The sequence below is a fragment of the Rhodococcus sp. NPDC003383 genome, assembly GCF_053589115.1.
On the sequence record NZ_JBSFRG010000003.1, the window covers coordinates 1 to 113,802 of the forward strand.

The 113,802-nt window shown below is 68.1% G+C and carries 107 protein-coding genes, 1 pseudogene and 3 riboswitches (1 of these 111 only partly in view); of the genes and pseudogenes, 38 read left to right on the top strand and 70 right to left on the bottom strand.

All coding sequences use genetic code 11. From position 1 onward, the window contains the following. Nucleotides 1-67 precede the first annotated feature (67 nt). Nucleotides 68-1,978 carry a hypothetical protein gene (locus ACWDTS_RS03700; RefSeq protein WP_450111653.1) on the bottom strand — a complete coding sequence of 637 codons (1,911 nt, stop codon included), beginning with the start codon at nt 1,976-1,978 and terminating at the stop codon, nt 68-70. A 189-nt stretch (nt 1,979-2,167) separates the two neighbouring features. On the opposite strand from ACWDTS_RS03700, the gene ACWDTS_RS03705 reads away from it, so the two are divergent. Further along, the gene (locus ACWDTS_RS03705; protein WP_197254916.1) at nt 2,168-2,683 is read left to right on the top strand and encodes an Rv2732c family membrane protein; all 516 of its coding nucleotides are present in this window, start codon (nt 2,168-2,170) and stop codon (nt 2,681-2,683) included. Between the two features lie 7 nt (nt 2,684-2,690). Here ACWDTS_RS03705 and cobF read toward each other — a convergent pair whose 3' ends face one another. Both cobF and cobN read right to left on the bottom strand, forming a co-directional pair. Beyond that, nucleotides 2,691-3,437: a precorrin-6A synthase (deacetylating) gene (gene cobF / locus ACWDTS_RS03710; protein WP_450111654.1), complete on the bottom strand. Its 747-nt coding sequence runs from the start codon at nt 3,435-3,437 to the stop codon at nt 2,691-2,693. Beyond that, nucleotides 3,434-7,054, bottom strand: coding sequence for a cobaltochelatase subunit CobN (cobN, locus tag ACWDTS_RS03715; protein WP_450117609.1), 3,621 nt, complete (start codon nt 7,052-7,054; stop codon nt 3,434-3,436). The genes cobF and cobN overlap by 4 nt, the downstream gene beginning before the upstream one ends. A 52-nt stretch (nt 7,055-7,106) precedes the next feature. Then, nucleotides 7,107-7,300, bottom strand: a riboswitch (cobalamin riboswitch). Between the two features lie 36 nt (nt 7,301-7,336). Between cobN and ACWDTS_RS03720 the strand changes: the two genes are divergently transcribed. Genes ACWDTS_RS03720 through ACWDTS_RS03730 form a run of 3 tightly spaced genes read left to right on the top strand, consistent with a single transcriptional unit; the run spans nt 7,337 to nt 10,571 of the window. Beyond that, nucleotides 7,337-8,410, top strand: a complete 1,074-nt coding sequence (locus tag ACWDTS_RS03720) for a cobalamin biosynthesis protein CobG (protein ID WP_450117610.1) — start codon at nt 7,337-7,339, stop codon at nt 8,408-8,410. Further along, a complete protein-coding gene (locus ACWDTS_RS03725; protein ID WP_450111657.1) occupies nt 8,407-9,057 on the top strand; it encodes a precorrin-8X methylmutase in 651 nt (216 codons plus the stop codon). Before ACWDTS_RS03720 ends, ACWDTS_RS03725 begins: the two co-directional genes overlap by 4 nt. Continuing rightward, the gene (locus tag ACWDTS_RS03730) at nt 9,054-10,571 is read left to right on the top strand and encodes a precorrin-2 C(20)-methyltransferase (protein WP_450117611.1); all 1,518 of its coding nucleotides are present in this window, start codon (nt 9,054-9,056) and stop codon (nt 10,569-10,571) included. The genes ACWDTS_RS03725 and ACWDTS_RS03730 overlap by 4 nt, the downstream gene beginning before the upstream one ends. 13 nt (nt 10,572-10,584) lie before the next feature. On the opposite strand, the gene ACWDTS_RS03735 is transcribed toward ACWDTS_RS03730, so the two are convergent. Then, nucleotides 10,585-11,133, bottom strand: coding sequence for a TetR/AcrR family transcriptional regulator (locus ACWDTS_RS03735; RefSeq protein WP_450117612.1), 549 nt, complete (start codon nt 11,131-11,133; stop codon nt 10,585-10,587). Beyond that, a complete protein-coding gene (locus ACWDTS_RS03740) occupies nt 11,130-12,596 on the bottom strand; it encodes an MFS transporter (RefSeq protein WP_450117613.1) in 1,467 nt (488 codons plus the stop codon). Before ACWDTS_RS03740 ends, ACWDTS_RS03735 begins: the two co-directional genes overlap by 4 nt. A gap of 242 nt (nt 12,597-12,838) precedes the next feature. Between ACWDTS_RS03740 and ACWDTS_RS03745 the strand changes: the two genes are divergently transcribed. Genes ACWDTS_RS03745 through ACWDTS_RS03755 form a run of 3 tightly spaced genes read left to right on the top strand, consistent with a single transcriptional unit; the run spans nt 12,839 to nt 16,519 of the window. Further along, complete coding sequence (locus tag ACWDTS_RS03745) at nt 12,839-15,172, top strand: xanthine dehydrogenase family protein molybdopterin-binding subunit (protein ID WP_450117614.1); 2,334 nt, start codon at nt 12,839-12,841, stop codon at nt 15,170-15,172. Beyond that, nucleotides 15,169-16,044, top strand: coding sequence for an FAD binding domain-containing protein (locus ACWDTS_RS03750; protein WP_450117615.1), 876 nt, complete (start codon nt 15,169-15,171; stop codon nt 16,042-16,044). Before ACWDTS_RS03745 ends, ACWDTS_RS03750 begins: the two co-directional genes overlap by 4 nt. Then, nucleotides 16,037-16,519 (top strand): (2Fe-2S)-binding protein, encoded by a 483-nt coding sequence (locus ACWDTS_RS03755; RefSeq protein ID WP_197254902.1) that lies wholly within the window; start codon nt 16,037-16,039, stop codon nt 16,517-16,519. Before ACWDTS_RS03750 ends, ACWDTS_RS03755 begins: the two co-directional genes overlap by 8 nt. A 111-nt stretch (nt 16,520-16,630) precedes the next feature. Here the strand turns inward: ACWDTS_RS03755 and ACWDTS_RS03760 are convergent, their stop codons facing one another. Next, the gene (locus ACWDTS_RS03760; protein ID WP_450117616.1) at nt 16,631-17,386 is read right to left on the bottom strand and encodes a cobalt-precorrin-4/precorrin-4 C(11)-methyltransferase; all 756 of its coding nucleotides are present in this window, start codon (nt 17,384-17,386) and stop codon (nt 16,631-16,633) included. Continuing rightward, the gene (cbiE, locus tag ACWDTS_RS03765) at nt 17,383-18,594 is read right to left on the bottom strand and encodes a precorrin-6y C5,15-methyltransferase (decarboxylating) subunit CbiE (RefSeq protein WP_450117617.1); all 1,212 of its coding nucleotides are present in this window, start codon (nt 18,592-18,594) and stop codon (nt 17,383-17,385) included. Before cbiE ends, ACWDTS_RS03760 begins: the two co-directional genes overlap by 4 nt. Before the next feature lie 40 nt (nt 18,595-18,634). Continuing rightward, a riboswitch (cobalamin riboswitch) is annotated at nt 18,635-18,831 on the top strand. 34 nt (nt 18,832-18,865) lie between these two features. Here cbiE and ACWDTS_RS03770 point away from each other — a divergent pair. The 4 genes from ACWDTS_RS03770 to ACWDTS_RS03785 are packed head-to-tail and all read left to right on the top strand — an operon-like array spanning nt 18,866 to nt 24,704. After that, nucleotides 18,866-20,776 (top strand): VWA domain-containing protein, encoded by a 1,911-nt coding sequence (locus ACWDTS_RS03770; RefSeq protein ID WP_450117705.1) that lies wholly within the window; start codon nt 18,866-18,868, stop codon nt 20,774-20,776. Beyond that, nucleotides 20,776-21,390: a cob(I)yrinic acid a,c-diamide adenosyltransferase gene (cobO, locus tag ACWDTS_RS03775; protein ID WP_450111558.1), complete on the top strand. Its 615-nt coding sequence runs from the start codon at nt 20,776-20,778 to the stop codon at nt 21,388-21,390. The genes ACWDTS_RS03770 and cobO overlap by 1 nt, the downstream gene beginning before the upstream one ends. A gap of 21 nt (nt 21,391-21,411) precedes the next feature. Next, the gene (locus tag ACWDTS_RS03780; RefSeq protein ID WP_450111559.1) at nt 21,412-23,784 is read left to right on the top strand and encodes a cobyrinate a,c-diamide synthase; all 2,373 of its coding nucleotides are present in this window, start codon (nt 21,412-21,414) and stop codon (nt 23,782-23,784) included. Next, on the top strand, nt 23,781-24,704 hold the full coding sequence (locus ACWDTS_RS03785; protein WP_450111560.1) for a cobalamin biosynthesis protein: 924 nt from the start codon (nt 23,781-23,783) through the stop codon (nt 24,702-24,704). Before ACWDTS_RS03780 ends, ACWDTS_RS03785 begins: the two co-directional genes overlap by 4 nt. Nucleotides 24,705-24,798: 94 nt before the next feature. Here the strand turns inward: ACWDTS_RS03785 and ACWDTS_RS03790 are convergent, their stop codons facing one another. Together ACWDTS_RS03790 and ACWDTS_RS03795 are read right to left on the bottom strand one after the other, a co-directional pair. Further along, entirely contained in the window at nt 24,799-25,452 is a 654-nt protein-coding gene (locus ACWDTS_RS03790) for an NUDIX hydrolase (RefSeq protein WP_450111561.1), read from the bottom strand. A gap of 103 nt (nt 25,453-25,555) precedes the next feature. Further along, nucleotides 25,556-25,978 (bottom strand): DUF1801 domain-containing protein, encoded by a 423-nt coding sequence (locus tag ACWDTS_RS03795; protein ID WP_450117618.1) that lies wholly within the window; start codon nt 25,976-25,978, stop codon nt 25,556-25,558. Between the two features lie 103 nt (nt 25,979-26,081). On the opposite strand from ACWDTS_RS03795, the gene ACWDTS_RS03800 reads away from it, so the two are divergent. Then, the gene (locus ACWDTS_RS03800) at nt 26,082-26,624 is read left to right on the top strand and encodes a hypothetical protein (protein ID WP_450111563.1); all 543 of its coding nucleotides are present in this window, start codon (nt 26,082-26,084) and stop codon (nt 26,622-26,624) included. A 21-nt stretch (nt 26,625-26,645) separates the two neighbouring features. On the opposite strand, the gene ACWDTS_RS03805 is transcribed toward ACWDTS_RS03800, so the two are convergent. Genes ACWDTS_RS03805 through ACWDTS_RS03820 form a run of 4 tightly spaced genes read right to left on the bottom strand, consistent with a single transcriptional unit; the run spans nt 26,646 to nt 29,871 of the window. After that, on the bottom strand, nt 26,646-27,380 hold the full coding sequence (locus ACWDTS_RS03805; protein WP_450111564.1) for a cobalt-precorrin-6A reductase: 735 nt from the start codon (nt 27,378-27,380) through the stop codon (nt 26,646-26,648). Then, on the bottom strand, nt 27,377-28,870 hold the full coding sequence (locus tag ACWDTS_RS03810; protein ID WP_450111565.1) for a cobyric acid synthase: 1,494 nt from the start codon (nt 28,868-28,870) through the stop codon (nt 27,377-27,379). Before ACWDTS_RS03810 ends, ACWDTS_RS03805 begins: the two co-directional genes overlap by 4 nt. Before the next feature lie 3 nt (nt 28,871-28,873). Further along, nucleotides 28,874-29,662, bottom strand: a complete 789-nt coding sequence (locus ACWDTS_RS03815; RefSeq protein WP_450117619.1) for a CbtA family protein — start codon at nt 29,660-29,662, stop codon at nt 28,874-28,876. A 14-nt stretch (nt 29,663-29,676) separates the two neighbouring features. Next, entirely contained in the window at nt 29,677-29,871 is a 195-nt protein-coding gene (locus ACWDTS_RS03820; RefSeq protein ID WP_248672956.1) for a CbtB domain-containing protein, read from the bottom strand. A 34-nt stretch (nt 29,872-29,905) separates the two neighbouring features. Then, a riboswitch (cobalamin riboswitch) is annotated at nt 29,906-30,019 on the bottom strand. A 53-nt stretch (nt 30,020-30,072) separates the two neighbouring features. On the opposite strand from ACWDTS_RS03820, the gene ACWDTS_RS03825 reads away from it, so the two are divergent. Next, on the top strand, nt 30,073-30,618 hold the full coding sequence (locus ACWDTS_RS03825) for a histidine phosphatase family protein (protein WP_450117706.1): 546 nt from the start codon (nt 30,073-30,075) through the stop codon (nt 30,616-30,618). A gap of 4 nt (nt 30,619-30,622) precedes the next feature. Here ACWDTS_RS03825 and ACWDTS_RS03830 read toward each other — a convergent pair whose 3' ends face one another. From ACWDTS_RS03830 to ACWDTS_RS03840, 3 genes are all read right to left on the bottom strand, one after another. Continuing rightward, on the bottom strand, nt 30,623-31,549 hold the full coding sequence (locus tag ACWDTS_RS03830) for a cation diffusion facilitator family transporter (protein WP_197254879.1): 927 nt from the start codon (nt 31,547-31,549) through the stop codon (nt 30,623-30,625). Nucleotides 31,550-31,637: 88 nt separating this feature from the next. Continuing rightward, entirely contained in the window at nt 31,638-32,822 is a 1,185-nt protein-coding gene (locus ACWDTS_RS03835; RefSeq protein ID WP_197254946.1) for an FUSC family protein, read from the bottom strand. A gap of 4 nt (nt 32,823-32,826) precedes the next feature. Continuing rightward, entirely contained in the window at nt 32,827-33,243 is a 417-nt protein-coding gene (locus tag ACWDTS_RS03840; RefSeq protein ID WP_248672954.1) for a DUF3151 domain-containing protein, read from the bottom strand. 78 nt (nt 33,244-33,321) lie between these two features. On the opposite strand from ACWDTS_RS03840, the gene ACWDTS_RS03845 reads away from it, so the two are divergent. Both ACWDTS_RS03845 and ACWDTS_RS03850 read left to right on the top strand, forming a co-directional pair. Further along, the gene (locus ACWDTS_RS03845) at nt 33,322-34,434 is read left to right on the top strand and encodes an Rv0361 family membrane protein (RefSeq protein ID WP_450117620.1); all 1,113 of its coding nucleotides are present in this window, start codon (nt 33,322-33,324) and stop codon (nt 34,432-34,434) included. A 124-nt stretch (nt 34,435-34,558) separates the two neighbouring features. Beyond that, on the top strand, nt 34,559-35,299 hold the full coding sequence (locus ACWDTS_RS03850) for an IS30 family transposase (RefSeq protein ID WP_450117621.1): 741 nt from the start codon (nt 34,559-34,561) through the stop codon (nt 35,297-35,299). On the opposite strand, the gene ACWDTS_RS03855 is transcribed toward ACWDTS_RS03850, so the two are convergent. After that, on the bottom strand, nt 35,287-36,504 hold the full coding sequence (locus ACWDTS_RS03855; protein ID WP_248676135.1) for an IS110 family RNA-guided transposase: 1,218 nt from the start codon (nt 36,502-36,504) through the stop codon (nt 35,287-35,289). The genes ACWDTS_RS03850 and ACWDTS_RS03855 overlap by 13 nt on opposite strands. A 226-nt stretch (nt 36,505-36,730) precedes the next feature. Between ACWDTS_RS03855 and ACWDTS_RS03860 the strand changes: the two are divergent. Next, nucleotides 36,731-37,192, top strand: a pseudogene (locus ACWDTS_RS03860) (IS30 family transposase); the annotation flags it as partial. A gap of 43 nt (nt 37,193-37,235) precedes the next feature. Here the strand turns inward: ACWDTS_RS03860 and fbaA are convergent. Next, on the bottom strand, nt 37,236-38,273 hold the full coding sequence (gene fbaA, locus ACWDTS_RS03865; RefSeq protein WP_197254877.1) for a class II fructose-bisphosphate aldolase: 1,038 nt from the start codon (nt 38,271-38,273) through the stop codon (nt 37,236-37,238). 194 nt (nt 38,274-38,467) lie between these two features. Between fbaA and ACWDTS_RS03870 the strand changes: the two genes are divergently transcribed. After that, nucleotides 38,468-39,304, top strand: a complete 837-nt coding sequence (locus ACWDTS_RS03870) for a VTT domain-containing protein (protein WP_450117707.1) — start codon at nt 38,468-38,470, stop codon at nt 39,302-39,304. 62 nt (nt 39,305-39,366) lie between these two features. On the opposite strand, the gene ACWDTS_RS03875 is transcribed toward ACWDTS_RS03870, so the two are convergent. From ACWDTS_RS03875 to ACWDTS_RS03895, 5 genes are read right to left on the bottom strand one after another with little or no spacing between them, the layout of a single operon-like run. After that, nucleotides 39,367-40,710 carry an LLM class flavin-dependent oxidoreductase gene (locus ACWDTS_RS03875; RefSeq protein ID WP_450117622.1) on the bottom strand — a complete coding sequence of 448 codons (1,344 nt, stop codon included), beginning with the start codon at nt 40,708-40,710 and terminating at the stop codon, nt 39,367-39,369. Between the two features lie 39 nt (nt 40,711-40,749). Further along, entirely contained in the window at nt 40,750-41,874 is a 1,125-nt protein-coding gene (locus ACWDTS_RS03880) for a glycoside hydrolase family 76 protein (protein ID WP_248672951.1), read from the bottom strand. 53 nt (nt 41,875-41,927) lie between these two features. After that, nucleotides 41,928-42,596 carry a TrmH family RNA methyltransferase gene (locus ACWDTS_RS03885; protein WP_248672950.1) on the bottom strand — a complete coding sequence of 223 codons (669 nt, stop codon included), beginning with the start codon at nt 42,594-42,596 and terminating at the stop codon, nt 41,928-41,930. Between the two features lie 2 nt (nt 42,597-42,598). Beyond that, complete coding sequence (locus ACWDTS_RS03890; RefSeq protein WP_248672949.1) at nt 42,599-43,207, bottom strand: DUF6636 domain-containing protein; 609 nt, start codon at nt 43,205-43,207, stop codon at nt 42,599-42,601. 41 nt (nt 43,208-43,248) lie between these two features. Then, entirely contained in the window at nt 43,249-44,019 is a 771-nt protein-coding gene (locus ACWDTS_RS03895; protein ID WP_450117623.1) for an SDR family oxidoreductase, read from the bottom strand. 63 nt (nt 44,020-44,082) lie between these two features. Here ACWDTS_RS03895 and ACWDTS_RS03900 point away from each other — a divergent pair, with 63 nt between their 5' ends. Together ACWDTS_RS03900 and ACWDTS_RS03905 are read left to right on the top strand one after the other, a co-directional pair. Beyond that, nucleotides 44,083-44,529, top strand: coding sequence for a hypothetical protein (locus ACWDTS_RS03900; protein ID WP_197254870.1), 447 nt, complete (start codon nt 44,083-44,085; stop codon nt 44,527-44,529). Nucleotides 44,530-44,621: 92 nt separating this feature from the next. Then, nucleotides 44,622-44,813: a hypothetical protein gene (locus ACWDTS_RS03905; protein WP_197254869.1), complete on the top strand. Its 192-nt coding sequence runs from the start codon at nt 44,622-44,624 to the stop codon at nt 44,811-44,813. A gap of 39 nt (nt 44,814-44,852) precedes the next feature. On the opposite strand, the gene ACWDTS_RS03910 is transcribed toward ACWDTS_RS03905, so the two are convergent. The 9 genes from ACWDTS_RS03910 to clpB all read right to left on the bottom strand — a co-directional run bounded on the left by ACWDTS_RS03910 (nt 44,853) and on the right by clpB (nt 54,228). After that, complete coding sequence (locus tag ACWDTS_RS03910) at nt 44,853-45,614, bottom strand: lysoplasmalogenase family protein (protein ID WP_450117624.1); 762 nt, start codon at nt 45,612-45,614, stop codon at nt 44,853-44,855. Nucleotides 45,615-45,645: 31 nt separating this feature from the next. Then, on the bottom strand, nt 45,646-46,797 hold the full coding sequence (gene galK / locus ACWDTS_RS03915) for a galactokinase (protein WP_197254865.1): 1,152 nt from the start codon (nt 46,795-46,797) through the stop codon (nt 45,646-45,648). Further along, nucleotides 46,794-47,912 (bottom strand): galactose-1-phosphate uridylyltransferase, encoded by a 1,119-nt coding sequence (gene galT, locus ACWDTS_RS03920; RefSeq protein WP_450117625.1) that lies wholly within the window; start codon nt 47,910-47,912, stop codon nt 46,794-46,796. The genes galK and galT overlap by 4 nt, the downstream gene beginning before the upstream one ends. A 6-nt stretch (nt 47,913-47,918) precedes the next feature. Beyond that, nucleotides 47,919-48,452, bottom strand: a complete 534-nt coding sequence (pyrE, locus tag ACWDTS_RS03925) for an orotate phosphoribosyltransferase (protein WP_197254864.1) — start codon at nt 48,450-48,452, stop codon at nt 47,919-47,921. A 79-nt stretch (nt 48,453-48,531) separates the two neighbouring features. Next, nucleotides 48,532-49,149, bottom strand: coding sequence for a LemA family protein (locus ACWDTS_RS03930; RefSeq protein WP_450117626.1), 618 nt, complete (start codon nt 49,147-49,149; stop codon nt 48,532-48,534). A 90-nt stretch (nt 49,150-49,239) separates the two neighbouring features. After that, nucleotides 49,240-50,031 (bottom strand): SDR family NAD(P)-dependent oxidoreductase, encoded by a 792-nt coding sequence (locus ACWDTS_RS03935; protein WP_450117627.1) that lies wholly within the window; start codon nt 50,029-50,031, stop codon nt 49,240-49,242. A gap of 51 nt (nt 50,032-50,082) precedes the next feature. Then, complete coding sequence (locus ACWDTS_RS03940; protein ID WP_420750391.1) at nt 50,083-50,742, bottom strand: type III secretion system chaperone family protein; 660 nt, start codon at nt 50,740-50,742, stop codon at nt 50,083-50,085. 28 nt (nt 50,743-50,770) lie between these two features. Then, nucleotides 50,771-51,604: a DUF5666 domain-containing protein gene (locus ACWDTS_RS03945; RefSeq protein ID WP_450117628.1), complete on the bottom strand. Its 834-nt coding sequence runs from the start codon at nt 51,602-51,604 to the stop codon at nt 50,771-50,773. 68 nt (nt 51,605-51,672) lie between these two features. Further along, nucleotides 51,673-54,228 carry an ATP-dependent chaperone ClpB gene (gene clpB, locus ACWDTS_RS03950; RefSeq protein WP_450117629.1) on the bottom strand — a complete coding sequence of 852 codons (2,556 nt, stop codon included), beginning with the start codon at nt 54,226-54,228 and terminating at the stop codon, nt 51,673-51,675. A gap of 258 nt (nt 54,229-54,486) precedes the next feature. On the opposite strand from clpB, the gene ACWDTS_RS03955 reads away from it, so the two are divergent. Together ACWDTS_RS03955 and ACWDTS_RS03960 are read left to right on the top strand one after the other, a co-directional pair. Next, nucleotides 54,487-55,644: a globin domain-containing protein gene (locus tag ACWDTS_RS03955; protein ID WP_450110818.1), complete on the top strand. Its 1,158-nt coding sequence runs from the start codon at nt 54,487-54,489 to the stop codon at nt 55,642-55,644. Nucleotides 55,645-55,797: 153 nt separating this feature from the next. Further along, the gene (locus ACWDTS_RS03960) at nt 55,798-56,844 is read left to right on the top strand and encodes a type IV toxin-antitoxin system AbiEi family antitoxin domain-containing protein (RefSeq protein WP_450117630.1); all 1,047 of its coding nucleotides are present in this window, start codon (nt 55,798-55,800) and stop codon (nt 56,842-56,844) included. A gap of 35 nt (nt 56,845-56,879) precedes the next feature. Here the strand turns inward: ACWDTS_RS03960 and ACWDTS_RS03965 are convergent, their stop codons facing one another. Together ACWDTS_RS03965 and ACWDTS_RS03970 are read right to left on the bottom strand one after the other, a co-directional pair. Then, entirely contained in the window at nt 56,880-58,433 is a 1,554-nt protein-coding gene (locus ACWDTS_RS03965) for an AMP-binding protein (RefSeq protein WP_450110822.1), read from the bottom strand. A 144-nt stretch (nt 58,434-58,577) separates the two neighbouring features. After that, nucleotides 58,578-59,696, bottom strand: coding sequence for a response regulator transcription factor (locus ACWDTS_RS03970; protein ID WP_248672939.1), 1,119 nt, complete (start codon nt 59,694-59,696; stop codon nt 58,578-58,580). A gap of 87 nt (nt 59,697-59,783) precedes the next feature. Between ACWDTS_RS03970 and ACWDTS_RS03975 the strand changes: the two genes are divergently transcribed. Next, on the top strand, nt 59,784-60,437 hold the full coding sequence (locus tag ACWDTS_RS03975) for a hemerythrin domain-containing protein (protein ID WP_450110816.1): 654 nt from the start codon (nt 59,784-59,786) through the stop codon (nt 60,435-60,437). A gap of 42 nt (nt 60,438-60,479) precedes the next feature. Here ACWDTS_RS03975 and ACWDTS_RS03980 read toward each other — a convergent pair whose 3' ends face one another. After that, nucleotides 60,480-61,463, bottom strand: a complete 984-nt coding sequence (locus ACWDTS_RS03980) for a response regulator transcription factor (RefSeq protein WP_450110815.1) — start codon at nt 61,461-61,463, stop codon at nt 60,480-60,482. A 225-nt stretch (nt 61,464-61,688) separates the two neighbouring features. On the opposite strand from ACWDTS_RS03980, the gene ACWDTS_RS03985 reads away from it, so the two are divergent. Further along, entirely contained in the window at nt 61,689-62,342 is a 654-nt protein-coding gene (locus tag ACWDTS_RS03985; RefSeq protein WP_450110814.1) for a hemerythrin domain-containing protein, read from the top strand. A 117-nt stretch (nt 62,343-62,459) separates the two neighbouring features. Here ACWDTS_RS03985 and ACWDTS_RS03990 read toward each other — a convergent pair whose 3' ends face one another. The 7 genes from ACWDTS_RS03990 to ACWDTS_RS04020 form a co-directional block, all read right to left on the bottom strand. Further along, entirely contained in the window at nt 62,460-63,530 is a 1,071-nt protein-coding gene (locus ACWDTS_RS03990; RefSeq protein ID WP_450110813.1) for an alcohol dehydrogenase catalytic domain-containing protein, read from the bottom strand. A gap of 172 nt (nt 63,531-63,702) precedes the next feature. Continuing rightward, complete coding sequence (locus ACWDTS_RS03995; protein WP_450110812.1) at nt 63,703-64,824, bottom strand: CaiB/BaiF CoA transferase family protein; 1,122 nt, start codon at nt 64,822-64,824, stop codon at nt 63,703-63,705. A gap of 16 nt (nt 64,825-64,840) precedes the next feature. Then, a complete protein-coding gene (locus ACWDTS_RS04000; RefSeq protein ID WP_420750354.1) occupies nt 64,841-65,992 on the bottom strand; it encodes an acyl-CoA dehydrogenase family protein in 1,152 nt (383 codons plus the stop codon). A gap of 3 nt (nt 65,993-65,995) precedes the next feature. After that, a complete protein-coding gene (locus ACWDTS_RS04005) occupies nt 65,996-66,823 on the bottom strand; it encodes an SDR family NAD(P)-dependent oxidoreductase (protein ID WP_450110811.1) in 828 nt (275 codons plus the stop codon). 46 nt (nt 66,824-66,869) lie between these two features. Further along, nucleotides 66,870-67,280, bottom strand: coding sequence for a MaoC/PaaZ C-terminal domain-containing protein (locus ACWDTS_RS04010; RefSeq protein ID WP_450110810.1), 411 nt, complete (start codon nt 67,278-67,280; stop codon nt 66,870-66,872). Beyond that, a complete protein-coding gene (locus tag ACWDTS_RS04015; RefSeq protein ID WP_450110809.1) occupies nt 67,277-67,759 on the bottom strand; it encodes a MaoC family dehydratase N-terminal domain-containing protein in 483 nt (160 codons plus the stop codon). Before ACWDTS_RS04015 ends, ACWDTS_RS04010 begins: the two co-directional genes overlap by 4 nt. After that, complete coding sequence (locus tag ACWDTS_RS04020) at nt 67,759-68,949, bottom strand: lipid-transfer protein (protein ID WP_450110808.1); 1,191 nt, start codon at nt 68,947-68,949, stop codon at nt 67,759-67,761. The genes ACWDTS_RS04015 and ACWDTS_RS04020 overlap by 1 nt, the downstream gene beginning before the upstream one ends. Nucleotides 68,950-69,119: 170 nt before the next feature. On the opposite strand from ACWDTS_RS04020, the gene ACWDTS_RS04025 reads away from it, so the two are divergent. Then, a complete protein-coding gene (locus ACWDTS_RS04025; RefSeq protein ID WP_197254938.1) occupies nt 69,120-69,857 on the top strand; it encodes an SDR family NAD(P)-dependent oxidoreductase in 738 nt (245 codons plus the stop codon). An 82-nt stretch (nt 69,858-69,939) separates the two neighbouring features. Here ACWDTS_RS04025 and ACWDTS_RS04030 read toward each other — a convergent pair whose 3' ends face one another. The 4 genes from ACWDTS_RS04030 to ACWDTS_RS04045 all read right to left on the bottom strand — a co-directional run bounded on the left by ACWDTS_RS04030 (nt 69,940) and on the right by ACWDTS_RS04045 (nt 75,106). Beyond that, entirely contained in the window at nt 69,940-70,995 is a 1,056-nt protein-coding gene (locus tag ACWDTS_RS04030) for a phosphotransferase family protein (protein WP_450110807.1), read from the bottom strand. Continuing rightward, complete coding sequence (locus ACWDTS_RS04035) at nt 70,992-72,260, bottom strand: acyl-CoA dehydrogenase family protein (protein WP_450110806.1); 1,269 nt, start codon at nt 72,258-72,260, stop codon at nt 70,992-70,994. The genes ACWDTS_RS04030 and ACWDTS_RS04035 overlap by 4 nt, the downstream gene beginning before the upstream one ends. Next, nucleotides 72,257-73,783 carry an AMP-binding protein gene (locus ACWDTS_RS04040; RefSeq protein ID WP_450110805.1) on the bottom strand — a complete coding sequence of 509 codons (1,527 nt, stop codon included), beginning with the start codon at nt 73,781-73,783 and terminating at the stop codon, nt 72,257-72,259. Before ACWDTS_RS04040 ends, ACWDTS_RS04035 begins: the two co-directional genes overlap by 4 nt. 171 nt (nt 73,784-73,954) lie before the next feature. Beyond that, nucleotides 73,955-75,106 carry a TetR/AcrR family transcriptional regulator gene (locus ACWDTS_RS04045; protein WP_450110804.1) on the bottom strand — a complete coding sequence of 384 codons (1,152 nt, stop codon included), beginning with the start codon at nt 75,104-75,106 and terminating at the stop codon, nt 73,955-73,957. A gap of 201 nt (nt 75,107-75,307) precedes the next feature. Between ACWDTS_RS04045 and ACWDTS_RS04050 the strand changes: the two genes are divergently transcribed. From ACWDTS_RS04050 to ACWDTS_RS04060, 3 genes are all read left to right on the top strand, one after another. Next, the gene (locus tag ACWDTS_RS04050; protein WP_450110803.1) at nt 75,308-76,099 is read left to right on the top strand and encodes an FAD-binding oxidoreductase; all 792 of its coding nucleotides are present in this window, start codon (nt 75,308-75,310) and stop codon (nt 76,097-76,099) included. A gap of 84 nt (nt 76,100-76,183) precedes the next feature. Beyond that, complete coding sequence (locus tag ACWDTS_RS04055) at nt 76,184-76,606, top strand: CBS domain-containing protein (protein WP_450110802.1); 423 nt, start codon at nt 76,184-76,186, stop codon at nt 76,604-76,606. Nucleotides 76,607-76,632: 26 nt separating this feature from the next. After that, on the top strand, nt 76,633-77,511 hold the full coding sequence (locus ACWDTS_RS04060) for an SDR family oxidoreductase (protein ID WP_450110801.1): 879 nt from the start codon (nt 76,633-76,635) through the stop codon (nt 77,509-77,511). Nucleotides 77,512-77,541: 30 nt separating this feature from the next. Here the strand turns inward: ACWDTS_RS04060 and ACWDTS_RS04065 are convergent, their stop codons facing one another. The 5 genes from ACWDTS_RS04065 to ACWDTS_RS04085 all read right to left on the bottom strand — a co-directional run bounded on the left by ACWDTS_RS04065 (nt 77,542) and on the right by ACWDTS_RS04085 (nt 82,838). Further along, complete coding sequence (locus ACWDTS_RS04065; protein ID WP_197254810.1) at nt 77,542-78,093, bottom strand: hypothetical protein; 552 nt, start codon at nt 78,091-78,093, stop codon at nt 77,542-77,544. 32 nt (nt 78,094-78,125) lie between these two features. Then, nucleotides 78,126-79,835, bottom strand: a complete 1,710-nt coding sequence (locus tag ACWDTS_RS04070; RefSeq protein WP_197254808.1) for a 3-ketosteroid-delta-1-dehydrogenase — start codon at nt 79,833-79,835, stop codon at nt 78,126-78,128. 143 nt (nt 79,836-79,978) lie between these two features. Next, entirely contained in the window at nt 79,979-80,773 is a 795-nt protein-coding gene (locus ACWDTS_RS04075; protein ID WP_450117631.1) for a carbon-nitrogen hydrolase family protein, read from the bottom strand. Nucleotides 80,774-80,965: 192 nt separating this feature from the next. Then, nucleotides 80,966-81,859, bottom strand: a complete 894-nt coding sequence (locus ACWDTS_RS04080; RefSeq protein WP_248672931.1) for an ABC transporter permease — start codon at nt 81,857-81,859, stop codon at nt 80,966-80,968. Between the two features lies 1 nt (nt 81,860). Next, complete coding sequence (locus ACWDTS_RS04085) at nt 81,861-82,838, bottom strand: ABC transporter ATP-binding protein (protein WP_450117632.1); 978 nt, start codon at nt 82,836-82,838, stop codon at nt 81,861-81,863. A gap of 109 nt (nt 82,839-82,947) precedes the next feature. Between ACWDTS_RS04085 and ACWDTS_RS04090 the strand changes: the two genes are divergently transcribed. Together ACWDTS_RS04090 and ACWDTS_RS04095 are read left to right on the top strand one after the other, a co-directional pair. Beyond that, on the top strand, nt 82,948-84,090 hold the full coding sequence (locus ACWDTS_RS04090; RefSeq protein ID WP_450110795.1) for a sensor histidine kinase: 1,143 nt from the start codon (nt 82,948-82,950) through the stop codon (nt 84,088-84,090). Beyond that, entirely contained in the window at nt 84,087-84,740 is a 654-nt protein-coding gene (locus tag ACWDTS_RS04095; RefSeq protein ID WP_248672928.1) for a response regulator, read from the top strand. The genes ACWDTS_RS04090 and ACWDTS_RS04095 overlap by 4 nt, the downstream gene beginning before the upstream one ends. Nucleotides 84,741-84,807: 67 nt before the next feature. Here ACWDTS_RS04095 and ACWDTS_RS04100 read toward each other — a convergent pair whose 3' ends face one another. Next, entirely contained in the window at nt 84,808-85,275 is a 468-nt protein-coding gene (locus ACWDTS_RS04100; protein WP_450117633.1) for a nuclear transport factor 2 family protein, read from the bottom strand. A gap of 210 nt (nt 85,276-85,485) precedes the next feature. Here ACWDTS_RS04100 and ACWDTS_RS04105 point away from each other — a divergent pair, with 210 nt between their 5' ends. Then, entirely contained in the window at nt 85,486-86,358 is an 873-nt protein-coding gene (locus ACWDTS_RS04105; protein ID WP_450110793.1) for an alpha/beta fold hydrolase, read from the top strand. 125 nt (nt 86,359-86,483) lie between these two features. Here ACWDTS_RS04105 and ACWDTS_RS04110 read toward each other — a convergent pair whose 3' ends face one another. From ACWDTS_RS04110 to ACWDTS_RS04120, 3 genes are all read right to left on the bottom strand, one after another. Then, nucleotides 86,484-87,413, bottom strand: a complete 930-nt coding sequence (locus ACWDTS_RS04110; protein ID WP_450117634.1) for an SDR family NAD(P)-dependent oxidoreductase — start codon at nt 87,411-87,413, stop codon at nt 86,484-86,486. Continuing rightward, nucleotides 87,371-88,264 carry an SDR family NAD(P)-dependent oxidoreductase gene (locus ACWDTS_RS04115; RefSeq protein ID WP_197254784.1) on the bottom strand — a complete coding sequence of 298 codons (894 nt, stop codon included), beginning with the start codon at nt 88,262-88,264 and terminating at the stop codon, nt 87,371-87,373. Before ACWDTS_RS04115 ends, ACWDTS_RS04110 begins: the two co-directional genes overlap by 43 nt. Nucleotides 88,265-88,326: 62 nt before the next feature. After that, a complete protein-coding gene (locus tag ACWDTS_RS04120) occupies nt 88,327-89,346 on the bottom strand; it encodes an alpha/beta hydrolase (protein WP_450110792.1) in 1,020 nt (339 codons plus the stop codon). Nucleotides 89,347-89,536: 190 nt separating this feature from the next. Here ACWDTS_RS04120 and ACWDTS_RS04125 point away from each other — a divergent pair, with 190 nt between their 5' ends. Then, nucleotides 89,537-90,022 (top strand): nuclear transport factor 2 family protein, encoded by a 486-nt coding sequence (locus ACWDTS_RS04125; RefSeq protein WP_197254781.1) that lies wholly within the window; start codon nt 89,537-89,539, stop codon nt 90,020-90,022. Between the two features lie 82 nt (nt 90,023-90,104). Here ACWDTS_RS04125 and ACWDTS_RS04130 read toward each other — a convergent pair whose 3' ends face one another. From ACWDTS_RS04130 to ACWDTS_RS04165, 8 genes are all read right to left on the bottom strand, one after another. Then, complete coding sequence (locus ACWDTS_RS04130) at nt 90,105-92,027, bottom strand: HAMP domain-containing sensor histidine kinase (protein WP_307846419.1); 1,923 nt, start codon at nt 92,025-92,027, stop codon at nt 90,105-90,107. Nucleotides 92,028-92,098: 71 nt separating this feature from the next. Beyond that, nucleotides 92,099-92,947, bottom strand: coding sequence for an SDR family oxidoreductase (locus tag ACWDTS_RS04135; protein WP_197254777.1), 849 nt, complete (start codon nt 92,945-92,947; stop codon nt 92,099-92,101). A gap of 126 nt (nt 92,948-93,073) precedes the next feature. Beyond that, nucleotides 93,074-93,334 (bottom strand): hypothetical protein, encoded by a 261-nt coding sequence (locus ACWDTS_RS04140; protein ID WP_450110791.1) that lies wholly within the window; start codon nt 93,332-93,334, stop codon nt 93,074-93,076. Next, nucleotides 93,331-95,310 carry a flavin-containing monooxygenase gene (locus tag ACWDTS_RS04145; protein WP_450117635.1) on the bottom strand — a complete coding sequence of 660 codons (1,980 nt, stop codon included), beginning with the start codon at nt 95,308-95,310 and terminating at the stop codon, nt 93,331-93,333. Before ACWDTS_RS04145 ends, ACWDTS_RS04140 begins: the two co-directional genes overlap by 4 nt. Before the next feature lie 36 nt (nt 95,311-95,346). After that, nucleotides 95,347-96,963: a flavin-containing monooxygenase gene (locus ACWDTS_RS04150; RefSeq protein WP_197254773.1), complete on the bottom strand. Its 1,617-nt coding sequence runs from the start codon at nt 96,961-96,963 to the stop codon at nt 95,347-95,349. Between the two features lie 67 nt (nt 96,964-97,030). Next, nucleotides 97,031-97,942 (bottom strand): VOC family protein, encoded by a 912-nt coding sequence (locus ACWDTS_RS04155; protein WP_248672919.1) that lies wholly within the window; start codon nt 97,940-97,942, stop codon nt 97,031-97,033. 31 nt (nt 97,943-97,973) lie between these two features. Further along, the gene (locus ACWDTS_RS04160) at nt 97,974-99,158 is read right to left on the bottom strand and encodes an acyl-CoA dehydrogenase family protein (protein WP_197254770.1); all 1,185 of its coding nucleotides are present in this window, start codon (nt 99,156-99,158) and stop codon (nt 97,974-97,976) included. Nucleotides 99,159-99,209: 51 nt separating this feature from the next. After that, complete coding sequence (locus tag ACWDTS_RS04165) at nt 99,210-100,358, bottom strand: Rieske 2Fe-2S domain-containing protein (protein WP_450117708.1); 1,149 nt, start codon at nt 100,356-100,358, stop codon at nt 99,210-99,212. Between the two features lie 319 nt (nt 100,359-100,677). Here ACWDTS_RS04165 and ACWDTS_RS04170 point away from each other — a divergent pair, with 319 nt between their 5' ends. Next, nucleotides 100,678-101,457, top strand: coding sequence for an IclR family transcriptional regulator (locus ACWDTS_RS04170; protein ID WP_450117636.1), 780 nt, complete (start codon nt 100,678-100,680; stop codon nt 101,455-101,457). 355 nt (nt 101,458-101,812) lie between these two features. Here ACWDTS_RS04170 and ACWDTS_RS04175 read toward each other — a convergent pair whose 3' ends face one another. Next, nucleotides 101,813-102,232 (bottom strand): VOC family protein, encoded by a 420-nt coding sequence (locus ACWDTS_RS04175; RefSeq protein ID WP_450117637.1) that lies wholly within the window; start codon nt 102,230-102,232, stop codon nt 101,813-101,815. Further along, entirely contained in the window at nt 102,229-102,987 is a 759-nt protein-coding gene (locus ACWDTS_RS04180; RefSeq protein ID WP_197254767.1) for an SDR family NAD(P)-dependent oxidoreductase, read from the bottom strand. Before ACWDTS_RS04180 ends, ACWDTS_RS04175 begins: the two co-directional genes overlap by 4 nt. 123 nt (nt 102,988-103,110) lie before the next feature. Between ACWDTS_RS04180 and ACWDTS_RS04185 the strand changes: the two genes are divergently transcribed. From ACWDTS_RS04185 to ACWDTS_RS04210, 6 genes are all read left to right on the top strand, one after another. Then, nucleotides 103,111-103,926, top strand: a complete 816-nt coding sequence (locus ACWDTS_RS04185; protein ID WP_450117638.1) for an enoyl-CoA hydratase-related protein — start codon at nt 103,111-103,113, stop codon at nt 103,924-103,926. Continuing rightward, on the top strand, nt 103,923-105,080 hold the full coding sequence (locus ACWDTS_RS04190; protein ID WP_450117639.1) for an acyl-CoA dehydrogenase family protein: 1,158 nt from the start codon (nt 103,923-103,925) through the stop codon (nt 105,078-105,080). Before ACWDTS_RS04185 ends, ACWDTS_RS04190 begins: the two co-directional genes overlap by 4 nt. Next, nucleotides 105,077-106,177 carry an acyl-CoA dehydrogenase family protein gene (locus tag ACWDTS_RS04195; RefSeq protein WP_450117640.1) on the top strand — a complete coding sequence of 367 codons (1,101 nt, stop codon included), beginning with the start codon at nt 105,077-105,079 and terminating at the stop codon, nt 106,175-106,177. The genes ACWDTS_RS04190 and ACWDTS_RS04195 overlap by 4 nt, the downstream gene beginning before the upstream one ends. Nucleotides 106,178-106,233: 56 nt before the next feature. Beyond that, nucleotides 106,234-107,463, top strand: a complete 1,230-nt coding sequence (locus ACWDTS_RS04200) for a CaiB/BaiF CoA transferase family protein (protein WP_450110820.1) — start codon at nt 106,234-106,236, stop codon at nt 107,461-107,463. A 42-nt stretch (nt 107,464-107,505) separates the two neighbouring features. Further along, on the top strand, nt 107,506-108,213 hold the full coding sequence (locus tag ACWDTS_RS04205) for a GntR family transcriptional regulator (RefSeq protein ID WP_374068761.1): 708 nt from the start codon (nt 107,506-107,508) through the stop codon (nt 108,211-108,213). A 136-nt stretch (nt 108,214-108,349) separates the two neighbouring features. After that, entirely contained in the window at nt 108,350-109,249 is a 900-nt protein-coding gene (locus tag ACWDTS_RS04210) for an alpha/beta hydrolase (RefSeq protein WP_450117709.1), read from the top strand. 94 nt (nt 109,250-109,343) lie between these two features. On the opposite strand, the gene ACWDTS_RS04215 is transcribed toward ACWDTS_RS04210, so the two are convergent. The 5 genes in view from ACWDTS_RS04215 to ACWDTS_RS04235 are tightly spaced (at most 42 nt apart) and all read right to left on the bottom strand, a layout consistent with a single transcriptional unit that may run on beyond the window. Continuing rightward, nucleotides 109,344-110,627 (bottom strand): NAD(P)/FAD-dependent oxidoreductase, encoded by a 1,284-nt coding sequence (locus tag ACWDTS_RS04215; protein ID WP_248672912.1) that lies wholly within the window; start codon nt 110,625-110,627, stop codon nt 109,344-109,346. After that, a complete protein-coding gene (locus tag ACWDTS_RS04220; protein WP_248672911.1) occupies nt 110,614-110,934 on the bottom strand; it encodes a 2Fe-2S iron-sulfur cluster-binding protein in 321 nt (106 codons plus the stop codon). Before ACWDTS_RS04220 ends, ACWDTS_RS04215 begins: the two co-directional genes overlap by 14 nt. Before the next feature lie 10 nt (nt 110,935-110,944). Next, on the bottom strand, nt 110,945-112,192 hold the full coding sequence (locus ACWDTS_RS04225) for a cytochrome P450 (RefSeq protein WP_248672910.1): 1,248 nt from the start codon (nt 112,190-112,192) through the stop codon (nt 110,945-110,947). Nucleotides 112,193-112,234: 42 nt separating this feature from the next. Next, on the bottom strand, nt 112,235-113,143 hold the full coding sequence (locus tag ACWDTS_RS04230) for an SDR family NAD(P)-dependent oxidoreductase (RefSeq protein ID WP_450111638.1): 909 nt from the start codon (nt 113,141-113,143) through the stop codon (nt 112,235-112,237). Between the two features lie 34 nt (nt 113,144-113,177). Beyond that, a protein-coding gene (locus tag ACWDTS_RS04235) for an SMP-30/gluconolactonase/LRE family protein (protein ID WP_450117641.1) crosses the window boundary here: on the bottom strand, nt 113,178-113,802 show its 3' portion. It continues 323 nt past the right edge of the window; only the last 625 of its 948 coding nucleotides appear in the window; its start codon lies off the right edge, out of view — the gene reads right to left on this strand; it ends in the stop codon at nt 113,178-113,180.

Sequence of the window (113,802 nt, forward strand, 5' to 3'; positions counted from 1 at the left end):
TGTCCCCCGGGCCCCCCCCCCCCCGGGTGTGGTTGCGTTCGCGCCCTCACCCAAACCCACGCACGGGTCAGGGGATCACGGGGGCTGCGGCGCCGACGAACGCCACCATCTCGTAGCCACCCGGATTCGTCTGGATCGGGATCTGCTTCCAGTTGTTGGTCACCCACACGTTGCCCGCCTGATCGATCGCGACGGCGGTACTACGGGTCAATCCGTCGAACCCGTAGCCGGTTCCGTCCGGCGAAATGGGCGCGCCGGTGGTCGTGCCCGGCCGGCACGCCACGACCCGCACACCGCAGAACTGTGACAGCGCCTGCCCGCCGAAGTTCGCGACCCACACGTTGTCGATGCCGTCGACGGCGATGCCCCACGGGATACGCAGGCCACCACCGGACAGCGGCGTCGGGGTCAGCAGTTCGCCGCGCGCCCCGATCCGGGTCAACGTCCCGTCCAGATCTACAGGCCCTTCCGGGGTCGGGCACGGGATACCGATCGTGCGGGAGTTCGAGACCCAGGCGGTCCCGGCACTGTCGGTCGCGACCCCGAGCGGTTTGTCCAGTCCACCCCCGGCGACCGGCGGCACGATCGGGGTGCCGTCAGGCCCGAGCACGGCGACCGTATCGCTCCCGTTCCCGGTGACGAAGACCGTGCCGCCGGTGCCCTCGGCGAGACCGAACGGTTTGACGATCCCGAGGTCGGTGAGCTGCCGCGCCGACCCGGGATCCCCTCCGGGGTAGACGGTCACACTGTCGTTGCCGCAGTTGGCGAACCACACGTCGCCGCTGCCGTGGACGATGGTGCCCTGCGGCCAGCTGATCCCGCCCTGCGTGAAACCTTCGTCGGGCGAGAGCGCGACGCCGTCGGACGAGAACAGCGACACGCTGTTGTGCGGCGGCTGATCCTGTTCGGGACAGTCCGGAACCGGCGCTGCGAAGCCGAAGTTCGCGACCCACACGTTCCCGTCGTCGTCGATGTCGATGCCGAACCCGGCACCACTGAGCCCACCGCCGGTGTACGGCGCCCCGGGGAAGTTCTGCCCCGTCGGGGTCAGCCTGATCAGGTTGTTCGCCCCGCACACCGGGGTCTGCGCGCTGGGCGCGTACTGGTAGTTGTTGGTCACCCAGATGTTGCCGTCGTCGTCGACGGCGATGTTGCCGGGACCGTCGATGGAATGTCCGTCCCCGACGAACCGCAACGCGAGCGTCCATGCGCTCGGTGGCAGCACTCGATCCGGTTGGTACGGAGCAGGTCCCGCCTTCGACAGCGCGAACAGCGCCGGTACGTTCTGCCACGGGTGTCGGGCGGTGTTCACCATCGCCTGCCAGGTGTCGGCGGCCGTTCCCTGCCCGGGCTCACCAGCCAGATTCAGCAGTTGATCGCACACCACGGGGACCGCAACGCAATTGGCGATCATGTCGGCGAGAGAGCCGAAGGTGCCCAGGGTTTCGGTGTCCGGGCCGTTGGGCGAGGTCGCGAGCACGGCACCGACCTCCCCGCTGACGGGATCGACGAGATTGCGCGCCATACCCGCGGCGTTCGGCAGGCCCGGCGCACTACCGTCGATGCGCCCGCCGTTCGTGAACTGGGCGAGCGCGAACCCGGTGGCCACCGTCGTCCTCTCGTTGATCACGACGTCGCCGGGGAGCCCGCCCGCCCCGAGCACGCTCGCCAGCGTCACGCGGCGATCCCCCGGGTTCGTGGCGACCGCGTACACCACCGGCGTGCCCGCGGGCGCGGTGTAGTCGATCGTGAAGGCGCCGTCCGGACCGGACCGCGCGGTGCCGAGGGGTGCGGGAACGCCCGAGGCAAACAGGGCGACGTCGTAGCCGGCGAGCGGCGCGCCTGCCGTGAGCACCCGCCCGCGCAGCGTGCCGCCGTCGGCGGAGGCGGGGGACGCCGCCACCACGGACCAGAGGGCGGCCACGACCACCGTGACGACGATCGCGCACTGACGCCTGAAACCACTCGAACCACTCATGGGAAAGTTCCTGTCGGGGTGTCTGAGTGGTGCAATCGTGACACAGCCGACATCGCTTGCGTGCAGAATTCGGCGCCCCCTGCTCGCGATCGGCGGCACCGAGATTCTGTTCGCCCGACCCCACGAACCCCTCACCAGGGGTGCCGGGGCATACTGGGGACCTTGTGCCCTGAGCGAGGAGGAGTACCGGTGAGCGACGACCTGTCCGCCTACCGCCACGAGTTCGCCCGCATCGAGAAGAAGGTCGCCGGTGAATTCCGTGCCGGTCGCCGCCAGTGGGTGCTCTCCGGATGCGTGACGGTGCTGGTCGTCGCACTGTTGCTGCCCACGACCGAGAGTGCAGCGTCGTGGACCGTGCTCGCCGGTTGGTTCGGTGCGGACGCGCCCGTGACGGTTCCGATGCGTCTGTTCGTGACCCTGGCGACCGTGTTCGGGGTCGGGATCTCGACCGCTGCGCTGTGCCTGCGCCGGTGGCGCCTGGCCGTGCCGGCGATGCTCGGCTCGGGCCTGTCCTCGTTGTTCGGTCTGTTCGGATACTGGTCGCAGAACGGGATGGAAACGTCTGCGCCGCATTCGCCGTCGTTCGGGATGGTGCTCGCCTGGCTCGCGATGGTCGCGCTCACCTCACAGTGGCTGCCCGTCGTGCTGAGCAAGTCGCCCACCGATACCGGGCCGCGCCCGGCGGTCCTGTTCGCGCAGCGATAAATTCGGGTCAGGCTCGCCGCAGCAGGTAGGTGTCCATCACCCAGCCACGTGCGGCCTTCGACCGCGACCGCGCGGCCTCGATGTGCCCGAGGACTTCGGACAGACGTCCGGCGACGAGTTCCTCGTCGGACGTACCGAGGTTCGCGCCCCACCAGATGTCCCATTCCCCGGGCAGTTCCGTGCACGATAGATCGCTGTCGAGCATCACGACGAGGTTGTCGCCGCCCGCCGCGACCTCACGTGAAAGGCGGCGGCCGGTCGTGATCGTGACCGGACCGCCGATCCTGTTGAGCACCAGTCGATGCCGCGCGGCGAGCATCTGCACGCTGCTGACGCCGGGGATCACGTCGTATTCGAGGTCGACGACACCGCGGTCGCGGATCCGTTCGATCACGCGAATCGTGCTGTCGTACAGGCTCGGATCGCCCCACACGAGAAATCCGGCGGTCTCGCCGTCGCGGACCTGTTCGCGGAGGACCGTCTCGTAGACCTGCGCGCGGGCGGCATGCCAATCCCGCACCTCGTCGCCGTACCGTTCCGGTGCCCGATCACGGGGCGGGTCCGGGACGACGACGATCCGGTGGTCGCCGGTGATGTGACGTCGGCAGATCTCCTCGCGCACCGACACCAGATCGTCCACGCCGCGCTGCTTGTCCGCGACGAGGAACACGTCCACCTCGTTGAGCGCGTGCACCGCGGCGACCGTCAGATCGTCCGGTCCGCCGGGTCCGATCCCGATGAGGCGCACTCTCATCCGCGGTCCTCGAGGTCACCCTCGACGTCGAGGTAGGCCTGTTGCAGCGCCTGCATCGTCGACGGGTCCGGTTCGGCCCACAGCCCGCGATCGGCGGCCTCGCTGAGGCGTTCCACGATTCCCCGCAGCGCCCACGGGTTCGCCTCGCGCAGGAACTGCTGATTCTCCGGGTCGAGGGCGTAGGTCTGCGCCAGGGTCTCGTACATCCAGTCGGCGACGACGCCGGCGGTCGCGTCGTATCCGTAGAGGTAGTCGACGGTCGCTGCCAGTTCGAACGCGCCCTTGTAGCCGTGCCGGCGCATCGCCGCGAGCCACCGCGGATTGACCACGCGTGCCCGGAACACCCGCGCGGTCTCCTCCGACAGCGACCGGGTGCGCACGGCGTCCGGCGTCGTCGAATCACCGATGTACGCCTCGGGGTCGCTGCCGGTCAGCGCGCGCACGGTCGCGACCATGCCGCCGTGGTACTGGAAGTAGTCATCCGAGTCGGCGATGTCGTGTTCGCGGGTGTCGGTATTCTTCGCCGCGACCGCGATGCGCCGGTAGTTGGCGCGCATGTCCTCGGCGGCGGGCTCGCCGTGCACGTTCCGGCCGTACGCGAATCCACCCCACGCGGTGTACACCTCGGCGAGGTCCTCGTCGGTACGCCAGTTGCCGGAGTCGACGAGCTGCAGGATGCCCGCGCCGTAGGACCCGGGTTTCGACCCGAAGATCCGCCGCACCGCGCGCTCCGGATCACCGTGCTCTGCCTCGTCCCGCTCGGCGTGGGCGCGAACATAGTTCAGGTCATCGGGCTCGTCGAGCGCCGCGACCATGCGGATCGCGTCGTCGAGCATCCCGATCACGTGCGGGAAGGCGTCGCGGAAGAACCCGGAGATGCGGACGGTGACGTCGATGCGGGGACGGCCGAGTTCCTCGAGCGAAATCACGGTCAGCTCTCGAACCCGGCGGGATTCGGCGTCCCATTCCGGCCGGACACCGATCAGCGCCAGGACTTCGGCGATGTCGTCGCCGGAGGTGCGCATCGCGGAGGTCCCCCACACCGACAGTCCCACCGACCGCGGGTAGCTTCCGGTATCCGCGAGATAGCGTTCGACCAGGGCGTTCGCGAGAGCGACACCGGTGTCGTAGGCGAGACGGCTCGGCACCGCCTTCGGGTCGACGGTGTAGAAATTGCGTCCCGTCGGCAGCACGTTCACCAAACCGCGCAGCGGTGAGCCGGACGGCCCGGCGGGGACATAGCCGCCGTCGAGAGCGTGGAGCACGGCGTCGAGCTCGCCGGTCGTCTGCGCGAGCCGCGGCACGACCTGCTCGGCGGCGAATCCGAGCACCCGAGCGACCTCGGCATCAGTGTGCCCGAGCACGGATTCCACGGTGGACGAGGCGATTTCGGGTACCCACCCGCCGTCCTCCATCGCCTGGACGAGCGACCGGGCCTGCGATTCGACGGCGTCGACCTCGGTCAGCGGCGCATCGGGCTTCAGACCCAGCGCAGCACGCAGACCCGGCACGGCGTGCGATTTGCCACCCCACACCTGGGCGGCCCGCAGGATGGACAGCACCAGATTCACACGCGCCTCGCCCACGGGAGCACCGCCGAGCACGTGCAGTCCGTCGCGGATCTGGGCGTCCTTGACCTCGCACAGCCACCCGTCCACGTGCAGCAGGAAGTCGTCGAACTCGGCGTCGTGCGGCCGGCCGTCCAGGCCGAGGTCGTGGTCGAGTTTCGCGGCCTGGATCAGCGTCCAGATCTGGGCGCGGATCGCCGGGAGTTTCGCCGGATCCATCGCCGCGATGTTCGAGTACTCGTCGAGCAGTTGCTCCAGACGTGCGATGTCGCCGTAGGATTCGGCGCGCGCCATGGGCGGGATCAGGTGGTCGACGATCGTCGCGTGCGCGCGCCTCTTGGCCTGCGCGCCCTCACCGGGGTCGTTGACGAGGAACGGGTAGATCAGCGGCAGGTTCCCGATCGCGGCGTCGGTCGCGCACGCCGCCGACAGTCCCGCGTTCTTTCCGGGCAGCCACTCCATCGAACCGTGCTTGCCGAGGTGCACGACCGCGTCGGCCTCGAATCCGCGCTCCACCCAACGGTATGCGGCCAGGTAGTGATGGGAGGGCGCCATGTCCGGGTCATGGTAGATCGCGACCGGGTTCTCCCCGAATCCGCGGGGCGGCTGGATCATCAGCACCACGTTGCCGGCCTGCAGGGTCGCGAGGACGATGGCCTTGTCGTCGCCTTCGCCGTCGACGAACAACGACCCGGGTGCCTCACCCCACGCCTCGGTCATCGCGTCGGTCAGCTCCGCGGGCAGGTCCTTCGTCCACTCGCGATACCGCTCGGCGGTGACGCGCACCGGATTACCGGACAGCTGGTCGGCGGTGAGCCACTCCTCGTCCTGACCGCCGGCGTCGATGAGCGCGTGGATCAGGGCATTTCCGGCCTCCGTATCGTCCGCCAGATCCATGCCGGGGAAGCCCTCGCCCAGGTCGTAGCCCTGTTCGCGCATCGCCCGGAGCAGACGGATCGCCGAGACCGGCGTGTCCAGACCCACCGCGTTTCCCACGCGGGAATGTTTCGTCGGGTAGGCAGAGAGCATGATCGCGATGCGGCGCTGCGATTGCGGCACGTGCCGCAATCGCGCGTGGGCTACCGCGATTCCCGCGACCCTGGCGCAACGTTCAGGATCGGTGACGTACCGCGGCAGGCCGTCGGCGTCGAACTCCTTGAACGAGAACGGCACCGTGATGATCCGGCCGTCGAATTCGGGAACCGCGATCTGGGTGGCCGAATCCAGCGGGGAGACACCGTCGTCCGAGTCGGCCCAGCTGTCGCGACTCCAGGTCAGGCACAGCGCCTGCAGGATCGGGATGTCGAGAGCGGCCAGCGCCGCGACGTCCCACGCCTCGTCGTCCCCGCCCGCGCCGACGGTCGCCGGGCGGGTGCCGCCGGCCGCGAGCACCGTCACCACCAGGGCGTCGAGGCTGCCGAGTTCGGCGAGCAGATCGTCGGGTGCCCCGCGCAACGAGGCGCAGTGGATCACCACGGCCTGCGCTCGTCCGGTCGCGTCGATCGCATCCGCGAGATCGTGTGCGAATCGGACGTTTCCGCTGGTGTGGTGGGCGCGGTAGAAGACCACCCCCACCCTCGGCAAGCCGCCGGGCGCAAGCGCAGGACGCTCCGCGACACCCCATTCGGGCAGCGCCGCCGGGGCTTCGAATCCGTCGCCGCCGAGAAGCACGGTATCCGACAGGAATGCGTGCAACCGGGCCAGATTCGCAGGTCCGCCGTAGGCGAGATACCGGTGTGCTTCGGCCGCGATCCCGATCGGCACGGTCGAGTAGCTCATCAGTTCGCCGTCGGGGGTTTGCTCCCCACCGAGGACGACGACCGGGACCCCTTGTGCGAGAACCCGGTCGAGCCCGTCCTGCCAGGAACGCGCGGATCCGAGGATCCGCACGACCACCAGGTCGGAGCCCTCCAGCAGCGCGGGCAGCGCCGCCGGGGACTCGCCGGAGAGGTCCAGCCGGGACGGATTGCCGATCACCCAGTCGGCGCCACCGGCCCGCGCCGACAGCAGGTCGGTGTCGGACGTCGACAGCAACGTCAGGCGCGGCACTGCGCGCCCCGGAACAGCACGAATACAGCCATGTTCAGTCTCCAAACCCTCGTGGACCTCGCGTGCCGTGGCCGGTCTCCTGGCTGACGGATCGACGCTGCTCGGCCGACCTTCCCGGAGGTGACTCCAGTGGTCTCCGCACCGGCGAACCGGCACGGACGAGGGCGAACAACTACCCGCTCACAGTGGCGAGGGCCGCGCCGGTTTCCCACCGGCTTCCCGAGCACCACGGCACGCCGAGCCTAGCGCACGATTTCGGCAGGTGTGCAACCATGTGCGCCCATGACGGACCATTCGGCCGACCATCTCCCTCCGGATCGCTGCCCCGGCCTGCTGCGGCCGCACCTCGCCGCGGACGGCGCACTGGTGCGCGTTCGCGCCCCGGGCGGGCGTCTTCCCGACGGGGGTCTGCGACTCCTCGCGGCGGCCTCACGCGCATTCGCGGACGGCGACGTACACCTCACCTCTCGGGGAAACCTGCAGGTCAGAGGTGTCGTCGTCGACGAGTGCGGCGGCGTGCCCACCGGCTTGATCGAATCGATCGCGACGGCCGGGTTCCTCCCGTCCGCGAGCCACGAACGGGTCCGCAACATCGTCGCGTCCCCGCTGTCGGGACTCACCGGAGGGTTCGCGGATGTGCGCCCGATCGTCGGTGCACTCGACGCTGCGCTGTGCCGCGAACCGGCGCTCGCCGACCTGCCGGGCCGGTTCCTGTTCGGTGTCGACGACGGCCGCGGCGACGTCGCCGGTCTCCGGTGCGATCTGTCCGCGACGGCGCTCGATTCGGATCGGATGCGGATCGGGATCGGCGCCCTGAGCGGACCGGTCGTCCCGACTGCGGACGCGGTCCGGACACTGATCGACACCGCGCTGAGGTTCGTCGCGATCCGCGAAACCCGCTGGAACGTGCGGCAACTACCCGGCAAGGGCCGCGAACTGGGCGGTACCGCACCGCTCCCCCGTCCGGAGCGGCACCGAATGCCGTACGGGGTTCTCGACGGCGCGGTGTCCGTCCGGGTGCCCCTGGGAATCCTGACGCCGTCGATGGTCGCGGCACTCCCGGACAGCGGTGTGATCGTCACGCCCTGGCGCGGACTCGTCCTTCCCGCCGATACCGACGTGGAGGCGCTTACGGTTGTGGGATTCGACGCTGCCGCGGATTCGCCGTGGTCTCGGGTGACCGCGTGTACCGGCGCACCCGGGTGTAGTCTCGCCCGCAGCGATACGCGAGAAGTGGCCCGACGAACCGTCGCGGGGCCGGCCCCTTCCCGGCATGTCCACATCGTCGGATGCGAACGTGCTTGCGGCGCACCACATTTTCCCCATACCCTCGTCGTCGCCAGGAGTTCCATGTGATCGAGACACCCCCACCCCGCCGGTACGAGTACGAAACCGACGGCGCCGAGATCTACGTTCGCTCGTTCGCAACGATCCGCGCCGAGTCCGACCTCTCGGGGATCCCGGCCGATGCGGAGAAGGTCGCGGTCCGGATGATCCACGCGAGCGGCCAGACCGACCTGACCCGCGATCTGGTCATCCATCCCGGACTGGTCGGGGCGGCACGGAACGCACTGAACTCCGGTGCCCCGATCCTCACCGACGCGAACATGGTCGCCTCCGGCGTGACCCGCAAGCGACTTCCGGCGGACAACCCCGTGCTGTGCCTGCTCGGCGATCCCCGGGTGCCGGGCCTCGCCGAACGGTGGGGTACCACCCGGTCCGCGGCGGCGGTGTCTTTGTGGGCCGAGCATCTCGAGAACGCGGTCGTCGCGATCGGCAACGCGCCCACCGCCCTGTTCCACCTGCTCGAGATGCTCGACGCGGGCGCCCCGCGGCCGGCCGCCATCGTCGGTGTGCCGGTCGGATTCATCGGTGCCGCGGAATCGAAGGAAGCCCTGATCGAACACGAACTGCAGATCCCGTTCCTCGCGGTCCGGGGACGACGTGGCGGGTCGGCGATGGCGTCGTCCGCACTCAATGCACTGGCGCAGGAGCAGGAATGAGCACCGGACGACTCTACGGCGTGGGTCTCGGCCCCGGCGATCCCGAACTGATCACCCGCAAGGCGGCGAGACTCATCGGCGAGGCCGACGTCATCGCGTACCACTCCGGCACGCACGGCCGATCCATCGCACGATCCATTGCCGCCGAACTCATCCCGGACGGCGCACTCGAGGAACCGCTGGTGTATCCGGTGACGACCGGCACCACCGACCACCCCGGCGGGTACGACGGCGCGATCGCCGACTTCTACGACGACTGCGCCGGACGGCTCGCGGCACACCTCGATGCCGGCCGGATCGTCGTCGTGCTCTGCGAGGGCGATCCGCTGTTCTACGGCTCCTACATGTACCTGCACGATCGACTCTCGGAACAGTATGCTGCCGAAGTCGTTCCGGGCGTGACGTCGTTCTCCGCCGCGGCCGCCGCAGCCGCGGAACCGCTCGTACGGCGCACCGACGTGCTCACGATCCTGCCCGGCACCCTGCCGGAACCGGAACTGGCGCGGCGCCTCGCCGACACGGACGGCGCCGTGATCATGAAGCTGGGCCGGACCTTTCCCGCCGTACGCAACGCCCTCGCCCAGGCCGGCCGACTCGACGACGCCGTCTACGTCGAACACGCATCGATGGGCGGTCAGCGCATCGCACCGGCCGCTGAGGTGGATCCCGATGCGGTGCCGTACTTCTCGGTGATCCTGGCGCCCGGCGACCGGGCGCCGCGCAATCGTGACACCGCCGACCGCTCCCGCCCCGAGGTCGAACAGAATCCGGAACTGCCTGCGGCGCAGGAGCTGCTGGTGATCGGGCTGGGTCCCGCCGACGAACGGTGGCTGACCCCGGAGGCTTCCGCGGCGCTCGCCGACGTGGATCATGTGGTCGGGTACGGGCCTTATGTGGATCGGGTGCCGGTTCGTCCGGGGCTGCAACGTCATTCGAGCGGAAATACCGTCGAGGTGGACCGCGCGCGATTTGCTCTCGAGCTGGCACTGAGGGGCGAAAAGGTCGCGGTCGTGTCCGGCGGCGACGCGGGCGTGTTCGGCATGGCGTCGGCGGTGTTCGAGGCCGCGCAGGACGACCGCTACGCAGAGGTTCCGGTCCGGGTGATCCCGGGTGTGTCCGCGATCCAGGCTGTCGCCGCGCGCGTCGGCGCCCCCATCGGCGGCGACTTCGCGGTGATGAGCCTGTCCGACCGGCTCAAGCCGTGGCCGGTCATCGAGAAACGCCTCGTCGCGGTCGCGCAGGCGGACCTGGTCCTCGGCATCTACAACCCGGCGTCGCGGTCGCGCACGACGCAGGTCGCCGACGCCAAGACGGTGCTGCTGCGGCACCGTCCGGCCGACACCGTGGTCGTCGTCGGCCGGGACGTGGGCCGGCCCGGCGAGTCTCTCGAGGTCACCACGCTCGAAAAGTTGGATCCGGCGACGATCGACATGAAATGCCTCGTGATCGTCGGCGCCGCAGGTACTTCGGTAACGTCCTCGGGTGCCGTGTGGACGGCCCGATCCGTGCGGTGAGCGCCTGGAGAGGTCAGAGTGTCGGGTCGTCGATGATCGATTGAACGAGCACGCCGTAGGTCTCGATGAGGCGGTTGCTCTCGATCACGTCGGGGGTGACGAGTTCGAAGGTCCGCAGCCCGCTGGCCAGCCCGAGCAGCATCGTGACGATCAGCCGGGCACGAACCTGGGTCGGGCCGTCCTCACCGATGGCGGCCGCGATCCGCGGGACGAACCGCGCCGCCATCTTCTCCCGCGCTGCTTCCCGGTCGGGTGCCTCCTGCAGCAGGAACGGCGCCATCGCCCAGAATTCGAAGTCGCCGGTATCGCGGCGTTCGACGAGCGCCCGGGTCATCCGATGGCCGAGCGGTTCGGCGGGATGGTCGAGTTCGCCGACGTTGGGAGCGTCCGGGACGGCGGCCTCGAAGAGCTGAGCCTTGCTGCCGGTCAGTTTCATCACCAGCGCCGGTGAGACACCGGCGCGTTCGGCGATGTCGCGGATCGTCGTCGAGGTGAATCCGCGTTCGGTGAACAACTGCCGCGCGACATCGAGGATGACATCACGCGTCGTCCGGTCGGTCACGACCCTGCCCGGACGGATTCCGGGGTGGACACCTGTTCTGCGCGGGCACGGGTGGGCTTCGGAAGGAACACACCGGCCAGGGTAGCCAAGAGGGTCGCGGTGGCGGCGACGCCGAACATCGCGACGAACGCGCCGTGCCCGGGCAGGGTTTGTCCCGCGACGTCGACGGTGATTGCGGTCAGCAGCGCGGCGACGACCGCGCTCATGCCGGACGAGCCGATGGTGCGCAGCAGCCCGTTGACGCCGTTGGCGGCGGCGGTTTCGCTCAACGGCACCGAACTCATGATGAGCGCCGGCATGGTCGCGAAGGCCACGGCGTTGCCGATACTCCCCAGGACACTGCCCACGATGATGAGCGCGACGGTGTCGTCGAAGGTCATGCGGAAGGCGTAGGCGCAGGTCATCAGGACGGTCGCCGCCACGAGGGTCGCGCGGGCACCGAAGCGACCGGTGATCCGGGCCGAGAGCGGCGAGAAGATCATCATGGCCATGCCGCCGGGCACCATACACAGGCCCGCGGTCGCGGCGCTGAGCCCGAATCCGAATCCGGTGGCCTCGGGCAGCTGCAGCTGCTGGGTGGTTCCCAGGGTGTTGGCGTACGCGGCGAACGAGACGAACAGGCCCGCGATGTTCGTGAGGAGCACCGGGCGATACATCGAGACCCGCAGGTCGACCATCGGCGCCTTCACGCGCAGCTCGTACGGAACCCACACGGCGAGGACGACGACGGCGGCCGCGAGGCTCAGCAGGATGCGCGGGCTGGTCCAGCCCCAGGCCGGTCCCTTCGAGATGCCGAGCAGCAGCGCAATCAGGGCGAGCGAGAGCAGGACCGCGCCGACGACGTCGAACCGGCCGCGGGTACCGGTGACGCCGGCCGGAACGAGGATCAGGATGCCGGTCAGCAGCAGCGCACCTGCGGCCGCGGACACCCAGAACACCGAGGCCCAGCCCAGGTGGTCGAACAGCAGGCCCGCGGCCGGCAGCCCGAGGGCGCCGCCGATGCCCATCGTGGCGCTGACCAGGGCGACGGCGGCTGCCACCTTCTCGCGGGGGAGCACGTCGCGCAGGACGGCCATCGCGACCGGGATCAGCGCGGAGGAGAAGCCCTGGAAGCCGCGGCCGACGAGAACCGCGACGTAGGTGCCGCCGAGCGCGGCGATCAGGGAACCGAGCACCATCATCGACAGGGACAGGATCATCATCCGGCGTTTGCCGTACATGTCGGCCATGCGCGAGACGATGGGCGTCGCGACCGCGCCGGTCAGCAGCGTGATCGTGACGAGCCAGGTGGCGTCGCCGTCGCTGACGTTCAGGATGCCCGGCAGGTTCGGCAGCAGCGGGACCACGAGGGTGGTCTGCAGCGCGACGACGAGCCCGGCCAGGCTCAGCAGCGCGGTGACGGCGGTACCGGACCGTACCGGCGCGGGGGTGCCCGCCGAGGGGCTCGGATGATCTGGGGTCACGGTGTTCTCCATCGCTCGCAGGGGGTGAACGATGTTCACCGCGCCCCAGTGAACGTCGTTCACCCCTTTCCGTCAAGAACGCTCCCGGTTCGACGCGGGCCCATGCAGGCAATTCCCACTCTCCAATGAGGAGAATGTGATTGACATCTCTTTCGAGCTGATGCTAAACAGGTGCTCAGCACACAGCGATCTCGACCGTCCAGCGTCCTTTGTTCGTGCGAAGTCCGAGGTGACGAGTGAGCGTGACCCCCTCAGTTCCGTCCTGTTATGTCGGTACCCGCGTTCCACGCGTCGAGGACCCTCGGTTGCTCACAGGAGCCGGGTTGTTCGTCGACGACGTGACCCGCCCGGGCATGTTCCACGCGTGCTTCGTCCGCAGCCCGATTCCCCGCGGCAGAATCCTCTCGATCGACACCAGCGAAGCCGAAGCACTCGACGGCGTGCACGCGGTGTTCGTCGCGTCCGACCTCAACCCGCGCGTCCACGAGCAGAAGTACGCGCTCGACGGGCCGTTCATGCCGAGCCTGAACTGGCCGCCGCTCGCCGAGGAGGAGGTCCGGTTCGTCGGCGACCCGGTCGCGCTCGTCATCGCCCGCGACCGCTACATCGCCGAGGACGCCGCCGAACTCGTCGCCGTCGACTACGACGCGCTGACCCCCGTCGTCGACTACGCCACCGCCGACACGAACGACGAACTCGTCCACGCACAGTTCCCCGGAAACAACGCCGGCGGCATGGCGATCCCGCCGTCCGAGGACCTGCTGCGCATCTTCGACGAGGCCCCGCACGTCGTGAGCCGGACCATCCATCAGCAGGCCTACATCGCGGTGCCGATGGAGACGCGCGGCCTGGTCGCCGAGTGGACGAAATCGACCGGGGAGATGACGATCTGGGCGTCGACCCAGTCGCCGCACGAGGTCCGCGCGTTCTGCGCGAAGCTGCTCGGCATCGACGAACACCGGGTCCGCGTGCTCATGCGCGACACCGGCGGCGGATTCGGACAGAAGGTCGTGCCACAGCGCGAGGACATCTGCATCATGCTCGCGGCGACGATGTTGCCGTTCGCGGTCAAGTGGATCGAGGACCGGCAGGAACACATGATGTCCGCGGGCATGGCACGGCAGGAACACGGCGAGGCCCGCATGGCGTTCGACACCGACGGCAGGATCCTCGCCGCGACGCTCGACCACGTGCAGAACGTCGGCGCCTACCCGATCCCGTCCCCGATCACCGCCGCATCCGCCGTCGGCATGCTCTTCCCCGGCCCCTACCGCATCCCCGCCGCGACGTTCAGCCTGAAACTGCACTACACCAACACCGTCGGCCGCGTCGCCTACCGGGGTCCGTGGCAGTACGAGTCGATGGCACGAGAAGTGCTGCTGGACAGCGCAGCCCGGCGCATCGGCCTCGACCCCGTCGAACTCCGGCGCCGGAACATGTACAGCAGCGACGAATTCCCGGTCGCGGCACCGACCGGAATGCCGTTCAGCGACGTCACCCCGCGCGAGACCTTCGAGCAGGCACTGGCCATGCTCGACTACGACGCGTTCCGCCGCGAACAGGAGCAGGCCCGCGCCGAGGGCCGCTACATCGGCGTCGGCACCTGCACCTACCTCGAACCCACCGCCGGTGCAACCCCGTTCCACAGCACCGAGGGCGCGACCATCCGCATCGAACCGTCGGGCAAGGTCAACGTCTACGTCGCGGGCGGATCGTCGGGCAACAGCCTCGAAACCACCGTCGTCCAGCTCACCGCCGACGCGCTCGGCGTCGCCCTCTCCGACGTCAACACCATCCAGGGCGACACCGCGGTCACGCCGTTCGGCGCCGGCACGGGCGGCAGCCGTTCGGGGGCGATGACCGCCGGCGCGGTCGGTGAGACCGCGTCGGTGCTGCGCGAACGTATCCTCGCGATCGCCGCGCATCGTCTGGAGGCCGCCCCGGAGGACATCGAACTCGCCGACAGCCGCGCCACCGTCCGCGGCGTCCCGGGGGCCGGGATCTCGCTGCAGGAGATCGCGGACATCGCGTACTTCCAGACCGAGACCCTGCCGCCCGGTGTGCCACCCGGGCTGGAGGCGAGCGGTCGCTACCGCGCCGAGCACATGATGATCTGGGCCAACGCGACGCACCTGTGCACGGTCGAAGTGGACATCGCGACCGGCGCGGTGAAGTTCCTGCGCTACATCGTCAGCGAGGACTGCGGCCCGATGATCAACCCCAACGTCGTGGAGGGCCAGATCTGGGGCGGCACCGTGCAGGGCATCGGCGGCGCCCTCTACGAGCACCTGGCCTACGACGAGACCGGCAACCCCGTGACCACCACGTTCATGGATTACCTGCTGCCGACCACCACGGAGGTCCCCGACATCGAACTCGGGCACATCGAAACACCGAGTCCCGGACCGGGCGGCCACAAGGGCGTCGGCGAGGGCGGCGCGATCGGATCGTCGCCCGCGGCCGTCAACGCGGTCGCAGATGCCCTCTCCCCCTTCGGAGTCGAGATCACCCGGCTGCCGCTGACCCCGTCGACCATCGTGTCGATGATCGAGCAGGCCCGGACGGTGACGGCATGAAACCGGCAGCATTCGACTACCACGCGCCCGCGACCGCCGAGGAAGCCGTCGCACTGATCAGCGAACTCGGCGACGAAGCGAAGTTCATCGCCGGCGGACAGTCCCTGATGCCGATGCTCAACCTGCGGCTGGCCGTGTTCGAGCACCTCGTCGACCTGCGCCGCGTACAGACCTTGCGCGGCATCGAAATTCGCGGCGATTCGGTGTGGATCGGCGCCGGCACCACGCACAGCACGGTCGGCCGGTCCGAGCAGATCCGGACTGCGGTGCCTCTGCTGTCGCGCGCGACCCCGCTGATCGGGCACTTCCAGATCCGCAACCGGGGCACGATCGGCGGGTCGATCGCCCACGCGGACGGCGCCGGCGAATACCCGGCCGTCGCGCTGACACTCGACGCCGAGATCGAGACACTGTCGCCCGGCGGCACCCGCACGATCCCCGCGTCGCAGTTCTTCACCGGCATGTGGAGCACCGACCTCGCCGAGGACGAACTGATCACCGGTATCACCTTCCCGGTCGCGCCGGCTCGCAGCGGCTACGCGATCGAGGAGTTCACCCGTCGCAGCGGCGATTTCGCGGTCGCGGGTGCGCTGGTCGCGTTGACTCTCGCCGAGGACTCGACGATCGAACGGTGTGCGATCACCACGTTCGGGCTGGGTCCCACCGCAACCCGCGCGACCGTCGTCGAACAGGCTCTCACCGGCGGGGCTGTGGCCGAGCAGGATCCGGAGATGGTGGCCCGGGACGTTCTTGCCGGTGTCGAGTCGATCTCCGAGGACCTGCACGGTCCGGTCGAGTACCGCAAGCGTGTCGGCACGGCAATGGTGGCGCGCGCATGGCAGCGCGCCGTGGAGGAGGCAACGCATGGCTGACGTCGACATCGAGGTCCGGATCAACGGCACGAGCTTTCGCCGCACCGTGCCTCCGCGGCTGACCCTCGCCGATTTCCTTCGCGTCGACTGCGGTTTGACCGGAACACATCTCGGTTGCGAGCACGGGGTCTGCGGCGCCTGCACCGTGATGCTCGACGGGGAAGCGGTCCGCGCGTGCCTGGTGTTCGCGGTGCAGGCCGACGGTTCCGAGATCACGACCATCGAGGGGATCGCCGAACCCGACGGCACGCTGTCACCGGTCCAGGCCGCGTTCCGCGATCACCACGGTCTCCAGTGCGGCTTCTGCACACCGGGTTTCGTCGTCACCGCGAGCGCATTCCTGCGGGACAACCCGTCCCCGACCGACGACGAGATCCGGGAAGCGCTGTCCGGGAACATCTGCCGCTGCACCGGCTATCAGGGAATCATCGCGGCCGTGAAGGCGGCCGCGGGCACCGTCGCTGCCGACGACTGAACGAGGGGCCGAGGGCAGGGGCCGGGATTTCTCTCCCGTTCTTCCGAGCGAACGGTACATTCAGTCGATCTGAGCGAGTGAGTGTACCGCTCGCTCGGGCGGAGGGGCAGGTCAGCGCACCCGGTCGCGCGCCGGATCGTAGAGATGTGAGCACGCGACGTCCGCCTGCTCCCGGATGCCGAGTGCCCGGCCGACGAGGATGACCGCGGTGTGCTTCAGTTCCGCCGCCTCGGCGAGGTCGGCGATGTCGGCGAGCGTGCCGCGCAGCACCACCTGATTCGGCCGGGACGCGAACGCCACGACCGCGGCCGGGCAGTCCGTGCCGTACTCTGCGCTCAACTCCTCCGCGAGCGTGCGGATCCGCGTGATCGCCAGGTGCAGAACGAGACTCGCGCGAATCCCCGCGACCTTCGCGAGCGCCTCGGTGTCGGGCATCTTGGTGGAGCGGGCCTGCGTGCGGGTGAGCACGACGGTCTGCGCGAGTTCGGGAACGGTCAGTTCGGTGCCGAGCGTCGCGGCGGCCGCGGCGTACGCGGGCACCCCCGGCGTGACGTCCCACGGCACGCCCGCGGCGTCGAGTCGCCGGGTCTGCTCGGTGAGGGCCGAATACAGCGACGGGTCACCGGAACACAACCGCACGGCGTCGAGTCCGCGTCGGTGCGCATCGACGAGATGCGCGGTGATCTCGTCGAGATCGAGGTTCTGGGTGTCGATCAGTTCGGCGCCGGCCGCGCAGTGCGACAGCACCTCCTCGTCCAGGTAGGTGCCCGCGTACAGCACCATCGGCGCCTCACGCAGCAGGGCAACCGCCCGCAGCGTCAGCAGATCGGCCGCCCCCGGTCCGGAACCAACGAAATGTACTGTCATTTTCCACCTTTCACGACACTCCACTGCACCACCGGACGCAGCGCCTGCCAGCCGGTGAACGTTCCGATCGCGGCGGCGTGTTCGACCGACAGCCGCGTGAGTTCTCCCCCGCGGCGCTTCCACCACTCGACCAGCACCGCCTCGGTCTCCAGCGTCACCGCGTGCGCGACGAGGCGGCCACCGGGGCGCAGCGCATCCCAGCAGGTGTCGAGCACCCCCGGCCGGCTGCCTCCGCCGCCGACGAAGATCGCGTCGGGCGTCTCGAGTCCGGCCAGCACGGCGGGGGCGGCACCACGCACGACCTGCACCGTGGCCGGGACGCCGAGTCGGGCGGCGTTGCGTTCGATCGCGTCGGCGCGGGCGTCGTTGTGCTCGAGCGCGACGGTGCGGCAGCGTGGATCGGTGCGGGCCCACTCGATGCCCACCGACCCGGCGCCGGCCCCGACGTCCCACAGCACCTGGCCCGCTTTCGGGGCCAGCGCGCACACCGCCGCGACGCGGATCGGACGTTTGCTGAGTTGCCCGTCGTGCTCGAAACAGTCGTCGGGCAGACCCGGCGTGGTCGAAAACCCTTCAGCTCCGCAACATTCGATGCACAACAGGTTCAGGTCGGCGGCCGGCATGTCGACGAACTCGGAGGCCCGCCCGTCGCGGCGCGTTTCGTCGGTGGGATGTCCGAGGTTTGCGAGCACGGTGACGCGGGCGTCTGCGAAACCGGCGTCGACGAGCAGTCGCGCCACCTCCGCCGGACCGGAGGCGTCGGAGGTCAATACGACGAGGCGGCGGTCGCGTGTCAGATAGCGGCGCAATGTGCCGACGTGGCGGCCCACCAGGGTGACGGTGTCGCAATCCTCTGCGGCCCAACCCATCCGGGCCCTGGCCAACGCAACGGAGGATACCGTCGGGATCACCCGCACGGCACCGGATCCGAGTCGGCGGATCAGCGTGGTGCCGATGCCCGACACCATCGGGTCACCGGACGCGACCACGACGACGTCGCGCCCGGCGTGCCGCGCCAGCAGGTCGTCGAGACCGGCGAGCAGCGGCGACGGCCACGGCTCGCGGAGAGCGGGCGTGTCCGGCAGCAGTGCGAGGTGCCGGCGTCCGCCGATGAGCACGTCGGCCTGCAGCACCTGCGCCTGCCCTTCGGAGGTGATGCTGTCCCAGCCGTCCGCACCGACGCCGACGACATTGATCGAGGAACCCATGGCGGTGAACCATAACCGAGACTCTCCGGCTACACTCGGCGGCGGTAGTGACAATCGAGGTGCTCCTTCACAGGGGATAATCGGGAAGCCGGTGTGAATCCGGCACAGGCCCGCTGCGGTGACCCGGGAGTCGTCGATCACGCGCGTAAGCGCAGCCACTGGACCGTCGGTCCGGGAAGGCGATCGCACGGCGCTCGACCGGGAAGTCCGAATACCGGCCTCGATTCGGCTGCCGGACAGAACGTCCCAGCGGGAGCCTGTGGAGGATCTTGTGCACGTGTATCCGTTCAGCGCCGTCGTCGGCTCCGACGACCTGGCGCTGGCCCTGACCCTGTGTGCCGTCTCGCCGGCGATCGGCGGGGTGCTGGTGCGCGGCGAGAAGGGCACCGCGAAATCGACGATGGTGCGGGCGCAGGCGGCACTGTTGCCGCAGGTCACCGTGGTCACTGACTGTCGTTTCGGGTGCGATCCGGATGCCCCGGATCCGGCGTGCGTCGACGGTCCGCACCCCGCCGGTGCCGCCGCGCGCACCCGCCCGGCCCGGCTCGTGGAACTGCCGGTCGGCGCCACCGAGGACCGGGTCACCGGGTCGCTGCACCTGGGCAAGGCGCTGGCCGAGGGGACCGCGGAATACGAGCCCGGACTGCTCGCGCTCGCGCACCGCGGCGTGCTCTACGTCGACGAGGTGAATCTGCTGCACGACCATCTCGTCGATCTGCTGCTCGATGCCGCCGCGATGGGTCGTTCGACCGTCGAGCGTGACGGTGTCTCCGTCACGCACGCGGCCCGGTTCGTCCTGGTGGGGACGATGAACCCGGAGGAGGGCGAGCTGCGGCCGCAGCTGCTGGACCGGTTCGGGCTCACCGTCGAGGTCGCGGCGCCACGTGATCCCGCGCAGCGTGCGGAGATCGTCCGGCGTCGCCTGGCGTTCGATGCCGACCCGGACGGATTCGTCGCAAAGTGGTCCGACGCCGAGGCCGCGTTGTCGCGTCGCATCGCCGATGCCCGGCTCCGGCTCCCGCACGTCCGCCTGCCCGATGCCGCGCTCGTCGCGATCGCCGAGGTGTGCGCGGCGTTCGACGTCGACGGGATGCGCGCCGACCTGGTGACCGCGAAGGCCGCGGTCGCGCACGCCGCGTGGTGCGGGCGCGGCGAGGTGACCCGCGAGGACATCGCGGTCGCGGCGAAACTCGCGTTGCCGCACCGGCGTCGCCGCAATCCGTTCGACTCCCCCGGGATGGACGACCGGCTGCTCGACGACCTGCTCGACGACGGCGGCGAGCCCGACGGCCCCGACGACGATCCGGGCGGTGGTGGCTGCGAGGGCCCGGACACCTCCGGCCAGGATCCCCAGGGTCGGCCCGCCGAGACGACGGTGACGGCCCCCGCCGAGCCCTATCGTGCCCGCCTGCTGACCGCGGACCGGACCGGTCGCGGAGCGGCGGGGCGTAGGTCGCGGGCACGCACCACGATCGGCCGCACGGTCGGGGAGCACAACGGCGACTCCGGCCCGATCCACCTGCCCGCGACCATCCGCGCCACCGCCGCACGCCCGTGTGCCTTTGTGGCGGCTGGGACCGCCACAAAGGCACACGGGTGGGAGCTGCGGCGGAAGGTCATCGAAGGCAAGGAAGCCAACCTGGTGCTGCTGTGCGTCGACGCCTCCGGGTCGATGGCCGCGAAAGCACGGATGACGCAGGTGAAGACCGCGATCCTGTCGCTGCTGCTCGACGCCTACCGCCGCCGCGACACCGTCGGGCTCGTCACCTTCCGCGGCGACGGCGCGCATCTGCTGCTGCCTCCGACGAACTCCGTCGACGTCGCCGCGACCCGGTTGCGGGAACTGCCCGCCGGCGGCCGCACGCCGCTGGCGGAGGGGCTGGCCGAGGCCGCCGAGACCATTCGACGGCACCGCTTACGCGATCCCGACCGGCGGGCGCTGCTCGTCGTCGTCACCGACGGTCGCGCCACCGCCGGTCCCGACGCCGTGAACCGCTCACTCGCTGCCGCCGAACTCATTGCCGCACAGGGCATCTCCTCCGTGGTTCTGGACTCGGAGACCGGCCGGTTCCGGATGGGACTCGCACGACGGCTCGCCGAACGTCTGGGTGCCGAGTACGTCGCGGTCGGCGACGTGCAGGCCGACGCCATCACCACCGCGATCCGAGGGAGGGCCGCCTGATGCCGAAGGGACAACCGATCGCGGTCCCCGACGACGGTCTCACCACCCGGCAACGCCGGAACCGGCCGCTGCTCATGGTCAACACCGGCGACGGGAAGGGCAAGTCGACGGCCGCGTTCGGTCTCGCGCTGCGCGGCTGGAACCAGGGCTGGTCGGTCGCGGTCTTCCAGTTCGTGAAGTCCGCGAAGTGGCGGCTCGGCGAGCAGACGGCGTTCGAGACGCTCGGGGCGTTGCACGACGAACGCGGCACCGGCGGGGCCATCGAATGGCACAAGATGGGGTCGGGTTGGTCGTGGTCGCGCAAGGACGGCACCGAGGAGGACCATGCCGCCGACGCCCTCGCCGGATGGCGGGAGATCCGGCGCAGGCTCGAGGCCGAACAGCACGGGCTGTACGTGCTGGACGAGTTCACCTACCCGATCAACTGGGGCTGGGTGGACATCGACGAGGTCGTCGACACCCTCGTCCACCGCACCGGACATCAGCACGTGATGATCACTGGTCGCCGCGCCCACCCCAAGCTCGTCGACGCGGCAGACCTGGTCACCGAGATGACCAAGATCAAGCATCCGATGGATGCCGGACAGAAGGGCCAGAAGGGCATCGAATGGTAGGCACAGCATGGTAGGCACAGCATGGTAGCCATACCACGGCTGGTGATCGCCGCTCCCGCATCGGGGCACGGAAAGACCACCGTTGCAACAGGTCTCATGGCTGCACTCCGCGTGACCGGTCACGTCGTGTCCGGGCACAAGATCGGACCCGACTACATCGATCCCGGCTACCACGCCCTCGCCACCGGCCGCCCGGGCCGCAACCTCGACCCGCACCTCGTCGGCACCGACCTGGTCGCGCCGCTGTTCCTGCACGGAGCGGCCGGTGCCGATCTGGCGATCGTCGAAGGCGTCATGGGCCTGTACGACGGGATGCTCGGCACCGAGGGGTTCGCCTCGACCGCCCACGGCGCCGCGCTCCTGCAGGCCCCCGTGGTGCTCGTCGTCGACATCTCGCACGCCTCGCGGTCGATCGCGGCGGTCGTGCACGGCATGGCGTCCTACGACCGGGGCGTCCGTATCGCCGGGGTGATCCTCAACAAGGCCGGATCGCAGCGGCATTCCGACGAGGTGACCGCCGCGCTGGAACCGACCGGGATCCCCGTGCTGGGTGTTCTGCAGCGCGACGACGGGATCAGCGCCCCGTCGCGACATCTGGGGCTGGTGCCGGCGCAGGAGCGCGACGAGACGGCCGGGCAGCTGGACCGGCTCGCCGACCGGATCGCCGCGCACGTCGACCTCGCCGAGATCGTCCGGATCGCCCGCAGCGCACCGGATCTGCACGCAGAACCGTGGTCCCCCGGCGCCGGCACGGAGGAGGATGGTCCGGTCGTCGCGATCGCCGGCGGTCGCGCCTTCACGTTCCGCTACACCGAGACCGAGGAGATGCTGCGCGCCGCGGGATGTCGCACCGTCGTGTTCGATCCGCTGCGCGACGAACAGCTTCCCGACGGCACCGCGGGCATCTACCTCGGTGGCGGATTCCCCGAGGTGCACGCCGCGGACCTGTCCGCGAACACACCTCTGCGCGAACACCTTCGGAGTGCGATCCGCGCCGGGGTCCCGACGGTCGCCGAGTGCGCGGGATTGCTGTACCTGTGCCGCGATGTCGACGGCGCCGACATGGTCGGGGTGCTCGACGCCTCCGCCCGGATGACGCCGCGCCTGACCCTCGGCTACCGCACGGCGATCGCCCCTGTCGACAGCCTCCTCGCGGTCGCTGGGACGCGGGTGACGGGTCACGAATTCCACCGCACTGCAGTCGAACCCGGGAGCGAACCTGGGTGGCTGCTGAACGGACGGCCGGACGGGTTCGCGACCGCGACGCTGCACGCGTCGTACTTGCACACCCACTGGGCAGGGCACCCGTCGATGGCGCAGCGGTTCGTCGACGCCGTGCGCGGCGCGACGCCCGTCCCCGCACCCCCGCGCCGACCGCGGACGAAGGCCCCGGACCTGCATCACCACGGCGACCGCGAAGCCACCCCCGGGCTGGTGGACCTGGCCGTGAACGTGTCGCGGCGACCGCGTCCGGTCTGGCTCGACGACGCACTGCGCGCCTCACTCGACGAGCTGAGCCGATACCCGGACCCGAGTGCGGCGCGCGCGGCCCTGGCGGCACGTCACGGCCGGACCGCCGACGAGGTGCTGCCCACCGCCGGTGGCGCCGAGGCTTTCACCCTGATCGCCCGGGCGCGGCCCTGGCGCAAGCCGGTGGTGGTTCACCCGCAGTTCACCGAACCCGAGGCCGCGCTGATCGCCGCCGGGCACACCGTGCACCGGGTCCTGCTGCGACCGGAGGACGGTTTCGTGCTCGACCCGGCCCGCGTTCCCGACGACGCCGATCTGGTGGTGGTCGGCAACCCGACCAATCCCACGTCGGTGCTCCATCCGGCCGGGTCGCTGCGGTCGCTGGTGCGGCCCGGGCGCGTGGTCGTCGTCGACGAGGCGTTCATGGACGCGGTACCGGGCGAACCGGAAACACTGGCCGACGCGTTCGTTCCGGGACTGGTCGTGGTGCGGTCACTGACCAAGACGTGGGCGATCCCCGGGGTGCGGGCCGGTTACGTCGTCGGCGACGCCGCGGTGATCGCGGATCTCGCCGTGCACCAGCCGCCGTGGTCCGTGTCGACCCCCGCCGCGGCGGCGATGATCGCCTGCGCGTCGGCGCAGGCCACCACCGAATCCGAGGCCATCGCGGCCGAGATCGCTTCGCACCGAGAGTTTCTCGTCGATCAGCTGAACGCGCTCGGTTTTCCCGTCGCGGGCGATCCCGCCGGACCGTTCGTGCTGGCGCGGGTTCCCGAGGACACCCGGGAGAAGCTGCGCGCGAGCGGGTTCGCGGTGCGGCGCGGCGACACCTTCCCCGGCCTCGGCGAGGACTGGATCCGCATCGCAGTGCGCGACCCGCAGACCACCGGGGCGCTCGTCGACGCGTGGCGGTCCATCCGATGAGGGCGGCGGGACTGGCCCTCGGATACGTGGCCGACCGGATCTTCGGCGATCCGCGACGCGGGCATCCGGTGAGCGGATTCGGGGCGATCGCCCGCGCCACCGAACACAGGCTGTATGCCGACTCCCGCTGTGCCGGAACATTGTTCACCGCTGTCCTGGTCGGAGGCGCCGCTGCGCTCGGCTACGCCGCCGACCGCGCCACCCGGCGACATGCCCTGCTGAACACAACGGTCACCGCCGCCGCGACGTGGGCGGTACTCGGCGGGCGATCGCTCGGCCGCGAGGCCTGCGCCCTCGACGACCAGCTCCGCCGCGGAGATCTCGATGCCGCCCGCATCCAGGTAACCCATCTCGTCGGACGCGACCCCTCGCGACTCGACGCCGACGGAATCGCCCGGGCCACCATCGAATCCGTCGCCGAGAACACCTCGGACGCGGTCGTCGCCCCACTGGTGTGGGGGGCGCTGCTCGGCCCGGCCGGACTGCTCGGATACCGGGCGGCGAACACCCTCGACGCCCGCGTCGGCCATCGTACCCCCCGGTTCGATCGGTTCGGCTGGGCCTCCGCACGTTTCGACGACGCGTTGAATCTCGCACCCGCACGTCTCACCGCGCTGCTGGCGGCGCTGCTCGGCGACGATCCCGGGGCCGCGCTGCGCATCTGGCGGCGCGACGCGCACAAGCACCCGAGTCCCAACGCCGGGCCGGTCGAGTCCGCGTTCGCCGGAGCCCTCGGGGTCACGCTCGGGGGCGTCAACGTCTACCACGGGCGCGTCGAGGACCGCGGCACCCTGGGCGACGGCCCGCACCCGGTGCCCGTCGACATCGGCCGCACCGCCCGGCTCGCGGCGCGGGTCGGGGCGGGAGCGCTCGCCGTGGCGGTTGCCACGGCGCTCGCAGCCGGTCCCCGCGGCCGGTAGTTGCCCTGGACGTGGGTCGAACGCCCGCTGCCTCACAACCACCAGCGACCTGGACGGTGAGTTCGTTGCGCTCCGCCGGTATCGCGGAGGTGAGTCACCTCGACGCGAAGTCGGGCTGGACGAATGCCGTGACGCGGGTGCTGCGGTCGTGGAGCACCACTTCGCGGAATTGGTGGATGATCGCCCCGGTAGGGGCGTACAGGTGCTCGCCGCGGAACGGCCACTGGAACAGGGTCCCGGTGTGCCCGGGCAGCGACCCCAGCGCGGGGTCGGCATCGAGCTCGGCCTCGGTCACCTCGAACACCATTGCCACCTCGTCGGGATTGGGGCGAATCGGGTCCTCGAGCGGGCCGACCCACACCACCACCGGGGTGATCATGTATCCGGATCGGGTGACGAAGTCGTCGAGCCGTCCGAGTACCGCGCTCGAGTCCGCCGTAACCCCGAGTTCCTCCTCGAGCTCGCGCAGGGCCGCCTGCTCGGGAGTCTCACCGGCGTCGATACCGCCGCCGGGCAACGCGAACTGGCCGGGATGCGCCCGCATCCGGCTCGGGCGCAGCGTCAGCAGCAGCACCGGCCCGTCGGGACGCTCCACGACCGCCAGCGCGACCGCGGCACGGCGGCCCCCGGTATCGGCGGCGACGACCTGGAATCGATTGAGCGCGTGCGCGCACCGCTCCCGGGTCAGCACCGCGCCCCCGGGAGCCGCATCACGATCCGGAACCGAGTTCACCGTCTCCGCCGTCATCGCTCGACTGTAACCGAACGACGATGGCGCAGATGCCAGCCCGACCGTGTCGAACGAGGTGTGCCACCGACACCTTCCCGATCCGCCGAAGTCCTGGGTCCTGTCAGGGGTGGTGCTCCACCGTCGTCATGTGCCTGTACCCGATGCGGACGAGTTCGGTCAGCACGTTCAGGTCGACGTCGGCGAGCTTCGTGATGTACAGGCAGGCCGCACCGGTCTTGTGCTTGCCGAGGGTCGTGAGGAGGTCCGCAGCCCCCGGCGCGACGGTGAGTCCGTAGAGCGCGAGGTTCGTCTTCCGCGGGGCGAAGCCCACGGCGAGTGCGTCGCCTTCCCGGCCGCTGGCGTAGCGGTAGTGGTAGCTCCCGAACCCGACCATCGACGGTCCCCACATCACCGCCTGCTCTCCGGTCACCTCGCTCATCAGGTCGAGCAGCGTCCAGGCGTCGGCCCGCCGGACCGGGTGCTCGACCGTTCCCAGGAATTCCGGCACGGACTGTGTGGTGGGTTTGGTCTTGTTCTCGGCCATGATCGCAGTCTTGCAGCAACACGGCTGCCCCCGCGTGGTGAATCGGTGTAACGTTGTAATCAGTGCAACACGCACCTGCCGATCGGTCCCTGGGAGGACCATCATGACTACCTACAGGCGATTCGGCCGCCCAGGCGGCTGGCAGCAAGCCGACATCCCCGATGCGTCCGACGCGGCCGAATGGTTCGCCGGGCGACTACCCGACGACTGGTTCACCGGCCCCGCCGAGGTCGAGGTGGATCGGGAGGAGATCGTCGTCGTCGGCGCGCTTCCCCCACCCGACGAGAACAGCGACGCGACCGCGGACGGGCGCATCGCCCGCTTCCGGGAAACCACCCGCGGCGAGCGCATGCGCATCGCCGACGAGGCCGAGGCCCGCTACGGCCGGAAGGTCGCGTGGGGTGTCACCCTCGGCGATCGCCGAGTTCTGTTCACCCACTTGGCTGTTCCCGTGATGACGCGACTCCGCCAGCCCGAACGGAAGGTCCTCGACACGTTGGTCGACGCCGGTGTGGCACGCTCCCGGGCGGACGCCCTGAGCTGGACCGTCAAACTGGCCGGGCAGCACAGCGAAGCGTGGCTCGCCGAGCTGCGGGAGGCGATGCGCAAGGTCGACGATCTACGCGCCGAGGGACCACAACTCTGACAATTCGACAACGCCGACAGTTCAGCGGCGCTGCACCCACGACACCGCAGCGGTGACGGTCGCGACCGTGTCGACCCCTTCCGGCACGGCGGGCCGGCGCACCACGATCACCCGCACCCCGAGTTCGGCCGCCACGTCGAGCTTGGCGCGGGTGTAGGTGCCGCCCGAATCCTTGGTGACAAGGGTGTCGATGTGGTGTTCCCGCATCAGGTTTCGCTCGCCCTCGCGAGTGTAGGGCCCGCGGGTGCGCAGCACCGTCCATCGGGCCGGCACCTCGATGTCGAGCGGGTCGACGACCCGCACCAGGGTCTCGTGCCGGGCGAGCGGACCGACGAATCGGTGCAGGGTCTGGCGTCCCGTGCTCAGGAAGACGCGGTCGCCGCCGGCGGCGGCCGTTGCCGCTTCGTCGTGCCCGTCCACCCACGTCCACGTATCGGATCCGGCGGTTCCCGCCCAGCCCGGGCGTGCGAGCCGCAACAACGGGACACCCTCCCTCACACACGCCGTCACCGCGTTCGCGCTGATGCCGGCGGCGAACGGGTGTGTAGCGTCGACGACGGCTTCGATCGCGTTGTCCCGCAGAAACTTCTGCAAACCTTCGACCCCGCCGAAGCCCCCGATGCGGACCTCCCCGACCGGCAGTCGCGGGTCCGTGACCCGGCCGGCGAGGGAGGACACGAACGCGGTGCCGTCCGAATGCAGGTGCTCCGCGAGCGCACGGGACTCGCCGGTTCCGCCCAGGACGAGAACGGTCACGCCAGGACCCCGGTCAGCGTGGGCAGTCGCGACCTGTCCGACAGCATGCCCAGCAGGCGATCGACGTCCAGGTGCTGCTCGATCAGATCGGCCAGCACCTCGAGCCGCGCCTCCCGTTCGGCCGGGAAACTCACTGCGCCCGTGCGCACCCGACGACCGGCCGACTCCGCGACCTCCCGCAGCCAGGCCGCGCGCAGGGCGTCGCCCTCGAGGCTGCCGTGCCACATCGTGCCGAACACCGACCCGGATCGGGCGCCGCCGAGGAACTCCTCGCCGCTGCCGACGGTGATCCGCCCGTGGTGGATCTCGTACCCGGACGCGGGGACACCGAGCGCCGACCCCGCCGGCAGCCGCAGCGCCTTCTCGCGCGCGAAAACCGTACGCACGTCGAGCAACCCGAGCCCCCGAGCGGATGCCCCGGCAAACCCTTCCACACCGTCGGGGTCGTCGATCACCGCGCCGAGCATCTGGAACCCTCCGCAGATCCCCAGAATCGCGCCGCCGCGGCGGGCGTGGTCGAGCAGTGCGACGTCGAGCCCCCGCGACCGCAGCCACGCCAGGTCGGCGAGTGTCGCGCGGGTGCCGGGGAGAATCACCGCGTCGGCGCCGGCCAGCGCCCGCGGGTCGTCGACGAACCGCACCCGCACGTCGGGTTCGAGGCACAGCGCGTCGACGTCCGTGAAATTGCTGATGCGCGGCAGCATCACGACCGCCACGGTCAGCGAGCCTGCGCCGTCGTGGGCGGGACGCGACGTCAGCGCCAGCGAATCCTCCGAGTCGAGCCACAGGTCGCGCTGCCAGGGCAGCACGCCCAGCACCGGGCGGCCGGTGAGCTTCTCCAGCGAGTCCAGACCCGGGCGGAGCAGCCCCACGTCGCCGCGGAACTTGTTGATCACGAAACCGCGGATCAACGCCTGGTCGTCGGGGTCGAGCAACGCCAGCGTGCCGTACATGGAGGCGAACACACCTCCACGGTCGATGTCGCCGACCAGGATCGTCGCCATCCTGTCGTGCCGGGCCAGTCCCATGTTCACGTAATCGTGTGCGCGCAGGTTGATTTCGGCGGCACTACCCGCGCCTTCGCAGACGACGACGTCGAAACGGGACCGCAGATCGTCCAACGCCGCGAACGCCGCCTCGGCGAGATGTTTCCGGCCACCGGCGAATTCACCTGCTTCGAGCCGTCCCGCCGGTGCACCCATGACGACGACGTGGCTGGTGCGATCGCTGCCGGGCTTGAGCAGCACCGGATTCATCGCGGGCTCGGGGGTCGCGCGGGCGGCGACCGCCTGGATCCATTGGGCGCGACCGATTTCGGCGCCGGCGCCGGTGACCGGGTCGACGGTGACCATGGAGTTGTTGGACATGTTCTGCGCCTTGAACGGCGCGACCGCAAGTCCGCGGCGGGACAGGGCCCGGCAGATCCCGGTGGTCACCACGGACTTTCCTGCGTCCGAGGTGGTTCCGGCGACGAGCAGACCCTGTCCCATCGGTCAGGCGACCGCGGTGCGGCGATCGGCGCGTTCGGTCAGGAACGCGAACGCGACACCGAGCCCGGCCCACAGCGTGGCCTGCACGACGAGGGACGAGATCCGGAACTCCCACAGCAGTGTCGCCGGGAAGTCGTCGGAGACCTCGTCGACCGCCGGCAGCACCAGGTAGCCGAGGACCACGACGGCGAGGAAGACGAGCACCGGCGCCCCGAGGCGGACGGTACGCAATTCCTGCGCGGCCAGCGCCTTCCGGACGATCACGGCGACCGTGACGGCCACGAGGCCGAGCACGACGGCGGCGAGCCACAACCAGGTGCGCTGGGCGATCGTCTCCGGATCGCCGACGGCGGGCGGATTCGCCGGGTACTCGAAGAACGGAACCGCCTCGATCGCGACCCAGCCCAGTGCCGCCGTCGCCAGTGCCAGCGACCACCCGGACAGCGCGGAGTGTCGGCGCGCGAAATGCAGTACGGACGCATAGATTGCGCCGAGCGCGAGACCTGCGAGGGTGGTTGCCAGGAACAGACCGACCTTCTGGCCGGTGCGGCCGACCAGGGCATCCTCACCGTGGCTGTGGCCCTGGGCTTCTGCACTGTCATGTGAGTGCCCGTGATCCGCTGCAGCTTCCTCGAGGGCGATCGCCGCGTCGACGTGCGGTTCGCCGACGACGAAGGCGACCGCCCCGGCGAGCAGGCCCGCGACGAGACCGGCCAGCAAGCCGCGCAGCAGGAGCTGAACGAAACTGCCGGTCAGCGGAACGGACTTCGATTCGGTTGTGGCGGGGTGCATCGATCCACCCGCGCTCAGTGGCACGGCAGACCGAGCAGGTGTCGGCCGTCGTGCATCAGTTCGTGCATGAACATGCCACTGCGGGAGATCGCGCCCTGATCGAATCCGACCAGGTAGAGCACCACGAATGCGAACAGAACCGTCGCGGTGACGGCCGCGGCGAGCGCAGCGTTGCCCAGCGACTCGTCCGGAAGATGAACGACAGCCATGAAAGAGCCTCCTCGGGATTGACGCGTCCCATCGAAAAGGTCACGCGCCGAGGGAGTTTTCTGGCTCCCGGACCATCGGCCCGGTCACAGTGGCGCGACCGCTCCGGTTTCCCACCGGATTGCCTGCACCTCGACACATGCGTACGCCGAACAATTGCACTGCGCCACCGCGCATGTCAAGCGGAGGACCGTTGTGGTCGAATATCGCTCGTGTTGCGCCTGCTGCTGTTGGCCCACGCGTCCACCGACGCGATCGCGGACGTGCGCTTCCCTGCGGACGATCCGCTGTCCGATCGGGGCCGGCGCGAACTCCGGCGCGTCCACGCGCCCGCCGTCGACCACACGCTGAGCGCACCGGAGCGGTGCACCGTCGAGACCGCCGCGGGGCTGGGGATGCGCGCGGAACCGGACGCGGCACTGCGGGAACTCGACTACGGCACGTGGACGGGCCGGCCGATGTCGGAGGTGCCCGACGCCGATCTCGCGGTCTGGCTGACCGATCCGCATGCGGCGCCGCACGGCGGCGAATCGATCGCGACGCTGCTCGACCGAACCCGATGCTGGCTCGACACGATGGCGGGCAGATCGGGCCGGTGGCTGGCGGTGACGCACCCGTCGGTGGTGCGGGCCGCGACGGTCTGTGCGCTGGGCGCTCCGGTCTCGGCGTTCTGGCGCGTCGACGTGCGGCCGGTGAGCATCACCCGCCTGCACGCCCGTGACGGCAGATGGACGCTGCGGCTGACCTGACCGCCTACCAGGTGACGTCGTCCTCGCACCGGCGTCCGTCGACGACGGTTTCGATCTGCACGGTCGCATGGTCGAGGCCGTGGCCGGACAGCACGGTGCGGGCGGAGTCGAGGACCCATCGGGAGTCGTGGTCGCTGACCAGGTGCACGGTCGCGACGTCCATTCCGGTCGTCAGAGTCCACACGTGCAGGTCGTGGACCCCGGCCACGCCGGGCAGCGCCGCGAGGTCCGCGCGGACCGCGTCGACGTCCAGGTGTGCCGGCGACGCCTGCGTGAGGATCCGCAGCGAAGCAGCGGCCAGCTTCAACGCGCGCGGCACGACCCACAGCGAAATGAGGACACCGACGACGATGTCCGCGTAGTCCCAGCCGAAGCCGATGATCAACGCACCGGCGATCAGGACGCCGACGCTGCCGACCGCGTCGGCGAGCACTTCGAGGTAGGCGCCGCGGACGGCGAGGCTGTCCTTCGCGTCGCTGCGCAGCAGGTACATCACCACGAGGTTCGCGGCGAGTCCGGCGGCGGCGGTGAGGATCATCGCCAGCCCGGGCAGTTCCGGGGTGTCGCCGATGCGCTCGATCGCCTCGTAGAACACCCAGGCCGCGACGGCGAGCAGCAGGACGGCATTGGCCATCGCGGTGAGCACCTCGGCGCGGTGCCAGCCGAACGTGCGGGCCGCGGCGGTGCTGCCGCGTCGTGCCAGCAGGAGCGCGACCAGCCCCATCGACATGCCGACGACGTCGGTGAGCATGTGCCCGGCGTCGGCGAGCAGCGACAGCGACCCGATCAGCAGGCCGACGGTGGCTTCGAGGATCAGGAATCCGACGAGGATGCCGAGCGCGATCGCCATCCGGCGGATCGTCGTCCTGGAAGGACCGACGCCGCCGTTCTCGCGTCCCACTCCGTGTGAATGCCCGTGACCGGCCCCCATGACTCTCCCTCCGAATCCCGGCCAGCATATGCACACATGCGCATGTATTCAATACTTTCGTGGCGGGTGACGGGAATCCGTCACCCGGTCAGGCAGGAAATCGGTTCCCGTCATCCGAGGTGGGACGGGGTTCGGGGTCGTAGTCGCTGACGAGCTCGGGACGATAGGCGGGAGTGTCCGTGGTCGGCGGCAGGGTCGCGATCGCGGAGATGCGTTCCATGCCCGCGGCCTGCATGAGGTCGACGATCAGTGAACGCAACTGCGCGAACACCACCGTCGCGGACAGGCCGGCACCCTCGATCAGTTCCGGCCTCATCTTGCGGGCGACGCTGCGCAACACCCGCGCGGCCTCGGCCTGATCGGGTTGATCCCCCGGCTCCGCGAGGATCATCTCGCGGAGTACGTCGAGGGCTTTCGCGATGTCCTGGATGCGCTGAACGAGCCGAGGGTCGAGGATCTCGTCGTCGCGCACCAGCGACAGCGACCGCCGGGCCAGGACCCGGATGTTGCGCATCGCGTTGTCGATCGGATCGGCCGCCGCCGTCAGCCGTTCGAGCCGGGGTTTGGTGTTCCAGTACAGCGGGGAGATCCGGCTGATCTCCCGGCCACCCTTGAGGTGGGTGCGCATCCCGTCGATCGCCGGCTGCGTCGCGCGGGCCTGCTGCAGCGCCTCGTCGATCGGCTTCGGATTGTTCTCCACCAACCCGGCCTCGACCTTCCACAGCACGTCCCTGGCAGTCGCCAGGATCCCCGCCGCGTCGCGCCGCGCGCGGCGAACCGGGTGGGTCGGCACCATCGCGACCACCGCGATCCCGACGAGGCCGCCGACCAGGGCGTCGACCATCCGGTCGATGCCCCCGGTGCCTCCGGGCGGGATCAGGGTGGCGACCAGCACCGCGGAATTGCCGGCCTGCATCGCGAAGATCACGCCACCGTTGATCAGTACCGCCGTGGACATGGCCATCACCACGACCAGCGCGATCTGCCAGGGACCGCTGCCGATCATCGAGATGATCAGGTCGCCGACCCCGATGCCGATCGTGACGCCGCAGACCAGCTCCACCGATCGCCGCAGCCGCGCGCCCAGGGACAACCCGAGGGACACGACCGCGGCGATCGGTGCGAAGAAGGGACGCTCGTGCCCGACCGGACCGGTCGCCACCCACCAGGCCAAACCGGCCGCGAGCGCGCACTGGACGATCGGCAGAGCCGACCTGCGCAGTCTCGCCGCCGGTCCCCGCAGGCGGCGGCGGATCTCGGTTCGGTCGAGCAGGCGCCTATTCGACGCCGAGCTCACGAGCGGCCCGCGGATCGCAGTCCTCGAGCAGGTCGAGGCAGCGGGCGTGCTCGTCGGTCTCGCCGATCGCCTGCGCGGCCCGGGCGAGAGCGGCGACGCACCGCAGGAATCCGCGGTTCGGTTCGTGCTCGAACGGCACCGGGCCGAAGCCCTTCCACCCGTTGCGCCGCAGCTGGTCGAGGCCGCGGTGGTAGCCGGTGCGGGCGTATGCGTAGGCGGTGATCGTCTCGCCACGCTCGAGCGCGGCCTCCGCCAGGTACGCCCACGCGATGGACGCCGTCGGATGGTCCGCCGCGACCTTCGCGGGGTCCTCGTGGTTGAGCAGTGCCGATTCCGCGTCGTCGTCGCCGGGAAGCAGGGTGGGCTGAGGTCCGAGGAGATCACCGAAAGAGGTCATGGCGACCATTCTGCCCGGCGGCGCTCGAGGCTGGATAGGCTGCCCGGGAAACCGTAGGCCGTCGAACGAGGTGCATTCGTGCCGGATCCGAAGAACGAAGACGCTTCCACTCCCCCGGACGCGGCGACAGCGCCGCAGCAGCAGGCCGGATCCGACGACGCCGGATCGGACAACCCCGTGGACGCCGGCACCGGGTCCGGCGCGGCAGGTGAGCCCGAAGCGTCCGCGTCGTCGGGCGACAGTGCCGACGCAGGCGAGAGTGCCGAAGCAGGCGTGACCGACGAGCCCGCAGGTTCCGAAACACCGGAAGACGCCGGGACGGCCGAGGACGCCGGAGCTGCGAAGAGCGCCGGGACCCCGATGACCGCAGAGAGCCCGGCGGATACCGCGCCGACCGTCGCAATCCCCGCCGCCGCCGATGCCGAGACCGTGACGATCCCCGTCGCCCGCACATCCGAGACCCGCAAATCCGACGCCACCGAGCCCGACGCCACCGAGACCTCGGCCGCCGAGCCCGACGCCTCCGAAACCTCGGCCGACGAGGCGAGCGCGAAAACCGAGAAGACCGAGCAGTCCGATGCGACGGCACCGGAGGCTGTCGACGCCGAGACCGTGCAGATCCCGGTGCGGGCGCACGTGCCCAACAGGAGGCAGCCGCAGCGCATCGAGCCGCGTTCGGCGGAACCTGCCCGCCCCGAACCGCAGCGTTTCCAGCCGCAGCCGACCCCGCAGCGCATCGAACCGGCGTCCTCGGGCCGCAGCGGCAAGCGCTGGGCCGTCGCCGCGACCGTCGCGGGAGTGCTGGTGATCGCGGCGATCGTCGTGTCGGCGCTGCTGGTGTATCTCGATCATCGGGCCGAGAACTCCCCCGAGGCACGGATACGCGCGAGCGTGGACACGTTCGTGACGGCGCTCGCAGCCGGCGACCTCGCGACGCTGCGCACGTCGACGTGCGGGGGGCTGGCCGAGTTCTACGCGACGGTGGATCCGGCGAAGTTCGCGGAGATCCACGAATTGGCGGAGCAGCAGGGCTCGGTGCCGGTGGTGACGAGCATCGACAAGGTCCAGATCACGGACTCGCACGCGATCGTGCAGGTCACCGCGCATCCGACGGGGACACCGACCGATGTCACCGAGCGGACCTTCGACCTGTCCGAGGTGGGCGGGGAATGGAAGGTCTGCGGCGAATGAAAACCTGGGGCGAATGAAAACCTGGGGCGAATGAAAACCTGGGGCGAATAGTGCTCGTGCGTGTTTCCGGTAGGGCCGGTTCAACCGGTCGTTGCAACACCACTGATGATGGAGGGTGTTGCAGATGGTATGGATCGGTCGACCACCGGCGTCGGAGCAGGCACGGCTGAAGTTCTGGCAGTGCCGCAGCCAGGGCATGTCCACTCTTGCGGCGGCGTGCGAGGCGGCGGTGGCGTACTCGACGGCGCAACGGTGGATCGTGGCGTCCGGTGGGGTCCGTCCCCGCCGGACGCCACCACCGTCGGGACGGTACCTGTCCCTCGAGGACCGCGAGACGATCTCCGAGCTGCTGCAGGCCGGGAAGACCCAAACCGAGATCGCCGAGGCGTTGGGGCGGTCCCGGTCGACGATCAGCCGGGAGATCGCACGGGGGACGAACAAACGCGGCTACTACATCGCCTCCACCGCGCACCGGGCCGCGCAGGAGCGCGCGAAGCGCCCGAAACCGGCGAAGCTGTCCACCTGCGAGCGACTACGGATGTTCGTGCAGGAACGGCTCGGGAAGAATCACTCCCCGGAGCAGATCTCACGCGCCTTGGTGCGTGAGTTCCCCGACGACCCGGAGATGCGCGTGTCCCACGAAACGATCTACCTCTCCCTCTACATCCAATCCAGGGGTGGACTCAACCGCGAACTGACCCAACATCTTCGGACCGGTAGGACCTTGCGGAAAGGGCACCGCACGCCCGACGAGCGGCGGGGCCGGATCCCCGGCATGGTCAACATCAGCGAACGTCCCGCCGAGGCCGACGACCGGGCCGTGCCCGGGCATTGGGAATCTCAATGCTGTTGTCAAGCAGCTTGAGCGAGGTTGACCGGGTCCGGCTCCTGGTAGTGGGTGCGGTCGCGCAGCATCGCCCACAAGGTAGCGATTCGTCGGCGTGCAAGCGCGATCAATGCCTGCTTGTGACTCTTACCCTCGGAACGTTTGCGGTCGTAGAACCTGCGTGAGGACGGACTGCTCTTCAGACTCGACAGCGCGGCGAGGTAGCAGGTGCGCATCAAACGCCGATTGAAGCGACGGGGCCGGTGGTGGTTGCCGCTGATCCTGCCCGAGTCGCGGGGAGCAGGAGCCACCCCGGCCACCGAGGCGAGCCGGTCGGCGGTTCCGAATGCGCTCAGATCACCGCCGGTGTTGGCCAGGAAGGTCGCCGCCAGCACGGTGCCGAAGCCGGGCATGCTGGTCAAGATCTCGGCGTCACGGTGCGCGGCGAACCGTTCGGTGATCGTTGCATCGATCTCGGCGATCTCCAGGTCGAGTGCCGTGATCTTGGCTGCCATGCGTGCTACGAGCGCTGCACCCGTCGGCTGGGTGCGCAACGTGGTGTCCTGGGCGTGCGCGGCGGCGACCGCCTTGGCCGCCATCTGAGAACTGTTGCGGCAGCCGCGTTTGCGCAGCCACGTCGCGAGCCGGCTTTCGCCCATGCGTCGGATGGCCTCTGCTGTCTGGAATCCACTCAACAGGACCAACGGCGCCTTCTTGGAGTAGTCGAAGGCCGCTTCGAGAGCGGGAAAGTACTCCAGCAGCAGTGCCCGCAGGCGATTGATCATCCGGACCCGGTCGTAGATCAAGTCCGTGCGATGCGAGGTGAGCAGTCGCAGATCGGTGCTGATCTGGTCGGCGGCTCGGACAGGCCCAAGATCCCTGCGCATGCGGGCCTGGTCGGCGATGATCCGTGCGTCCTTCGCGTCGGTCTTGCCGTCCCCGCGATAGGTCGCTGCGGCGTGGTGCACGATCCGCCCGGGAATGTAGAGCACCTGCTGGCCGTGTGCTTCGAGCAAGGCGAGCAACAGCGCCGGCCCACCGGTGTTCAGGTCGGTGGCCCAGACCACGGGATCGCCGTTCGCCGTGGCGAGCACTGCCGCGATCAGGTCGAGGAGGGCACTTTCGTCGTTGACGATCCTCTTGGACAACACCACGGATCCTGCTGCGTCGATCGCGACGCAGTGATGGGCGCGTTTCCCGGCGTCGATGCCTACCCATAGTTCGCTCACGAAGTCCCTCCCCATCGTCGTCCCTACTGGGCGTCTCCTTGCCTGACAGCCGCGCCGGCACGTCCTTACCCAACGATCGGTGCGCGAGTCTCAATGAGCGGTCGAGCTGGCAGTAGGACAGCGGGTGGCCATTCCCAGTGAGCCGTCGTTGCGGCAGGGCGATCTCAGCCATACCCGCTGCCCCAAGGAGAGCGATCAGGACCTTATGTCCGGACCCTGATGTCGCCCACCGCTACAACGTAAGGAGGGCGATCTGATCATGGGCGCCGGCAACCGGTCCGCGATCGGCACCCTCGTCGAACGCACCACCCGGTTCGTGATGCTGCTGCACCTGCCGGACGGGCACTCCGCCGAGCACGTCAACGCCGCGCTGGCCGCCAAGATCCGGGAGTTGCCCGCGGCGCTGGCCCGCTCGATCACCTGGGATCAGGGCACCGAGATGACCCAGCATGCCCGGTTCACCGTCGACACCGGCGTGCAGGTCTACTTCTGCGACCCGCACTCACCGTGGCAGCGGGGCTCGAACGAAAACACCAACGGACTGCTTCGTCAGTACTTCCCCAAGGGCACCGACCTGTCCGTCCACACCGCCGAGCACCTCGACTTCGTCGCCGCCGAACTCAACGAACGTCCCCGCAAGACGCTCGACTGGCATACTCCAGCCGAGCGCCTCGACGAGGTGCTTGTTGCGACGACCGCATGAATCCGCCTAGCCGGAGCTACCGGAAACACGCACGAGGGGTGTTCTAGCCTGCGGAGACCGAGCGGCCGGCCGACTTCAGGTCGTTGCAGGCCTCGATGACGCGGGCGGTCATCGACGCCTCGGCCTTCTTGAGGTAGCTGCGCGGATCGTAGGTCTTCTTGTTGCCGACCTCGCCGTCCACCTTGAGGACCCCGTCGTAGTTCTGGAACATGTGGGCCGCGATGGGACGGGTGAACGCGTACTGGGTGTCGGTGTCGACGTTCATCTTCACGACGCCGTAGCTCAGCGCCTCGTCGATCTCGGACTTCAGCGAGCCGGAGCCACCGTGGAAGACCAGGTCGAACGGCTTGGAACCGGCCGGCAGACCCAGCTTCTTCGAGGCGGCGGCCTGGCCCTCGGCGAGGACGGACGGCTTGAGCTTGACGTTGCCCGGCTTGTAGACGCCGTGGACGTTGCCGAACGTCGCGGCCAGCAGGTACTGGCCCTTGTCGCCGGCGCCGAGCGCATCGACGGTCTTCTCGAAGTCCTCGATCGTGGTGTAGAGCTTCTCGTTGATGGCGTTCTCGACGCCGTCCTCTTCACCGCCGACGACGCCGATCTCGATCTCGAGGATGATCTTCGCGGCCTGCGCGGCCGCGAGGAGCTCTTGGGCGATCTCGAGGTTCTCGTCGATCGGAACGGCCGAGCCGTCCCACATGTGCGACTGGAACAGCGGGTTGCGGCCGGCGTTCACGCGTTCCTGGGAGATCGCGATGAGCGGGCGCACGAAGGTGTCGAGCTTGTCCTTCGGGCAGTGGTCGGTGTGCAGGGCGATGGTGACGTCGTACTTCTCGGCGACGACGTGCGCGAACTCGGCGAGCGCGACCGCGCCGGTCACCATGTCCTTCACGCCCAGACCGGAACCGAACTCGGCACCACCGGTCGAGAACTGGATGATGCCGTCGCTACCGGCGTCCGCGAAGCCCTTGATGGCGGCGTTGATGGTTTCGGACGACGTGCAGTTGATCGCGGGGAACGCAAAGGAATGCTCCTTGGCGCGGGCGATCATCTCGGCGTAAACCTCGGGAGTCGCGATAGGCACAGCGGCTGTCCTCCAGATGAGATGTTGTCGCCTACCTGCGGTGCCGGTAGGCGCAAGGGTTGTCCTTGCAGTATGTCAACAGTCCCCGGAACTGCACAGTTGGGTTCGGCTCCGAACTGCGGCGCGGGCCGGTCGCGGCGACACCGAGCCTCGTCGGTCCGTGTGCCGCCGGTACTCTGAAGACCGTGACTTTCTTGGAAACCTCGGAATCTGTGACCAATCTGGCCCTGTTACCGGGATTCCTGGATCCGGTCAATCTGCTCAATTCGTTCGGCACGTGGGTCCTGATCGGCCTGCTGCTGGTCGTGTTCATCGAGTCGGGTCTGCTGTTCCCGCTGCTGCCGGGCGACTCGTTGCTGTTCACCGCCGGCCTCGTCGTCGCAGGAAAGTCCGCGGAGGTCGACGCGTTCGCGCCGCTGTGGGTGCTGCTGGTGCTGGTCCCGATCGCCGCGATCCTCGGCGACCAGGTGGGCTACCTCATCGGCACGAAGGGCGGCACCGCCCTGTTCAAGAGCAACGACGCGAAGATCTTCAAGAAGAAGTACATCGACGAGTCGCACGCGTTCTTCCTGCGGCACGGCCCGATCACGATCGTGCTGGCCCGGTTCGTGCCGATCGTCCGCACGTTCGCGCCGCTCGTGGCCGGTGCCGCGAAGATGCCCTACCGCGTGTTCATCACCTACAACATCATCGGTGGTGTGCTGTGGGGCGCGGGCATCACGCTGCTCGGTTACCTGCTCGGGCAGATCGGGTTCATCCGCGACAACATCGACCTGATCTTCCTGCTCATCGTGTTCGTCTCCGTCGTGCCGATCATGATCGAGGTCGGCAAGCGCTTCCTCGGCAAGGGCGACAGCGAGGAGTCCGGCAGCGCACCCGCGCCGGGCAACGCCACCACAGCGGACCGGGGCTCCGACAACGAGAAGACCCTGGTCATCGACACCTCGGCGTTCGCCGACCAGCCGCGGCGCACCGACGACTCGGCCGTCGACACCACGCCGATCCCGACTCCGGGTCAGCCGAACAGCTGACCGAGGCGACGACGAGGCCCCTTCGCTGCGGAAGGGGCCTCGTGCGTTTCCGGGTACCGCCTCTAGACCGCGATGGCCGCGAACTGGCTGGCCGGGCGCGGCAACCCGAAGTGGTCGCGCAGCGTGCGGCCGCTGTACTCGGTGCGGAACAGGCCGCGTTCCTGCAGGATCGGCACGACCTGCGACGTGAACGCCTCGAGTCCCTGCGGGTACTGCGGCGGCATCACGTTGAAGCCGTCCGCGCCGCCCTGCGTGAACCATTCCTCGATGGTGTCGGCGACCTGCTCGGCGGTGCCGGCGAACACACGGTGGCCACGCGCGCCCGCGAGCCGATGCAGCAGGCCGCGCAGCGTCGGCCGGTCCCGTTCGACGATGTTCGCGACGACCTGCTTGCGGCTGGCCGTGTTGTCGGTGACGGTGCCCGCCTCACCGAACACCTCGAGCGGGACCGTCTCGTCGAGCCGGAGGTGACGCAGCGACACCTGCGCGATGTTCTCGAGCTGGGTCAGCCCGTACTCGACGACCGTCAGCTCGTTGAATTCGCGTTCGAGCGCGTGGGCCTCGGCCTCGATGTCGCCGATGAACGGGCTGATGCCGGGCAGGATCTTCACGTGATCGGGGTTGCGGCCGAATTCGACCGCCCGCTTCTTGATGTCGGCGTAGAACGCCTGCGCGTCGGACAACCGCTGGTGGGCGGTGAAGATCGCCTCCGCATACCGGCCGGCGAAGTCACGGCCGTCGTTGGACGACCCGGCCTGCACGAGCACCGGATGGCCCTGCGGCGAGCGTGCCGCACCGAACGGCCCGGCGACCTTCAGGTGCTTGCCCTCGAAATCGATCGGGTGGATCTTCCCGGTGTCCGCGTAGATGCCGCGGTCCTTGTCGATGACGAGCGCATCGTCCTCCCAGCTGTCCCACAGCTTGACGACGGCATCGACGAACTCGCGGGCCCGTTCGTACCGGGTGGCGTGGTCGGGGTGCGCGTCGAGCCCGAAGTTGGCGGCGGCCTTGTCGGTGCCGGTGGTGACGATGTTCCAGCCGGCGCGGCCCCCGGAGATGTGGTCGAGCGAGGAGAACAGGCGAGCCAGGTTGTAGGGCTCGTAGTAGGTGGTCGACGCGGTCGCGATCAGACCCAGGTGGGTGGTGGCCGACGCGATCGCGGTGAGCAGCGTGATCGGCTCGAAGCCGTAGGTCGCGTTGAACCGCACGTCGGTGCGCAGCGCCGGACCGTCGGCGAGGAACACCGCGTCGAGCTTCGCCGCCTCCGCGGTCCGTCCGATGTCCTGGTAGTACGTGACGTCGTAGAGCCGCTCCGGGCTGCTGCCCGGATGCCGCCACGATGCCTCGTGGTGGCCGGTCGGATAGATGAAGGCGTTGAGGCTGAGCTGACGTCGTTGTTCGGTCATGTTCCTACAAGTAGACCCGGGCCCGCGTCGCGAACAGGGTTAAGGTTGCGACGATCGTAAAGCCCGCTCGGTCGCGACCGCGTGTGCCGCTTCCATCAGCATCCATCCGCCGAGCTGCACCGACAGGTCCCGTTCGGCGATCTCGGACTCGTGGACGGTACCGCCGGAGAACCGGGCGATGGCGTGACCGGAGCCGGGCAGCCGGGCCTGCACCGACCAGTCCCGGCCGAACAGCGGGAGTTCCTCGATCTGCAGGCGGTTGTCCCAGGCCGCGTCCGCCGACATCAGCACCAGGCGGGCGGCGGTGTTGCGGGCGCGTTCGTCGTCGACGTCGTGGACCGGCAGACTCGTCGCGACCATCGCGAGGTACCGGGCGAGGATGCCGTTGAACAGTCCGCCGTCTCCCCCGCCTCCGCCGGTGATGACGCTGGCGTCGGCGAGTTCGAGGTCGACGGCGTCGACGAGGGCGTGCACCCGCTTGCGGTGCCGGTCGTCGCCGATGCGGATCGCCAGGTCGGTTTCGAGTCCGAGCACCACGCCCTGGCAGTAGCTGTAGATCGCGCGTTCGATCTTCCCGTTGCGGATGCCGTCGAAGATCAGGCCGGTCTCGGGATCCTTGAGGGTCTCGTCGATCCAGTCCGCGATCTCCTGGGCGCGCCACACCTTGCCGGTGCGGGACAGCAGGAGACCGGCGGGCCCGTTGGCGGGGGTGTTGAAGAAGTTGTCGCGTCGACGCCACGGCAATCCGCCGCCGCGCTCGGGCTGCCACGCCGCGAACAGCGCGTCCTCGAGATCCGCGATGCCCTTGCGGTGATCCACCAACAGGTGCCGCTGTGCGCGTTCGAGCGCGAGACCGAGCCACGCCATGTCGTCGTAGTAGTTGTTGGTCCACCCGGTGAGGTTGCGGATGCGGTGGGTGCGCGTGAGCCGGACGACGCGTCGCCGGCGTCGCGGTGTCGCATCGCGTTCGGCGGCGTCGACGGCGAGATCGATCAGGTGCGCCTGCCACCAGTAGTGCCACGTGAGGAACAGCCGTTCGCGGCGAACCGGGGGCCATCCGACGACCCCCATGGCGGTACCGGGCAGAGCCCACAACCGGCGTATGTGCCGGGAGTCGACGGCAGCCTCGGCGGCATCGGCCCGCTCGGTCCACAGTTCCGACATGACGTCGATCATCCTCACTTCACGATGGGTGTGCTACCACCAGGCGACGTACGTCACCACGCACGCGTCAGGTCCGCATGTTGACGTATCCAGGCGTGCATCGCGATTCCCGCGGCGACCCCGGCGTTGATGCTGCGGGTCGAACCGAACTGGGCGATGGACACCGTCGTCGACGCGACCTCCCGCGCCCGCTCGGTGACGCCGGGGCCCTCCTGCCCGAACAGCAGCAGGCAGTGGTACGGCAGCGTCGTCGTCTCCAACGGCACCGAACCCGGGGTGTTGTCGACCGCGACGATCTCGATGTTGCGGTCCGCCGCCCAATCGATCAACGCGTCCACATCCGGATGGTGCATCAGATGCTGATAACGGTCGGTTACCATGGCGCCCCGGCGATTCCAGCGTCGGCGACCCACGATGTGCACGGTGGCCGCGGCGAACGCGTTCGCGGTACGCACGACCGTGCCGATGTTCGCGTCGTGCCCGAAGTTCTCGATCGCCACGTGCAGCGGATGCCGGCGCGTGTCGATGTCCGCGACGATCGCCTCCCGCGTCCAGTAGCGGTACGCGTCGACCACGTTGCGGCGGTCGCCGTGCGCGAGCAGTTCCGGGTCGTAGCGCGGATCCTGCGGGGGTTCGGTACCGAACTCGTCGATCCAGGGGCCGACGCCGTGCGGGTGCTCACCCCACTCGGTCGGTCCGGCAGCCTCGTCGTCGGGGGTCACGGTCAGAACGTCTCGTTCGAACCGGCCGCGACCGTGAAGCCGTGTCCGGTGCCGTCGTTGACGCAGGTGACGTCCGTCTCGGTCGTGGTGCACGAGTACCCGAGCTTCGACAGCGTCGCACCGGCGGGCAGTACGGCGGTGTCGCCGTCGGACAGGTAGACCGGGCCGCCGGAGCACATGAACGCACCCTCGCCCTCGTTGGCAACCCGAATACCGTTGCCCCAGTTGACGACACAGTCGTCGGGTCGCGGCGGAACCGGATCGGTGGTGCCTTCACATCCGGCTTCGGTGCGGGTGGGCAGCTTGACGATGCCGCAGTGGAACTGCCCGTCCGGGCTGGTGAAGTAGTACGACTCGTTGCGCTCGTAGGGCACGTCGACGAGCGAGGTCGGCGCTTCCGGCTCGGTCGTCGCGACGGTCGTGGTGACCGGTTCCGTCGTCGTGGTCACCGGCGCGACGGTCGTGGTGGTCGGCGCCGGAGTGCTCGTGGTGGTAGTCGGTGCCGCCGCAACGGATTCCGTCTGCGTGCTCTCGTCCGTGCTCCCACATCCCGCGAGCAGCAGACCCGCCACCGTCACCACACCGATCGACGTCACCCGACGCACGTTCACGCAACTCCCTCCGAAGACCCGGGTGTCACTCTATCGGCCGGTCACCTGTGGCCCGTGAGCCACCGGTTCACCAGCCGGTTGACCGGCGCCGGCGACACCTGCGCGGTCGCGGCGAACAGCTTCGCCTGCCATCCCACCGGCCGGTGCACCTTCCAGCGCGGCTGCCCGGACCGGGTCGCCTCGTACAGGGCGCGCGCCACGTCCTCGGCGGTGAGGTGGATCCCGAGAGACCGAGTCGCGCCGGTGTCCATGCCGGTCGTCATCGCGGTGTCGACGAACAGCGGCCATATCGCCAGCACCCGGATGTCGTGCTCGGCCCACTCGATCTCGAGCGCCTCGGTCAGGCCGCGCACCGCGAACTTGGTGGCGCTGTAGGTCGCGAGTTCCGGCTGGCCGTAGAGCGCCGACGCCGAGCACAGGTTCACCACGTGCGAGCCCGGTGTGACACGCAGATACTCGAATGCCGCATGGCAACCGTTGACGGTGCCGGTCACGTTGACGTCGACGATCCGGCGGTGCCGTTCGATCGGAGTGTCGGCGAACGGGCCCGACGACAACACCCCCGCGTTGTTGACGAGGATGTCGAGGCGACCGTCCGGGCAGAACGCCTTCAGCGCCCGTGCCCACTGCTCGGGGTCGGTGACGTCGAGGACCCCGGTGACGATCCCGGGCTGGTCCGCCGCGAGGATCTCCAGGCCCTCGGCGTCGACGTCGAACGCGCCGACCCGATAGCCGCGGCGCGCGAAGAGCAGGGCGGTGGCACGACCGATACCGGCGGCGGCGCCGGTGACGAACACGCTGGTGGCAGGCATGAACGCCAGCCTAGCGACCCCGACGCGACCGCACGTGCGGACTATCCTGGTGTCGGAGGAGTCATGAACCACCAGCGTGTCGCGCGTGCCGTGGCCGTCGTCACCGGCGGGTACGTACTCGTACTCGCCCTGTGGCTCACGTACTTCGTGGGCGGCTCTCCCGAGGGCACGATCGGATTCCAGGTGATCTTCCTGGTCTGCGCGTACGGTTCCGCGCTGGGCCTGGCCATGATCGCCGCCGGACGCCCGCCCCGCCGCGACCGCCGCCTGCTCCGGCGCGGGCTCGAAGGGTGGGCGACGATCCGCTCGGCGACCCCGATCGCACACACCGTCGACAACGGCGAGATCACCGAACTCGACCTCGACCTGACGGTGCCCGGTTCCGAGTCCTACCGCGGCCGGGTGGTCTACGAGGTGACCCCGGAATTCGCCGAGGCCTTCGAGCCGGGGCGGGTGATCACCATCCGGGTCGATCCGAAGAACCGCGATCGGATCGTGTTGTGCCCGTGAGCGGCTCGCGTCACCGGCCGGGTGACACAGGCCGCGGCATGTAGTCCGGACGAAGTCTTCCCGGGCGTGCACCGGCTTGGAATGGTGTTTCCATGCGCAAAACGATGTGCGTCCTGACGATCGCGACCGGAATTGCGGTGGGATCCGCCGGCACGGCCGTCGCCCTGTCGCCTCCGGTCGCTCCCACGAACATCGCCTCCCCGTGGTGCACCCATCACACGCCGTACCTGCACCTGACGGCGCTCACCTGCCTGGCGAGCATCGTCTCGACAGGTTCCGCGTGATCACCGCTGCCCGGTAGTCCCCTGAACGTTCGTCCGAGGTCACTTGCGGCGACCGGCGAGCATGCCCTCCACCAGCAGCAGCTGCGCCGCCGCGTAGGTCGCGAGGATCAACCCTTCGGCCGCAGCCCGCACCTTCCTGTTCTTCAGCAGTACGCGACGCACCACGATCGTGCCGTCGGAGATCGTGAACACCAGACCACCCAGCCCGAGCCAGCTGCGCCGGTCCGTGGACGGCCGCGGCATCCCCGCCACCTGCTCCGAACCCGGGGCGAGCACCGGATCGGCCGCGAGGGTCGCGGTGGTGGCGAGCAGCGTCCCGTACCCGGTCAGGGGCGCGGCGACGTTGCGGGACTTCGCCGCCAGCAGGCTGCCGGCACCGAGCGCGGCCGCCGCGCGCGGCACCGCGGCGATCGCGTGCGGACGGGCACCGCGCCGCGCCAGCAGCGTCGAATAGCTCGTCTGCATCACCGCGAACGACGCGGCGCCGCGCAGCAGCCGCCGATCGTCGTCCGGGTCGATCATGAACACGTCGCCGACGGTCGCGGCCGCCAGTCCGGCCAGCAGCAGCGCGGTCTCGACGCGGTCGGTGTCCCGGCTGCGGCGCAGCACCCGCACCGCGAGTGCCGGAGCGATCAGTGGTTTGGCGACCTGCTGCAGCTTCTCGTTGCCGAGCACCCCACCGAGTACCGTCGCCGCGGTCGCGGCGGCGAACACCGCATGTTCGGCGCCCCACTTCCTCCTGCCGAACCAACCTGTGCTGAACCCGGCTGTGCTGAACCCGGCTGTGCTGAACCCACCCATGGAGGGCACAGTACCGTTCGCATTCCGCCGCTCACGCCGTGTCGCAGCGGTGGGCCCCGGCGGCCGGTGCCACCTCCCAGAATCTCGGCTGCGGCAGTCCGCGCCGCTCGGCCGCGACCAGCACGGCACGCGAGATCACCTCGACCGCGTCCGCCTCGCACAGCGCGAGCGCCGAACCACCGAAACCTCCCCCGACCATGCGGGCGCCGAGCGCCCCGGCGTCGCGCGCGGCGTCTACGGCCGAATCCAGTTCGACGGAGCTGACCTCGAAGTCGTCGCGCAGGGAGCGGTGCGAGGCGTCGAGCAAGGGGCCGAGCGCCCGCACGTCACCGGCGTCGAGCGCGTCCACCGCGGCACGGACCCGGCCGACCTCGGTGACGACGTGCCGCGCCCGACGCAGCAGCGCCTCGTCCGTCAGCGAATCCTGCAGAACCGAAACATCTTCCACGTCACGCAGGATCGCGACCCCGAGTTGCCGCGCCGCGTCCTCGACCGCGCGGCGACGCTGCGCGTACTGCCCGTCGACGAGGCGGTGCGGTGCGGCGGTGTCGACGACGAGCAACGTCAGGCCGTCGGCGGCCGGGTCGAACGGGACGTGCCGGACCTGACCGGTGCGGCAGTCCAGCAGCATCGCGTGCCCGGCCCGCCCGCGCAGCGAGACCTGCTGATCCATACCACCGGTGGGGACGCCGACGAAGTCGTTCTCGGCGCGCATGCAGGCGGACGCGAGCGCCGCGCGGCCGGTGTCGTCCGTGGCCCGTCCGTACAGTTCGGCCAGCGCCAGCGCGACCGCGCATTCGAGCGCCGCGGAACTCGACAACCCCGCACCGACCGGGACGTCCGAGGCCACCGCGACGTCGGCTCCTGCGAAACCGGCCGGTCCGAGGGCCCACACGACCCCGGCGACATAGGCCGCCCAGCCTGGGACCGCGCGGGACGCGAGGTCGGTGACGGTGACGTCGACCTCGGGGAATCCGGCGCTGCGCAGTCGCAGGATCCCGTCGACGCGGCGGCGCACCGCGACGGCCGTGCGGTGGTCGAGTGCCATCGGCAGGCACAGCCCGTCCGCGTAGTCGACGTGTTCGCCGATCAGGTTGACCCGCCCGGGCGCGCACCACACCCCGTCCGGGGTTCCGCCGAAGTCGTCGACGAACCGCGCGCGGGCGTCGCTGCACACGCTCATTCCGCGACCTCCCGCAGACGTGCCGCGATGCGCTCGGGCGTCGTGTCGCTGATCCATGCCCCCATCGCCGATTCCGATCCGGCGAGATATTTGAGCTTGTCGACGGCGCGGCGCACCGAGAACACCTGCGCGAACAGCCGCCCGTGTTCGCGACCGTCCCCCACCGGGGCCTGGTGCCACGCCGCGACGTACGGCACCCGGTCCCGCCCGTCGAAGAACCGGTCGACGCGGCCGAGCACGTCCCGGTACATCAGCGCCAGCTCGTCGCGTTCGTCGTCGGTGAGCGCCGCCAGATCCGGAACGTCGCGGTGCGGGGCCACGTGCACCTCGACGGGCCAGCGGGCCGCCGCGGGCACATACGCGGTCCAGTGCGCACCGGCCGCGACGACGCGGGTGCCGGCGCGGCGTTCGGCGTCGAGCACGTCGCGTTGCAGCGACCGTCCGGTCGCCGCCCGATGGGCGCGGGCACGGTCGAGCAGCACCTGCGACCGCGGCGGCAGGAACGGGTACGCGTAGATCTGCCCGTGCGGATGTTCCAGTGTCACACCGATTTCCGTGCCGCGGTTCTCGAAGCAGAACACCTGCCGCACACCGGGCAACGCGGAGAGTTCGGCGGTGCGGTCGGCGAGAACGTCGACGACGGTGCGGGCCCGCGACACCGGTAGATCCGCGAACCGTGCGTCGTGATCGGAGGTGAACGCCACCACCTCGCAGCGTCCGCCGGCCGGTCGCCGGGGCCACATCGATTCGTCGTCGACGGCCGGGGCGGCATCCCCGCCGGGGGTCAGCGACGGGAATCGGTTCTCGAACACCACCACGTCGTAGTCGGCGGCCGGAATCTCCGTCGGCGGACCGCCCGGACGGGTCGGGCACAGCGGGCAGTCCGCGGCGCTCGGCAGGAACGTGCGGTCCATCCGATGCGCCGCGAACGTCACCCATTCACCGGTGAGCGGATCCAGACGCAGTTCCGACGTCGCGGTCACCGGCGGAAGGTCGCGGGTGTCGTGCAGATCCCGCGCGGCACCACCGGAGACATACGGTTCGGTGTCGTCGAAGCAGATCAGTTCGCGACCGTCCGCGAGGTGCGTGACGGCGCGGCGCACCCGCGGGGTCACCGGCTGCTACTCGAGGCCCAGGTCCGCCAGGCCCAGCAGCGAGCGGTACTCGAGACCCTCGGCGGCGATGACGGCGTCGGCACCGGTGGCCCGGTCGACGACCGTCGCGACACCGACGACGATCGCGCCGACCTCACGCAGCGCCTTGACGGCGGTGAGCGGCGAGTTGCCGGTGGTGGTGGTGTCCTCGACGACCAGCACGCGCTTGCCGACGACGTCGGGTCCCTCGATCTGACGCTGCATGCCGTGGGCCTTCGCGGCCTTGCGGACGACGAACGCGTCGATGGGCCGGCCCGGGGCGTGCATCACGGCCAGCGCGACCGGATCGGCGCCCATGGTGAGCCCGCCGACGGCGTCGAAGTCCCAGTCGGCGACGAGTTCGCGCAGCAGGCTGCCGATCAGCGGACCCGCCCGGTGATGCAGGGTCGCGCGGCGCAGGTCCACGTAGTAGTCGGCTTCCTTACCGGACGACAACGTCACCTTGCCGTGCACCACTGCCAGCTCACGCACCAGCGCAGCCAGCTCTTCGCGATCACTCATCGCTCGTCCTCACCGTCGATTGTTCGTGCCGCCGGCCCGCGGGACCGGCGGCAAGAAGCCTAGTCGGTGCGACGTACGGTCAGGCCGCGACGGTGCTCGACGTTTCCCCGCCCTCGGTCGCGACCGGCTGCGCGACCTCGACCCGGACCGTGTCCTCCGCCTGCACCGTCTCCTCGGGCAGCAGGGTGACCTCGAACAGGGGGACGGCCTCCACCCCGGCGAGCTTCGCGAAGATCGAGGACGGGAAGCGGCTCACCGTCCTGTTGATCTCGCGGGCGAGATCGTTGTGCACGCGCGCCGCCCCGGCGATGCGCACCTCTCGTTTCCGCAGTTCCCGGGCGACGCGGATGAACGGCCAGTGGGTGCCCTCGTCCGGGTCCCCGATGAGTTCGTGCAGCGTCGCGGACAGCGTGTTCTCGGCGGCCGCGCGCTCGCCGAGGCCGAGACGCTGGTCGCGCATCGCGATCGCGAGGGTGCGGGCGCCGACGACCGGGCTGATGCGGCTGCGTTCGACGCCGGCACCGGCCGACGCCGCGATCAGCGCGGGCACGAGATCGTAGCGATCGTCGAGTTCGTTGGCGAGCAGGCGCAGGCTGTCGCGGTGCCGGGCTCTGAGCTTCTGCGCGCGGCGCATCGCCGTGCGGGTCGACAGCACGAGCAGCACAATCACAGCGATCACAACAGCCACAACGGTCACGCGCAGAATGTACCGAGGTGGTCCATGCGTGCGCATCACCGGTCCCGCGTGTCCGCAGGGTGTGTCCGGACCGTGACCTGGCGCACGCTGTCAGGTGCGGCCGCGGCCCCGGCCGAAGATGTTCGTCAGGCGCCGCACGAGGTTGACCGGGACGAGCCGGCCCGCGGTGGTGAGGACCTTGTACTGCAGGCCGGGAATGCTGCGCACCTTCCCCGCTTCGAGGTCGGCGAGGGACGTACGCACCACCGTGTCGACATCGAGCCACATCCACTCCGGGATCGAGTCCATCTCGATGCCCGCGCGGCGATGGAACTCGGTGTGCACGAAACCGGGACACAGCACCTGCACCTGCACGCCCGTCCCCGCGAGACCGCCTGCCAGCCCCTCGGTGAAGGAGACGACGTAGGCCTTGCTGCCCGAGTAGGTCGAGCCCCGGCCGGGCAACAGGCCCGCCACGCTGGCGACGTTGACGATGCGGCCGGAACCGGCCGCGATCATCGGCGGCAGCGCCGCGCGCGTCAACTGCATCACCGCTGTGACGTTCACGTCCAGCTGCGCCTGCAGCAGTTCCGGTGCCGCCGTCCAGAACTCGCCGGTCGTGCCGAAGCCGGCGTTGTTGACGAGCATGTCCACACCGCGAGCGAGCCGTTCGGCGACGCGGGTCCGTCCCGCCTCGGTCGCGAGGTCGGCGGCCAGGATCTCCGATTCGGCGCCGAGGCGGCCCTTCAGGTCGGCCGCGAGGTCGGCGAGTTTCGTCTCGTTGCGGGCCACCAGCACCAGGTCGTAGCCCTGAGCGGCGAGCGCACGGGCGAATCCGGCGCCGATGCCCGAGGTGGGGCCGGTGACGAGAGCGACGGGTCGAGCAGAACGATCCGGTGTCATGCCGGTCACACTAGCGGGTCCTTACCCGCAAGTAATACCGGGTGCGCGGTGTCAGTAGTGCGCCGACGGCCGGCCGGGGTCGTGCATGCCGCGGTCCATCTCGGCCGGTTCCACGACCGGGGGCAGCACGTGCAGAATCCCCGAGAGCCGCGCGACGGTGTCGATCGCGGCGTCCCACTCGCGACCGTTGCTGTTCAGCGGGATCGAACCGAGGGTCCACTCGTTCTCGCTCCACAGCATCTGCACGTGCGGCGGGATCGACTCGGTGAACGCGACCATCCGCTGGTCGCAGACGCGCCGCGCGATCTCGAGATCGGTCGTGAACACCACCCGCGGCCCGATCGACCCGAGCAGGTTCATGTCGGGATCCTTCGGCGGCGGGGTCGACTTCAGGCGCAGGTCGATGTCGACGTCGGACCCGACCTTGCGGCGCACCGCGACGATGGTGGCGGTCTCCTCGATGTCGAAGAGCAGGAACTCGTCGCCCCTGCGCACGCCGTGCACGACGTCGATCGCGCCCAGGTACTCCTGCTTCGCGAGAGCGGCGCGATGCCAGTTCGACGGCAACGAACCGTCGGACGCGGTGTACTTGTAGCCCTGTGCACGCGCCCAGATCTCCCGCACCCGCCCGGACTGCTCCCGGCGTGTGCGGTCGATGTAGAGCAGCACGAGCGCGCCGAGGAGCGCGACCGCTGCAAGACCGAACCACATAACCGTCATCGGGCCCAGCCTAGCGTGTTCAGTTGCCGGAACGGTTGAAGCCGGGCACGGTCGCGCTGACGATTGTGTCCGCCGTCATCTCGCCGTCCCGGACCGGTGTGCCCTGCGCGAGGACGGTGTCCCCCACCCGCAGCGCCGACGGCGAGGAACCCGCGAGGGCGATGATCTGGGTCTCGGGCGTCATCCGGACGGTGACGATCGTGCCGCCGATCCCGCTGATCGTGATGCTCGATCCGTCGTTCGCGGTGATCGTGCCGATGGTCGTCCCGTTGGATCCGATGGCGTCGCCGAGCCCACCGGGCAACCGATCGAGCGGAAGGGTCGGAGGCAGCGACGGTTCGAGGGTCGGCGGCTGCGTCCTCGTCGCCGCGGGTGGCGGCGCGACCGCGGTCGTGGGAGCCGACGCGGTCGGGGCGTCGCTGCCGCTGCCGCCGCTGAGCAGGTACCCGACGACCGCTGCCAGGGCGATGACGACGAGAGCCGCCAGTGCCGGCAGCAGCCAGCGGCGTCGGCGCGGTTCCTGGGGTTCCGGCGTCGGCGTGGGTCCCGGCGGTACGCCCGGCCCGCCCGGTCCGTAGCCGTACTGCTGGGTCGGCTGGTACTGCTGTGTCGGCTGGTACTGCTGTTCGGGCTGGTACTGCCGGTACTGCTCGGTGGGTGAGAACTGCTGGGTCGGCTGGTAGCCCTGCGGATAGCCCGGCGCCTGGCCGTAGGGCGGCAGCGCCTGTGGGGGCTGGGGGCGACCGTATGCCTCGGTCGGATCGGACGTGTGCAGCACCCGCGTCTCGTCGTGCGACTCGTCGAGCGAGTACGCGCGCTCCTGCGGTGTGCGCGGATCCTGCGGATTCGTCATGGTCTCTCCCAAGGTACCCGTGCGCGTTTCCGGTAGCGGGTGCTACCGGAAACGCGCACGAGGGTACGTCAGGCCCCGATCGTCAGGCGATCGCCGTCGTCGGTGACACCCACGTGCACGGTGTCGCCGTCGCGGATCTCACCGGCGAGCAGCTTCTTGGCGAGCGGGTCACCGATGGCCTGCTGGATGAGGCGACGCAGCGGCCGGGCACCGTACTGCGGGTCGTACCCGCGCACCGCGAGCCACATCCGGGCGGCACCGTTGACGTCCAGCGTGAGCCGGCGCGCCGCGAGCCGCTCGGCGAGCTGACCGAGCTGGATCTCGACGATCTGCTCGAGCTGCTCCTCCGACAGGGAGTCGAAGATGACGACGTCGTCGAGCCGGTTGATGAACTCGGGCTTGAACGCAGCCCGCACCGCGGCCATCACCTGGTCCCTGTCGCCACCCGAACCGAGGTTCGAGGTGAGGATCAGGATGGTGTTGCGGAAGTCCACCGTGCGGCCCTGACCGTCGGTGAGCCGGCCGTCGTCGAGCACCTGCAGCAGCGTGTCGAACACGTCCGGGTGGGCCTTCTCCACCTCGTCGAACAGCACCACCGAGTAGGGACGGCGACGCACCGCCTCGGTGAGCTGACCCCCGGCCTCGTAACCGACGTAGCCCGGAGGTGCACCGACGAGCCGCGCGACCGAGTGCTTCTCGCTGTATTCGGACATGTCGATCCGGACCATGGCGCGTTCGTCGTCGAACAGGAAGTCCGCGAGCGCCTTCGCGAGCTCGGTCTTGCCGACACCGGTCGGGCCGAGGAACAGGAACGAGCCGGTCGGCCGGTTGGGGTCCGCGACGCCGGCGCGGGCGCGGCGCACCGCGTCCGAGACGGCCTGCACGGCCTCGGTCTGCCCGACGACACGCTTGCCGAGTTCGTCCTCCATGCGCAGCAGCTTGGCGGTCTCGCCCTCGAGCATGCGGCCCGCGGGGATGCCGGTCCAGGCGGCGACGACGTCGGCGACGTCGTCCGGTCCGACCTCCTCCTTGAGCATCACGTCGCCGTCGGCGGCGGCACCGGAGGCTTCCGCGGCGGCCTGGAGTTGCTTCTCCAGCTGAGGGATTCGGCCGTACCGCAGCTCGGCGGCCTTGCCGAGGTCGCCGTCGCGTTCGGCTCGTTCCTCCTCACCACGCAGGGCTTCGAGCTGTTCCTTGATCTGGCGGACGGAGTCGATCGCGGCCTTCTCGTTCTGCCAGCGGGTGGTGAGCTGGTTGAGGCGTTCGCGTTCGTCTGCGAGTTCGCTGCGCAGCTTCTCGAGCCGCTCCTTCGAGGCCTCGTCGGTTTCCTTCTGCAACGCCATCTCCTCGATTTCGAGGCGACGGACGATGCGTTCGACCGTGTCGATCTCCTCGGGACGCGAGTCGATCTCCATCCGTAGCCGGGACGCGGCCTCGTCGACGAGGTCGATGGCCTTGTCCGGCAGGAACCGGGAGGTGATGTACCGGTCCGAGAGGGTCGCGGCGGCGACGAGCGCGGAGTCGGTGATGCGCACGCCGTGGTGCACCTCGTACCGCTCCTTGAGCCCGCGCAGGATGCCGATGGTGTCCTCGACACTCGGTTCGCCGACGAGCACCTGCTGGAATCGACGTTCGAGGGCGGCGTCCTTCTCGATGTACTTGCGATATTCCTCGAGGGTGGTCGCGCCGACGAGCCGCAGCTCACCGCGGGCCAGCATCGGCTTGATCATGTTGCCGGCGTCCATCGCGGATTCACCGGTGGCGCCCGCGCCGACGATGGTGTGCAGCTCGTCGATGAACGTGATGATCTGACCGGCGGACTGCTTGATCTCGTCGAGGACGGCCTTGAGGCGTTCCTCGAACTCGCCGCGGTACTTGGCGCCGGCGACCATCGACCCCAGGTCCAGGGCGATGACGGTCTTGCCGCGCAATGACTCGGGGACGTCGCCGGCGACGATGCGCTGCGCGAGCCCTTCGACGATGGCGGTCTTGCCGACGCCCGGCTCGCCGATGAGGACCGGGTTGTTCTTCGTGCGGCGCGAGAGCACCTGCACGACGCGCCGGATCTCGTTGTCGCGCCCGATGACCGGGTCGAGCTTGCCTTCGCGGGCACGGGCCGTGAGGTCCGTCGAGTACTTCTCCAGCGCCTGGTAGGTCGTTTCCGGGTCGGCGGTGGTGACGCGGCCGGTGCCGCGCACGGCGGTGAACGCCTCGCGCAGCGCGGCCGGGGTGGCACCGTGGCCGGCGAGGAGCTTGGCGACGTCCGAGTCGCCGCTCGCGAGCCCGACGAGGACGTGCTCGGTGGAGACGTATTCGTCGGAGAGCTCGGTCGCCAGATGCTGGGCAGCGGTCATCGCCGCGACGGCCTCGCGGCCGAGTTGCGGTGTGGTGGTCGCGCCACTGGCCTTGGGCAGCCGGTCGACGAGGTTCTCGGCCTCCCGCCGGACGACGAGGGGATCGACGCCGACGGCCTTGAGCAGCGGCGCGGCAATGCCGTCGGTCTGATCGAGCAGCGCCACCAGCAGGTGGGCAGGTCGGATCTCCGGGTTGCCCGCAGCGGACGCCGACTGGAGCGCAGCGGTCAGTGCAGCCTGGGTCTTCGTGGTCGGATTGAACGAGTCCACTACGGGCCCCTTCCATTCTCGAGTGTGTCCGTATCAATTCTTACGCCCGCAGTACCGTCCGCGGGAACTCGATGTGATCAACGGGTCCAAAGTTGAGTTTGTTCCACTCAAGTTTGGGAATTTCGGTGATCTGCGTCACCCTCCCGCTTCCAGTGTGCGCTATCCGCCGCGGTCGGACGTCACCTGTTGGTGGCGCAATTGATCAAGGAACAGCTACAGTGGCGGCCGACCAGCAGGAACAGCACGTGGGAGGGTGGCGTGGAGGCCTTCGCCATCGCCCGTGTCCAGCTCAGTTTCGCGTCGATCGTCGCCACCCCCACCGGCCCCGAACGGTTCGCGTCCGCGTTCTACACCGCACTGTGGGCGGACAACCCGTCCCTGCGCGAGCTGTTCCCGGCGGGCATGGAATCGATGCGGCACCGGTTCGCGACCGCGGTCGGGTGGGCCGTCAACCGGCTCGGCGATTTCGCCGTCGTCGAGGCGTTCCTCTCTCAGCTCGCCCGTGACCACCGCAAGTACGGGGTGCGACCCGAGCACTTCCGGGCGGCCGGGGCGGCGATGCTCGTCGCGGTCCGCGAGTGCACACCGCTGATCCTGTGGACGGCCGCGCTCGAACACACCTGGCGCGAGATCATCAGCCGGCTCGTCGCCGCCATGGCCATCGCGTCCGCGGAGGACGACCTGCCCGCCGTGTGGGGCGCGACCGTCGTCGGCCACGAACGGGTGATGCCGGACCTGGCGATCATCCGGCTCGAGACCGACTCCCCCATCCCGTACCACGCGGGTCAGTACATGAGCGTGCAGACCCCGCACCGCCCGCAGATGTGGCGGTACCTGTCCGCGGCGATCCCGCCGAACCCCCAGGGGCAGATCGAGTTCCACGTCCGGCGCGTGTCCAGCGGCTGGGTGAGCCCGGCACTCGTCGGCGAGACCGCGGTCGGCGACCGGTGGGTCATCGGCCCGCCACTCGGCGGTCTGCACGTCGACCGGTCGCGCGGCGACGTGCTGATGATCGCCTCCGGCACCGGCCTGGCCCCGCTGCGCGCGCAGCTCATGGAAATGGCGATGCGCGGGGACAATCCGCGCGTCCACCTGTTCTACGGCGGCAAGTACCCGTGCGACCTGTACGACATCGAGACGCTGTGGCACCTGGCGATGACCAACCCCTGGCTCACCGTCGTCCCGGTCGTCGAGGAGAAGGAAAACCCTTGGTGGCACCCGGTTCCCGTGCTGGAACCGCCGACCGGTCTGCACCGCACGATGTACGGCAAGCTCGGTAAGGTCGTGGCCCAGTTCGGGTCGTGGGCGGACCGGCAGATCCAGATCGCCGGCTCCCCCTCGATGATCAAGACGACGCTGTACGCCCTGTCCGCGGCCGGAACACCGCGCCAGAACATCAGTTTCGATCCGCTGTAGTGCGGCTGACGCCGCCCGTGTGCCTTTGTGGCGGTTGGCGCCGCCACATGTGCACACCGCGGGGTTATCCCCACCCGCCCTGTTCATCCACAGATTTCGCCGATCCGCCGTTCGCGGACGTCTCCGCGCGGTCTACACGGCAATCATGAGGGCGTGTCGTTCCTTCCGGAGATCCCCGAACTCGACCGGGTCGTCGCGTTCCAGCACGGCATCGTCACCCGCGCCCAGCTGATGAATCACGGATTCACGTGGCACGGGATACGCCACCGCCTCGACCGAGGTCGCTGGCAGCAGGTCCTCCACGGCGTGTATTCGGTGACCACCGGCCCGTTGCCTCGCCCGGCGATCCTCGCCGCCGCCTTGGCGTTCTGCGGCGACGTCGCGGTCCTCAGCCATCGCACGGCCGCCGAGGAATGGGGGTTGCTGCCGATCGACCCGCTCGCACCCGTACACGTCACCGTCCCGTTCGGTCTGTCGACGAGGGGTCAGCCCGCGACCTTCGCGACCGCGCAACCCCGCGACGTCCGGCTGCCGCACTTCGGGGAGATGCTGCATCCGGGGGTGATCGTCCACCGCAGCCGCGCGCATCCGCATATCGCGGTGCCGACGATGCCGCCGCGCACGAGCACCGCCGACACCGCCATCGATCTGGCGACGGCCGAACCCACTGCGCAGGACGGTTACAGCGCCCTGGTGTGCATCGTGACGAACGGGCGGATTCCCCTGTCGGAGGTGCGACGTCGCATGCACGAGCGCAAGCCGTATCGCTACCGCAGGACACTCGAGGATGCCGTCGGGTTGCTCGCCTCGGGCGTCCAGTCGATGCTCGAGTTCCGGTACGCCACCGACGTCGAGCGCCGCCACGGTCTGCCGTCGGCGGACCGTCAGACCCCGGTGGTCGTCGACGGGCGAACTCTGTACGAGGACTGCACGTACGACACCCACGGAGCCGCGTTGACGGTCCGGCTCGACGGGCGCCGGTTCCACGCGATGGCGGAGGTCGCCTTCCGCGACCGTCGCCGGGACAACGCCGCCGAACTGGCCGGCCGGTCCCGATTGGTCTACGGCTACGACGAAGTCGTCCGCGACCCGTGCGGCGTGGCGGCCGAGGTCGAAGCGGTCCTCGTCCGCCTCGGGTGGCGACGTCGCTCACCGTCCGAGTGCAGCTGCGCTGCCGGTGTGTCTTTTTGGCGGCCCTGACCGCCACAAAGGCACACCGGCGGCGTCAGCCGCACTTACCGGTAGGAGGCACGCAACGTCTTCTTGTCCAGCTTCCCCAGCGGAGTCAACGGCAGCGCATCGAGGAAGTCGACGGACTTGGGCGCGTGCACCGAACCCTTTGCAGCGCGCACGCTTTCGATCAACTCCTCGGCCGTGACCGTCTGGCCGTCGCGCAGCACGACGCAGGCCTTCACGGCCTCGCCCCACTTGACGTCCGGCACCCCGACCACCGCGACCGACGCGACCGCGGGATGCGAGGAGATGACGTCCTCGATCTCGCGGGGGAAGACGTTGAAACCGCCCGTGACGATCATGTCCTTCTTGCGGTCGACGATGGTGAGGAACCCGTCCTTGTCCGCGCGGGCCACGTCGCCGGTGTGCAGCCAGCCGCCGCGTAGCGCCTCGGCGGTCTCGGCGGGCTTGTTCAGGTAGCCCTTCATCACCAGGGGGCCGCGCACGCAGATCTCGCCGAGCTCGCCGCGCGGCACCTCGTTGAGGTCGTCGTCGAGCAGGCGCACGTCGAGCCACGGCACGGGCCGGCCGCAGGTGGCGAGGCGCTCGGGGTCGTCGGCGATGTGCTCGCTCTTGCGGAGCACCGAGATGGTCATGCCGCACTCGGACTGCCCGTAGAACTGGAAGAACACCTGACCGAGCCGCTCGATGCCCTCACGCAGCCGCGCCGGCGACATCGCCGAGGCGCCGTAGAACAGCGTCTGCAGGCTGGACAGGTCGCGCTTGTCGAAGTCGGGGTGGTCGAGCAGCATGTAGATCATCGTCGGCACGAGCATCGTGGCGTTGATGCGGTGCTTCTCGATGGTCTCCAGCACGAGCGCCGGATCGAAGTACGGCAGAACGTACAGCGATCCGCCGCGCAGCAGGGTGGGGACGAAGAACGCGGCGCCCGCGTGCGAGAGCGGCGTGCAGATCAGGAACCGGGGTTCCTCGGGCCATTCCCATTCGGCCATCTGGATCTGGGTCAGCGCGACACCGGACCGGAACGCCCCCATCACACCCTTCGGCTTGCCGGTGGTGCCGCCGGTGTAGACGATGCTCGAGGTGTCCTCGGCGTCCACCGGTGCGGCGACGAGGCGCTGCGGTGTGAACGTCGCCGCGAGTGCCAGGATGTCGGTGCCGACCTCCGACGGACCGAGCGAGAACACGTTCTTCAAAGTGGGGACCTGCGCCTTCAGTTCCGCGGCGCGTTCCTCGAAGTGGTTGGGATCGAAGATGAGGGTCTCGATCGCGGCGTCCTCGACGATGTACAGGTGATCCGTCAGCGACCCCATCGGGTTCAGGGCGCTGTTGCGGCAACCGGCGATCATCGTCGCGCCCATGGAGATGAGCACCTCGGGGCGGTTCTTCGACAGCATGGCCACCGACGAGCCCTGCCCGACGCCAACGGACGCGAGCGCCTGCCCGAACCGGCTTATCTCGTCGCGCATTTCACCACCGGTGAGCACCACGTCGCCGAGGTACAGCGCGGGCTTGTCGGCGCTTCGGTCGAGTGCGGTGATCAGCAGGTCCCCGGTGAACACGGGCCGGTGCAGGTCGGCGTACTCCTCGGTCATGGTCGTCCTTCCGCTCGTGGTGACGGCGTGGGGTGACGGCAGCTCCGCCGGTGTGGGCTCCGTCACCTGCTGTCCGTCACGATAACCGCCGGACGCCGAAAACTGAAACATGTTGCATTTCGCTGCCCGCAGGCACCGGAGAAGTCACCCGCCCGCCGCGGCCGCGAAGGAACCGTCGGACGCCACCGGATCACCGAGCCGCGGCACGTAGTGCGACCATGCCAGCCGCGCCACCAGGTCGCGCCGGCTGTGCACCCCGGTCTTGGCGAAGATGCTCTTGAGGTGGTCCTGCACCGTGTACGGGCTGATGAACAGGGCTCGTCCGATCTCCTCGCGGGTGCGTCCGGCCAGCACCTGACGCACCACGTCGGTTTCCCGCGCGGACAGGCCGTGAGCCGCGGCGATGAAGGTGACGACCTCGGGCAGGTGCGCTCGCTCGATGTTGACCACCACCCCGGGTGGCCCGGTCCTGTCCGCGGTGCCCACGGCCCGCAGCACGACCCATTCGCCGTCGAGTGTCCTGGCCCGCACCACGACCGGCCCGCCGCCGGAGGAACGAACCCGCATCGCGATGAAGCGCACCAGCAGTTCCCCCGCCGGCCGGGCGGATGCCGTCCAGCCGAGCCGGTCGAAATAGGCCCGCGCCGCAGGTGTCGTCATCGCCGGTTCGTCGTGGTCGTCCACGATCACGACCGCAGGACCGTCATCCGACTCCGAATTCGTGTACGCGGCCTGGCGGAGCAGGCTCGTCCGGAGACCGTCACCGATGTCGCGAAGGACCGCGGTGAGGGTACCGATCTCGGCGTCGGTGAACGCATGCATCTCGGATCTCGACAATTCGGCTACACCCCAACATGTTCCGTCACGGCCACGGAACAACATGCGCACGTCGTCGTCGACGCCGATCGGTTCGAGGAACTCGCGGTACGGCCGGGAGGTCCTGAATCGCCCACCGGTCACCTGCCGCACACTGCAGATTGCACCCGGTCGGCGAAACAATTCGTCGAAACTGAAGGTATCCGGGTCCGGTCCGTATTCGAGTTCGGCGCAGAGCTTTCCGGCATAGTCGTCGAAACCGATGTTCGTCGCCGCCGTCGGAACGCGGACTGCGGGATCCAGGAGCGCCACAACCCCGCCGTCGAACGGGACCTGTTCGCGGAGTGCATCGAGAATCTGCGTCCGAAAATCCGCGGAGTCGGTCGCAGTCCGTACTGCGCGACGGACCGTCGACTTCAACCGGGCGGCAGAGCGCGCCGCGTCCATGGAGCCAGTATTCCCCACGAAAGTGGGATTGAGAACGGACATGGGAGATCGGAATCTGGAGACGGGCCAGCCAGGAGGTAAGGACCGATGACCACTACGAAATCCACTCCGATGTCCGATACCGATCTCGAGGTCATGTACCTCATCCACGACGCCTTCCGGCGCGACTCCGAACGTCTTGCCCGGGTCGCCGAGAAGGGTGTCCCCGAGGACCCGGCCACCCACGATGCGGTGCTGCTCGGTTGGCACGGATTCAGCCGGGAACTGCATCAGCATCACACGATCGAGGACGAGTTCCTCTGGCCGTTGATGCGAACCCGGCTCGACCAGGAGCCGGACGCCCTCGAAGTGCTCGATGCGATGGAATCCGAACACTCACTCATCGATCCGACGCTCGCGGCCGTCGAGGAAGCGTTCGACGACCGCGAACACGGACCCGACGTCCTGGCGGAACGTCTGGACGCGATAGTGCACCTGCTGCGGTCCCATCTCGCCCACGAGGAACGGGACGCACTGCCCCTTGTCGCCCGCGCCCTGACGTCCGAGGAATGGCACCGGATCTCCAAGGACGCGCTGCGCAAGATGTCCTTCTCCGATGTCGCGGCGACGACGCCGTACCTGTTCGAGGGAGCACCGGAGGACCGGATCCGTCTGGTGTACAGCGAGTTGCCGCTGCCCTTGCGCCTCCTCCACCGGTTCTGGTGGGAACCGCGGTACCGCCGCGCCCGCAGATGGGAATAGGCGCACGCACGGCACCCACCCGGAACGAAAGGAGGGCGGACGTCACCCGCTCGACGCGACCGCGAACGAACCGTCGGACGCCACCGGATCACCGAGCCGCGGCACGTAGTGCGACCATGCCAGCCGCGCCACCAGGTCGCGCCGGCTGTGCACCCCGGTCTTGGCGAAGATGCTCTTGAGGTGGTCCTGCACCGTGTACGGGCTGATGAACAGCGCTCGCCCGATCTGCTCGCGGGTGCGCCCGGCCAGCACCTGACGCACCACGTCGGTTTCCCGCGCGGACAGGCCGTGAGCCGCGGCGACGAACGTGACGACCTCGGGCAGGTGCGCTCGCTCGATGTTGACCACCACCCCGGACGGCCCGGTCCCGTCCGCGGTGCCCACGGCCCGCAGCACGACCCATTCGCCGTCGAGTGTCCTGGCCCGCACCACGACCGGCCCGCCGCCGGAGGAACGAACCCGCATCGCGAGGATGTACACCGGCAGTCCCCCCGGCCGATCGGGCTCCACCCAGCCGAGCCTCTCGAAATACCCGAGCGCGGCCGGTGTGGTCAGCGCCAGTTCGTTCTGGTCGTCCACAACCACGACCGCGGGACCGTCACCCGAGTCCGAATTCGTGTACGCGGCCTGGCGGAGCAGGCTCGTCCTGAAACCGTCCCCGATGTCGCGGAGAACCCCGGCGAGCACCTCGATCTCCACGTCGGTGAACGCGGCCGTCTCCGTTCTCCCCAGATCTGCCATACCCCAACATGTTCCGTCCCGGCCACGGAACACCATGCGCACGTGGTCATCGATACCGAACGGTTCGAGCACCTCGCGATAGAGCCGGGTGGCCCGGTATCGCCCACCCTCCTGCTGCACGCTCCGGATTCCGCTCGGCCGGCGCAACATCGCGTCGTAGCCGAAGGCATCCGGATCGGGCCCGTATTCGAACTCGAAGACGGTATTCATGGCGCGGAGCGGGTCGTCGAAACCGACATTCGTCCCCGACGTCGGAACCAGCACCGCGGGATCCACGGTCGCCACGCACCCACAATCGAACGGGACCTGTTCGCGAAGTGCATCGAGAATCTGCGTCCGAAAATCCGCGGAATCGGTCGCAGTCCGTACTGCGCGACGGACCGTCGACTTCAACCGGGCGGCAGAGCGCGCCGCGTCCATGAAGCCCAGTATTCCCCACCAATGAGGGATTGAGAACGGGCACGGGTGGTCGGAATCTGAAGTCAGGGGCGAGTCAGGAGGTAAGGACCGATGCCCACCACGAAATCCACTCAGCTGTCCGAAGCGGACCTCGAGATGCTGTACCTCATCCACGATGCGTTCCGGCGCGACAGCGAACGTCTGACACGGGTCGCCGAACACGGCGTCCCCGAGGACCCGGCCACCCACGACGCCGTGCTGCTCGGCTGGCACGGCTTCAGCACGATACTGCACCATCACCACACGATCGAGGACGAGATGTTCTGGCCGCTGATGCGGACCCGGCTCCAGGACGAACCCGATGCCCTCGAGGTGCTCGACGCGATGGAAGCCGAACACGCCCTTCTCGATCCGTCACTTGCAGCGGTCGAGGAAGCGTTCGACGACCGCGAGCACGGACCCGACGTCCTGGCCGAGCGCCTCGACACGGTGGTGCACACGCTGCGGTCCCATCTCGCGCACGAGGAGAAAGACGCCCTACCGCTGATGGCGCGCACCATCACAGCCCGGGAAGTGCAAACCCTCACCAAGGACGCAATACGTTCGGTGTCCCGTTCCGAGCTCCGGGAGGCGACCCCGTACCTGTTCGAGGGAGCACCCGAGGACCGGACCCGCCGGCTGCTGCGCCAACTTCCGCTGCCGGTGCGGCTCCTCCACCGGTTCTGGTGGAATCCGCAGTATCGCCGCGTCCGCAGATGGGAATGAACACGCGCGGCCCCAACCGGCCACTCGGGGTCCCTTCACGACGCGGCCTCGAGGAGCCGTCGGCAAACGCCGCTCGCGTACGGGGACGTCGGCGACGAACAGCGCGGGTCGACGTGCTCAGAGTCTCGGATCCAGCACCACCTTGCAGACGCTGTCCGAGCGGCTGCCGTACATCTGATAGGCACGGTCACCCTCGGACAACGGCAACCGGTGGGAAACGACAGCCCCCGGATCAAGGCGCCCGTTCTCGGTGAGCGCCAGCAACGTCGGGAGCTCCGCCTGCACCGAACACAAGCCGATCGCGAAGTCCAATTCTTTGAGCTGGGCAATCTCCATCGGGAAGGTGAACCGGTTGTTCTGGCTGACGCCGATCACGCTGACCCGCCCACGGACCCGTACCGCGCGCAGCGCCAGATCTATCGTGGCGTCCGCGCCGACCGCCTCGATGACGGCGTCGACGCCCCGGCCACCCGTCGCGTCGCGGACTGCTCGGACCTGGCTCTTCCGGTCGTCACCCACGTCGATCGCACGGGCACCCATCGCCTCGGCCCGCGCACGGCGGTCCGGCACCGGATCGATCGCGAGGACCTGCCCGGCGCCCATCGCGATGGCGGACTGGACCGACATCAACCCGACCGGCCCCAGCCCGATCACCAACACCGAGTCGCCGGGCACGATCCGGGCCCGCCGACAGCCGTACCATGCGGTCGGTGCGTTGTCGGTCAGCACCAGGGCGGCCTCGTCGCCGACCGAGTCCGGGATCGTCGCCAGATTCACGTCGGCGTTCGGCACTCGCAGGTACTCGGCCTGGGTGCCGGCCAGCGCGTGGCCGAGCCCGTAGCAGCTCGACTGCCAGGACTTACCGGCTTTGAAGGTGCAGGTCGACACTCGACCGGCCGCGCACTCGGAGCACGTCGTGCAGCCCACCGACGCCGTGGCCAACACTCGGTCGCCGGGCGCGAATCCGGTGACACCGGCACCCACCTCCCTCACGATTCCGACGGCCTCGTGCCCGACGATGAAACCGATGTCGTCGGTGAATCCGTGACCGCCCCAGATGTGCAGATCGCTGCCGCAGATGCCGGCCAACGTCACCTCCACGATCGCGTCGAGGTCCCCGGACAGCACCGGCGATGGGACTTCGGCACAGGCCACGTCCCTCGGCCCGCGGTAGGTCAGAACCTTCATCGCGTCTTCTCCCATGTCACCACGTCGTACTTCTCCCACCTCGAGGGAGGCACTCCGCCCCATGAGCGGAGTGCCTCCCGAAAACCGATGCCGCTCAGCCCTATCGGTTGCGCCGAGCTCGGACAACAGGCTCGCGCCGGATACGCGATCATCGGCTGGTACGCATTTCGGGTCAGGCCCAGCTGCGTATCGCCGCGTCGAGGTCGAGTCGGCCGGCAGGTACCGGCGTAGCCGGGTCGGTCCTCGAGAACCGCGGCGCCGGCCGCGGCTGATCGACGCCACCGATGTTCTCGAAGATCCCGCGCCCCGACATGTGCGGGTCCGCAAGCGCCTCGTCGTAGCTGAGCACCGGGGTCACACACGCGTCGGAGCCCGTGAACACCTCGGCCCACTCGTCCCGGGTACGGGACTTGAACGCCGACGTCAAAGCCGCTCTCAGCGCGGGCCAGCGTGCGCGGTCCCACTGCGCCGGCAATTCACCGATCTCCAGACCGAGACCACGGACCATCTCCGCGAAGAACTGCGGTTCCAGGCAGCCGACGGCGACATGCCGGCCGTCTGCACACGTGTAGGTGTCGTAGAACGGTGTGGACCCGTCGAGGAAGTTCTCCCCCCGGCCCGCCGCCCATGCTCCCGCTCCCCGCAACGACCACAGAAGCTGGGCGAGCACACTGGTCCCGTCGACGATCGCACCATCGACGACCTGCCCGCGCCCCGAACGTTCGCGCTCCCAGAGCGCCGCCAGAACGCCGACGATCAAGAACATCGAGCCGCCGCCGAAGTCGCCCACCAGGTTCAGCGGTGGAACCGGCTTGCCGTCCGCCACACCGATGTTGTCGAGTACTCCGGTCAGCGAGATGTAGTTGATGTCGTGGCCGGCCGAGTTCGCCAGCGGGCCGTCCTGACCCCAGCCGGTCATCCGGGCATAGATCAGCCGCGGGTTGAGTTCCAGGCAGGGATCGGGTCCGAGGCCGAGACGCTCGGTGACACCCGGGCGGAAGCCCTCGACGAGTATGTCGGCCCGGCCGATGAGGTCGCGGACACCGGTGAGATCGTTGGCATCCTTGAGGTTGACGCGCACTACTTTTCGGCCCCGTAGAGTGGTGTCTTCGTCGCTCGACACTCCCGGGATCAGTTCCGGCGCCGAATGGCGCTCGACGCGGATCACCTCGGCACCCAGGTCGGCCAGCAGCATGCACGCGTGCGGCCCGGGACCGATACCGGCCAGCTCGACCACTCGGAGCCCGGCAAGCGGCCCGGTCGACCGCGGGTGATTCGGATTCGATGTGTTCATGGTCGTTTCGTCCCGGTCACAGGGACCGTGCGACGATCTCCTTCATGATCTCGTTGGTGCCGCCGTAGATCTTCTGAATCCGGGCGTCGGCATACATACGTCCGATGGGGTACTCACGCATGTATCCGTAGCCCCCGAAGAGCTGGAGACATCTGTCGACGACATCGCACTGCTGCTCCGTAAGCCAGTACTTCGCCATCGCGGCGGTGGTGGCGTCGAGTTCTCCGGCCAGGTGCCGCTGGATGCACTGGTCGACGAACACCCGGGCCACATGCGTCACGGATGCGCACTCGGCAAGCTCGAACCTGGTGTTCTGGAAGTCGAAGACAGACTGCCCGAATGCTTTACGTGACTTCGTGTAGTCCACGGTTGCCGCGACAGCGGCTTCCATCGCGCCGACGGCGGAGATCCCGATATTGAGACGCTCCTGGGCGAGTTGAGTTTTCAGCTGCATGAAGCCCTGCCCCTCCGGACCGAGCAGGTTCGCGACCGGCACCCGGACGTCTTCGAAGAAGAGTTCGGACGTGTCGGCGCCCTTGCACCCGACCTTGTCGAGGATCCGGCCTCGCACGAAGCCTGGGCTGTTGTCGGTTTCGACCACGAGGAGGGAGATTCCGCGGCCCCCGGCCTCGGGATCCGTCTTGACCGCGACGACGAGCAGATCGGCGGTGCCACCGTTGGAGATGAAAGTCTTGGCACCGTTGACGATGAAGTGGTCGCCGTCGCGGACCGCCCGGGTCTGGATCGCCTGCAGATCCGACCCGGTTCCCGGCTCCGTCATCACGATTGCCCCGATGCGCTCACCCCTCGCCATCGGCGGCAACCATCGACGGCGCTGCTCTTCGGTTCCATAAGCGTAGATGTAGTGGGCGACGATCGCCGAGTGCACGAGAATGCCGAATGTCGCGTCACCCGAACGGGCCTGGGCCTCGATGATTGCAGCCTCGTGGGCATAGTTGCCACCGCCGCCGCCGTACTCCTCCGGGATGGAACAGCACAGCAGCCCGAGGTCGCCGGCCTTGCGCCAGACCTCACGATCGACGTACTGCTGACTTTCCCACTTCTCCCGGTGCGGCACCACCTCGGTGGTGAAGAACTTCGTGGCGAGTTCACCGAGGGCGTCGACCTCGGGGTCACGCCACGGCGAAACGTACTGCGCTGTAGCCATGTCTCAGCCCTCGTACCCGCCGCCGGTGATGATCAGCTGTCCGCTGATGTAGTCGGATTCCGGATAGGTCAGCATCACGACCGAACCGGCAGCTTCCTCCGGTGTGCCGGGACGGCCGAGAGGAATCATCTGCTTCGCGGCGGCGAGCAGCTGCGGGTTGACCCCGACCTTGATCTGGCGGCCTTCCACGTCGATGGTCGAGTCACCGTCGGCGGGTGCCATGGTCAGCCGGGTTTCGATGAACCCGAACGCCACCGCGTTGACGTTGACGTTGTAGCGTCCCCACTCCTTGGCCAGGGTCTTGGTCATGCCGACGATGCCGGCTTTCGCCGAGGAATAGCTGGCTTGACCGGCATTGCCGAAAATGCCTGCCACGGAGGAGATGTTGACGACCTTGCGATGCACCTGGAGTCCTGCGTCGCGCTCGGTCTTGACGGCCTTGCTGATCACCGGCTGGGCGGCGCGGAGGATACGGAAGGGCGCCTTGAGGTGGACGTCGAGAATTGCGTCCCACTGCTCGTCGGTCATCTTCTGGATGACGCTGTCCCAGGTGTATCCGGCATTGTTGACGATGATGTCGAGGCCGCCGAAGTTCTGCGTGGCGGTGCCAACGAATCGATCTGCGAATTCCGGATCCGTGACGCTGCCTGCGCAGGCGACGGCCGCGCCACCCGCGCCGGTGATCTCGTCGACCACCTCGGTGGCCGGCACCGTATCGAGGTCGTTGACAACGACGTTGGCTCCTTCCGCTGCCAGCTGGAGGGCGATGGACCGGCCGATGCCGCGACCCGCGCCGGTGACGATCGCCGTCTTACCGTTGAGCTTTCCCATGATTGTTCGTCCTTACTGGGTGTGTCGTGAGAAGGTGGGTTCCGGTTCAGTCGAGCGCGACGGTTGCCTCGCCGACCAGGGTGGTCGTTCCGTCGGCCAGGGAAACCTGAAGATCGAGCGTGGCGAGTCGTTCGCGGTCGACGTCGGCGACCGAGGCCACCGTCGCGGTACAGGTGGGCTGCCCGTGCACGGGTGTGATCGAGGCGAATCGCACCTTGTACGACCGGATCCGTTCCTGCGGAACCAGGTCGGTGAGCAATCGGGCGAGGTACGCCATCGAGAGCATTCCGTGAGAGAACACATCGTCCAGGCCGGCCGACCGGGCCACGTCGAGGTCGATGTGAATCGGGTTGTGGTCACCGGAAGCGCCGGCGAACAGGGCCAATGTGGTCCGCGAGATCGGAGGGATCTCCAGGGCGGGAAGGGTGGCTCCGGCCACCAGGGTGTCGATGCTCATCGGTTGCCCTCCTCGCCGGCCACTGCGGCCGGGTCCGGGTGTTGGACGACGAGGACGCTGCGCATCTCCGCAACGACCGCGTCGTGCTGGTCGGTGACGACGGAGTCCTGCACGAGGAACTCGAGTCGGCCGCCACGCTTGTCGTAGATGTCGCTCACCGTGCTCACCACTGTCAGGTCGTCCCCCGCGTGGGCCACCTGCCGGTAGGAGAACTGCTGTTCGCCGTGGAGTACGAAGCGCAGGTCCACGCCGAGGCGGTCGAGGAATCCGGCGGAGTCCGGGTCCTCCATGCCGATCCCGAACAGGAAGGTCGGTGGGACCGGAAGGTCCGGGTGCCCGGCCTTCTTCGCCGCCTCGAGATCGGTGTAGATCGGGTCCCGCTGGCCTGTGGCGACCGCGAAGTCGCGCAGTCGGCTCCGGGTCATCAGCAACGACGCCCGGCCGGTTTCCTGACCGATGATGCTGCGATCGATGGCCATCAGATCGCCGCCTTCCGGTAGAGCGAGACCACGACGGCGCCACCGAGTCCGATGTTGTGCTGCAGCGCGAGCTGCGCATCGGGGACCTGACGATTGCCGGCGATACCCCGCAGCTGCCAGGTGAGCTCGCTGCACTGCGCGAGGCCGGTGGCGCCGAGCGGGTGGCCCTTCGAGATCAGGCCACCGGACGGATTGACCACCCAGCGACCTCCGTAGGTCGTGTCGCCCTTCTCGATCAGCTTGTGCCCCTCGCCGATGTCGCAGAGACCGAGCGCCTCGTAGGTGAGCAGCTCGTTTGCGGAGAAGCAGTCGTGCAGCTCGATGACATCGACCTCCTCGGCCGATCGGCCGGACTGCTCGAAGACCATCTCGGCGGCCTTACGACTCATGTCGAAACCGACGGCAGAGATAGCGCTCCCACCGAGCGATTCCGGAAGGTCGGTGACCATCGCCTGGCCCATGATCTCGACGGCCTGCTCGGTCAGCCCGTTCTCGCGCACGAAATCCTCGCTCGCGAGGACCACGGCGCCGGAGCCGTCCGAGGTCGGCGAGCACTGCAGCTTGGTGAGCGGCCCGTAGATCGAACGCGAATCGAGAATCTCCTGCAGCGTGTACTCGTCCTGGAACTGGGCGTACGGATTGTCGACCGAGTGCCGGTGGTTCTTCTCCCCCACCATCGCGAAATGCTCGGGCGTGGAACCGTACAGCTCCATGTGTTCGAGTCCCGCAGCACCGAACATGTACGGGGCGAACGGCTCCTGCGGCTGGTACTTGCGGGCGAGCACCTCCAGGTGCTTGTCCAGCGCGCCCGCCCGGTCGGTGTAGGAAGCGCTGAGCGAGCCGCGCTGCATCTTCTCGAACCCGAGAGCGAGCACACAGTCCGCGCGACCGCCCCGGATGGCTTCGGCCCCGAGATAGAGTGCGGTCGAACCCGTCGAGCAGTTGTTGTTGACGTTGACGACCGGCACCCCGGACAGCCCCAGTTCGTACACCGCGCGCTGTCCCGAGCACGAGTCGCCGTACACGTAGCCCACGTACGCCTGCTGGATCCGGTCGTACGAGACGCCGGCGTCGGACAGTGCCGCACTCCCCGCTTCCCGCGCCATGTCGGGGTAGTCCCACCCTTCGCGTGCGCCGGGCTTCACGAACTTCGTCATCCCGACACCGACCACGAATACTCGGCGATTCATCTTGCCCTCCTTCATTAAGTGAATCTCTAATAAGTAGAGTGACACAGGCACGCGTTGACCGCAAGAGTCAAAGAGGCCAGTATGTAGCCGATAGATACGGTCGCTCAGTGAGATTCTGCGCGATCTTGTGAATCTGAACTCAAGTACGAAAGCAGACAGGAGAAATGAGCATGCTGACAGGGAAGACCGTCGTGGTCACAGGCGGAAGTCGTGGCCTCGGCCGGGCGATGGTGCACGGTTTCGCGGAGCGAGGCGCATCGGTGGTCATCGCGAGCCGGAAGTTCGAGAGCTGCAAGGCTCTTGCCGAGCAGGTCGAGGATCGCTACTCCGTTCGCGCACTGCCGCTCGCGTGCAATGTGAGCGACTGGGACGAGTGCACGGCGCTGATCGAGAAGACCCTCGGTGAGTTCGGCGGTATCGACGTACTGATCAACAACGCGGGCTTGTCTCCGCTTTACCCCAGCCTCGATCAGGTTTCGGAAGCCCTGTTCGACAAGGTGATCGCCGTCAACCTGCGGGCGCCGTTCCGTCTGGCTGCACTGGCCGGGACACACATGATGGAGCAGGGTGGCGGTTCGATCATCAATATCGGATCCATCGAGGCGATCCGTCCCGGACCGGACGCCCTCCCCTACGCGGCGGCAAAAGCCGGTCTGCACACGCTGACAGAGGGATTCGCCCAGGCTCTCGGCCCTACCGTTCGGGTCAACACGATCCAGTGCGGCCCGTTCCTCACCGACATCTCCGAGAATTGGACGCCGGGGGTTCGCGAGAACCTCGAGAGCAGCCTCGCACTCGCGCGATGTGGACGGCCCGAAGAGGTGGTGGACGCCGCGCTGTTCTTCGCGACCGGCGCATCGTCGTTCTGTACCGGTTCGGTTCTGCGAGTCGACGGCGGAATGCCCTAGAAGCAGCTACCGCGATCGCCCCGGACAAACGCCCCGGCACCCGTGCACGCGCACGGGCGCCGGGGTTGTTCGACTTCCGGGATCACCCGATCAATCGATGCGCACGCTCGAAGAGTTGCAATGTGCGCGTGTGCATCTCGACCCCGAGTTCCGGCGTGGCCATGCCGGCGAGCGAACGGACGTACGTCCCCTCGAGCACGATGCCGAGTTTGAAGCATGCCAGCACGCGATACCAGTCCAGATGTTCCAGCGACCGCGTGCCCGACGCGGCGTAACGGGCGATCAGTTCGTCCGGTGTGGCGATACCACCCGCTTCGGCGAGGCGGCTGCCCATGAGATCCGTTCTTGCCCCCGCATCGGCCCAGACCGCCAGCAGCCATCCGAGGTCGAGCAACGGGTCGCCGATCGTGCACATCTCCCAGTCGACGATCGCGACGACCTTCGAGCTGTCCGGCGCGAACATGAGGTTGCCCAGATGGAAGTCACCGTGCATCAGCCCAGGGTCCGCTGCTGGGGGTCGGTGGCAATCGAGCCATTCGGCGATTGTGTCGACACCGGGTATTTCGTTGCCGGAGTACCCCATTCGTCGGTAGCTGTCGAGCTGATCGAGCCACCTGCGCACCTGTCGTTCCAGGAAACCGTCGGGACGTCCCATTCCGCCGAGTCCGATCTCGTCCGGATCCACTGCATCCAGCGTGAGCAGCGCGTCGACAACCGACAATCCCATCCGATGACGTAGGTCGGCCGATGCCTGCTGATCAGGTGACAGAGCGACCATCGCGTTGATGCCGTCGACGGGCTCCATCAGGAAGAAGACCGAGTCTCCCAGCACCTCAGGTGTCTCGCATCCGCCGAGCAGTCGGGGGTGCGGCACACCGGTGTCGCCGAGGGCACGCAGTACCGTCATCTCACGGCGCAGCGCGTCGTCGGATTCGGGGCGCGGATGCCGCGGTCCGCGGCGCAAGACGTATCCGATTCCGTCACGCTCGAATCGGTACATCAGATTCTGGGTCCCCCCACCCACCGGCCGGACGTGCGAGACCGGTCCGCTTCCCAAGCCGGCCGAGTCCATCCACCGTTCCACGGCGGGAAGATCGAGACCGATCACGTCCGGTCCCCTTCGAGATGTGCCGGTCATCGCTGGTGGACCAGGTGCGCGGCGACCCCCTGCGGTGTCGGTGTCGTGACGGAGGCGAATCGCTTCAGCTCGGTGCGTGCCACGGCACGACGATGAACCTCGTCCGGACCGTCCGCCACGCGCACGATCTTGGCCTCGGCGTACATCCGCGCCAGCGGGAAGTCCGGTCCGAGACCGGCGGCGCCGTGTGCCTGCATGGCGCGTTCGATCACTCGGGAGGCGACGTTGGGGACGGCAACCTTGATCCCCGATATCTGGCTCGCGGCTCCGGTGTTGCCGACCGTGTCCATGAGGTGCGCCGTGTACAGCGTGTAGAGCCGTGCCTGGTCGATCTCGATCCGGGAATCCGCTATCCACTCGCGGACCACTCCCTGATCGACGAGCGTGGTGCCGAAGGTGGCTCTCTTGTTCACCCTGTCGATCATCGACTCGAGGGCGCGCTCGGCAGCACCGATCATCCTCATGCAGTGATGGATACGGCCGGGACCGAGACGCGCCTGGGACATGGCGAAACCCGCGCCCACCTCGCCGAGCATGTTGGTCACCGGAACCCGGACGTCCGTGAAGGTGATCTCGGCGTGCGACTCGAACGTGTGGTAGCCGAGGACGGAAAGATCCCGTTCGATGGTGACGCCCGGGGTGTCCTTCGGAACGAGCACCATGCTGTGCCGGCGGTGCCTGGGCGCGTCGGGTGCGGCATCGGTGATGCCCATGACGATGAAGAGCTCGCATCGAGGGCGCGCAGCACCCGAGATCCACCACTTGCGCCCGTTGAGCACCCACTCGTCACCTTCTCGAACGATGGACAGCTCGATGTTGCTCGCATCCGACGACGCGACCCGAGGCTCGGTCATCGCGTAAGCGGATCGGATTTCACCGTCCATCAGGGGGCGCAGCCACCGGGCCTTCTGCTCGGGTGTCCCGAAGAGCGAAAGCAGTTCCATGTTTCCGGTGTCGGGTGCCGAACAGTTCATCGCCTCGGGGCCGAGGGGAAGGCTCCGGCCGCTCAATTCGGCCAACGGTGCGTAGTCCAGATTGGTCATGGGCTCGTGTCCGGCCTCCGGGTGTGGCAGGAAGAGGTTCCACAATCCTCGGTCGCGAGCAACCTTCTTGAGGTCCTCGAGAACGGGCGGGTTTGCGCGCTGCCCGTTCTGATCACGCAACTGCTCCTCGAACACGTTCTCCGCGGGATAGAGATGATTCTCGAGGAAGTCGATCATCTTCTCACGCAAGTGAATTGCTCGTGGACTCGAGTCGAACATCATCGGCGCCTTTCGGTGGATGCGGTGGGCCGCCGGTACTGCTCCCTGAGCCGGCGCTTGAACAGTTTTCCGCTGTCGTCACGTGGCAGGTCGTCGTCGAACACGACCACCCGGGGAACCTTGTAGCGAGCCAGGTGTGTTGCGACGAAGTCCCGGACGGCGTCGGCCGTGGCCTCGGCGCCCGGCAGGAGTTCGATGTGGGCGGCGAGGGACTCACCGAACTCGTCGTCGGGAATGCCGAATACCGCGACGTCGGCCACTCCGTCCATGCGCATGAGACAGGCTTCGATCTCGGCCGGATAGATGTTGACGCCGCCGGAGATGACCATGTCGCTGACCCGATCGGTCAGGTACAGGTACCCGTCGTCGTCCACATATCCGATGTCGCCGACGGTGATGTAACCGTCCTGCTCGATCTCGCGGCGCTTGGCATCGTTCCCGATGTAGGTGAAGTCGGGCCACCCCTCGACACTCCTGCCGTAGATGACTCCGGGTGTCCCGGCGGGAAGCCGCTCGCCCGTGAACATGTCCAGGATGCGGACATCGGAGCCGAAGCGAGGCTTGCCGACCGTTCCCGGGTGAGCAAGCGCCTCGGCACTGTCACACATGACGAACGGCCCGACCTCGGATCCACCGTAGTATTCGCGCACGATGGGTCCGAACCAGTCGATGATCGCCTTCTTCGTCTCGGGGGCACAGGGCGCCGCGGCGTGCACGATCACCTGCAGCGAACTCACATCGAACGACTTCCGCACCTCCGTCGGCAGCCGTAGCAGGCGGGTGAACATGGTCGGCACCATCTGGACGGACTCGATTCGGCGACTTTCGACGAGACGCAGAAACTCGACAGGATCGAATTTGGGCATGATCGTGATGTCCATGTCGAGCGCCGCGGCGAACAGCGCATGGTTGTTCGGGGCCGCGTGGTACAGCGGCGCGGGCAGCAGCGTCTTCCCCCCGGGTCGCAGGCCGAGCAGGCCCATCGATGCTTTCAGCACCTTCGCCTGATCTTCCGCTGAAATGCGATTCCTGAGAACACCTTTCGGAAGGCCCGTGGTGCCCGAGGTGTAGATGACGCCCATCGGCGTCTGATCGGTGACCACCGAAATCGGCTCGTTGCTCGCAATGAGACGGTCGAGGGTGTCGTACCGCCCGGTGGTCCGGACGTCACCGAGCCCGTAGGCGTCGGCGACCTCCGCCGGCACCTCCGCCTCGATGACCATCACCCCCTCGGGCGCCTGGGCGACGACGGCACCGATCAGGTCGGAATGGGCTATCACAGCCTTCGCCCCACTGTCCCGCAGCAGGTGCGCCAGATCCGAACCCATCCAGTGCCAATTGACGGGGACCGGGACGGCGCCGATCGGTGCCGCCGCGAGAGTGGTCTCGAGGAACGCGACCTCGTTGCGCATCACGATGGCGAAGCGGTCTCCCGGCCCGACACCCGAGGCTCGCAACCCGGCGGCGAGACGCGCGGCCCTGGCTTTGACCTCCACCAGGGTTCGCGACCTGCCACCGGACCACACGCGGGGCTCTCCGAACCCGCCCGCCTCGAGGGAATCAGACCTGACTGTAGGTTTCCTGATCGCTTGATTTTTCATGCTCGGATCCGGTCTAGTCATAGACTAGACCTTAACCGAGATTCACTTATGTGTGAAGAGGGTCACGAGCGCGGCGGGCGCTCGCCATCCTCGGACTCACGCCTCCAGCACTGCCACCACAACCGCACTCGCGTCGGCCACGAAACCCTCTGTGGATGCGAGATGTCGCGCCGTCGTCAGGTCATCGGCCACCGACAGCGCGATATGAACCAGGTGTCGAGCATCTCGTTGGTCGAGCTCGGGTCGGACCGCTCGGACGAGCGCTACCCATTCGGCCACGTACTCGCGTTGATACGCGACACTCCGCTCCTCGATTTCCACTTCCCCCGTCAGCTGGTGCACCATCCGCGGCTGAGCCGCGAACCGGGACACATAGGCGTGGGCGAGAAGAGCCAGAGCCTCGCGCGGATCGCTGGTTCGGCTCAATGCCTGGTCGAGATCCAGCCACAAGGAGTGGGTGCCCCGATCGAGCACTGCGCGGAGCACGGCAGCCTTGTTCTCGAAGTAGCCGTAGAGGTTCGGTCCCGTCACCTCGGCCGCACTGCCGATATCGTCCAGGGAGGTTTCCTGATAACCCTGCTCCGCGAACAGACGACTCGCAGCCAAGAGCAGCCGCTCCCGGCGCGACACCGGTGAAAGCCCCTTGCGCGCAACGCTCGGACCGGCAGCCCCGATGTCGGCCATCCGCGCTCCCGCGACCGCACGCGCTGCGCGGATGAGCACCTCGACATGGGTCGAGGCGGGGATGCGCACCGACCGATAGCTCGGGCTCGCCATCACCGATTGGATCGCCCGCGCCAACAGCTCCGCCTGACCGGCCGTCAGCTGCGGCCGGTCTCGCCGCAGCAGACGCTCGTATCCTTCTGCAGACCTGCGCAGCCGTTCCCGGAGGGACTCCCGCACCTCGGGGGGCAAGTGGCAGGCCTCGCGTGACCAGAGCACACCGAGGGGGCGAGCGACGGCGATCGATGCGGCTTCGGCGATCACCTCGTCGAGCGGGATGTCGCCGCTCGCCGGGAACTCGATGTCACCGAAACTGTCCTCGATCACGGCCTCGAGGAGAACCGCCTTGTTGGCGAAATGCCGGTAGAGCGCGCTCGGCCCGATTCCTACCCGGCTCGCGATCGCACCCATGGTGACGTTGTGGTAGCCCTGTTCGACGAACAGGTCCCGCGCATGCGCCAAGATCTGCTGCTTGCGGTCCTTCGGACGCCGTCTGACGCGATCTTCAACATTCTGCCCGGTCACCGAGGGGCCCTTTCTCCGAAGAAGTGAATCCGCATAAATGTATCGAGCACTCGCCATCGACGATCGGCTCGTCAGCGTATTTGCGGCGAGAACCAACCGCCGGTCGACGGCGACGAACGCACGCACGACACCCACCGGGACGACGCGCGGGCGGGCTATTACAGTCGGGGCAACACCGCGCACCCCGGGGGATACGACACAATGCAGCCTGCCTCGACCTCACCTGCCGAAACAGGCACGACGGTGACCGCGACCGTCGTCGAACACCATCGCCTTCGCAACAACCTCTCGGTCATCCGTCTCCAGTGCGACAACGAGGTCGTGCCGTTCCGCGCCGGCCAATACGTCGACGTCACCGTCCCGCAGCGGCCCGGTCTGCCGCGACGCCTGTCACCCGCGCTGCCCCCGTCCCTGGACGGCAAACTCGAGTTCCACGTGCGGTCCGTTCCCGGCGGCTGGGTCAGCGGCAGCATCGTCGCCGACACCCGGCCGGGCGACGTGTGGACGATCGGTGAACCGAAGGGCGGCGATCTGCACGTCGACGACAGCGGCCGCATCGTCATCATGATCGCGGGCGGGACCGGTCTGGCCCCGCTGCGCGCACTGCTGCTCGACATGGCTCGCCGCCCCGAACCGCCGCGCACGTTCCTGTTCGTGGGCGGCGGTTCTCCCCGCGACCTCTACGCGTCGGACATGCTGTCGCTGCTGTCCGAGGCGTTGCCGTGGCTGACGGTGGTTCCGGTCGTCGAATCGGTCGAGGATCCGGACTTCCCGGACCCTTGGTACAACCGGATCGTCACCCAGCTCGGCGACATCGGCGCCGACCCGGACGATCTGATCGAGGGCAGCCTCGACGAGGTCGTCACGTCCTACGGCGCGTTCGGCGACCATCAGGTCCTGTTGTGCGGGTCCGCGGCGATGGTCCGGGCGACCCTGCACAAGCTGATCGAGACGGGTACCCCCGTCGAGAACATCCGCTTCGACCCGTACTGATCGCCCGGGTGCGGGGCTTGCCTGCTTCGCGCCTCGGCAGGACGATGGATGGGCAAACATTCTCGTCCACCGAGGAGGGTCGTCATGACGACCGCTCGAGGGATCATGCATGCCGGTGCGACGTGCATCGGCGAACACGAAACCCTGGAGTACGCGGCACAGCAGATGCGTGAGCTCGACGTCGGCTCACTTCCCATCTGCGGCGACGACAACCGGCTGCACGGCATCATCACCGACCGCGACATCGTTCTGAAATGCGTTGCGCGCGGGTTGGATCCGACGATGATGACCGCCGGCGACCTCGCCCAGGGCAAGCCGTACACGGTCGCTGCCGACGCCGACATCGACGACGTACTCACGATCATGGAGGAACACCGGATCCGGCGACTGCCGGTGATCGGCGACCACCGGCTGATCGGAATGATCAGCGAAGCGGATCTGGCCACACACCTGCCCGAGGAACAGGTCGGCCGGTTCGTCGAATCCATCTGCGCCACCATGAGATAACCCGTCCCGAATCGAGGTGAGCGCCGATGAGCGCGCTGACAGGCAAGACCGTTCTCGTCTCCGGCGCAGCGCGCGGCATCGGTGCCGCGACCGCGCGCGCCCTGGCTTCCGAAGGCGCGCAACTGGTTCTGTTCGACGTGGACGCGCAACCACTGCACGAGCTGGTCGCGGTGATCGGCGACGACCGCGCGGTCGGGACGGTCGCCGATGTCCGGGATCTCGACGCGGTCCAGGCCGCCGTCGACGCGGGCGTCGACCGGTTCGGCGGCCTGGACTTCGCAGTGGCGAACGCCGGGGTCGGCGCGTACGGCTCTGTGCTGCAGGTCGATCCGGAAGCGTTCCGCACAGTGATCGACGTCGACCTCGTCGGGGTGTTCCACACCGTGCGCGCGACGTTGCCGGCGATCATCGAGCGCCGCGGCTACCTTCTTCTCGTGTCGTCGATGGCCGCGTACCTGCCCATGCCGGGGCAGGCGTCGTACAACGCGGCGAAAGCCGGTGTGGAGCAGTTCGCCAACACTGTGCGTCTCGAGGTCGCACGCCACGGCGTCGGTGTCGGGTCGGCGCACATGGGGTGGATCGACACCCCGCTGATCCGCGATGCCCGCGCCGATCTGCCCGCGTTCGACCGGATGCTCACGGCTCTACCCGGGCCGCTCGGGAAGGTCCACGACGTCGACGAGTGCGCCGCCGCGTTCGTCCGTGCCCTCGGGAGGCGGTCCCGCCGCGTGTACGTGCCCGGTCCGATGCGGACCGCAGCGTGGGCACGGACCCTGATCACCTCGGCGGTCGCCGACCGGATCGTGCTGCGAGCGCTGGCGCACGCGCCGGACGCGGACGGTCAGGTCGCGGCGCTGGGGCGTTCGATGAGCGCCCGCGTCGCCGCGCTCCTCACCGAAAGGTGAGGTGCCGGCGGGTTTTCGCCGGGCGCTCGATCACGCAGATGCGGACACGGCGTCCACATCGGTGTGCGACTGCGCCGGAACCGCGACGGTGACCCAGGCCCGCGCGATCACCGCTCCGGAATCGGTCGCACACATTACTGCGACGTCCTGCACGAATTCGTGATCGGTGCGATAGTGCTGCAGCACACCGACAGTGCACTTCGCCGGTTCGGTACCGGCCGTGGGACCGGTGATGCGGACGCGGAACCTCCGGACGTTCTCGACGCCGAACCGATCGACGACACAGCGGGCGAGTTCCCCCACGGCCCGCTCCGATGTCGCCGGTGCGTCCTCACACCCCGACAGAAACACTTCGGCAACCCTGCGGCCGACCGTGTCGAAGTACTCGACGGTCCGGTCCACACGGTGGGTCTCGGCGTCGCGCACCGTGCGGGTCCGGCCACGGAGCGGTTCGTCCGGCCGGGGTGGGAGGAAGAACACGATGTCCGCCTCGTCGGCACCTGCGCCGTCGAGCCCACCCGCCGCGACGCCGAGCGACAGGAAGGTGGGTGCGGAACCTGTTTCCGGAACAACACTTTTCACGATGATTCTCCCTCTCGCTCGGCGAGAATGCGTCAGACGGACACGCTCGAGTTCGCGGCGTCGCGTGCCGCGATGTATCCGAACACCAGACCCTGGCCGATGGTTGCGCCCGCACCCGGGTAGCGATTGCCGAACGCGTTGGCCGCGGTGTTGCCGATCGCGTACAGACCCTCGATGACGCTGCCGTCCTCGCGCAGCACGCGAGCACGTTCGTCGGCGCGCAGGCCGCCGCACGTGCCGAGATCGGACAGGGTCATCTTCACCGCGAAGTACGGGCCGTGGTCGAGCGGGCGCAGGTTCGGGTTCGGCTCGACCGTCGGGTCGCCGTAGTACCGGTCGTATGCGCTTGCGCCGCGCGCGAATTCGGAGTCCGTTCCCGCCACCGCGTCGTCGTTGAACCGGCGGAAGGTCTCGGCGAAGGCCTCCACCGGGATTCCCATCGATGCCGCGAGTTCCTCGGGGGTGGCACCGCTGTGCGCGATGCCGGCCTTGAACCAGGAGCCCGGGATCGGCTGGCGCGGGAACAGTCCCGCGGCGAACACGTAGCTGTTGCGGTACTTCTGGTCGAACACGATCCACATCGACTCGACCGGATCACCCGAGCGTTCACGCTCGAGGACGGTCTGGCCGAACGTCATGTAGTCGCAGGACTCGTTGATGAACCGGGAGCCCTTCTGGTCCACGATGAACGAGCCGGGCAGCGACCGCTCGGCGAGCATCACCAGCGGCGGATTGCCTTCGCGCGACGGTGCGACCGCCGGGAACCACCACGCCTGATCCATCAGGTCCACATCGGCGCCGATCTCCTGCGCGATCTTGATGGCGTCGCCGGTGTTGCCCTCCGCGCCGAGGCTTTCGCCGTCGACGAGCGATTCCGACTGGAACTTGTGCCGCCACTGCATGTCGTGGTCGAAACCACCGGCGGCGAGGACCACACCGCGACGAGCCGTGACGGTCACCTCCCGGCCGTTCTGCTCGACGACCGCGCCGGTGACGCGATCGCCGTCGGTCACCAGGCGCACCAGCGAGGTCTCCGTCCACACCGGGATCCCTGCGCGCAGCACACCCGCGAACAGACCCGCGGCGATGGCCTGGCCACCGGCGACGTACTCGCGCTTGATCGCCAGCCCTGCCACGCCCTGCGCGAGGCGGCGGAAGATCGTCGCGAATCCCTTAACCGGCACCCGTGCCATGAGGTTCATCCACTTGTAGTCGGCGCCGGTGGTGGGCATCGGCAGACTCGCCTCCATCAGCCCCGGCCGCAACCGGCCCCGCTCGTCGCCGAGCTGCGACAGGTCGAACGGGCGGCATTCGCACGTGCGTCCGATCGCTGCGCCGCCGGGACGCTCCGGGTGGTAGTCGGCGTAGCCCTTGGCCCAGAAGAACTTCATCGGCGTGGTGCGGCTGAGCATCGCCACCGTCTCGGCGCCGTTGTCGACGAACGCGTCACCGCGCTCGGCGGGGGCGCTGCCGTCGACCACCGCGCGGACGTAGGTGCGGCCACGCTCACGGGTGTCTCCGGAACGCGCTTCCTGCAGAACAGGATTGGCGGGCATCCAGAACGCGCCGCCCGACCGTGCCGTGGACCCGCCGACGTACTGCGTCTTCTCGACGACGAGCGCCGACAGTCCCTCCTCGTGCGCCGTGAGCGCGGCGGCCAGGCCGGTGCCCGAGCCGATCACGAGCAGGTCCACGGTGGTGTCCTGTGCCTGGACGGGGGCCGGTACGGGCTTCTTCGCCATGCCACTCTCCTTCGCCTGGTTGTTCCGCAACGAGGGACGACGGTAGACCGGTATCGACCCCGACGGCACGGACGTTCCCTACCACCGGGACACGCGGTCGGGAACCGGACGAACCGGTCCGCTCCAGGAAACCGGAACGGCGACTATCGCGGAACGACCGTGTACCGGCGCAGTGTCAGAGCGGGATTCTTGGCACGAACGGCAGACAGGCGAGCCGGATCGACCTCGGCCACGGCGATGCCTTCACGCTCACCCAGACCGGCAATCACCACACCCATGGGATCGACGACGATGCTCGCGCCGGATCCCACCGGAGCATTCTGGTCGGCTGCAGCGACATAGATCGTGTTTTCGATGGCGCGGGCACGGACCAGAGTGGTCCAGTGGTCTTCCTTGAGCGGTCCGGCCATCCACGCCGCCGGCAGGATCAGGACATCGGCACCGGCATCGACGATCGTCCTCGTCACCTCGGGAAAGCGGAGGTCGTAGCAGGTCTGGATCCCGAAGGTGATTCCGTCTATCCGGAAGGTCTCCGGGGCGGCGAGGGGTCCGGCCTGCACCATGTCGGATTCGCGGTAGCCGAATGCGTCGTAGAGATGGATTTTTCGGTAGGTCGCCACGATGCTGCGGTGGGGAGCCATTGCGACAACAGTGTTGTAGATGCGGTCCTCGCCCGTGATGGTCTCGTTCATCCCCGCGACGATGTGGATGTCGTGGGTCTGCGCCAGATGCCCCAACTCCGTGACGAATCGTCCGTCCAGCGGTTCCGCCGTCTTCACGAATCGATCGTCCATCACCGGCACCGTGAACATGGAGTACTCGGGCAGTACGAGCAGACGGGCACCTGCCGATACGGCCTGTTTCACCAGGTCACCGACACGTGCGAGGTTGGCGGCCGTGTCATCGCCGGACGCGAACTGGCCGATCGCGATCTGCATGCCTCTCCCCTGTTCCTTCCGGGTACACCGCGACCGGCCTGGACATCCGCTTTTGTCGACGGCGCCCGAGAGCAGGACGATCCCGGCATTCGGAAAGCAAACGGTTGAGAAGAGTTTAGTCTCCACTGTTTCCGGTGGTGGTGCGGATGCCGGGAAGACTGCGAAACTCGTTACCCGACAGGAGCATCGCGGTCAGTCCACGTCCCGACGCCGCACCAGAATCCCGGTGGTCACCACCGCGACCACGATGTAGGCGGTGACGGTGACGACCGCCCTGGGTCCGGAGATCACGTCCACCACCCCGGGCGTGCCCTGTCCCGCCCCGGTCACCGCACCGACGAGCGATCCGGCGGCGGTGCCCGGCAGGAATGCCGTCACGTCCTGGACGAGCGGCAGCGCGGAACCGACACCGCGCAGCAGATTCTCCACGACGAGGGTCCACACCAAACCCAGGCCGACCGACAACGCCGCACTGCGGGCGTAGGTGCCCAGCGCGAAACCGATCGTCGCCCACATCAGGAACACCAGATACGCCGTACCCGCCGAGCGGAGAAGGTCGGCAGCCGACGGCCAGGTGAGCGGTTGCGATTCGACCCTGGCGAGTACGACGGAAATGGCCGTGCACAGCACCGCGGTGACGATCACCATCGCGGCCACGATCACCGCGAGCGCGAGCAGCGCCCCGCTCGTCGGACGCAGCCGGCCGTGGGTGAACACCGTCTTCCAGGTTCCCCAGGTGTAACCGTTCCCTGCAACGAGGGCGCCGAGGACGAGCACGAGGGCACCCCCGAACAACGGCGTGCCCTGTACCAGGACATCGGGTACCGACTCGGGCAGGACGCCCTGCAACAGGACTTCGGCAGATTGTCCCTCGGTGGAGAAACCGGCCGATCCGGTCGTATAGGAGATGTACGGGAACACGTAACCGAATACGGTCGCGAGCAGGAACCATGTGCCGAGGGTCGCCCACATCGCCGGCCACGCACGCAACCGGAACAGTTCGGCGCGCACACTGCGCGCCACGGTGTTGCGCCCCGCGACATCGGGGACCGAGCTGGTGGGTGAGCGGAGTGTCGAGGCGGACATGTCACACCCCTTTCATCGGGGTGGAAGTGGTGGTCATCTCGAAGAACACGTCCTCGAGGGTGCGTTCGGTCGGTCCGATCGACGACACCGCCACATCGGCGGCGACGAGCGCCCGGACAACATCGGGTGCACGGTCGGGTGGCAGGTCCAGCAGCACAGCGTCGCCGTCGATCTCGAAGCCGTTCTCACCGGCGAGATCCGAGGCGATCGACACCACCCGGTCCTGGGGCGTGCCGCGCACCTTCAGGATCGCGTCGCCGAGCAGGGTGGACACGGTCGATTCGCGCACCAGGCGCCCGTTCGCGATCACGCCGACGCGGTCGCAGATCTCCTGGACCTCGCCGAGCAGGTGACTCGACAGAATCACGGTGTGCCCGGCCGTGGCGAGGTCGACGATCAGGGCCCGCATGTCGGCCATGCCGCTCGGGTCGAGGCCGTTGGTCGGCTCGTCGAGCACGATCAGGTCCGGGTCACCGAGCAGGGCCGCGGCGACCCCGAGCCGCTGCTTCATCCCCAGCGAATACGACTTGTACGCATCGTTGCCGCGGTCGACAAGACCGACCCGGGCCAGCACCTCCTCCACGCACCGATCACTCAACCCGCGGTGACGGGCCAGGGTGCGCAGGTTCGCTCGTCCCGACAGATAGGGAAAGAAACCAGGCCCCTCGATGAGAGCACCGGTACACGAGGACGATTCGCGCGAGCCGGCAGGCCGGCCGAGAACGCGGACGGACCCGGAGGTCGGGCGGATCAGGCCGAGGATCATGCGCAGCGTCGTGGTCTTCCCTGCGCCGTTGGGACCGAGGAATCCGTAGATCTCGCCGCGTCGAACGGTCATGTCCACGGAGTCGACCGCGGCGCGGTCGCCATAGCGTTTGGTCAGCGCCGACGTCTCGACCACGATGTCGGCATCGATATCGGCCGATCCCGCCCGGCCGGGCCGGTCGGTCGCAGTAGTGAGTGTCGTGTTGTCGCTCATGCCTCGATCGTCGGCCGCACACACGCCGACGTCGTCCGCCCACGGGCGTCATCGACCTACGCGATATTGCGTACACCATCGACCGGCGTGCACGGCTAGCGTCGACGATGTGGGTACCGATCAGGGCCGTGCCGTCACCGACCCGGTGATGCTCCGCGTCGGGTTCACGCTCGCGCTCGTTGCCCTGGTCACCGTGGCGACACTCGGGGCGAACAACATGCGCCCGCCGGCCGCGATGGTCGGTGCGGGTGCCCTCGCCGCGGCCTGCGCGGGGGTCGCACTGACCGCCCCGCGATGGCCACGAACCGCCTTGATCGCGGTGCCTGCGCTGGTCGGGATCTACTTTGCGACCGGTGGAGCCGACGGACCGATCTTCCTCCTGCCCGCGCTCGCAGCGTTCGGGGCGGCGAGCGTGCGTCCCGCCCGCGACCTCGCTGTTCCCGCTGCCCTCGCCGTCCTGGTTCTCGTCGCTGGGATGACGGCCCGGGTCCTCGTCGCCGGATATCCCGCGTGGGTCACACTCTGGCAGACACTCGGCACCGCCGCCCTCGCCCTCGCCGCCGCGGCCGTGGGGTGGTGGCGGTCGGCTCGGCGGGATGCGAACGCCGAGCGGATCCGCCGTGCCGCGACCGAGGAACAACTACGCATCGCCCGCGACCTGCACGACGGGGTCGGGCACGGGCTCGCAGTGATCGCGATGCAGGCCGGGGTGGCGCTGCACGTGCTCGAGCGCAACCCGGAGGCGGTGCGGGACGCACTGGTCGCCATCCGCGACACGAGCCGCGACGCCCTCAACGACCTGCGGACCGAGCTGACGACCCTCACGGGTGACGCCGCCGAGCGCCGACCGCGACGTGGTCTGGCCGACCTGCCGGTTCTCGTCGACCGCGTCCGGGCCGCCGGCCTCGACGTCGACGTGCGGGTACCGGCCCTCCCACTACCGGCCGACGTCGATCATGTCGCGTATTCGATCGTCGCGGAGGCGACGACCAACGTTCTCCGGCACGCGCAGGCCACCAGGGTGACTGTCGAGATCATGCGCGAAGGACAGGCGGTGACAGTGCGGGTCGCCGACGACGGGCGTGGCCGCACCACCGACGCGCCGACCGGTGGCCTCGGCCTCCGCGCGATGGCAGATCGTGCAGCCGAGCTCGGTGGAACGCTCGTCGCCGCACCGGGACCGGAACGCGGCTTCGTCGTGCGGGCCGTGCTTCCGGTCGGTGCCGCCGAGAGCACGGAGGACCGGGCATGACCGTGCGGGTGGTGCTCGTCGACGATCAGACGCTCGTCCGGGTGGGCCTACGAACGCTGTTCGCCGCCGAACCCGAAATCGAGGTCGTGGGCGAAGCCGGCGACGGTGGTGAAGCACTCGCGGTCATCGCGCGCACCCACCCCGACGTCGTCCTGTGCGATATCCGCATGCCTGCCCCCGACGGCCTCGAAGTGCTGCGTCGGATCACCGCCGATCCCGTGTTGAGGGACGTCCGCGTCGTGATGCTCACGACGTTCGAACTCGACGAATACGTCTTCGAGGCCTTGCACGCCGGCGCGAGCGGGTTCCTGCTCAAAGATGCCGAACCGACGGCCCTGCTCGATGCCGTCCGGGTCGTCGCCGACGGAGGATCACTGCTCGCGCCGTCGGTCACCCGACGCGTGATCGAGCACTTCGTCCACACGCAGGACACTGTGCAACCCCACCCCCGCATGGCGGACCTCACGGCACGGGAACGCGAGGTCGTCGCGTGGGTTGCGACAGGGCGGTCGAACAAGGAGATCGCCGACGAGCTGGTGGTCAGTCCCGACACCGTCCGCACACACGTGTCGCGCGCGATGATCAAACTCGGCGCGCGCGACCGAGCACAACTGGTGGTGTTCGCGATCCGCTCGGGCCTGCAGCCGTGACAGCGCCGGCACCCCGTCTCTCGAGCGTCGAGCCCGCGACTGTCGCAGGCTCGACGCTTCCTCGACCTCAGTCGGACACGGTTTGCGGGACCGTCTCCGGATAGACCTGCTCGAACCATCCGCGCTGAGCTTCATCGAAGGTGCCCAGTTCCATCGCGCGGCGGCCCCACCCCTTGATGAGGTCGAGGAAACCGGTGACGTCGTAGATGTCCTCCTGCCTGGAGAACTTGCCGTTCCCGGCGTACGTCAGGATGCTCACGTGGGGTGCCGACCACACGGATCCGTCGCCCGGATCGCTCATCACGTCGTCCAGTTTGGCCACGATCGTGCCGTTCGTTTCGTCGATGACGTGGAAGTGCTCGGGGAAGGCGACGGTGTGCGAACCGGGGAACTGGGCGAGGCTCGGCTCGGCCCACGCCCAGATACCGTCCTTGCCGTTGAGGACACCCGCCATCTGCTCGACATACACGACGTCGTCGGTGAACAGTTCGAGGAAGTCCCGCCAGCTGCCCTCGCCCGAACCGGCTCGGTTCACTGTTGCATGCCAGTTCTGAAACGCATTCTCGAGTTCTTCTCTGCTCCAGTTGGTTTCGTTCATGCCGCATGCTATGCACCGACGTACCGACCTACCCTCCACCATCTCCCGCTCAACGGGAAACCCGCGTTCCGTACCTACGTGAACTATCCTCTCGCTGGCCGGGAAGCACTCTGCCGCAACGCTCGTCGAATTGAGACCGTAGGGACCATGACACAAGCACTCACCCACGAATCCACACGACGCGAGATCGCCACCGACCTCGGGGTACTGCGCTACCACGAAGCGGGCGACGGACCACCGCTGTTGTTGCTCCACGGTTCCGGGCCGGGAGTCACGGGCTGGCGCAACTATCGCGGTGTCCTGGCGGACTTCGCCGAGCACTTCCGCTGCCTCGTGCTGGAGTTTCCGGGCTTCGGTGTCAGCGATCCCGGCGACGGCCATCCGATGGCGATGGCCGGCCGGTCGGTGGGCGTGTTCCTCGACGCGATCGGTGTCGACGGTCCGGTCGACATGATCGGCAACTCGATGGGTGGCATCGTCGCTGCCACCGTGGCCATCAACGCGCCACAGCGAGTGAACAAGCTCGTCACCATCGGCGGAATCGGGAAGAACACTTTCGCACCCAGCCCCGGCGAGGGAATTCGGCTGCTGATGGAGTTCACCGACAATCCGACCCGCGAGGGACTGGTCCGCTGGTTGCACTCGATGGTGTACGACCCGTCCGTTGTCACCGAGGAACTGATCGAGGAACGCTGGGCACTCGCAACCGAGCCGACGACACTCGAGATCGCTTCCCGGATGTACAGCAGCGCAGCATTTGCCGCCAACACTGCCGCCGCAAAAGCCTCCGGCGCGACCCCGTACTGGGCACAACTGAGCAAGATCACGGCCCCCACCCTGCTGACCTGGGGCCGTGACGATCGGGTCAGCCCGGTCGACATGGCGATGCTGCCGATGCGTGACATCCCGAACGCGGAACTGCACGTGTTCCCGAACTGCGGTCACTGGACGATGATCGAAGCAAAGGAGGCATGGACCGCTGCCGTACTTGCGTTCCTGCTCCGCAAGGACGATATCTGACCACGTTCTACCGAACGCAGCGAAGGTCTCTCGCGAAGCGCGAGCAATTGCGCTTCACGAGAGACCTTCTTTCGCCGGTCACGCCTGCCGGCGTGGGAAGCTCCGCTGCTCCTGCCTCCATCGGGTCACGACGGTCGTTCGATCGGTATTCCCATCCGGGTGAGCATGTTTCGCGGATCTGCGGGCGGGTCGAGGTCGAGAAGTTGTTTTCCGCGTCGATGTGCAGCGGCGACGCACAAGTCGTCATCGGAATGGATCCAGAATTCGCCGCGGGCGATCTGCTCGATCATGTGCTCTGCCGCGACGAGCGGGTCGAGTCCCTTCTCCACATTGTCACGTTGCATCGCCTCGAACACCGCGTTCGCGGTGGCATTCTCCGTTGGTGCGTCGCGCTGCGCCGACAGGAAGATCTCGCTGCGAATCGAGTGCGGGATGACGGCACTGACCTGAATCGGTGCGCCGACAATCGACAAATCCTGATGCAGGCACTCGGTCATCGCCAGCACGGCATGCTTGCTGACGATGTAAGGAGACTGGACGGCAACGGCATTGAGTCCACCCACCGAGGAGAGATTCGCGATGCACGACGGCGTTCCCACTTCGATCATCCGCGGCACGAACGATCGGAGACAGAAGAATACGCCGTCGACGTTGATCTGCATCACCCGACGCCAGCGGTCTCTGTCGATCTCCCACAGGAGCCCCGCCGACTCCACCCCCGCGTTGTTCACGAGCAACTCCACACTGCGGTGGCGCTCGAACACCTCGGCAGCCATCGCCTCCACGGACTCGGGATCGGCGACGTCGACTGCGTACGGTTCCGCCCGACCGCCGGCCGCCACGATGTCGTCGGCCACCTTCACCGCACGCTCGTAGTCGATGTCCGCGACAACCACCGTCATTCCGAGGGATCCGAGATGGCGTGCAAGCCCCTCCCCGATCCCGGCCGCCGCGCCCGTCACCACTGCGACGCCGTGGGAGAACCGTTCGCTCGCCTTGCCTGCCGGCATGGTCACACCACCAGCCCGTCCGCAGCGATGTTCGGATTCGCCCATTCCGGAGGCTGCCGCCGAGGCAATTCGCCTCCTCCGTCCAGGTTCGTCACCGGAATCCCCTGCGACCAGGGGAAGTGCAGGCTGAACGCAACAAGTCCGGTGCGCTCGGCCGCCGGCAGCGTGCACATCTCGAGCACTGTCTGCGCCAGGTACTCCACCGGCTCGGTCTCGTAGCCGTCCGGCAGCAACGACGCCGCGCCCGGAGTCATGATCGCCGTCGAGGGGCCGACCGCGTTGACCGCGATGTTGTCGTCGAGAACCTCTGCGGCCAAGCCCTGCGTGAACCGATGCAGCGCCGCCTTCGCCGACGCATAGATCACATCGCCGGAGGTCTTGTTGTACTCACGGAACGGACGAATCGGCGGAAGGCCGGTGGACGAGCCGATGTTCACGATCCACCCGCCGCCGGCCTTGCGCATGCGGGGAATCACCGCCTGCGACAACAGAAAAGGAACCTTGAGATAGTGCTCGAGAGTGCGGTCGAAGGTGTCCTCACCCATGTCCTCGATGGAGGAGTAATCGGCGAACCCCGCATTGTTGACCAGGATGTCGATTCCGCCGACGGCCTCCACCGCGGCATCGACGAGCCCGGATCGCTGCGCCGGATCCTCCAGATCCGCCGCAATCGGCACGGCTCGGCCGCCTGCGCTCTCGATCAACTGCACCGTCTCGTCCAACGTGCCCTCGAGCACGTGCTCACGTCCGTCCCGAATCGATCGCGACGGCGTCTTCGAGCGGGCCGTGACCACCACGGTGGCACCTTCTGCAGCGAGCCGCTGTGCGATCGCCCGCCCGATCCCCCGGCTGCTCCCGGTCACCAGAGCGGTGCGGCCTGTCAGTCGTTGTGTCATTTCTATCCCCGTATGCCTGGTTGTCCGGGCATTGCATCCCGAGTTGTCGTGGTCGTGTCCTGTCAGGAGGTGCCTGCTCGGCTCGCGGAGCCTGCTCCTCGCACGGCAGGGTCGAGAATCCGGCTGATCAACTGCCACAACTCTTCCCGCGCAGGCCCGGTCAGCGACAGCTGCGGGAACGTGAGGAATCCGTGGAACAACCCGTCGAAGCGGTGCGCGATGACGGGCACCCCGTCCGCGGCGAGTCTCTCCGCATAGGCTTCGCCCTCCGAGCACGGCGGGTCCAGTTCCGCGGTGGCCACCAGCGCGGGGGGCAGCCCCGCCAACGTCGAGGCGCGAGAGGGGACGACGAGGGCGCTGTCGCGGCCGTTCGGCGCGTACTGCTCCCAGTACCAGCGCATCGCCTTTGTTGTGTTGTAGTAGCCGACGCCGTACTTCCGGTACGACTCCGTCTCGAAATCGTCCCCGATCACGGGATACAGCAGGATCTGCGCCGCGATCGACGGGCCGCCACGCTCCCGTGCCGCCACCGAGACGGCTGCCGAGAGATTTCCACCGGCGCTGTCTCCGGCAACCGCGACCCGTGCCGGATCACCCCCGTAGGAGTCAGCGTTCTCCACCGTCCAGCACACCGCCGCGTACACGTCTTCCATCGCCGCAGGTGCCGGATTCTCCGGGGCCAACCGGTAATCCACCGAAACCACGACTGCATCTACTGCCGCCGCCATCGATCGGCAGAACTCGTCGTGGCTGTCGAGGTCACAGAAGACGAATCCGCCGCCGTGCGCGAAGACGATCACGGGGCGCGGCACCGTCCCGTCGCTGTGCGGGACGTACACGCGCAGAGACAGATCACCGCCCGGCCCGTCGATCACCACGTCCCGCGCCATCCGCATATCCGGGGTCCGCGTCAGCGGCGCTCGCCGCGAAACGATGATCTGCCGCAGCTCGGCAGCGGAATACTGCGTTACGTCGGGGAATCCTGCCTCCAAGGTGGAGAGCATCGCCTCGACATCGGGGTGCAGATCGGATCGGCGCACGCCTTTCTCCTTCTGATCGGAAGTGAATCCCCCAGTCGTCATCCGCTCACGCTATGAGGCCGGACACACTCGCACACCACCGTCTCCCGTTCTACGGGAGATCCGCCGAAATACGAAGCGTGGCAGTCGTACCGGAGACCGATCGGCGCGGTGCCGACGGTGGTGGATCTACTCACCCGCTCAGCGGAATCAGCCGTTGCATTCTCCGGAGTCCACGACCGACAGTGCCACCATGACAATCGAACCGACTCTCAGCGCAGCCGAGCAGTGTCTGGCCATCGAGCAGATCAAGCGCACCTTCGCGGCGCGGCTACGGTGCATGGACAACAAGGAATGGCACGTCTATCCGACTCTCCACACGGACGACGTCGTGAGTTCGACGTTCGGCGACCACGATGTCGTAGGCGCCGACGCCGTGACCGCATCCATCAAGCGCGTCCTGGACGGCCGCGTCCCGATCACGTCCGTGCATCACGGCCACACACCCGAAATCGAGCTGACCTCCGACACGACAGCCCGGGGCATCTGGGCGATGGAGGACAAACTGTGGTGGACGAACGGGGATCAGGAGGAGCACCTCCACGGATACGGTCACTATCATGAGGAATACCGCCTGGAGAACGGCAGGTGGCTGATCAGCCGGCGCGCACTGACCCGACTCCGCGTGGACACGACTCCACGATTCTACGAGTGCAGGGAGCCAACATCACAGGGCTGATCTTCCGTTCCGACCACGAAATCGAGCAGTTCACGGACGAGCGGCCGCGCGGCCCCCGACCGCTCGTCCGTGCCGGGAGAACTCACCCTTGGAAGGGAGCCCACGCGATGGGGTCGTCATCGCGCCGGGCGGAATCGTCGAACCGGCACAGGCGACGGGGACGCTCCTTCATCTGCTCGGGCTCCGCGTGATGGACCTCGGCGAGGAGCGTGGCCGGGAAGTAGACGGCCGCAGTGATGCCGGCATTGGTCTCCGACTCGAACGTGGGCCGCAGCCGGACGCTGATGCCGTTTCGGGCGGCGAGACGGCCGACCACGAACAAGCCCATCTGCCGGGGTGCATGAATTTCGGCGCTGTCGCCGGCAGCGAGACGTGTGTTGATCTCGCCGAGGATTTCGGCTGGTGCACCGATGCCACAGTCTGCAATTTCGAGTAGCAGTCCTCCACCGAAGGCCGGTGAGAATTCGAACGTGACGGTGCTGTTCGGCGGCGAGGCCCGCAGCGCATTGTCGACGAGTTCGGCGAGCAGGTGCACGACGTCCGTGACGGCGGTGCCGACGAGGTAACCGTGAGGTGTTCTTCCGATCCGCACACGGTCGTAGTTCTCGACCTGGGACACGGAGGCCCGGAGAACGTCGCCCAGCGGGGTGGCCGCGGTGCGGGTACGGGGCCGGGTGCCGGACAGGACCAGGAGCGAGTCGCCGGTGCGGCGCATTCGCGTGGCGAGGTGGTCGAGGGAGAACAGGCTCCGGAGTCGGGTGGGGTCCTTCTCTTCGTATTCGAGGGAGTCGATGAGCGACAGTTGCTGTTCTACGAGGGTCTTGTTGCGGCGAGCGAGAGTCTCGAGCATCGTCGAAATCTGTCGGCGCAGGTGTGCCTGTTCGCCGGCGAGACGGAGGGCTTCGGAGTTCACGGTGTCGACGGCGCGGGCGAGTTCGCCGACTTCCTCGTCGGTGTGCACCTCGATGGGAGTGAGTTCGACGGTGGTGATGTCGATTCCGTCATTGACTGCGGCGATTGCGGCGGGCAGTTCGTGGTGGGCGGCGGCGAGGGTGCCCTCGCGAAGTCGCCGGATCGGAACGGACAGAGCGCGCGCCACGAGAAGGGCAACGCCGAGGGCGATCACGAGGATCGCGGTGACGAGGATACTGTCGCGCGTCGCGGCGGTCCGCGCGTCGGCGGTGAGCCGGTCCAGCGTCTCGGTGATCTGCGTGTGCGCCTTGCTGTTCATCTCCTGGTACGGAGGGAAAGCCGCCAACATCGCGTTGCTCAACTCCGTCCCCGAATCCCGTGGAGGATCGAAATCGGCAACCAGCGCCCAGCGGACGGCAAGATTCTCGAGCAAGCCGTCGAGTCGGCCTTGATCGAGCGAACTTCCGCGCAGCAGCCCGAGAGTGGCCTCCTCGATGTGCATGGCGTTCTGAGCAGTGAGCCGTGCTGTCTCGGGATCGACGGCGAACAAGCCGAGTGCGTTCGCCTGGTCGAGCATCGTCCGTTGCGCTTTCCAGGCATTGAGCATGTTGGCACCGTCGGTCAGCACCTCTGTGCCCTCGGCCAGATCGAGCAACTCACGAAAAGTCGCCTCGCAGCGGATCAGAAAGTCGATCGTGCGCCGATCGAGTTCCTCGGCCGACGTACCCCCGGTGTGCGTGGTGTCGTGGAGTGTTTGCCCGTCTTGGATCAGGCGGGCAAGGCCCTCGACGATTCGAGGCTCCAGGATTCCGGCAGTGGCGAGTGCCCGGACGTCCGCGGTGGATTGCCTGAACTGTTCCGGCCGAATGATGGCCGGCATGCCGAGGCTCGCCGCAGTCGTCACGGTGACAACGTCATAGGAAAAGTTGAACAGCGCAGGAATAGTAGCGAGCTGTTCGGAGAGTGATTCGAAGCGGCGGGCCTCATCCAGCTGCGTGGAGATCCGTAGCGCGCCGAGAGCGACAGCCGCGAGCAGGGGAACTACGAGAATCGCAGTCAGCTTGTACGACAAGCGCCAGTTTGCGAGCTTCACGGATCTGCGCCCGAATCGCCCCATGGGTCGGTTCCCTTCCTTTCCCGTGTGTATTCCGGAGAGGCCGGTGACTACCGGCCGAATGCGCGGAACCTGCGCAGGTAGGAAACGATGCGACCGACCGGGACGGACCGAGGCCAGTCGTCGGGCCGGAAGTACGCGTCGGAGCCGCCGTCTACGAAGACGACACTTCCGCAGAGGAATTCGGCAGCTTCGGACAGCATGAACACCACCCAGTCGCCGAGCTGCCCGGCGTCGCCGAATCGGCCGACGGGCACCGGGAAGGAACGGATGACCTTGGCCTCGGACGGTGTGGCGAGCTGCTTCTCCAGCAACGGCGTCATGATCGCGCCGGGCGCGAGAGCGTTGAGCCGAATTCCGGCACCCACCCACTCGGGCCGTACAGCGGCGCGTCGCAACCATCGGCTGACGGCGATCTTCGATCCTGCGTAGATGATTCCCGGAGCTCCTCGTCCGAAGATCCGGACCGAACGCACCGCACGCTCCGAGTCGCCGTCGAGGAAGGCCTTGATCGTGCGGCGGGGCACGGCCGGGGTGGTGGTCGTCGAATTGGAGGAGAAGACGACGACCTTGGCGTTACCGGTCGACGCGAGCGCGTCTCGCCACCCCTCCAGGAGATCGACGACACCGAAATAGTTGACCTCTGCGATCAGCCTCGGACGCTCCGGCCCGGGCGCCGGACCGAGACCGGCGGCAAGCACGGCACCGTCCAGCCGATCGCCAGCGGCCGCGAGCACCCCCCGCACCGCCTTCTGCCGTCCGCCGACGGTCGACAGATCGGCGACGACGTCGGCTTCCTGGATGTCGACACCGATGACGGTGTGCCCGGCGGACCGGAGCCGATCCGCAACCGCACGGCCCATTCCCGACGCCGATCCTGTCACCGCATAGATACCCACAGCACCGCCCTTTGCGCGCTCGAAGGGCCACCGTCCCAGGGTGGCCGATACTCGACATTCCGGCCTGACGCCGATCGGACAGCACGGCTCGCTGCGGGATTCCGCAGCGAGCCGTGCTACTGCTGATCAATGCAGCCGCGGCAGATCCGATCCGGCCGGCAGATCGATCCGTGATTCGCTCAGTTCGTGACGCTCCACCGCACGGTCGATGGAGCGACGCAGCGCACTGCAGCCGCGCCGCTGGTCACCGAGCGATTGCGCTGCGTCCCCGATCATCGGACATTCCGATGCCTCTGAGGTCCACTGGATCGAGGTGTGCGCGGCGCTGAACTTCTCGACGAGCACACCACGCCCGCACGTCTCGCAGTTCAGCGGCTGCATCGTCATCCCGGAACCACCGGGTCGATGAATTCCAGAACGTCCGGGTTCGGTTCTCTCAGCATGGTCCAGTAGTCGACCAGGCGCCACGGACACGGCACCACCGCCCGTCCCTGGCTGTTGCGGTAGTAGCCGTTGATCTCCGCGCCGGGATGCACCCACACAGTCTTGTCGAGCGCTTCGTCCACTTTGCGGTTGTAGTCGTCGAGTGCGTCCTGACGCACGTCCATCGCGTCGTGCCCGTTCTCGAGGAGGTACTGCAGGCACTCGATGATGTAGTGGACGTGTTCTTCGCTCAGGATATTGTGTCCCGCACCGTGATTCGGCGCAGAGTTGGGCCCTGCCGTGACGAACAGGTTCGGGAATCCGGAGACCTGGATACCGAGGTAGGCACGCGGATCGTCACCGCCCTTCCACCGGTCGGCGAGGGTGCGACCGTCGCGCCCGGTGATCTCGATCGACGTGGTGAACTCCAGTGCGAATCCGGTCGCCAGGATGACGACGTCGGCGGGCACGAACCGGCCCTCGGTTGTGATGACGCCGTCCGGTGTCACGCGCTCGAACGATGCTCGATGCAATGTCACATGATCCCGGGTGAGTGCCTTGAAGAACCCGGGGTCCTTGACGATCCGCTTACCGTACGGACGGAAGTCCGGGGTCAGCTTCTCGATCAGGTCCGGGCGGTCCGGGAAGCTGTCCTGCAAATAGTTCCGAGCCGTGTTGAGCACCATCTCGTTGGCCGGCGAGGCCGAGAAATGGGTCTGCGCCCATTCGGGATCGATTCGCGGCAGTGTGTACAGATTGTCGGACGCGAACCAGTACGAACGCAGCCGGAACCACTCGTGGTAACGGGGAATGTGGGCGAGGGCCCACTTCTCCTCCTCCGGAACGTCGTTCACGACGGCCTTCTCCGGCACGATCCAGTGCGGTGAGCGGACTACGACGTCGAGCGTCTTCACCCGATCGACGATGTCGGCGACCACCTGCACGGAAGTGCATCCGGTGCCCAGGACCACGACCCGCTTGCCGGTCAGGTCGAGACCCTCGTCCCAGTCGGCGGTGTGGACGACCGTGCCGCCGAACGAATCCAGGCCCTCGACATCGGGGATGTTCGGTGAATTGAGCATGCCCAGCGCGGTCACGACCGCGTTCGCGCGGTGCACCTCACGGGATCCGTCGGGGGACTCGGTGGTCACCTCCCACACGTGCCGGTCGTCGAGCCAACGTGCGGACAGCACCCGGGTCCGGAACGAGATATTCTCGGCGATCCCGTAGGTGTCGACGACACCCTTCAGATACTGCTGGTACTCGGCGCCCGAGGGGTAGTACTTCGACCAGCCGGGGTTCAGCTCGAAGGAGTACGAGTAGTAGTGGCTGGGCGTGTCGACGGCAGCGCCCGGATACGTGTTGCGCGACCAGGTTCCGCCGATCTCGTGCCGTGCCTCGAAGACGCGGTACGTGAAGCCGGCGTCCTGCAGTTTGATCGCGGCGTTGATTCCGACGATCCCGGCACCGATGACGATGACGGAGAAGTCGGAGGGCGGCGTGACCGTCACCGGCACGCGGCGCTCCCCCAGGACGAAGCCGGCCTGCTCGAGCAGGATCGGGACGAATTCGTCGTCGACGCGCTCCGACGTCGCGATCGTCGCCATGCGGAGAAATGTCTCGCGATCGGGAACACCGAGGCGATCGATCATTTCGACGGTGAGCAGTTCGTGCGCACGGGTCCGGATGTCGGCGACGACCTCGGCCGGGTACTGCCCGGGTGGAGCGGTCGGGCGAGTGCCGGTGCGGTAGTGATTGCCGGGTTCGCCGATCGTCAGCCGGGACCCGAATTCGTCGAGGAGGCCGGTATCACCGGTTACGTGTACGAGCGACATGAGCAGCGGCGCCGGATCACATACGTCGATCGCTGCGCGCAACTGTGATTCGCGGCTCTGGGCGTCGACGTCCGCACCGGAGTCGACGGGCACCGTCTCGGTCATGATTGTCCCCTCGTCGATGGATGTGCCGTAGTCATCTCAGGCTTTCTCCGATCCGACGATGTCGAATCCCTTGTAGCCCGCGGCCGCGACCTCGGCACAGATGTTGCAGTAGTTGGCGAAACCGCCGATGTATGGCATGAAGACTCGCGGCTTGCCGGGAATGTTGGCACCCATGTACCACGAGTTCGCGGTCGGGAACAGAGTGCCCGCGGCCTTCTCGTTGCATTCGGCGACCCACTCGTCGACGGCCTGTTCGCCGGCCTCGATCGACCGTGCATTGTGTTCGTCGAGGTGATCGAGGCAGTCGGAAATCCAGTCCACCTGCTGTTCCGCCATCAGCACCATGTTGGCCAGCACGCTCGGGCTGCCCGGACCGACCATGAAGAACATGTTGGGGAAGCCGTGGGACGCGAGTCCCAGGTAGGTACGCGGCCCCGCTGCCCACTCGTCACGCAGAGCGCGGCCGCCGCGCCCGCGAATGTCGATCCGCGACAGCGCACCGGTCATCGCATCGAAGCCGGTCGCGAACACGAGCATGTCCAGCTCGTGGTGTTCCTCGCTCGTTCGCACGCCCGTCTCGGTAACCTCGACGATCGGAGTGCGTCGCAGATTGACCAGGGTCACGTTGTCCCGGTTGTAGGTCTCGAAATACCCGCTGTCCGTGACGATTCTCTTGGTCCCGATGGGATGGTCGGTGGGAATGAGCTGGTCCGCGATCTCCGGATCGTTCACCATCTCGCGAATCTTCGCCTCGACGTATTCGCGTGCGGTGTCGTTCGAAGCCGGATTCACGGTCTGATCGGGAAATGCCTTCGCGAACAGGTATCCACCGCGCTGCCACCACTCGTCGTACACCCGTCGGCGCTCGGCCTCGTCGACTTCCATCGCCCCCTTCGGGTACGGCGTGAAGGGGGTTCCGCCTCCGCTCAGACGCGCGAGCCGGCGACGCTCCGGGTAGGTGGCCTTGACTGCCTCGATCTGCTCGGCGGTCAACGGCCGGTTTCCGGCGGGAATCGAATAGTTCGGGCTGCGCTGGTACACGAAGACGTGTGCCGCTTCCTGGGCGATCAGCGGGATGGACTGCATTCCCGACGATCCGGTTCCGATCACCCCGACTCGCTTGCCGGCGAAATCGACCGGGCTGTGCGGCCATTCGCCGGTGTGGTAGGACTCACCGGTGAACGAGTCCCGGCCCGGGATGTCGGGGCGGTTGGTCGCCGACAGCACACCGGTGGCCATGACGCAGAACCTCGCAGTCACCGAGTGACCCGTGTCCGTGGTGACCGTCCATCGCGCCGTCTCCTCGTCGTACACGGTGGAGGTGACCCGGGTGAGGAACTCGTATGCAGAGCGGAGGTCGTATCGGTCTGCCACGTGCTCGAGGTAGGCGAGGATCTCCGCCTGGGTGGCGAACCGTTCCGTCCAGGTCCACTCCTGCTGGAGCTCCTCGTCGAACGAGTAGGAGTAGTCGACGCTCTCCACGTCGCACCGCGCTCCGGGATAGCGATTGTGGAACCACGTACCCCCCACGCCTGCCGCGGATTCGAAGCCGCGCACGGTCATTCCCCGTGCACGAAGCTTGTGCACCGCGTACAGTCCCGAGATGCCGGCTCCGACGACAACTGCATCGAAATCTGTTCTCTGCATGTCCATTCTGGTCACATCCTTGTCCGGGAGTCCGTGGGTCCGGGCTCACCCAGTTGCGAATCGGTCGACGGGGTCATGCGCTCGCGGCCTCCGCCTGCCGGGCCCACATCCACTCGTGGCCCCAATAGCTGTCCGCGGTGATCTCTTCCGCCGTGTAGTAGGTCTCGTCGACGAGTTTTCCGCCGGTGCCGTACTCGATGTCCCATCCGCCGGGTACCCGGACGTAGAACGAGATCATCTTGTCGTTGGTGTGCCTGCCGAGCGTCGACGAGACCGGGAACTCGTGCGCCTCGACCTGATCGAGGGCACGCCCCACCGCGTCGAGGGAATCCACCTCCACCATGACGTGGATCAGCCCGGGGTCTCGTCCCTCGAGGCTCGGCATGATGGCAAGACTGTGGTGCCGCTGGTTGACGCCGAGGAAACGGATCCGCTGAGGTGGAGTGCCGGGCGGGGAGGGCATGCGGAATGCGCCGCGCGGCAGGAACTCCAGTACCTCGGTATAGAAGCGGAACGACGCGTCGAACATCGTTGTGGGCATCACCACGTGCCCCAGCCCCTGCACTCCGGTGACGAACTTCTGGCCGTAGCGGGTGATCACCGGGCTGTGATCGAGCGCCGGGCCGAAGAAGAACTCCAACGGAGTACCGCCCGGATCCTTCATGAGGATCCCACCTTCGACGCGACGTGCCTCGCACATCTCGAACGGCATCTCGCTGTACTCGCAGCCGGCACTGTCGAGCCGCTCAGCGAGCCGGCGCAGAGACGCGCCGTCCCGGACCTCCCAGCCCACTGCGCTGACGCGATCGACATCGCTGCGTTCTACGGTGATCCGGGACGGTCGCTCGTCCATCCGGAAGTGCAGCGCGTCCTCTTCGACACCGCTACCCGGTGCGAATCCGAGTACGTCGAATCCCAGCTCGCGCCAGCGATCCATGTCGGTGGCCAGCACGCGCACATATCCCAGGCCCTTGATCTCGGTCACAGTGTTCCCTTCCTGTTCACCGGAAACAGCGTCAGATCATCACGCGCAGAGGGCCGTTCGGGACGTCGATACCCAACGAGGCCATGGCCGAGGCGTGGTAGGTCGTGCTGGTCACGTGGATGGCGTGGTGCAGGCCGGCATGCGCGTCCCGCCAGAACCGCTGCAGAGGGTTGTCGACGCGTAGCGCGTTGCCGCCCGTGCGGTCGAAGACTTCGTCGGCCGCACGGACCGCTCGCCATGCCGAGCGCACCTGATTGCGCCGGGAGGAGGCCCGAGTCTCGAAGTCGACTTCCTTACCCGCGTCGACCAGATCCCAGATACGGTCGACGTTCGCGAGCAACTGCTGCCGCGCCGCGTCCAGCTCCGCGGCTGCCTCTCCCAGCGCATGGAGGACGTACGGGTCGTCCTTGATCGCCGTTCCGGCGGCGCCGACCCGTTCACGCTGGTACGCGATTCCGGCGGCCAGGACACCTTCGCAGATGCCGATCGTGGCGGAGGTGATGCCGAGGGGGAACATCGTCGACCACGGCATCCGGTACAGGGTCTCGGTGACTCCGTACTCCTTGGCCGCGGTTCCGTCGATCACGTCCTGCGACTTCATCACCCGATAGTCCGGGATGAAGGCATCCTTCACGACGATGTCCTTGCTGCCCGTTCCACGCAGTCCGATCACATCCCACGAGTCGTCGACGATTTCGTAGTCGGATCGCGGCAGGATCACGTGCAATCCACTGGGCGGCATGATCGGAGCTCCGTCCTGCCCGCCGACCATCGCGCCGAGGAAGATCCAGTCGCAGTGGTCGGTTCCCGACGAGAACTGCCACCGTCCGGTCATGCGGTATCCACCCTCGACCGGGATCGCAATACCGCCCGGCATGTACGGCGACGCCTGCCAGGTGTCCGAGTTCCAGCCGAGCACCTCCTCTTGAACCTTGGGGTCGGCGAACGCCAGCTGCCAGGGATGGACGCCGACGATGCCTCCGACCCAACCCGCAGAACCGTAGATGCTCGCCGTCTTCATGACGGTCTCGGCGAACTCTCGCGGGTGCGCCTCGTAGCCGTCGTACTTCTTGCGCTGCAGCAGCCGGATGATCCCGGCTCGCTTGAGGCTCTTGGCCATGTCATCGGTCAGCCGGCCGAGTGCGTCGGATTCGTCGGCGGCGGCACGCAGGTCGTCCGCGATCGCGACGATGTTGTCGAGCACTTCGTAGCTCATGGTCGTACTCCTGTGAGGAATCGGATGAAATCGTCGAGTGGGGGACGCGCGCTAGGATCCGGCCGCCCCGGATGCCGCACGGGTTGCCGTCAGGTTCGGCGCGAAGGCACTGCGCCCGGCTGCGAGGTTCTCTTCCACCTCGGCCTGCCAGCTCGCGAGGGCACGTTCCGTGTCGATCTCGTATTCGAACCGGTTGATCATCTCCGGTCGGACATCGGCGGCATCGACGTAGAACTGCTCGTACCAGCGGCGCAACTGGTAGACGGGACCGTCCTCCTCGCACAGCAACGGATTGTCGATGCGGGACTTGTTCTTCCAGATGTGCACGTCCTGCTCGAAACCGATCGCGACGCCCTTCGCGACCGCCTGAGCGATCTGCTCGGCCTGCTCGTCCGGGACTCCGGCGGGCTTCTCCACCATCACCCCGTACTGCAGGCGGAACGACGTCGGCGTTATCGGGTAGTGGCAGTTGATCAAGTAGATGTTCGGCTCGGATTCGGGATCCCGGCCGCCGCTCCACAGCTTGTCGATCATGTAGGACGGACCGTAATACGTTGCATCCGATCGGCTCTCGACACTGTAGTTGGTGGACTGACTCACCCCGACGGCATCGGCCCGCGGCCGCGAGCGCATCACCTGTGTCGCCGTGTGTCCCTCGAACACGTTGCGGAAGTATGTGGGCATCCCGTAGTGCACGTAGAAGAAGTGCGCCATGTCGACGATGTTGTCCACGATCTCGCGGCAGTGCGAACCGGTGACCTCGATCGAGTTCCACACCCAGTCCGTCCAGCCGGGATCGCCGTAGGTGGGGATCGCGGGGATCGCCACTTCACCGGACGGCTGGGCCCCTTCGGGGTCGTGCCACACGAAGAGCTGGCCACTGACCACCGCCGTAGTCCACGCACGCGTCCGGGCGAGAGGAGGAACCCTGCGCGCGTAGGGGATTCCGGAACATCTTCCGTCACCGCGCCAGCGCCAGTCGTGGAACGGGCATGCGATCGAGTTGCCCTTGACGGTACCCTGAGCCAGGTTGCCGCCCATGTGCCGGCAGTACGCGTCGAGGACATTGAGCTGCCCGTCCTCGCCTGCGAACACGACGAGGGAGGTCCCGAATGCGTCCACCTGATGCGGTTCACCGTCGGCGAAGTCGCGCACCAGCCCAAGGCAGTGCCAGCCGCGCGCATACCGTGCCGGTGGCATGCCGGTGTCGATGATGCGAATCTGATCCTCGGAATCGGTGGAACTCACTGTGCCTCGCCTCCTGATCGGCTGATCGCGACAACTCGCCCGTGGTATGTGGTCAGCTTGGCAAGCGGGGCTTGCTCTGTGACGCGGGTCTCCCGTACAACGGGAGGGCAGTTCCGGCGGCATCTCCGCCGGGACGACGGCGTGGATTCGTACACGCCGGCCCCCCGACGCGGCGCGCGTCGGGAGAACGGTCTCGAGTGCATTGATGTCCGAAGCACACCGCAGGTACCGTGATGGGCATCACACCGAGTTCGGGTGTCAGGAGGATGGGTTGAGTACGTCACGCACCGATGGAGTTCCGGTTTCCGTGGTGGACCGGGTGTCACTGGTCCTCGATGCCCTCAGCGCGGGCCCGATGACATTGGCCAAGGTCACGGCACGTACCGGATTACCCAGGTCGTCGGCGCACCGCCTGCTCGAACAACTCGCCAATGCCGGATGGCTTGCCCGCTCGCCCGAGCAGACCTACGAATTGGGTGTCAAGGCCTACGAGATGGGGCAGGCCGCGCTCAATCAGAACCGGCTCCTCCAGCACGCGCGTCCCGTCATGCACGCATTCGCGCAGCGCACCGGGATCACGATTCAGCTCGGCGTCGTCGACCGCGGGGACACCGTCTACCTGACCAAGATCAACGGGCGCGCATCGGGTTCCACCCCGACTGCTGTCGGACAGCGGGTGCCGGCGCACCTCACCGCGCTCGGCAAGGTCGTCATGGCCTTCTCTGCGGTCTCCGGGACATCGTCGGCCCGTGGGCTCCACGGCGCCACCGAGGGCAAGCACGGCATCCCTTCCGCCTCGAGCCGCTTCGAGGAGGAGATGGCCCTGGTCCGAGACCGTGGCGCCGCGTTCGACCGGGGTGAGGCGTTCCCTGGCATCGCGTGCGTCGGGGTGTCGATCGGCCCGCCGGATCATATGTACGGCAACCTGGCGGCGCTGTCCGTCTGCGCGCCCGTGGGCACGTTCGACCATCAGAAGATGGTCGCTCCCCTGCGCATGGTCGCGGGAGAAATCTGGCAGCGCTGCGTGGCCGCGGACCTCGTGGCCCACTGAGCCGGTTCGTCGCACACTGAGCCGGTTCGTCGCACACTGAGCCGGTTCGTCGCACACTGAGCCGGTTCGTCGCACACTGAGCCGGTTCGTCGAACCTCGCTGTCACCGAACACGTCGGCCGCGGTGTCCCCTGCAGACACCGCGGCCGATGGACGTTCTCCGATCTCAGGCGGACACCGACGTTCCGCGGGCTGTTGCGGCGAGGGCACCGCACAGGGTGACCACCCCGAACCGACTGATTCAACGTCGAACTTGTTGTCTCGCAGCAGTATTTACCGCGCGTTCCGTCAGGGTCCGTGGAATTCCGTCACGGACCCTGACGGCGCCTGTGCCTCGGAGCGAGTGGCTCTCCCGCTCAACGGTCGGAAGGCTCGGAGACCGCGCGTTGTACGAACTCGACGAGATAGCCGTCCGGATCGCGGACGGATCCGATCACCATGCCGTACGCCTCGAGTCCGGTCGCCGGGGTCACCTCGGTACCGCCGTGCGCACAGGCGTCGGCCATCTGCGCTTCGGTGTCGGTGGTGTTGACGACGATCTTGACGAGCATGTTGCCGTGGTCGGGCGCGGCGTCCGCGCCCCCGTCCGTCGGAAGCACCAGTTCGAGTCCGGCGACACCGGCCCGGACGATCGCGGCACGGAACGCCGGGGTGGTGAGATCCTTGTCGTGCACGAATCCGCAACCCCGAATGTAGAATTCGACGGCGCGATCGAGATCGGCCACCCGCAGCGCGGTGAGCGACATCGTCGTCTGTGGGCTCGCGTCCGGCGTCACCGCGTCTGCGACCCTCCGTTGAAGTCCAACGTCTGTCCGGTGATACCACCGGCCTCGTCGGATGCGAGATAGGCGCAGAACGCCCCGACCTCGATCGGGTCGCCCAGACGGCCGATCGGGATGGTCCGCAGGATCTGCTCGATCATCTCGGGGCTCATCTTGTCCTCGAGGTTCTTCTGGTGGCCGAGCGCCACGATATTGGCGGTCACACCGTACTTGCCGGTCTCGGCGGCGAGATGACGAATGAAGCCTTCGATGCCGCTCTTGCCGGTCGCGTACATCGTCTGGTTGATGTCCTGGCCCGTCCGCGCGGATCCCGACGAGATCTGTACGACCCGCCCCCAGCCGGCGTCGCACATTCCGTCGAGGGCGACCTTGATGCAGTTCATGGACCCGAAGATGTTCAGGTCGATCGGCGCCCGCCATTCTTCGGGCGACAGCTCCCGGAACGGTTTGATCACGCGACCTTCGGCGACACCAGCGTTGTTGACGACGATGTCGACGTGCCCACCCAGTTCCGCTTCCGCGGCGCGCACGTGCTCCAGGGTGGCGTCGAAGTCTGTGACGTCGAACGCCGAGGCGACGGCCACGTTGCCCTCTTCCACGATTGCAGCCGCGACCTTTTCGGCGCGCTCCGCGTGCAGATCGTTGACGATGACCGCGGCGCCTTGTCGCGCCAGCACTTTCGCGATTCCTTCACCGACGCTCTGTCCGCCACCACTGACCAGCGCGATGCGTCCCGCCAAGCTGAACACAGGTACTCCTTCCCGCCGCCGCCTGCGCGGCGACTTGTGGTGCAGCCAGTGCACAGCAGCCCGGCAGTTTTTGTCAATCAAAATTGGATCCAAAAAGTGGATTCAATCTGCTACCGTCGCCGCATGACCCAGACTTCTCCCGATGCGGACCTGGGTGCAGGCCCGACGGAACCGCCCGTTCTCACTTCTTTCGCCGACGGCGTCGCCCGCCTCACCCTCAACAATCCCCGTCGCAAGAACGCGATCACCCTCGAGATGGCCGCAGAGATCGTCGCCTTCTGCGACCGCGTCGAATCCGACCCGACGATCGGCGTCGCCGTGATCGAGGCCAACGGCAGCTACTTCTGCAGCGGCGCCGACACCCGCGACCTTGCGTCGTCGTCCTCCGATCCGGCTGCCCCCGAGTCGGTTCGCCGCACTTCCGCCGTCTACGGCGCATTCGTGCGCGTCGGTTCGCTTCCTGTGCCGACCATCGCGGTCGTGGTCGGCGGCGCAGTCGGTGCCGGACTGAATCTCGCGATGGCCGCCGACATCATGGTGGTCACCCCGGACACCGTGCTCGACAGCGGCTTCTCCGCCCGCGGGATCCACCCCGGTGGCGGGCACATCTCCCTGCTCGGGCGGGCCCTCGGCTGGTCGGGAGCCATCGCTCTTGCCGCCTGCGGCCGAACGTTGACGGGGACCGAAGCCGTCGCCCGGGGTCTGGCCTACACCGCGGTCGCGGTCGAGGACATTCCCCGAACGGTCGACGAGCTGGTGAGAACAGCCGCTGCCGATCCCGAATTGACCCGCCGCATCATGACCAGCGCACGTCTGGAACTCGGTCCCCCGGCCGTCGGCTGGGCGTCTGCACTCGAAATCGAGCGCGGCGTGCAGATGTGGTCGATGTCGCGGAAAGGCAACGCCGCGTGGTCGTCCCGAGGACCGAATCGCTCATGACCGCTGTGCGTACCGAACATCCCGATCCCACGGATACCCGACTCGAGGACCTGCGCGCCGACGTGCGCGGCTTCCTCGCCGACGAACTCGCCCGCGGCAGTTACGTTCCGGACGTCGACAGCTGGATGACCGGGTTCGACCCCGGTTTCAGCCGCCGCGTGGCCGAGCGAGGCTGGCTCGGCCTGACGGTGCCCACCCGATACGGCGGACGCGGACGCAGCCCCCTCGAACGCTTCGTCGTCAACGAGGAGATGCTCGCTCACGGTGCCCCGGTCGCGGCGCACTGGATCGCCGACCGGCAGATGGCCCCGAGCATCCTCGCGAACGGTTCCGAGGAACAGAAGCAGCGCTATCTTCCCGGAATCTCCGCCGGCACCACGTTCTTCGCGATCGGTATGAGCGAACCGGACGCGGGCTCGGACCTGGCAGCGGTCCGCACGCGCGCTGTCGACAACGGTGATTCGTGGACGATCAGCGGAACCAAGGTGTGGACCACCGGCGCGCATCTCGCGCACGCGATGGTGGTGCTCGCCCGCACCGACGGACAACCCGCCGACCGGCAGAACGGCTTGTCCCAGTTCATCGTCGATCTCCCCCACCCCGACATCGAGATCCGTCCACTCCGAAGCATCGACGGGCAGCAGCATTTCAACGAGGTCGTCTTCCACGACGCGCGCGTGCCCGCGTCCGCACTGCTCGGGGTCCGTGGCAACGGCTGGACCCAGGTGATGAGCGAGCTCGCGTTCGAACGCTCGGGACCCGAGCGCTACCTCAGCACGATGCCGCTCCTGCGCGCATGGTCCGCGCACCTCGCCGAGGCCGGCGCGACGCCCGGCCAGAGGGAGACCCTGGGCATACTGACGGCGCGTGCTTGGGCCCTGCGGCGAATGTCGCTGCGAGTCGCCGCCGAACTCACCGCGGGACGCAAGCCCGACGTACTCGCAGCGATGGTCAAGGACCTCGGCTCGACGTTCGAAGGCGACCTCGTCGAGGCCGTGCGATCGTCCGGCCGTGTCGGAGCACGCCGCGGCGGTGCAGATCCACTCGCCCGCATGCTGGCCCAAAGTGTCCTGCACACACCGGTGTTCACCCTTCGAGGTGGCACCAACGAGATCCTGCGCGGGATCGTCGCCCGCGGTCTGGGGGTTCGATGAGCGAGTTCACCGCCGAGCTGATCTCGGCCACCACGTCGATGATCGATCGCATCGGCGTCGATCTGCAGACCCCCGCTCGGGGCATGGACAGCGCGATCTGGGCACAGCTCGGTGCCGCCGGCTTCACCACCATCGGTATCCCCGAAACCGCGGGCGGCGACGGGGCGACACTCGCCGACGTGCTCGCGATCGTGGCGGTCGCAGCGCGACGCGGCGCGCTGACCCCGTTGATCGAACACACGGTCCTGGCCCACTGGCTCGCCGCATCGGCGGGTCACACACCGACCGCGGCAACCGCGTCTGCCGCAGTGGGACATTCGTGCTCGGTCCGTTCCCTCGACGGCGCCACCGTTCTGAACGGCACGGTCACCGACGTCGCCTACGCCGGGGACGCGGACACGCTCGTCGTGCTGCTCCCGCCCGAACCCGGCGCCGAAGGATCGGCCGTCGCGATAGTGGCGATGTCCGGACCCGGCGTCACCGTCACAGCCGAAGTGGATCCGATCGGCGTCTCGATCGGGGACGTCACCTTCGAGGACACGCCCGTCCTGTTCCACGGTGCTGCCCCGGTCTCGCTCGACGAGTTCGTCCGGCGGGGCGCGCTCGCCTATGCGGCCGCCACGGCCGCGGCGGCCGCCGCCGTACACGACCACACGCTGCGCTATGCCTCCGAACGCATCCAGTTCGGCAGGCCCCTCGCAAAGTTCCAGGCGGTTCAGCAACGACTGGCACAGCTCGCTGCTCTGACCACCATGATGGAGATCGCGGTGGACACGGCGACCGCGGCCGACGACACCCCCGAGGACCCGTACGTGGCGACGGCCGCCGCGAAGGTGGTGACGGCGATGTCGGCCCAGCCTGTCGCTTCCGCGGGCCACCAGATCCACGGCGCCATCGGAACCACGTCCGAACACCCGCTCGGCCGGTTCACCACGTCTCTGTGGAGCTGGCGCGACCGCCACGGCTCGGAAGGGTTCTGGGCCGATGCCCTGGCGAGCCGCATCCTCGACGACGGCGCGGACGTCTGGGATGTCGTCGTCGGAACCCGATCGGCGCACGACGAGTCACCGAGGACCACGAACAGGAGCCGGCAGTGAGTATTTCCCCACCGGCGGGCGGAACCGCACAACCGACCGCTGCTGACAGCCCCGTCATCGACGGCCGCGCTGCATGGCGTGCAGCGGAGCAGAACACGGGGATCGGCGTCCTGGCCGGTCTACGGGTTCTCGACCTCAGCCGGGTCCTGGCCGGCCCGTACACAGCCCAGACACTGGCCGACCACGGCGCGGAAGTCATCAAGGTGGAAGCACCCACCGGCGACGAAACACGGGGCTGGGGACCGCCTTTCGACGAGGGCGGACAGAGCAGCGCGTACTACGCCGGGCTCAACCACAGCAAGGAGAACATCTGCCTCGACCTGCGCACCACCGCCGGTCGCGACGTGCTGCGCCACCTGCTGGACGGTGCCGACGTGGTGATCGAGAACTTCAAGGCCGGCACCATGGCCCGGTGGGGCTTCGACTACGAGACCGTGCTGACCGAGACCAACCCGCGACTGGTGTACTGCCGGATCACCGGGTTCGGCGTCGACGGGCCGATGGCAGGTCTGCCCGGATACGACGCGGTGCTGCAGTCCTTCGGCGGGTTGATGAGCGTCAACGGCTACCCGGACGGTAACCCGCTGCGTGTCGGCGTCCCCGTCGTCGACATCGTCGCCTCGCACATGGCCGTCAGCGGCATCCTGCTCGCCCTGACCGAACGCGAACGCAGCGGCCGCGGACAACTCGTCGACATCACGCTTCTCGACTCGGTGATCTCTCTCCTGCACCCGCACGCCTCCAACTGGGTCTCCAGCGGGAAGGTGCCGCAGCGCACGGGCGACTATCACCCCACGGTCGTGCCGTACCAGGTGTTCGCGGCCCGCGACGGCGACTTCTTCGTCAGCGCCGCCAACGACCGGCAGTTCCGCTCGTTGGTCGCGGTGCTCGGCGTCCCGGAACTCGCCGACGACCCGCGCTTCCTCTCCAACGGCGCACGTTCCCGGCATCGCGACGAACTCTCCGCCCTGCTCGCCGAACGGATCGTCCGGTGGAACCGCGACGACCTCGCTGCCGAACTCGAACGCGCCGGTGTCGCCGCCAGCCCGGTCAACACGGTGGACCAGGCGCTCACCGCCCCGCAAACCGTTCACCGCGGATTGTTCCTCGACACGGTCGACTATCGTGGCCTGGGCGTACCGATCAAACTCGGCCGCAGCTCGACGCGAACCCCGCGCCGAGCCGTACCGCGCGGAGCCGACACCGAGGCGATCCTCGGTGCGATGGGGTACGGCGTGGACGACGTCGACGCCCTGAGAAGCGACGGTGCGCTCGACAGGGCATGACCGACAGCCACCGGTCCGACAGTGGCGCGAGGAGGGACCGAGGTGAGCCGACACGCTACAGCGGCCGATGGGGATGCCACCGGCTCGCGCGGAGGCGCGTCCGTTCGCGGCGCCGACTGGGTGGCCACCGAGATCGAACGCATGATCATCACCGGCGACCTGCTCCCCGGTCAGCCCATCCGGCAGGAAATGATGGCCGAACGGCTCGGTGTCAGTCGCCTCCCGATCCGGGAGGGACTGCGCGAACTCGCCTCGCAGGGCCTCGTCGAGCACCGCAGGAACGTCGGCTATGCCGTCGTGAGGCTCGAGCAGTCGGAGTTCGACCAGATCTACCTGATGCGGCACGCCCTGGAGCGCGAGGTGCTGGCTTCCCTCCCAGCCTTCGACGACGCGGCACTCGCCGAGGTCCGTGGCCTCGGCGACCGCGTCGCCGCCGCGGCCGACCGCAATGACCTCCTGGAAATGCGACTGGCGAACCAGGATTTCCACTTCGCAATGTTCGACCGATCACCGTTGGGTCTGGTGGTGGCCGAGATCCGCAGACTGTGGCGCCTGGCCATGCCGTATCACGCGGCCTACCTCTTCGACGCCGAAGTGCGCCGACGGGTCGTGACCGAACACGAAGCCATGATCGACGCGCTCGCCGACCACGACAACGAGCGCCTGATCGCACTGATGAACGAGCACCGACGTGGCGGAGAGGCCGGCACCGGGATGTTGTTGCGCAACACGACCCGCACCGAGTCCTGACGCAGGCCATCCGTCACGTTCCCCACCCGCCGGGCGAATCCCGGCCCACCGAGGAGAACACGACTTGTCTGTCACCGAACCCACCGGCCGGTACATCTCCGTCTGGGACGACGATGTCGACGCGATCGTGCAGCGCATGGCCGCCTCCGGCGCACGGCCCATGCGAGAGATCGGAGTCGAGGGTGCGAGACGCAACCTCGAGTCGATCGTCCGTCCCGCAGGTCCGGAAATGCGCTCGATCGCCGACACGGGATTCGAAGGCCCCCACGGGACGGTGGCGGTCCGCGTCTACCGTCCCGTGGCCGCGCCCGCAGCCGACGCACCCGCACTGCTGTGGTTCCACGGCGGTGGCATGATCATGGGCTCGCTGGATTCCTTCGACCGCCTGGCCCGGGACGTCGCGGAAGCCACCGGCGCGGTGATCGCCAACGTCGACTACAGGCTTGCCCCCGAGTACGCGTACCCCGTCGCCCACGACGAGGCGTACGCGGCACTGTGTTGGTTCCATGAACAGGCGTCCGTCCTCGGGGTCGACGCCGGCCGCATCGGCGTCGGCGGGGACAGCGCCGGAGGTGGCCTGGCCGCGGCGACAGCACTGCGCGCGCGCAACGAAGGCGGCCCGGCGATCGCTCAGCAGGTCTTGTTCTACCCAGGTCTGGAGCGCCGCTGCGATCGGCCGTCCATGCGGGAATTCGGTGACAGCCCGTTCCTGACTGCGGCGGACATCGATTGGATGAAGGACCTCTATCTCGGCGACGATCCGGCCACCGACGACGAGTACGGGACACCCGCACTCGCTTCGTCGCTGGCCGGGCTACCGCCGGCGATCATCGCGGTCGGACACGCCGACCCACTGCGCGACGGCGTCGAAGACTACGGAAACCGCCTCCGCGACGCCGGTGTGCCGACGGCGCAGCTGCGGTATCCCGGCGTGGGGCACGGTTTCGCGATGCAGACCGCGACGGTCGCGCGGGCGCGGGCGGCCATGGCCGAGGTGGGCGCCCTGGTGGCTGCACGATTCGCGGTCCACCGCTGAGGGTCGACGCAAACGGATGAGGCGGTGCGACCCGGTTGCGGGTCGCACCGCCTCATCTTTTGCCCCCCTCCCCCGATTGCGCGGTGTCACCTGCCTAGCCGAGAGCCGCAAGCAGCTTCTTCAGGGCAACACCGTTGTCCGCGAGTTCGTCCCGTGAGGGGCGGACCCCCCGCGCGAGTGCCGACCGCACCGCCACGAAATCTGCTGGTGCATTGACACATTCCGCGGCGATCAGCGCGTCCTCCGCGAAATACAGTGTGACGCGTCGCTGGGGTTTGCCGATGTCGCTGCGGATCACGACGTCGGCGTTCTCGTCGACGAGCCCGACGATCTGGAGCTTCCACGATCCCTGATCGGACCAGAACCACGGTGCCGGCCGCTGGGGAACGTCGTCGCCGAGTATCGTCGCCGCGGCCGCATTCGCCTGCTCGATCGCGTTGTCGACCGATTCGAGCCTGACCCTGCCACCGCTGCGGGACACCTGGACCGTGCAGTCACCGATCGCGAGCGTGCGACCGTCCGATGCCAGACACCGTTCGTCAACGATGACACCGCGGTCGCACTCGAGCCCCAATTGTTCCGCCAGCTCGGTACGCGGCTCCGCCCCGACACCGACCAGCACGGTCGCAGCAGGAATTTCACGACCGTCGGCGAGCCGCACACCCCGGATGCGGTCGCCGGCGACGACGATCTCCGTCGGTTCCGCAGCGAGGACGATGTCGACACCCATCTCCGCGTGAGCGGCGAGCAGGAACTCGGCTGTCCCCGAACCGACTGCCCGCCCCATCGGGCGAGGTCCGGCCTCGACCACGGTGACCTCCGCGCCGAGGCCGCGGAGGGTCGCCGCGACCTCGAGACCGATGAAGCCTCCGCCGATCACCACGACCGGTCCACAGCCGATCCGCTCCGCCAGCCGCCGAGCGTCGTCGAGCTCGCGAAGGACCAATACGTCACGGTGGTCGGAACCGGGTATCTCCAACCGGCGCGCGCGGGCGCCGGTGGCGAGGACCAGACGGTCGAAGCTGCGTGTCTCCCGGGACCCGTCGGCGCGGCGCAATTGCAGGGTCACGCCGTCGCCGTCCCGATCCGCCCTCTCCGCAACGGTGCCAGACAGGAGCTCGATCCCGTTGTCCGCGTAGTGGTTCTCGGCCCGTAGCACCAGCGAGGTGGCCGATCCGTCGCCCTTCAGCCACGCCTTCGACAACGGTGGCCGTTGATACGGCAGGTGAGGCTCGCCGCCGATCAGGGTCAGCGGGCCCGTGTAACCGCCGGCGCGCAACCGGTCGGCGAGGTGCACAGCCGCGTGCGAGGCGCCGACGACCGCCACGCCGAGTGGCGGGTCGCCGGTGCCCCGACCGTTGTCGTCACGCCTGCTCATCGGGCACCGTCACGTGGACGTCGACACCCTCGCGGAGGATCAGCTGACACGACAACCGCGAGGTGTCCTCGCGATCGCTCGCCGTGCAGTCCAGCATGTCGTCCTCGTCCTCCGTCGGAGGATCGAAGTACTTCAGGTCGTCCTCGGCGAGGTAGACGTGGCAGGTCGCGCACGAGAGCGTGCCACCGCACTGACCCACGATGCCCGTCACACCGTTGGTCACAGCCGTCGACATGACGGAATCACCTGCAGCTGCGTCGATCACACGCTCCGAGCCGTCGGGTTGGGTATAGAAGACCTTCGGCATGTCGAGGTCCCTACCACGACACCGGAACGTCGACGACCGGCTCGGTGAGGTTGTTCTTGTCCACCTTCGGCTCGCCGACCAAGGCGAGGCCCGGCAGTCGCTTGAACAGCTCCGTGATGGCCACCTGCATCTCCATCCGTGCGAGCGGCGCACCCAGGCAGTGGTGGAGCCCGTAGCTCAGGGTCAGGTGCGGATTTCCCTCGCGTCGCACGTCGAACTTCTCACCGTCCGTGACCGCGACCCCGTCGTGGTTCGCCGACGCCGGGTCCACCAGCACGGCCTCACCCGCGGCGATGACGTGCCCGTCGATCTCGACGTCCTCGGTGGCGACGAACGGGACCAGACCGCCGCCTCCGGTGACGGTGTCACCGAACGCCATTCGCCCGTGCCGCAGGATCTCCTCGACCGCGGTCGGGGCGACGCCTTCGACGTCCTCGAGCAGGATCTTCAGCTGTTCCGGGTTCTTCAGCAACGAGAGCACACCGAAGCAGATGAAGTTCGCCGTGTTGTCGAAGCCGCCGATGATCAACACCAGGGCGATCGGCAGAATCTCGGCGTCGGTGAGGGTGTCGTCCTTGTGCTGGGCGTTCGTCAGGTCGCTGAGCAGATCCTCCCGGGGATTCTTCCGCCGCTCGTCGATCAGGGCCATCATGTAACCGACGAGTTCGGTCATGTTGGCGACGACCTCCTCCTCGGGCATGTTCGCCACCGCGAGGGTCGCCGAGCTCCACTTCTGGAACTTCGGACGGTCCTCCGGCGGCACCCCGAGAAGGTTGGCCAGCATCTGGATCGGCAGAGCCACAGCGTAGTCGTGCACCAGGTTCGCCGGGGACCCCTTGGCGACCATCTCGTCGATCAGGTGGTTCGCGAACTCCACTGCCGATTCCCGCATGGCGCGTACGCGTTTCGGCGAGATGGACTTCTGGACGAGCTTGCGCAGCTTCGTGTGCTGCGGCGGATCCTCGAATTGCAGTGTGGTCTTCAGGAACTCGGGAAACTCGACGAAGTAGGGCACTACCCGCTCGCCGGTGCGGAACGGTTCGCGTACGAAGCGGGGATCGCCGAGCATCTGTCGCGCGGCAGCGTTTCGGTGGATGACCCAGACGTCACCGCCGAACGGCATCGTCATCTTGGTCATCGGCCGATCGGCGGCGATGGCGGCGTACCTTCGCGATGCTTCGTTCACACTCACCGGACCGAAGGGGTAGGCCGTATCCTCGGTCTCGGTGGTGGTCGTGGGGGCTTCGGTAGAGCTCACTGTGCTTCTCCTGGGGCTGAGCCGATGTCGTGGAAGTTCCGGTCAGGACGTCGCCGGGACCTGTGCCGGAGCCACGATCTGGGGGATGGCATCGGGGGTGATCGCCATGATGTCGTCGAACCGCTCGGCGACGGTCTCGATCGTCAGAGCGGGATCGTGGATCCCGACGGTGTTGAGGATAGCGAGGCGGTTGACGATACCGCCGGCGACGTTGAAGACCTCACCGGTGACGGTGCACGTCGGGTGCACGAGGTACGCAGCGACGGGGGCGACGTGCTCGGGCCGCAGCTGGGTACGCATGTACTCCATCACCTCGGGGGACAGGGTGTCCGCGGCCGCCTCTGCCATACGGGTGCCCGCACCCGGGGCGATGGCGTTGACCTTCACGCCCGACTTCAGGCCTTCCAGCGCCAGATTGCGGGTCAGACCGAACAGTGCGCCCTTCGACCCTCCGTAGTGCGACATGTCCGGATTACCCAGCATCGCTTGGGAAATGGTGTTCACCACCCGCCCGGCCGGCGACTTCAGCAGGTGCGGCCAGGCGGCCCGGCAGACGCGGAGTGCACCGAAGTAGTGCACGTCCAGATGTCGCTGGTACTCCTCGTACGGAACCTCGTCGAACGGCGCGGTGCGCACGATGCCCGCGTTGTTGATCACAGCATCGAGCTGCCCGAACGCCGACAGGGCGGTGTCGACGAGTTCGACGGCACCGTCCTCGGTAGAGATGTCGGCCGAGCAGGCGACGGCTTTGCCGCCGGCTGCGGTGATCGCGTCCACGACCTCGCGGGCAGGATCGTCGCCGTCGACTCCGGAACCGTCGATGGCAGACCCGAGGTCGCCGACCACGACCGCGGCACCACGTGACGCGAGCAGTTCGGCGTGTGCCCGGCCTATTCCGCGGCCCGCGCCGGTGACGACGACCACGCGGTCGGTGAAATCCAGTGCTGTCATGAATGTTCCTCGAATCGTGTCGTGCCGGTGGGTGTCAGGGGCGGGTGTCGCCGCCGTGGGACGAAACGTCGGCAACCCAGATGGTGCCCAGCGCCTCGCGTGCAGACTTGTCGAAATCGAAAACCTCGACACCGACGGTCATGTAGAGGGTCGTGCGGTCGGGACCGCCGAGCAGGCAGGCCGAGGCGACGCCGTTCTCGAGCGGCACGGGAATGGCATCCGTCATCCCCTCCTCGGTGAAACGAGCCACGTAACCGCTGCCGGGCATCGCCGCCCACACGCCGCCCTCCTCGTCGAGCCCGATGCCGTCCGGCAGGAACGGGCAGGATGCGAACAGCCGCGGATTCGACAGCGATCCGTCGGCGGCACGATCGATCACGGTGAGCTTCTGTGCCATCACCTCGGCCGTGTAGACCTTCGTGCCGTCCGAGCTGATTGCGATCCCGTTGGCGCACAGCAGCGGTCCGACTTCATCGGCGGTGTGCGCGGAACCGTCGGGTTCGACGACGATGATCGGAGAGGGCACCGGCTCCTCGCCGGCGAACAGGTCGAATCCGAGCTGCGTCACGTATGCGCGTCCCTCGGCGTCGACGACCATGTCGTTGATCGCTGCCTGCGAGAAGGCGGACAGGTCGGCGAGGACTTCGAGGTCGTCGGGT

Coding starts and splice junctions, on each gene's coding strand:
- ACWDTS_RS03800 (WP_450111563.1), top strand. CDS start 26,082: ATGACTACCTACAGGCGATTCGGCCGCCCAGGCGGCTGGCAGCAAGCC.
- ACWDTS_RS03880 (WP_248672951.1), bottom strand. CDS start 41,874: ATGTCGGAACTGTGGACCGAGCGGGCCGATGCCGCCGAGGCTGCCGTC.
- ACWDTS_RS04160 (WP_197254770.1), bottom strand. CDS start 99,158: ATGAGCTACGAAGTGCTCGACAACATCGTCGCGATCGCGGACGACCTG.
- ACWDTS_RS03875 (WP_450117622.1), bottom strand. CDS start 40,710: ATGACCGAACAACGACGTCAGCTCAGCCTCAACGCCTTCATCTATCCG.
- ACWDTS_RS04070 (WP_197254808.1), bottom strand. CDS start 79,835: ATGGCGAAGAAGCCCGTACCGGCCCCCGTCCAGGCACAGGACACCACC.
- ACWDTS_RS04115 (WP_197254784.1), bottom strand. CDS start 88,264: ATGACACAACGACTGACAGGCCGCACCGCTCTGGTGACCGGGAGCAGC.
- ACWDTS_RS03965 (WP_450110822.1), bottom strand. CDS start 58,433: ATGACCGAGGAGTACGCCGACCTGCACCGGCCCGTGTTCACCGGGGAC.
- ACWDTS_RS04085 (WP_450117632.1), bottom strand. CDS start 82,838: ATGAGCGACAACACGACACTCACTACTGCGACCGACCGGCCCGGCCGG.
- ACWDTS_RS03970 (WP_248672939.1), bottom strand. CDS start 59,696: ATGGACGCGGCGCGCTCTGCCGCCCGGTTGAAGTCGACGGTCCGTCGC.
- ACWDTS_RS03785 (WP_450111560.1), top strand. CDS start 23,781: ATGAGGGCGGCGGGACTGGCCCTCGGATACGTGGCCGACCGGATCTTC.
- ACWDTS_RS03900 (WP_197254870.1), top strand. CDS start 44,083: ATGAACCACCAGCGTGTCGCGCGTGCCGTGGCCGTCGTCACCGGCGGG.
- ACWDTS_RS03990 (WP_450110813.1), bottom strand. CDS start 63,530: ATGAAGGTTCTGACCTACCGCGGGCCGAGGGACGTGGCCTGTGCCGAA.
- ACWDTS_RS03795 (WP_450117618.1), bottom strand. CDS start 25,978: ATGGCCGAGAACAAGACCAAACCCACCACACAGTCCGTGCCGGAATTC.
- ACWDTS_RS04030 (WP_450110807.1), bottom strand. CDS start 70,995: ATGACCGGCACATCTCGAAGGGGACCGGACGTGATCGGTCTCGATCTT.
- ACWDTS_RS04005 (WP_450110811.1), bottom strand. CDS start 66,823: ATGGGAAAGCTCAACGGTAAGACGGCGATCGTCACCGGCGCGGGTCGC.
- galK (WP_197254865.1), bottom strand. CDS start 46,797: ATGAGCGTGTGCAGCGACGCCCGCGCGCGGTTCGTCGACGACTTCGGC.
- ACWDTS_RS03945 (WP_450117628.1), bottom strand. CDS start 51,604: ATGACGAATCCGCAGGATCCGCGCACACCGCAGGAGCGCGCGTACTCG.
- ACWDTS_RS04060 (WP_450110801.1), top strand. CDS start 76,633: ATGAGCGCGCTGACAGGCAAGACCGTTCTCGTCTCCGGCGCAGCGCGC.
- ACWDTS_RS03895 (WP_450117623.1), bottom strand. CDS start 44,019: ATGCCTGCCACCAGCGTGTTCGTCACCGGCGCCGCCGCCGGTATCGGT.
- ACWDTS_RS04185 (WP_450117638.1), top strand. CDS start 103,111: ATGACCCAGACTTCTCCCGATGCGGACCTGGGTGCAGGCCCGACGGAA.
- cbiE (WP_450117617.1), bottom strand. CDS start 18,594: ATGGGTTCCTCGATCAATGTCGTCGGCGTCGGTGCGGACGGCTGGGAC.
- ACWDTS_RS03840 (WP_248672954.1), bottom strand. CDS start 33,243: ATGACCTCTTTCGGTGATCTCCTCGGACCTCAGCCCACCCTGCTTCCC.
- ACWDTS_RS03975 (WP_450110816.1), top strand. CDS start 59,784: ATGACCACTACGAAATCCACTCCGATGTCCGATACCGATCTCGAGGTC.
- ACWDTS_RS04195 (WP_450117640.1), top strand. CDS start 105,077: ATGAGCGAGTTCACCGCCGAGCTGATCTCGGCCACCACGTCGATGATC.
- ACWDTS_RS03995 (WP_450110812.1), bottom strand. CDS start 64,824: ATGAACACATCGAATCCGAATCACCCGCGGTCGACCGGGCCGCTTGCC.
- ACWDTS_RS03815 (WP_450117619.1), bottom strand. CDS start 29,662: ATGCACCCCGCCACAACCGAATCGAAGTCCGTTCCGCTGACCGGCAGT.
- ACWDTS_RS04025 (WP_197254938.1), top strand. CDS start 69,120: ATGCTGACAGGGAAGACCGTCGTGGTCACAGGCGGAAGTCGTGGCCTC.
- ACWDTS_RS03760 (WP_450117616.1), bottom strand. CDS start 17,386: ATGACAGTACATTTCGTTGGTTCCGGACCGGGGGCGGCCGATCTGCTG.
- ACWDTS_RS04075 (WP_450117631.1), bottom strand. CDS start 80,773: ATGCAGATCGCGATCGGCCAGTTCGCGTCCGGCGATGACACGGCCGCC.
- ACWDTS_RS04000 (WP_420750354.1), bottom strand. CDS start 65,992: ATGGCTACAGCGCAGTACGTTTCGCCGTGGCGTGACCCCGAGGTCGAC.
- ACWDTS_RS03850 (WP_450117621.1), top strand. CDS start 34,559: ATGGTATGGATCGGTCGACCACCGGCGTCGGAGCAGGCACGGCTGAAG.
- ACWDTS_RS03820 (WP_248672956.1), bottom strand. CDS start 29,871: ATGGCTGTCGTTCATCTTCCGGACGAGTCGCTGGGCAACGCTGCGCTC.
- ACWDTS_RS04210 (WP_450117709.1), top strand. CDS start 108,350: ATGGCCGCCTCCGGCGCACGGCCCATGCGAGAGATCGGAGTCGAGGGT.
- ACWDTS_RS04190 (WP_450117639.1), top strand. CDS start 103,923: ATGACCGCTGTGCGTACCGAACATCCCGATCCCACGGATACCCGACTC.
- ACWDTS_RS04020 (WP_450110808.1), bottom strand. CDS start 68,949: ATGAATCGCCGAGTATTCGTGGTCGGTGTCGGGATGACGAAGTTCGTG.
- ACWDTS_RS04140 (WP_450110791.1), bottom strand. CDS start 93,334: ATGACGATGCAGCCGCTGAACTGCGAGACGTGCGGGCGTGGTGTGCTC.
- ACWDTS_RS04165 (WP_450117708.1), bottom strand. CDS start 100,358: ATGCCACCGGCACGGTATGCGCGCGGCTGGCACTGCCTTGGGCTGGTG.
- ACWDTS_RS03830 (WP_197254879.1), bottom strand. CDS start 31,549: ATGGGGGCCGGTCACGGGCATTCACACGGAGTGGGACGCGAGAACGGC.
- ACWDTS_RS03910 (WP_450117624.1), bottom strand. CDS start 45,614: ATGGGTGGGTTCAGCACAGCCGGGTTCAGCACAGCCGGGTTCAGCACA.
- ACWDTS_RS03985 (WP_450110814.1), top strand. CDS start 61,689: ATGCCCACCACGAAATCCACTCAGCTGTCCGAAGCGGACCTCGAGATG.
- ACWDTS_RS04125 (WP_197254781.1), top strand. CDS start 89,537: ATGACAATCGAACCGACTCTCAGCGCAGCCGAGCAGTGTCTGGCCATC.
- cobF (WP_450111654.1), bottom strand. CDS start 3,437: ATGAGAGTGCGCCTCATCGGGATCGGACCCGGCGGACCGGACGATCTG.
- ACWDTS_RS04105 (WP_450110793.1), top strand. CDS start 85,486: ATGACACAAGCACTCACCCACGAATCCACACGACGCGAGATCGCCACC.
- ACWDTS_RS03755 (WP_197254902.1), top strand. CDS start 16,037: ATGGCTGACGTCGACATCGAGGTCCGGATCAACGGCACGAGCTTTCGC.
- ACWDTS_RS03700 (WP_450111653.1), bottom strand. CDS start 1,978: ATGAGTGGTTCGAGTGGTTTCAGGCGTCAGTGCGCGATCGTCGTCACG.
- ACWDTS_RS04150 (WP_197254773.1), bottom strand. CDS start 96,963: ATGGACATGCAGAGAACAGATTTCGATGCAGTTGTCGTCGGAGCCGGC.
- ACWDTS_RS03790 (WP_450111561.1), bottom strand. CDS start 25,452: ATGACGGCGGAGACGGTGAACTCGGTTCCGGATCGTGATGCGGCTCCC.
- ACWDTS_RS04230 (WP_450111638.1), bottom strand. CDS start 113,143: ATGACAGCACTGGATTTCACCGACCGCGTGGTCGTCGTCACCGGCGCG.
- ACWDTS_RS03940 (WP_420750391.1), bottom strand. CDS start 50,742: ATGTGGTTCGGTCTTGCAGCGGTCGCGCTCCTCGGCGCGCTCGTGCTG.
- ACWDTS_RS04010 (WP_450110810.1), bottom strand. CDS start 67,280: ATGAGCATCGACACCCTGGTGGCCGGAGCCACCCTTCCCGCCCTGGAG.
- cobO (WP_450111558.1), top strand. CDS start 20,776: ATGCCGAAGGGACAACCGATCGCGGTCCCCGACGACGGTCTCACCACC.
- ACWDTS_RS04110 (WP_450117634.1), bottom strand. CDS start 87,413: ATGGGCGAATCCGAACATCGCTGCGGACGGGCTGGTGGTGTGACCATG.
- ACWDTS_RS04080 (WP_248672931.1), bottom strand. CDS start 81,859: ATGTCCGCCTCGACACTCCGCTCACCCACCAGCTCGGTCCCCGATGTC.
- ACWDTS_RS03730 (WP_450117611.1), top strand. CDS start 9,054: ATGAGCACCGGACGACTCTACGGCGTGGGTCTCGGCCCCGGCGATCCC.
- ACWDTS_RS04215 (WP_248672912.1), bottom strand. CDS start 110,627: ATGAGCAGGCGTGACGACAACGGTCGGGGCACCGGCGACCCGCCACTC.
- ACWDTS_RS04220 (WP_248672911.1), bottom strand. CDS start 110,934: ATGCCGAAGGTCTTCTATACCCAACCCGACGGCTCGGAGCGTGTGATC.
- ACWDTS_RS04055 (WP_450110802.1), top strand. CDS start 76,184: ATGACGACCGCTCGAGGGATCATGCATGCCGGTGCGACGTGCATCGGC.
- ACWDTS_RS03905 (WP_197254869.1), top strand. CDS start 44,622: ATGCGCAAAACGATGTGCGTCCTGACGATCGCGACCGGAATTGCGGTG.
- ACWDTS_RS04095 (WP_248672928.1), top strand. CDS start 84,087: ATGACCGTGCGGGTGGTGCTCGTCGACGATCAGACGCTCGTCCGGGTG.
- ACWDTS_RS03750 (WP_450117615.1), top strand. CDS start 15,169: ATGAAACCGGCAGCATTCGACTACCACGCGCCCGCGACCGCCGAGGAA.
- ACWDTS_RS03855 (WP_248676135.1), bottom strand. CDS start 36,504: ATGGGGAGGGACTTCGTGAGCGAACTATGGGTAGGCATCGACGCCGGG.
- ACWDTS_RS03810 (WP_450111565.1), bottom strand. CDS start 28,870: ATGGGACAGGGTCTGCTCGTCGCCGGAACCACCTCGGACGCAGGAAAG.
- ACWDTS_RS03935 (WP_450117627.1), bottom strand. CDS start 50,031: ATGACACCGGATCGTTCTGCTCGACCCGTCGCTCTCGTCACCGGCCCC.
- ACWDTS_RS03780 (WP_450111559.1), top strand. CDS start 21,412: ATGGTAGCCATACCACGGCTGGTGATCGCCGCTCCCGCATCGGGGCAC.
- ACWDTS_RS04050 (WP_450110803.1), top strand. CDS start 75,308: ATGCAGCCTGCCTCGACCTCACCTGCCGAAACAGGCACGACGGTGACC.
- ACWDTS_RS03720 (WP_450117610.1), top strand. CDS start 7,337: ATGACGGACCATTCGGCCGACCATCTCCCTCCGGATCGCTGCCCCGGC.
- ACWDTS_RS04120 (WP_450110792.1), bottom strand. CDS start 89,346: ATGACGACTGGGGGATTCACTTCCGATCAGAAGGAGAAAGGCGTGCGC.
- ACWDTS_RS04035 (WP_450110806.1), bottom strand. CDS start 72,260: ATGATGTTCGACTCGAGTCCACGAGCAATTCACTTGCGTGAGAAGATG.
- ACWDTS_RS04015 (WP_450110809.1), bottom strand. CDS start 67,759: ATGGCCATCGATCGCAGCATCATCGGTCAGGAAACCGGCCGGGCGTCG.
- ACWDTS_RS04145 (WP_450117635.1), bottom strand. CDS start 95,310: ATGACCGAGACGGTGCCCGTCGACTCCGGTGCGGACGTCGACGCCCAG.
- pyrE (WP_197254864.1), bottom strand. CDS start 48,452: ATGAGTGATCGCGAAGAGCTGGCTGCGCTGGTGCGTGAGCTGGCAGTG.